This window comes from Terrabacter sp. 05T424 (assembly GCF_056396225.1).
This window is the reverse complement of the sequence record NZ_JBFTLB010000001.1, coordinates 679973-792449: the sequence shown is the minus strand read 5'-3', so window position 1 is coordinate 792449 and position 112477 is coordinate 679973. Positions and strand designations below refer to the sequence as shown.

The window sequence follows — 112477 nt, the reverse complement described above, 5'->3', positions numbered from 1 at the left end:
CTCCCCCGCGTCACCGGCCGGCACCCACTCCTGGTCGACGGAGACGAGCTGCCGCAGCGACTCGATGAAGTCGGCCTCCGGCAGCACGGGCAGCGCGAGGCGCCGGGCCGAGCGCGCGAACCGAGCGGCGTTGGCCTCGGGACGGAACGTCCAGATCGAGCCGTCGGCGTGACGGTAGGCCTTCATGCCCTCGAAGATCTCCTGCGCGTAGTGGAGCACCGCCGCCGCCGGGTCGAGCTGGAACGGGCCGTAGGGCTGGACCTGCGCGTCGGCCCAGCCGCCGTCGGCGGTCCACGTCGCGACGACCATGTGGTCGGTGAAGGTCTTGCCGAAGCCGGGGTTCTCGAGGATCTCGGCGATGCGCTCGGGCGGGGTGACGTCGTCGCGGCGCGTCACCTCGAAGGACAGCTGGGTCATGACAAAACCTCCATGGAGCGAAAATCAGCAGTGATCCGATGTCAGGCTATCGCCCACATCGTGAGACGACGAAGCCGGGCGCCCGCTCGCGCAGGGCCCGGCCGTCGTGCGGTGCGGGTCGCCCGCAGCGTGCTGTCAGAGGCGACCGATGACCGCGTCACCGACGGCTGTGGTGCTGCGTACGGCCTCACCCCGGTCGGCGAGGTCCGCAGCGACGGCGGCGTCGACCCGCTCGGCCTCTGCGTCGAGCCCGAGATGGGCAAGGAGCATGCCGACCGACAGGATCGCGGCCGTCGGGTCGGCCTTGGACTGGCCGGCGATGTCGGGGGCCGAGCCGTGCACGGGCTCGAACATGCTCGGGGTCGTGCGCGCCGGGTTGATGTTGCCCGAGGCTGCGAGACCGATGCCGCCCGCGATGGCGGCGGCGATGTCGGTGAGGATGTCGCCGAAGAGGTTGTCGGTGACGATGACGTCGAAGCGCCCCGGGTCGGTCGCCATGAAGATCGTGGCGGCGTCGACGTGCTGGTAGGCGGTCTCCACGTCGGGGAACTCGATCCCGACCTCCTCCACCGTGCGCCGCCACAGGTGGCCGGCGTGGGTGAGGACGTTGTGCTTGTGCACAAGCGTCAGATGCTTGCGCGGGCGGGCCTGGGCGCGGGCGAACGCGTCGCGCACGACGCGCTCGACGCCGTAGCGGGTGTTGACGCTGACCTCGGTCGCGATCTCGGCCGGGGTGCCGACACGGAGGGCGCCGCCGTTGCCGACGTACGGGCCCTCGGTGCCCTCACGAACGACGACGAAGTCGATGCCGTCAGGAGCGACGCGGGCCACGTCCAGGGGGCTGGCCACCCCGGGGAACAGCTTGGCCGGGCGCAGGTTGACGTAGTGGTCGAGCGCGAAGCGCAGCGGGAGGAGCACGCCGCGTTCGAGCACACCGCTGGGAACCGTCGGGTCACCGATGGCACCGAGGAGGATCGCGTCATGGTCGCGCAGCTCCTCGAGCACCGAGTCGGGGAGCGTCTCTCCGGTGGCGTGCCAGCGACGGGCGCCGAGGTCGTAGTCGGTGGTCGCGAACTTCGGACCGGCGGACCCGGTCACGGCGTCGAGCACCTTGAGGCCCTCGGCGACGACCTCGGGACCGATGCCGTCACCACCGATCACGGCGATCGAGTAGGCGTCCTTGACCTGCGTCTCTCCCATGCGCCAAGCCTAGATCGCGTCTTGTGATGTGGAACGTGCGTCTCATTTGGTGAACGACGACGAAGGCCCCCGCCCAACTGGGGCGGGGGCCTTCGGCAGGCGATCAGTACGCCTGCGTCAGTCCTCGGTGTGGCCCTGGTCTCGCAGGTCCATGGACTCCTGCAGTGCCTGACGGGCGGCCTTGGCGTCTTCGCTCATGGTGATCACGTCTTTCGAGTTGCTGTGCTGTCAGTGGTCTCAGGTGGCTCAAGCCCGGGTGGGCGAACCAGTCAGCAGGAGGGTGCGCGGGATCTCCGCGGCGAGGTGCTGACTACCTGGACTCGCCGCGGCGGGGAATAAGTACGACCTGCCGCGTCATGCATTTCACGGTACGCCGCGCTACTCACGGGTAAAGGGGGTTTCCACCAAATGAGACGCGGCGTCCACCATTCGTCCACCATTCGTCCACTGACGACGATGTACCCGTGTCGCGGGTCACCCCTCGTCGACCCCGGGTGTGATGCGGCGACGTCGCCGCGCTGCGTCGTCGTTCGGTCGTCCGAGCGCGGCCTCCCGCACCAGCCGCACGTGGGAACGTAGGCTCGCCGCGTGAGCGCCCACCACCCCGACTCGCACGCCGAACCGCACGCCCACAGTGCCGATCCGCACACCGACCTGCACGACCGGCACGACCGGCACGTCCACCACGCGGTCCCCGGGGTGCCCTTCGACGACGAGGCCCGCTGGATCGCCGTGACGCCGGGCAACGCCCGACGCATCACGATCATCGTGCTGACGGGCGTGGTCCTGCTCTCGATCGCAACCTGGGCCTTCCACGCGCTCGCCAGCTTCCTCTTCCTGCTTCTGCTCGCCTGGCTCATCTCCATCGCGATGGAGCCGGTGGTGCTGTGGCTCGCCTCCCGGGGCATGAAGCGCGGGCTCGCGACCGGACTCACGATGCTCGGGCTGCTCCTGCTCTTCGCGGGTCTTGCCGAGCTCTTCGGGCAGGTCTTCGTCTCGCAGGTGTCAGAGCTCGGCACGCAGCTGCCCGGCGCCGTCACCTCGGCCATCAACTGGGTCAACTCGACCTTCGGCACGACCTTCGACCTCGAGCAGGTGCGCCAGGCGCTGAGCCTCACCCCTGACAAGCTGGGCGAGCTCGCCGGTCGCTACGGCGGCGGCATCGTGGGCATCTTCGGCTCGCTCTTCACCTTCCTCTTCGACAGCCTGACGATCCTCGTCTTCGCCTACTACCTGTCCGCCGACAGCCCGCGCCTGCGTCAGACCATCGGCTCCTGGCTGCCGCAGAGATACCAGCGCGTCTTCATCACGGTCTGGACGATCTCCGTGGAGAAGACCGGCGGCTACGTCGTCTCGAAGCTCGTCCTCGCAGCCCTGTCGGCCGTCTTCCACGCGTCGTTCTTCTGGATCATCGACGTCCCGTTCTGGCTGCCCCTCGGCGTCTTCGCGGGCATCGTCGGCCAGTTCATCCCCACGATCGGCACCTACATCGGCGTGGCCCTGCCTGCGCTCTTCGCGGTGCTCGACAAGCCGATCAACGCCGTCTGGATCGCGGTCTTCGCGACCATCTACCAGCAGCTCGAGAACTACGTCTTCACGCCGCGCATCAGCCGCCGCACCATGGACGTCCACCCGGCGGTCGCGCTCGGCTCGGTCATCGCCGGCGCCGCCCTCTTCGGCGCGATCGGCGCCCTCATCGGCATCCCGATCGCCGCGGTGGCCCTCGCGATCCTCGACACCTTCAGCAAACGTCACGACCTCGTGCCCGAGCTCGCCGAGCTCGACACCTCCGACGACGAGGACGACGAGGACGACGAGGTCGAGGCGACGGACGAGTCGGAGGGCGACGACGCGAAGGACGCCGCCCGCCGCACCTGAGCGGACCGGCGCGCCGGCTCAGTCCTGCAGGTCGACGACCGAGAAGTTCTCGGCCTCCACCACGTCGGACAGCTCGGCCGCCAGCGCGGGCGGGACGGCGCTGTCGACGTTGAGCACGCCGATCGCGCGGTCCTGCTGGCGCGAGACCTGCATGCCACCGATGTTGATGTCGGCGTCGCCGAGGATGCGGCCGATGTTGCCGATCACTCCGGGCCGGTCGGAGTACTCGAAGACGAGCATGTGCTCGGTGAGCGGCACCTCGAGGTCGTAGCCGTTGACACCGACGAGCTTCTCGACGAGCTTCGGGCCGGTCAGGGTGCCCGAGACCGAGACGACGGTGCCGTCGGCGAGCGTGCCCCGCAGCGTCGTGACGTTGCGGAAGTCGCCCGAGTCGGGATCGGTCACGAGCCGCACGACGCACCCGCGCTGCTCGGCGAACACAGGCGCGTTGACGTAGGTGACGGGGTCCTCGACCACGTCGGTGAACAGGCCCTTGAGCGCGACGAGCTTCCAGACGTTGACGTCGTGCTCGGTGATCTCGCCGCGCACGTCGACGTCGAGCTGGGTCGGCACGCTGCCGGCGACKGCCGTGAACATCCGCCCGAGCTTCTCGACGAGAGGGATGCCGGGCCGGACCTCCTCCGCGATGAAGCCGCTCGAGACGTTGACGGCGTCGGGCACGAGCTCGCCGCCGAGGGCGAGGCGCACCGACTTCGCGACGGCGACCCCGGCCTTCTCCTGCGCCTCCTCGGTCGAGGCGCCGAGGTGCGGCGTGACGACGACCGACTCGTGGTCGAACAGCGGGGACTCCGTGGTCGGCTCGGTCGCGAACACGTCGATGCCTGCGCCGGCGACGCGGCCCTCGGCGATGGCCCGCGCCAGGGCGGCCTCGTCGACGATGCCCCCGCGGGCGGCGTTGACGATGCGCACCGAGGGCTTGACCTTCGCAAGGGCCTCGTCGCCGATGAGACCCAGGGTCTCGGGCGTCTTCGGCAGGTGGATCGTGATGAAGTCCGACTGGGCGAGCAGCTCGTCGAGGCCGACCAGGTGTGCGCCGAGCTGGCCGGCCCTGGCGGGCGAGGCGTACGGGTCGTAGGCGACGATCTTCATACCGAAGCCCTTGAGGCGCTCGGCGACGAGGGCGCCGATCCGCCCGAGGCCGACCACACCGACGGTCTTGTCGAGCAGCTCGACACCGGAGTACTTGCTCCGCTTCCAGGCGCCGGCCTTGAGCGCCTGGTTGGCGGGGGCGATGTTTCGGGCGGTCGCGAGGAGCAGCCCGACGGCCAGCTCTGCGGCCGAGGTGATGTTGGAGGTAGGCGCGTTGACGACCATGACACCGGCCCGCGTCGCCGCCTGGACGTCGACGTTGTCGAGGCCGACGCCTGCGCGGGCGATGACCTTGAGCCGCCTCGCCGCGGCGATCGCCTCGGCGTCCATCTTCGTCGCCGAGCGGATCAGAACGGCGTCGACGTCGGCAAGAGCCGGGAGCAGCACCTCACGGTCGGCCCCGTCGACCGAGCGGATCTCGAAGTCCGGACCCAGAGCCTCGATCGTTGCGGGCGACAGCTCTTCGGCGATCAGGACAACGGGCTTGCTCACAGGTGGTTCCCTTTCCGAGACGGAGCGGCGGGCATGTCGTGGAGGGCAAGGGCCAGGTCCATCGCGGACGCGGGCCGTCGGCGGCACCGCGGCGTGCCGTCGGCGAGTCTAGGGGCTCGGGTGGCGAGAATCACGGAACGTGACCATTCCGTGAACCGGTCCGGGACCCCATTCGTGTCTTGGTCGCTGGACACCCGGTCCGTATGCCGGGACGCCGGCACGGCGTCAGGGCTACCGTGGGTGACGTGCGAGTGGTCGTGACAGGCGGAGCAGGAGATCTGGGCTCCCGAGTGGTGAGGCAGATCCGCGAGCGAGGCCACGAGGCGGAGTCGGCGAGCCGCCGCACCGGGGTGGACCTCAGGACCGGCGCTGGGCTCGACGCGGCCCTCCGAGGAGCCGACTCCGTCGTGCACTGCGCAGACGACCCGTCCGCCGGGGACTTCGTGACGGTCTACGGCACGCGACGGGTCGCCGACATCGCGGCCGCCCACGACGTGCACCTCGTGCACATCTCGATCGTCGGCATCGACGACCACCCGTTGGCCTACTACAAGCGGAAGCTCCGGGCCGAGCAGGGCATCGCTGCTGCCGGTGGTCCGGCGACCGTCGTGCGTGCGACCCAGTTCCACTCTCTCGCAGCGTTCTTCGCGCGGACCTTGACGAAGGGTCCGTTGACCTTCGCCATGGGCGACATGGCGTTCCAGCCCGTCGACACCGACCACGTGGCCACCCGCCTGGCCGACCTCGCGCTGGGGGGCCGCCCGACGGCATACGCGAGGGCGACGGACCTCGCCGGGCCAGACGTCCTCACGCTCGGCGACATCGCGACTCTCGTTCGCTCCCACCGGGGCGCATCGTCGCCCCGCGTCGTGCACCTGCCCGCGGTCGGTACTGTCCCGAAGGCGTTCGCCCGCCGGGCCAACGTGCCGGCCGCCGGGAGCGCCGAGACGGGCGGCCGAACGTTCGCCGCGTGGCTCGCCGAGCAGCCGAGCCGGCTGGCGGGACGGTGACCTTTGTCCGCCGGTGAACGACGACGGCCGGCCACCCCACGAACGGGTGACCGGCCGCCAGGCAGAGACGGTCAGCGCGCGGCCGAGCCCTCGGTGTAGTCCGAGTCGGTCTGCTTGACCCAGGCCATCAGCTTGCGCAGCTCGCGGCCCGTGCCCTCGATCGGGTGCTGGGCACCCTTCTCGCGCAGGGCCTTGAACTCCGGGGCGCCGGCGTCCTGGTCGTCGATGAAGCGCTTGGCGAAGGCGCCGTTCTGGATGTCGCCCAGCACGGCCTTCATGTTCTCCTTGACGTGCGGGTCGATCACACGCGGACCCGAGACGTAGTCGCCGTACTCGGCGGTGTCGGAGACCGACCAGCGCTGCTTGGCGATGCCGCCCTCGATCATGAGGTCGACGATGAGCTTGAGCTCGTGCAGGCACTCGAAGTAGGCGACCTCGGGCTGGTAGCCGGCCTCGACCAGGGTCTCGAAGCCGTACTGGACCAGCTGGCTCGCACCGCCGCAGAGCACGGCCTGCTCACCGAAGAGGTCGGTCTCGGTCTCCTCCGTGAACGTGGTCTTGATGCCGCCGGCGCGCAGGCCGCCGATCGCCTTGCCGTACGCCTTGGCGAGGTCCCACGCGGTGCCGGACGCGTCCTGCTCGACAGCGAGAAGAACGGGAACCCCACGGCCATCGGCGAACTCGCGGCGCACGATGTGGCCAGGACCCTTGGGGGCGACCATGAGCACGTCGGCGTCGGCCTCCGGCTTGATGTAGCCGAAGCGGATGTTGAAGCCGTGCCCGAAGAGGAGTGCGGCGCCATCCTTGAGGTTGGGCTGGATGTCGTTGGCGTAGACGGTGCGCTGCACCTGGTCGGGCGTCAGGATCACGACGAGGTCGGCCTCCTTGACGGCGTCGGCGACCGAGGTCACGGAGAGGCCCTCGGCCTCGGCCTTGGCCCGGCTCTTGCTGCCCTCGGCGAGACCGACGCGCACGTCGACGCCCGAGTCGCGCAGGTTGAGCGCGTGGGCGTGGCCCTGGCTGCCGTAGCCGATGACGGCGACCTTCTTGCCCTGGATGATCGACAGGTCGGCGTCGTCGTCGTAGAACATCTCGGCCATGGTGGCCTTCTCCTTCGGTTGCGGGTGCTGTTGCTCTGGTGGTGGGTGGAAGTGAGGTCAGGCGCTGCGCAGGCTGCGGTCGGTGATCGAACGCGACCCGCGGCCGACGGCGACCATGCCCGACTGGACGAGCTCCTTGATGCCGAACGGCTCGAGGACGTCGAGGAGGGCGCGCAGCTTGTCGGAGTTGCCCGTCGCCTCGATGACGACGGCGTCGGTGGTCACGTCGACGACCTTGGCCTTGAAGAGCTGGATCGTGTCGATGACCTGGCTGCGGGTCGCCGCGTCGGCCCGGACCTTGACGAGGACGATCTCGCGCTGGACCGAGGCGTGGGCGTCGAGCTCGACGACCTTGAGCACCTCGATGAGCTTGTTGAGCTGCTTCGTCACCTGCTCGAGGGCGGCACCCTCGACCTCGACGACCACGGTGATGCGCGAGATCTCGGGCAGCTCGGTCGGGCCGACCGCGAGCGAGTTGATGTTGAAGCCCCGGCGCGAGAAGAGCGCTGCGACGCGGGTCAGCACGCCGGGCTTGTCCTCGACGAGCACCGACAGGGTGTGCTTGCTCATGCTCAGTCCTCCCGCTCCCAGACCGGCGCCTCGTGGCGGGCGGCCTGGATCATGTCGTTGCTGACGCCAGCCGGGACCATGGGCCACACCATGGCGTCGCGGTGGACGATGAAGTCGATGACGACCGGTCGGTCGTTCGTCTCGAGCGCCTGCTTGATGACGGCGTCGACCTCGTCGGGTGTCTCGGCGCGCAGGCCAAGGCAGCCGTACGCGTCGGCGAGCTTGACGAAGTCGGGCACGCGCTGGCTCATCGGTTGGAGGTCGGTGTTGGAGTAGCGCTCGTTGTAGAAGAGCGTCTGCCACTGGCGCACCATGCCCAGCGAGCTGTTGTTGATGATGGCGACCTTGATCGGGATGTTGTTGATGACGCAGGTCGCGAGCTCCTGGTTGGTCATCTGGAAGCAGCCGTCACCGTCGATGGCCCAGACCGTGCGCTCGGGCTCGGCGACCTTGGCGCCCATGGCCGCCGGCACCGAGAAGCCCATGGTGCCAAGGCCACCCGAGTTGATCCACGCGTTGGGGCGTTCGTACTGGACGAACTGCGCCGCCCACATCTGGTGCTGGCCCACACCCGCGACGTAGGTCGCCTCGGGCCCCGACAGCGCCCCGATGCGCTGGATGACGTACTGCGGCGACAAGGTGCCGTCCTCGCTCTCGGTCCAGCCGAGGGGGAAGGTCGACTTCCACTCGGCGACGCGCTCACGCCAGGCGCCGTAGTCCCAGGTGCCGCTCTCGGCCGTCGCGCGGTCGAGGGTCACCTGGTCGATGAGGTCCTTGATGACCTCGCCCGCGTCCCCGACGATCGGCACGTCGGCGACACGGTTCTTCGAGATCTCGGCGGGGTCGATGTCGGCGTGGATCACCTTGGCGTCAGGGGCGAAGGTCGACAGTTGGCCGGTCACGCGGTCGTCGAAGCGGGCGCCCAGGGCGATGAGCAGGTCGGACTTCTGCAGGCCCGTCACCGCGGCGACGGTGCCGTGCATCCCGGGCATGCCGAGGTTGAGCGGGTTGCTGTCGGGAACGGTGCCACGCGCCATGAGGGTCGTGACGACCGGGATCTGCGTCAGCTCGACGAGCCGACGCAGCGCCTCGCTGGCACCGGAGCGCACGACGCCGCCACCGACGTACAGGATGGGTCGCTTCGCGGCCGCCATGAGGCGCGCGGCCTCTCGGATCTGCTTGCCGTGCGGTCGCAGCACCGGGCGGTAGCCGGGCAGGTCGATCTTCGGCGGCCAGCTGAAGGTGGTGCGCGACTGCAGGGCGTCCTTGCTGATGTCGACCAGCACCGGACCCGGACGCCCGGTGCTCGCCACGTGGAAGGCCTCGGCGATCGCCTGCGGGATCTTCGCCGGGTCGGTGACGAGGTAGTTGTGCTTCGTGATCGGCATCGTGATGCCGCGGATGTCAGCCTCCTGGAAGGCATCCGTGCCGATGGCCGCACTCGCGACCTGGCCCGTGATCGCGACCACCGGGACGGAGTCCATGTGGGCGTCGGCCAGAGGCGTGACGAGGTTGGTGGCACCGGGTCCGGACGTCGCCATGCAGACGCCGACCTTGCCGGTGGCCGAGGCGTAGCCCTCGGCAGCGTGTCCGGCGCCCTGCTCGTGGCGGACCAGGATGTGGCGCACCTTCTTCGAGTCGAGCATCGGGTCGTAGGCCGGCAGGATGGCGCCGCCCGGGATGCCGAAGACGGTGTCGCAGCCGATGGCTTCGAGCGAGAGTACGAGCGCCTGGGCCCCGGTGACCTCGAGGGCCGGGACGGCCGCCGGGACCGGCTCGACGGGCTTGCCCTCATTGGGTCGGGGACGGGCCAGAGAGGCCACGTCAGCCGGCGAAGGCGCCTGCTTGGTCGTGTCGCTCACGATCTCTTCCTTGTCTCGAGCACTCGTGGGTCCTGCGGATGTCGTGCGGTTCGGGCTGACTCCAGCCACAAAAAAACCCTTCGGTCCCGCGGTGGGACGGAAGGGAGCGCGCTGACCGGTGGGCTGGTCGGCGCGCTAGGGAAGTACGAGGAGTCGGGCCACGTGACAACCGTCCTACGCGACCCCAGTGGTGTCAATCGAGGGTCACCGGCGTCTCAGGATGTGGCATCGTGATCTCACCCACTGTCAGTCCCGCACGAGCGACGCCCCTAGGCGGCTTCCGCGGCGTCAGAGCGCCGAAAGTCACTTGTCGCCGCCGGAGCGCGCTCGCGACACTGGCCCGCATGATCAGCACCGTCGCCGACCTGCTGCCCGCGCTCGGGCTCCGAGTCGATGGCGACTCGATGGAGCCGCAAGGCATCGGCTTCGACACACGCCATCAGGAGCAGCCATGACCACCTCTCACCCCTCAGGTCCCGCAGGCGGCGCCGACCCGGTCACCCTCGTCCTGCCGGCCGGCTCGCAGGCGCTGACCGTACGCCCGCTGGCACGTGCCGACGCCCCCGCGGTCACGGCGCTCATGGCCACGTGCGAGCAGCACGACGTCGGCGAGGTGCTCATCGAGGAGGCCGACATCGTGGGCGACTGGCAGCGCCCGGCCTTCGACCTCGCCAGCCAGACCGTCGGCGTGCTCGACGGCGAGCGCCTCGTCGCGTACGCCGAGGTCTACAAGGCGCGTTGGGCCGACGGTGCGGTCGACCCGGCCTACCGCGGGCGCGGCATCGGCACCGCGCTGTCGCGCTGGACCCGCGCCGTCGGGGCGCGTGACGGCGGCACGATCGTCGGCCAGCCGGTGCCCGGTGACTCTGCGGGCGAGCGCCTCTTTGCCGCGCTCGGCTACCGCAACCTCTGGACCTCGTGGGTGCTCGAGATGCCTGCCGGGCAGTCGATCGCGTCGCAGCCCACCCCCGACGGGTACGCCATCCGCGAGCCGGGCGACCACGCCGACCTCGAGGCGGCGTGGACCGTGAACGAGGACGCCTTCCTCGAGTGGTCGGAGCGCGAGCGCGCGACCTTCGACGAGTGGGCGGCCACGGTCGTCCACCGCCCCGGCTACGAGCCGTGGCAGCTGCGCCTCATGGTCGATCCCGTCGGCGAGGTCGTTGGCATGGCGTTCGTCATCGTCTCGAGCGGCTGCGCGTACGTCGACAAGCTGGCCGTACGCCGCGACCAGCGTGGCCGAGGACTCGCCCGGGCGCTGCTCGTCGACGCGTTCGAGGTCGGGCGCGCGCACGGGGGTGACCGGTCCGAGCTGTCCACCGACTCGCGCACCGGGGCGCTCGGGCTCTACGAGAAGGTCGGCATGCAGGTGACCTCCGTCTGGCGCCACTGGGCCGCTGACGTGGTCGGCGGCCCGTCGACCACCCTCGCCGCCCCCGTCGCCGCCGAGGCCTGAGGAGGCGTCGTGGAGCAGCACACCAGCATCGAGATCGACGCCCCGGCGAGCCGCGTCTGGGCCATCCTGACCGACGTCGAGCGCTGGCACGAGTGGACGCCGTCGGTGCGCAGCGTGACCCTGCACGGCGGCGCCCTCGATGTCGGCGCGACCGCCACGATCGACCAGCCGCGCATCCCGACGGTGACGTGGACGGTGACGGCGCTGACCGAAGGGCAGTCGTTCACGTGGGAGTCCGGTGGCGCGGGCGCCCGGACCGTCGCGCACCACAGGGTCGAGACCACCGGCGGGAACCGCTGTCGCGTGACGCTCTCTGTGAGCCAGCAGGGACCGATCGGCTCCGTCGTCGGACGCCTGTACCGCGGGCTGACCGACCGCTACCTCGCGATGGAGTCGGCCGGGCTCAAGGGACGTGCCGAGTCCGACTGGACGCCGCCGCCTGCGACCTAGCGTCCGGAGCCGCCGAGCGCTGGGTTGACGCCGGACGCCGCCGGCTCTCCCGGTGCGAGACCCGGCAGCCACGAGGCGAGGTCGTTCGCCTGGGCGGCGTTGGCGGGCTCGAGCACCCGCAGGCCGTCGGCGAACCAGATGACCGTCATCACCTCGCGCATGTCAGTGGAGCTGTTGCCCAGAGCCCGGTGCACGGTCCAGCCAGAGTGGAACGACGCGTCGCCGGCACGCATCGCCACCGGCTCGTCGACGGACAGACCACGTTCGGCGACGAGCCGGTCGAAGTGGTGCTCGGACGCGTCGGAGATGCCGATGTCGCTGAGCGGCCCGTCGAGGTGGCTCCCCCGCGCGAAGGCGAGCCCGCCGTGCCGGGGTGAGATGTCGACGAGCGGCATCCACATGGTCAGGCACCGTGACCCGTCGAGGGGCCAGTACATCGCGTCCTGGTGCCAGGGCGTGCGGCCGCCGCCGGGCTCCTTGAAGAGGGCCTGGTCGTGGTAGAGCCGGACCTCCGGCACGCCGAGCAGCCGGGCGGCCACGCCGGCGAAGCGCGACGCGAGCACGAACCGGGCGACGTCCGGATCGTGGCGCCAGAGGTTCATCACCTGCAGGAAGGCCATGCCGTAGCTGTCGCGCTCGGCGAGTGGCCGCGACTCGGTGCTCAGGCGCGCGACCGCCGCCGCGATCGGCCCGCGACAGGTCGCGGCCTCGTCCGCGCCGGCCACGCCGGCGAGCCGGACGAAGCCGTCAGCGCGGTACGCCGCCACCTGCTCGTCGCTGACGGGGTATGCCGTGGTGAGTGCCGGGAACGTGTCGATGGGCACGGTGAGCGCCGTCCTCTCGCGAATCATGAGCGGCCGAACCAGCCGTCGCCTGCGTGAAGCAGACCAGACGGCGCCGTTCAAGGTCCGGAACGACCTGGTCGGAGGGGTACGTTCTGGTTGGATGACGGGATGGGCACGGGCCGGGCGCGAGCGCCGAAGCAGGCACGGGAGACGGCCCCTGCCGACCCCGCCCTCACCGGTTCACGCCTCGGCCACGTCCTCGTCGCCGCCCGCATCACGGCCGGCCGCGGCCTGCAGCCCGGGACGACGCGGCGGCACCCGACGTGGGGCCTCACCTTCCTCACGGCCGGCCGCGGCCGGTACCGCGACGCACGGCACGACGAGCCCCTGACCGCAGGGTCCCTCGTCGTCGTCCACCCCGGCCACCCGCACTGGTACGGCGCCGACTCGGGCGGCTGGGACGAGCACTTCGTCGTCTTCGACGGGCCCGTCTTCGACCTTGCTGCCCGGTCCGGAGCGCTGACCGTCGAGCACCCGCTGGTGCACGGTCTGCCCGTGCGGCGCTGGGCGGCCCGCTTCGCCTCGTTCGACCGGCCACGCCCGGCCACGGACGACGGCCGCGACACCGAGGCGCTCACGCTCCTGACGGCTCTCCTCGACGCGCGCGGCGCGTCCGCCCGTGCGCGCCGCGACGTCGACTCCGTCGACACCGACTGGCTCACGCGGTCGGTCGCGCTCCTCGCCGGCGAGCTGACCGAGCCGCTCGACCTGCGGGCCGTCGCGGCCGAGGTGGGGATCCCGTACGAGACGTGGCGCCGTCGCTTCCGGGCGGCGACGGGCACCAGCCCCTGGGCGCACCGGTCGGCACACCGGCTCGCAGCCGCCACCGACCTGCTCGTCCACACGGGCCTCAGGGTGCGCGACATCGCAGCGGCGACGGGCTACAGCGACGAGCGGCACCTCATCCGCAGGTTCCGCGAGGCGACGGGGCGGACACCCCGCGTCTACCGCGACCGCGCCACCTGACGGCATACGCCCGACGGTCGATCAGCCGCAGACAGCGCCCCCGCTCGCGCTGCCGACGAGCTTGCGGTACTTCGCCAGGACGCCGCGGGTGTACTTCGGCTCGGGGTGGGTGACGCCCTCGGCCCGGCGACGCGCCATCTCGTCGTCGTCGACGAGGACGTCGAGCGTGCCGCTCGCGACGTCGAGCCGGATCGTGTCGCCGTCGCGGACGAAGGCGATCGGGCCGTCGTCGACGGCCTCGGGAGCCACGTGGCCGACACACAGACCCGTGGTGCCGCCCGAGAAACGGCCGTCGGTGAGGAGCAGGACGTCCTTGCCGAGCCCGGCGCCCTTGATGGCGCCCGTGACGGCGAGCATCTCGCGCATGCCGGGGCCACCCTTGGGGCCCTCGTAGCGGATGACGACGACGTCGTTCTTCTGCAGCGACCCGGCCTCGACGGCGTCCATCGCGGCGCGCTCGCCGTCGAAGACACGCGCCGTGCCCTCGAAGACGGACTCGTCGAACCCGGCCGACTTCACCACGGCGCCCTCGGGCGCGAGCGAGCCGGTGAGGATGGTCAGGCCGCCCGTCTTGTGGATCGGCTGCGACATCTCGCGGATGACGCGGCCGTCGATGTGCGGCGGGTTGATCTCGTCGAGGTTCTCGGCCATCGTCTTGCCGGTCACGGTGAGGCAGTCGCCGTCGAGCAGGCCGGCCTCGAGGAGCGTCTTCATGACGACAGGGATGCCGCCGATGTGGTCGATGTCCTTCATCACGAAGCTGCCGAACGGCTTGACGTCGGCCAGGTGCGGCACCTTGGCGCCGATGCGGCGGAAGTCCTCGATGGTGAGGTCGACGTCGGCCTCGTGCGCGATCGCGAGCAGGTGCAGCACGGCGTTGGTCGAGCCGCCGAAGGCCATCACGACGGCGATGGCGTTCTCGAAGGCGGGCTTGGTCATGATGTCGCGCGCCGTGATGCCGCGGCGGAGCAGCTCGACGACGGCCTCGCCCGACTTGCGGGCGTACATGTCGCGGCGGCGGTCGGTCGCCGGCGGGGCGGCCGAGCCCGGGATCGACATGCCGATCGCCTCGGCGACAGCGGCCATCGTGTTGGCGGTGTAGAACCCGCCACAGGCGCCCTCGCCCGGGCAGATGGCCCGCTCGATCGCGTCGACGTCCTCGCGCGACATGAGTCCGGCGTTGCAGGCCCCGACCGCCTCGAAGGCGTCGATGATGGTGACCTCCTTCTCGGTGCCGTCGGAGAGCTTGGCGACACCGGGGAGGATCGTGCCGGCATACAGGAAGACGGAGGCGAGGTCGAGGCGCGCCGCTGCCATGAGCATGCCCGGGAGCGACTTGTCGCAACCCGCGAGAAGGACTGAGCCGTCGAGGCGTTCGGCGTTCATGACGGTCTCGACGGAGTCGGCGATGATCTCGCGGCTCACGAGCGAGAAGTGCATGCCCTCGTGGCCCATCGAGATGCCGTCGGAGACGGAGATGGTGCCGAACTCGAGCGGGTAGCCGCCGCCGGCGTGCACGCCGTCCTTGACCGCCTTGGCGAGCCGGTCGAGTGACAGGTTGCAGGGGGTGATCTCGTTCCACGAGCTCGCGACGCCGATCTGGGGCTTGGCGAAGTCGTCGTCGCCGAGGCCGACCGCCCTGAGCATCCCCCGTGCCGCGGTCTTCTCCAGACCGTCGGTGACGTCGCGGCTGCGGGGCTTGATGTCAGGCGTCTGCGTCATGCCAGCAGCATAGGACCGTGTCCGCTGGGTGGACACCGCATCTCACAGCATGATCGCTGGGGCAGCAGGCTCAGTCGTCGTGGCCGCGGCTGACGTGGAAGCGCGCGAGAGCGCACGAGCCGAAGTCGATGTCGGCCCAGTCGCCGGCATAGCTCAGGACCGCGAGCCCGCTCGTGACGAAGCCAGCGCCGAGGGCGTCATGGGCCTCGCGCGAGCCCTCACCGTCGGTGAGCAGGCTGGTCAGCTGGGCCATGGTCGGGTTGTGCCCGACGACCAGCACCGTCGCGGTCTCTCCGGCGTCCTCGCGCACCGTCTCGAGGGTCTGCTCCGACCCGCCGAGGTAGACGCTGCGGCGGTACTCGACGAACTCGGTGTGGGCGCCGCCGTGGCAGGCCTCCTCCCACGTCTGCCGGGTGCGCTGCGCCGTCGAGCAGATCACGAGGTCGGGCACGAGGCCCTGCTCGTGCAGCCACTTGCCGGCGGCCTTGGCGTCACGGCGGCCCCGCGTCGCAAGCTCTCGGTCGTGGTCGGCCTTGCCGAGCCCCTCCTCGGCCTTGGCGTGCCGCATGAGGATGAGGGTCTTCTCTCTCGACGCACTGCTCATACGTCTAGAGCATGCTCCGCGACGGGCCGCTTGTCAGCCCGGAACGCCCGCCCATGGGGCGACCTGTGGCGGCGGGTCGCGTCAGAGCGCGAGCTCGGGCTTGATCCGCTTGGGCGTCCACACGCGCGACCGTCGCGCCGCGACCGTCGACACCACGAGCGCCCCGAGGAGGTATGCCGCGAGCATCCCCACCGCGCCGAGCACCGGCGCGAGGTCGGCGCCGTAGAGGAGCCGCCGGAGGCCGTCGACGGCGTAGCTCATCGGGACGACGTGGTGAACGGCCTGGAGCGGCGCCGGCAGCGTCTGCCACGGGAACGTGCCGCCGGCGCTGACGAGCTGGACGACCATGAAGACGAGACCGAGGAACTTGCCGACCGCCCCGAACCGGGAGGCGAGCGCGTGCAGGATCGCCACGAACGTCATCGAGGTGAAGCAGAGGAACAGGAACGCGAGCAGCGGGTGGGCGATCTGGATGTCGACGCCGCGCCCGACCACGAGCACGAGCGCTGCGGCCTGGACCACGCCGATCACCGCCGGCGCCAGCCAGCCGCCGAGCGCGGTTCGGAACGAACGCTGGCTCGTGGCGAGGGCGCGCTGCGAGAGCGGCCGCACGAAGAGGAAGAGCACGTAGGCGCCGATCCACAGGGCGAGGCTCATGAAGAGCGGGGCGAGCCCGGCGCCGTACGAGGCTGCCGACGACAGCGAGTCGTTCTGGACGCCGACGGGGTTGCCGATCGTCTGGGCCATGGCCTTGCGCTGCGCGGCGGTCGGGTCAGGAACGGCGTCACGCCCCTTGACCAGGCCAGCGTGCAGGTCGGTGGTGCCCTTGGCGAGCGAGTCGAGCCCGGAGGCCAGCGACGTCGAGCCGGAGGCGAGTGAGCCTGCACCTGTGGCGGCCGACGACGTTCCGTCGACGAGGCGGTCGGCCCCGCCCTCGAGCCGGTCGAGGCCCGTCGCCAGCGTGCCGGCACCGTCCCGCACCTGCGCGGCGCCCGAATGCGCCTGGGCGATGCCGTCGGTGAGTGCGGGGGTGGCGTTGGCGAGCGCGCGCGCACCCGTGGCCACCTGGTCGGCACCCTTCGACAGCCTCGTCAGGTCGCCCGACGCGGACTGGATCGTGGTATCGGCGGTGTCGACGTAGCCGTCGACGACGTCGAGCCGTGACTCGACGACGGCCAGCTGGGCGTCGGTGAGCCCCTGATCCCGGAGGGTCGAGAGCAGTCCGGCCCGGTCGGTGGCGATGCGGCTCTTGAGCTGTGTCGACGCGTGGGCCGCCTGGGCGCCGTAGCCGGCGATCTGGCGGTTGCCCGCCGCGACCTGGGCGGCACCGTCGGCGAGGTGGTCGGTCTGTGCCGGCAGGGCCGCAGTCCGCGACTGCAGCGTGGAGAGGCCGGACGCGAGCCGGGCCGCGCCCGCCCGCAGGTCCTCGGCGCCGGCGCCCGCTCGGCCGAGGCCGGCGTCGAGGCTCCGCGCCCCGGCCGCGAGCTCGTTCAGGCCGGCGGCGAGGGAGTGTGCACCCGTCGCCAGCCGGTGCGCGCCGTCGCTGGCCTTCGCCGTCCCTGAGCGGAGCTTGTCGGAGCCGTCCACGGCCTTGGCGAGCTGGTCGTGCACGTCGCTGAAGCCGAGAAGCAGCCGGCTCGCGGCGGTCTGGCTGACCTCGCCGGCGACGGTCGCGGTGACCTGCTTGATCACCTGGTTGCCGATCATGGAGGTCATGTAGTTGTTGGCGTCGTTGGTCTCGAGGACCAAGGTCGCCTGCCGCGGCGTGAACTCCGCTGTCGATGCGAGGTCGGCCGAGAAGGTCTTGGGCAGGACCACGGCGAACGCGTACGTCCCGTCGTCGACCCCGTGCATCGCCTCGTCGCGCGAGACGCGGTGCCAGTCGAACGTCTTCGACTCGACGAGGTGGTCGGCCACCTGGCCCCCCACCTGGAGCCTCTCCCCCGTGCTCAGCGCGGTGCCGGCGTCCTCGCTGACGACCGCCGCCGGGACCTGCGGGAACGCGCCGTACGGGTCGTGGTTCGCGTAGAGGTAGAGCCCGCCGTAGAGGGTCGGCACGAGGACGAGGGCCGCGAGGGCGAGACGGGCGAGTCGCGACGCGGTGAGGCGGCGAAGCTCGGCAACGGCGAGACGAACGGGGTTCACAGGGGCTCTCCCTCGGTGGTGAGGTCGGAGGCGTCGGGCTCGGAGGCGTCCGGGACTGGGGCGTCCGGGAGTGAGGTGTGGTGGGCCAGCGTCGAGGCCGTGGCCGGGGCGCACAGCACGATGACGGTGAGGCCGCGGTCGGCGATGGACCGGGCGGCATCGAACCACTCGAGGGGATCGCCACCGTGGCGGTCCGGGCCGGTGAGGACGATGACGCGGACCTGCGGGTGCCACGCGCCGAGCTCGAGCAGCAACGACGTGCGCACGCCGGTGGGCAGGCTCTCCCAACGGCGGCCACCCAGCTCGGCGAGACCTCGGTCCCGGAGGAAGGCTGCGACGTCCTTGCGCGACGACGGTCGCTCGGCGAGGGCCAGCTCCTCTGCCACGACGGCACGGAGCGGGAGCGCGTCCTCGGGGGCGGTCACGTCGGGCACGTCGACGAGGCGGGTGCGCAGCTGGAGCTGGGCACGGTCGGTCGAACCACCGACCGACACCGATCCGGTGAGCAGGTCGACGCGTCCCCCGACCGCGAGGGCCAGGGCCACCTGGCCGACGCCGGGGTCCGCCCCGACGAGGGTGACCTCCGCGGCAGGAGCGGTGAACCCGATTCCCGACACGAACGGCTCGTGCGTGCCGCGCACCGACACGTCTTGCGCGACCACGTGGCGCTCGTTCACTTGACCCATCCTCCAGGCGGGCACCTCCCGCCTTTCGATACAAGTATGCATCCAATACGCTTCTGTATTCAATTCGAGGGCGTATCCTTGGAGACATGCCGTCCGTCACGTCCCGGGAACCAGCTCCCCGACGCATCACTGCCCGCCGGCAGGCGACCCGCGACCGCGTGCTCGAGGCTGCCAGCGAGGTCTTCGCCGAGCGGGGCTTCCACGGGGCCAGCGTCGAGGACATCTGCGACCGCGCGGGCTTCACGCGGGGGGCGTTCTACTCGAACTTCTCCTCGAAGGACGACCTGGTGCTCGAGCTGTCACGCCGGCACTCCGAGGCCCTCGTCGAGCGCATCCGCGCAGCCAGCAAGCAGGAGCACGCGCGAGCCGACGAGGTGCTGCAGGCGGTCTTCGCGGCTCTTGCCGACGACACCCGGAGCAAGGAGCAGTGGCTGGTCCTGACGACCGAGTTCACCCTGCACGCCATCCGAGACGCCGGCGCCCGACGCGCGTGGGCCGCCCAGCAGCGGCGGGTGCGCGACGAGCTGGTGGCCGTCGTCGACGAGGCGGTGGCCCGTCAGGGCCTCACCCTGCCCATGCCGACCGACGTGTTCGTCCGTGCTGCCATCGCACTGGCGCAGGGCTCGATGACGCAGAGGCTGGTCGAGCCCCGCTCGTTGGCCGTCGGCGAGCTCGAGCGCACCGTGCTCCCGGTGCTGCTCGGCGTGGACGCCTGAGCCGCGGCCGCCGCAACGGCACGGCGGCGGCACACCAGTGGCGGGCGCCCGCTTGGGGACGCCCGCCTCTCCTGGGGGATCAGGTCACAGGACTTCTCATCACCACCGCGGTGGCGATCCCGCCGAGGACGGTCGACGACGCACCGGGTCGGCGTCAGCCGTGTGAACGACGTCTCCGCACCCTGATCGGGTGCAGACCCAGTCTCGGTCCCGGCCCTTGCGAAAACCTTGGAACGGGCCACTTGCCCCAATGACCCTCAGATGTCCGAATTGCGTTGCTGTTCGGGCCGATTCACCCAAGGTATCAACAAGGTCGCTGGGTTCCTCTTGAGTCGGATAGGACATGACCAAGGGAGGAACCATGTCTTTGTCTCGCCGAGACCTCATGAAGCTGGGCGTCGTCGGGGGCGCCGCCCTGGCCCTGCCGCTGGAGCGCACCGTGAGTGCGAAGTCCAGCGCACAGGGTCGACTCGCAAGCAGCCGACTCCCCCAGCCGTTCACCCTGCCGTTCCGGACGCCGCCGGTCCTGCAGCCGTACCGCACCGACACCACGACCGACTTCTACAAGGTCTACATGAAGCCCCTCCAGGCGGAGGTGGTGCCCGGCCTGCAGACGCCGCTGTGGGGCTACAACGGACTCGTGCCCGGCCCGACCGTCAAGGTCGCCCAGGGCCGGCGCACCGTGATGCGACAGGTCAACAACCTGCCGGGCAAGCACCCGGTTCTCAACTACACGCCGTGGACGTCGGTCCACCTGCACGGGTCCCCGTCGCTGCCGCAGTACGACGGCTACGCGAGCGACATCACCAATCCGGGCCAGTACAAGGACTACGTCTACCCGAACACCCAGACCGCCCGGACGCTCTGGTACCACGACCACGGACTCCACCACACGGCGGAGAACGTGCTCATGGGCCTCGCCGCCCAGTACCAGCTCGTCGACCCGCTGGAGCGCTCGCTCCCGATCCCGAAGGGCGAGTTCGACGTGCCGCTGCTGGTCAGTGACGCCATGTTCGCGAGCGACGGGTCGCTCTTCTTCGACAACCACAGCGAGTCGGGGATGTACGGCGACGTCGTCCTGGTCAACGGGGTGCCGTGGCCCGTCATGAAGGTCAAGCGGCGCCGCTACCGCTTCCGCATCCTCAACGCGTCCATCTCGCGCTCGTACCAGTGGTCGCTCGACTCGGGCGACCCCATGACCGTCATCGCGACCGATGCGGGCCTCATGCCACATCCGCAGACCGTGCAGCGCTTCCGGCACGGCGCCGCCGAGCGCTACGAGGTGGTCATCGACTTCAGCAAGTTGCCGGCAGGGCGCCGCGTCGTGCTGCGCAACACGAGCCCGAAGAACAACATCGACTACGCCAACACCAACAAGGTGATGGCCTTCGACGTCGTCGCCGACGACTTCGACCGCTCGGACAACTCCGTCCCCGACGCCCTCAACCCGACCAACCCGGCCATGCTGCTCACGGCCGCCGATGCGGTGCGGACACGGCGCCTCGACCTCGTGCGCAAGCACGGCATGTGGACGATCAACGGGCACACGTGGGACGACGTCGTGAAGAGCAAGTTCACACTCGTCGAGGCGAACCCACGCGAGGGCGACGTCGAGATCTGGGAGATTCGCAACTCCTCGGGCGGATGGTTCCACCCGGTCCACATCCACCTCATCGACTTCCGCATCCTCGACCGCAACGGCAAGCCGCCCATGCCGCACGAGCTCGGCCCCAAGGACGTGGTCTACGTCGGCGAGAACGAGACCGTGCGCGTCGTCGCGCGCTTCGAGGGGCGGGGCAAGTACATGATCCACTGCCACAACCTCGTGCACGAGGACCACGACATGATGAGCCAGTTCGAGGTGCGCGCCGACAACGACGTCATCGACCCGCTGAGCGACCCGTGCACGTCGCTGCCCGAGATCTCCGACCTCTGAGGCGGTGACGACCGTGTCGACGACGGCTTCGCGCTCGGGCTCGACCCCACACCCGGGGCGGCACCCGAGCACTGCTTCCGTGCCCTCCACCGACCCGGCGCACGCCACCCAGGCACGGGCAGCTGCAGCGCTCATGTGCGTCGCCTGCCTCGTCCACCTCGTCGTGGCGCCGGAGCACTTCGAGGAGTGGGCACCCGCCGGCGTCTTCTTCATCGTCGTCGCGGCAGGTCAGCTCTGGCCCGCCCAGGCGCTGTGGCGAGGCCTCACTGCCCGGCTCGTGCCGGCCGCGGTGCTGCTCACCTCCGGGCTGGTGGCGCTCTACGTCGTGTCGCGCACCATCGGCCTGCCCTTCCACCCGGGCGGTGTGGAGCACGGTGTCGGCCTCGGTGGCAGTCACCACGGCGGGTCGCAGGTGCCCGGCGGCCAGGGAAACGGGATGCCTATCATCCCTGGCTCCGGCGCCGATGCGGCGGTCGAGACCGTGGGCGCCCTCGACCTCGTCTGCGTCGTGGCCGAACTGGGAGCTCTCGCGCTGCTCATCGGGATGCTGCCCGCCTCACAGCGTCGGTCCGTGGGCAACCTCCTCCTCGCCGTGGGCGTCTGCGGCTGGGTCGTGTGGGCCCTGGTGCGCTTCACGTGAGCCGCGAGGCGCCGGACGGCGCCGGAACCGGTCTCGAGGGCAGGTCACCTGCCCTCGAGACCACTCCTGCCCGATCGCCCGCAACCCGGCGACGGGGACTCGGCGGAACGGTCACGCGACCCCGGCGGGCAGTCTTCGTGGGCGTCGTGGCCACGGCCCTCGCGGCCACGCTGACGTGGGTGGCGCAGCCCGTGCGAGTCAGCTCCGACTCCATGACCCCCACCCTGGAACCCGGCGAGCAGGTGCTGCTGCTCAAGAAGCCCTGGGCCGGCCCCGTCGCCCGTGGGGACGTCGTCGTGCTCGACGGGACCCGGTGGGCTGAGACCGCCACCGCAGCCACCGCCGCCGGCGCCGTCGTCGGGCTGTCCCCGGACCGCGTCGACGCTGCCGCCCGCGCCGTGCGCGGCACCTCGCTGGTCAAGCGCGTGGTCGGCGTTGCCGGCGACACCGTCGAGCTCGACGACGGGGCCCTGGTCGTCAACGGCGCGCCTGTGGACGAGCCGTTCGTGGACCTCGAGTCGGTCGACGGCGTGTGGTTCGGACCGGTCACGGTGCCGACGGGCGCGGTCTTCCTGCTCGGTGATGCCCGGGCGAGCTCCGTCGACTCACGCGATCTCGGCGCAGCCGACCTCGACACGGTCGAGGGCCGAGTCCTCAACCCGTAGCCGAGGCGACCGTCACCGAAGCAGGGTGCGCGGCGAGAGCGCGGGCTCGTGCTTCTGCTGCGCGGATGAGGGCCATGAGCCGGCTGCAGTCCTCCTGCAGTGCGCCCGGCTGGGCAGCAGCAGAACGCTGCCCACCACCGTCGCCACCCTCGCCACGCTCACCAGGCTCGGGCTCGGGCCGGTGCGGGGGCGTGGAGGTGTCCAGCACGTGGTGCAGGCGCACCACCGCAGCCACCAGATCACGCAACCGGTCATCCTGCTCCGAGGTCGCCGCCAACAGCCGACGGAACACCGCCCGCAACCGCGGCCCCGGGTCACACCCCGCCTCGTCCGGCACCAACGGCCGCGCCACCAACGCCAACGCCCGCACGTACACCGCCACCGCCAGCGCCGGCTCACCCGCCAGCTCCTGGGCCCGGCTGGTGCCCGGGCAGCTCCCCTCAGAGACATGGTGCGCCGCGGTCGACGCCGGCGGACCTTCCATCCACGGGTGGGACGCCCCCCAGTATTTGGGTCCGTTTTCCGTCGCGCTCAGACGACTGCCGTGATACTGGGAGGCCAGGGGGAGCGCCGGGGGGCGCCGGCCCCGTGAGGGGGTACTCGATGTCGTCCGACGTCCTGCGAGTCCTGGTGGTGGACGACCACAGGACCCTGGCCGACGCGCTGTGCCTCGCCATCTCGGCCGAGCCCCGCATGGAGTGCGTCGGCACGGCCCACGGCGCGCGCGAGGCCACGGCCCTCGTGGCCACAGCCTCCCCCGACGTCGTCGTCATGGACGTCCGACTCGACGACGGCGACGGCGTCGACGTGACCCGCACCATCACCAGCGACCGCCCCGAGACCCGCGTCGTGGTCCTCACGGCCCACATCGACGAGTCCCTGTTGACCCGCGCCGCCGAGGCCGGGGCCTGTGCGGTGCTGCCCAAGGGCGGTCCGTTGACGGAGCTGATGGAGTCCCTGCGCACGGCCCCGCGTGACGGCTTCGCCGTGCACCCGCTGCTGCTGCGCACGCTGATCGGCACGTCCACGGCGCCGCGACCCACCCCCGACCTCCTGACGGCGCGCGAGCGGGAGGTGCTCACGCTCCTGGCCGAGGGACGTGATCCCACGACCATCGCTCGTGCGCTCGGGATCTCGGTCCTCACGTGTCGCGGCTACATCAAGAGCCTCCTCGTGAAGCTCGACGCCCACAGCCAGCTCGAAGCCGTCATGATCGCCCTGCGCCGCAGGCTGATCCAGCTCCCGACCGAGGACTGAAGCCATGGCCGTCACCCTCCCGCCTGCGACGTCGGAGACCACCGTGCGGAATCCAGTCAGGTCGCACGCGCAGCTCGACGTCCCCCAGCGCGGCCGTTCCAAGGTGGTCCGTGGCGCCGTCATCCGCTTCGTGCTCTGGAGCCTGGCGGTGCTCGCCCTCGTCGCGACGGGCACGCTTCTGCTGTCGACACCTCTGGCCGAGCGCCTGTCGGTCCGCGAGGCAACCACCCGGAGCGTCGCCTACGCCAAATCCGTGGTGGCACCGCTCATCGACGACAAGGTGCTCGCCGGCGACACTGCCGCGACGGACGCCCTCGTCCGGCTCATGCGCACCCGCATGGCGGACGGGTCGATCAAGCACATGAAGATCTGGACCGCGAGCGGCCGGGTGCTGTGGAGCGATGAACCGGGCGTGACCGGGCAGACGTTCCAGCTCGAGCCCGACGTCGCGGAGCTCTTCGGCACCACGGAGGCGACTGGTCAGGTGTCAGACCTCGACAAGCCGGAGAACGCCCAGGAGCGGTCGGAGGAGGAGCTGATCGAGGTCTACGTCGGCTTCAAGGCCGACAAGGGCACTCCCCTCGTCTTCGAGGCCTACTGGCCGACCGAACGGATCCGCCAGGACGTCAGCGACATCCGCTGGCAGTTCACCATGCTCGGTCTCGTGGCGCTGCTGCTGCTGGCGCTCGCCCTGCTCCCCCTCGCACTGTCGCTCGCCCGACGCGTCGACCGCGGCCTCGCCGAGAGGGAGGCGGTGATGGCGCAGGCCCTGTCTGCCTCCGACCTCGAGAGGCGTCGTCTCTCTCAGGACCTCCACGACGGCATCGTCCAGGACATCGTCGCGCTCGGCTACGCCCTGCCGACGGTGGCGGCGGCGCTGCCGGACGAGGCCACGGCCGCGCGTGGCCTGCTGGAGCAGGTCCGCACCGACGTCGCCCGCGGCGTCGGCGGCGTGCGCGAGCTGCTGACCGACATCTACCCGGCGGACCTCGAGCACGGTGGGCTGGAGCCTGCCGTCCAGGACCTCGCCGAACGGCAACGGCGCCACGGCACGGAGGTGGCCGTGGCCGTCGACTCACGACTGGGCGAGCCTCTGGCCGTCGCCCAGCTGACCTACCGCATCGTGCGTGAGGCGCTGAGGAACGTGGCCAAGCACGCCCACGCCACCACGGTGGAGGTGACGGCAGCCGTCGAGAACGACCGGGCCACGGTCGAGGTGCGCGACGACGGTGTCGGCCTGCGCTCCGGGTCCGACGGACCAGACGGCCCTGTCGGGACCGCGGGGGCCTCGGGGGGCGACGGCATCCCCGGCAAGGACGGGCACCTGGGACTGCGGCTGTTGCGCGACACGTTACGGACGTTCGGCGGGGACGTCACGATCAGCGATGGACCCGACGGCGGCACCGTGCTGCGAGGCACCTTCCCGCTGGAGCTGCGCCCTGTCTCGTCGCGCTGACGGCGCGCGCTCTCCAGTCAGCCCCCTGACACGGCGTTGATGATGTGGACCCTCGCCCCGGCCGGCACCACGGCCCCGCTGCCCTCTCCACGCGTGGCGTCCTCACCGTTGACGAACACCTTGACGTGACGACGGATCTGGCCGCGCTCGTCGCGCACCTTCCCGTCGAGGATGCGGTGCTGGGAGAAGGCGCGGTCGAGCAGCTCGGCGACGGTCTGGCTCTCGTCGGGCGACTCCACCTCGATCTCGGCGACGCCTCCCACGAGGTCCCGGAGCATGCCCGGAAGGATGACGCGAACGGGAGCTGACGGCATACGGAACCCCTTGTGACTCAAGCCAGCTGGGCGGCGCGGACGACGAGGACGTCGGGCAGCTGGGTTGCGATGCGCTGGAACGACTCGCCCTCGTCGGCTGACGCGAAGACGTCGCCGTTGCGGGTGCCGAGGTAGACGCCGACAGGGTCGGCGGCATCGAGGGAGGCGGCGTCGCGCAGCACGCACGTGTAGCTGCTGCCGGGCAGGCCGTTCGCCTGCTGGCGCCACGTGGCGCCGGCGTCGTCGGTGCGCTGCACCTGCAGCTGGGCGCCGGGCGGGATGCGCTCCCCTGCGTCGGCGACGGGCACGACCCACGCCACGCCGGGACGAGTGGGGTGCGCGAGGACCGTGAAGCCGAAGTCGGTCGGCAGGCCGTCGGCGATGGAGTCCCACGTCGCGCCGTTGTCGCCGGAGCGGTAGACGCCGTTGTGGTTCTGTGCGAAGAGCTCGCCCTCGCCCTGCCCGCGAGCGACCTTGTGCACGCACTGGCCGTACTCGGGGTACTCGTCCTCTGGCATGAAGCCTGCCTTGATGCCGGGGTTGCTCGGCGCCCAGGTCTCGCCGCCGTCGCCCGAGCGGTAGACGCCGCCGGCACTCATCGCGACGAGCATCGACTCCGGGTGACCGGGCTCGGGCACGATCGTGTGGACGGCGCCGCCGCCGAAGCCGGGCTCCCACGTCGGGCGGTGCGGGTGGTTCCACAGGCCGCGGACGAGGTCGTAGTGCTCGCCGCGGTCGGTGCTCTTGAAGAGGGCGTGCGGCTCGACGCCGGCCCAGACCACGTCGTCGTCGTTGGGGTCGGGCGTCAGCTGCCAGACGCGCTCCAGTGCGGTGTCGGTGTCGCTCGGGAACGCGAGCGCGCGCTCGGCGCTCTCGGTCCACGTGCGACCCCCGTCGTTCGAGGCCTGGACGGTCGGGCCCCAGTGCCACGACTTCACACCGGCGAGGACGGTGGAACGGCCCTGTCTCGTGTCGATGGCGACGGACGCCACCTCACTCATGAGGAAGTGCGGACCTTCGAGGGTCCACTCGGTGCGGTCGCTGCTGCGGGCGATCCACAGGCCCTTGCGTGTGCCGATGGCGACGACGGTCTCGGTCATGTTGACAGTGTCCACTAAGGGTCAGACAGCGACAAGGTCCGACGAGCGGTTGCGCAGCGGCCCGCTCACCCGGCAGCGGGGCCTCCGGCCGCAGGCCCACCTGTTGCGACCGCGTTCACCAGGCCGTTCCCGGCGAGCATCGCCTGCACCTGGCGGCGCACGAGCGCCTTCGCCCGCGGGCGCATCGCCTGGGTCGCGCCGCCGATGTGGGGAGTGATGAGCACGCCGGGGGTGGTCCAGAGGGGGTGCTCCGGCGGCAGGGGCTCCGGGTCGGTCACGTCGAGCGCGGCCCGCAGACGACCGGTGGCGCACTCGGCCACGAGCGCGTCCGTGTCGACCACGGGGCCCCGGGCCACGTTGACGAGAAGGGCACCGTCCGGCATACGGCTGAGGGTGTCGGCGTCGAACAGCCCCTTCGTCGCGTCGGTCAACGGCACGATGACCACCACGACGTCGTGCCGGGGCAGCAGCTCGGGCAGCTCGTCGATGCCGTGCACGTGCGGAACGAGGTCATCGCCGTCCCTGGCCCGCGAGGCGACCGCGGTGATCGAGACCTCGAAGGGGGCGAGCCGGCTCGCCACGGCCCGGCCGATCTGGCCGTAGCCCACGACGAGCACCCTGCTGTCGGCGAGTGCCGACCGCAGGACGAGCGGCTCCCAGGTCGAGTTCGTCTGCGAGGCAACGAACTTCGGGATCTCACGGATGGAGGCGAGGGTCAGCGCCAAGGCGAGCTCTGCCGTGGACGCGTCGTGCACACCCGCGGCATTGCACAGCGTCACACCGTCGGGAACGTCGGGGAGGAACTGCTCGTAGCCGGCGCTCTGCAGCTGCACGACCTCGAGCGAGTCCAGCCCGACCGCGACGTCGGCGAGCCGCAGGCGCGTCATGTAGGGCAGCACCGCGAGCTGGATGTCGCCGCCCCGCGGGTGCGGCTCGGCCATGTCCCAGACGATGGTGTCGACACCCTCGAGGTCGGCGAGAGCCTCGGCATAGTCGGTATCGGGCACGGACACGACGAGCGTTTCGGCAGCCATGCGGCCACGCTAGATGACCCGCTCGACGGCGGCAGCGCTCGTCCACGCGCCGGGCTGCACGCCGGGCTGCGAACCCCGCATCCGCCACGTCGGGCGCCATCCGGGCCGCACTAGGCTCGCCCGCGTGAAGTCCGCACACGTCCTGTCCCTCAACGCGGGTCGCCGCACGCGCCCGCCCGGTGGCGGCGCTCCGACGGCGATCGACAAGAAGCCCGTCGAGTTCTTCGAGGTGCGCGACCCCGGCCCCAAGCACGGCGGACTCGGGAGCGGGGTGGTCGGCGACGAGATCGGCAAGCCGCAGCACCACGGTGGGGCCCTCCAGGCCGTCTACGCGTACGCCCGCGAGGACCTGGACCACTGGCAGCGCGAGCTCGGGCGCCCCATCGCCCCAGGCGGTTTCGGCGAGAACGTGACCACCGTCGGGGTCGACACGACGCACGCGCTCATCGGCGAGCTGTGGCGTGTCGACGACGTCGTCCTGCGCGTCGAGGTGCCTCGGATCCCCTGCGCCACCTTCGCTGCGCACATGGGCGTGCCTCGCTGGGTGCGCCGCTTCGCGGAAGAAGGCCGCACCGGCGCGTACCTGTCCGTGGTGACCCCCGGCGTCGTGCGGACGGGGGCCATCATCACGGTCGAGCGGCCCGACCACGATGTCGACCTGCTGCTGCTCTTCCGCGGTCTGATGGGAGACCTCGACGCCGCACACAGGGTCATCGACGCGGACGTCGTCCACCCCGAGGTGCGCGAGAGCCTCGCCGACACCGTGTCGCGACGCGGCGGGTGACCAGAATGGCCAACGGCCGCCGTTGCGACACAATGAGGTATGCCGCATCGTTCCCGTTGGATCAGCCGTGCCCTCGCGGGGGGTGTCGTCCTGGTGCTCGGTGCGGCAGGGTGCACGAGCTCGACCCCCAACGGCGCGTCGACGAGCCCCGGCTCGACGGCCGGCACGAGCACGCCGCCGGCCACCAGCACGCAGGTCGAGACGAGCACCGCGGTCCCGCCCAGCACGGCGACCTCGACCCCGCCGTCGCCCTCGACGAGCACCGCGACGCGCACGAACCAGCCCCCCACCCAGTCTCCCAGCCAGCCGGCCAGCCAGCCGACCGGGCCCGTGACGCTCGTCGGCGGCCTCGACATCGCCTGGTCGGTGGCCGTGCTGCCCGACGGCAGCGCACTGGTCAGCGAGCGCAACACCGGCCGGGTCCACCATGTGCCCAAGCCTGGGACGGGCGGCAAGGTCTCCGTCGTCGGACGGCTGCCGATCTTCCGCACGGAGGGCGAGGGCGGGCTCCTGGGACTGGCCGTGGCCTCCGACTTCGACAGCGACCCGGTGCTGTACGCGTACTACACGACGGAGAGCGACAACCGCATCGCCGCCGTGCCCTGGCGCGACGGCCGGCTGGGTGACCCGAAGGTCATCTTCTCGGGCATCCCCAGCGGGCGACGCCACGACGGAGGACGCATCGCGTTCGGACCTGACGGCTATCTCTACGTCGGCACCGGCGAGGCCGGCGACACCGGTCTGTCGCAGAACCTCGACTCGGTCGGCGGCAAGATCCTGCGCATCACCAAGGACGGCGACCCGGCGCCCGGCAACCCGTTCGGCGGCTCCCCCGTCTGGTCCTACGGCCACCGCAACGTGCAGGGTCTTGCGTGGGACAGCCGGAAACGCCTGTGGGCAAGTGAGTTCGGCCAGAACACGTGGGACGAGCTGAACCTCGTCGAGGCGGGCAAGAACTACGGCTGGCCCGAAGTCGAGGGCCGGCAGGGCAACCCCGACTTCGTCGACCCGGTCGCGCAGTGGTCCACCGACAAGATGTCGCCGAGCGGCATCGCCGTCGGCCCCGACGGCGCCGTCTACATGGCGGCGCTGCGCGGCGAGTCGGTGTGGCGCGTGCCGGTCAACGCCGACGGTTCGGCCGGCAAGGCGACCCGTCACCTGCACGGCACCTACGGCCGCATCCGCGACATCCGCTTCGTCGGCAACCGGGTCTGGGTCACGACGAGCAACAACGACCGGGCCGACCGGCTGATCTCGCTGCCGCTCTCCGCCGTCGGTGCCGGCTGACCGCGGCGACATCTGTCCCCTCGCCGGCTGCCGAGGACCGCTGCGCGTGACTAGCCTGACGACCAGGGCTCGCATCGGCGCGCGCCCGCGACGAGGAGGGCCGCTTCATGGGTTCGTACGACGAGATCCTTGACCAGGTTCCGGTCGACCAGCTGGCCAGTCAGCTGGGGGTCGGGAGCGACGAGGTACGCCAGGCAGCAGAGAGCGCCCTGCCCGCCCTGCTCGGCGGCCTGCATGCCAACTCCTCCGATCCCGCAGCCGCCGACTCCCTGATGGCGGCGCTCTCGGACCACCAGGCCCCCGTCACAGGGCTCGACGACGTCGACGAGCAGGACGGCCGCGCCATCGTCGGCAACATCTTCGGCGACAACACCGACCAGGTCGTCAACCAGCTCGGTGGGCTCGGCGGCGCGTCGGGCGGCATCGTGCAGAAGCTCCTGCCGATCCTGGCCCCGATCGTGCTCTCATGGCTGGCCAAGAAGGTCGGCCAGGGTGGCGGGCTCGGGGGCATGTTGGGCGGCAGCGAACCGGCACCGTCCACCTCCGGCGGCGCGACCGACGGCGGCGCCCTCTTCCCGGGCGGTGCCGGGGCCGACAGCGCGCCCGTGCAGACCCCGGGGTCGGCCACGCCGACGGGCAGCGCCTCCACGAGCGACTCGTCAGCGGCCTCGAACCCGCTCCAGGACATCCTCGGCCAGGTGCTCGGTGGCGCATCGGGTGGCGGTGGGGCCTCCGGTGGCGCCGGCGACATCCTCGGCGGTCTGCTCGGCGGCCTCCTCGGCGGCGGCAAGCGCTGACCTCAACCCTCTCTCCCTCCACCGTCGAGAGGCCAAAGTTCGCGGTTCTCCCGACGTCGAGAGGCCAAAGTTCGCGGCCGCCCAACAGTCGAAAGGCCACAACTCGCGACAAGAAGTGGCCTCTCGAGGTCAGCGAGGCGACAAACTTCGGCCTCTCGACAGTTACTGGAGCTTAGCGAGGATGAGCTCACGGGCCTTGCCGGCATCGGCCTGGCCCTTCATCTCCTTCATCACCTGACCGATGAGCGCGCCTGCGGCCTGGACCTTGCCGTCGCGGATCTTCGCCGCGACGTCGGGGTTGGCCTCGATGACCTTGTCGACCGCGGCCTCGAGGGCCCCGTCGTCCTGGACCAGCTCGAGCCCGCGCGCGTCGGCGACGGCCGTGGGCGTGCCCTCGCCGGCGAGCACGCCGTCGAGCACCTGGCGCGCCATCGAGTCGTTGAGCCGACCGGAGGTGACCAGCCCGTCGAGCTCGGCGACGTGGGCGGGCGTGAAGCCCAGCCCGGCGGCATACGTGACGATGTCCTGGCCCTCGGCGTTCGCGCGGCGCGACGGCTCACCGAGCCACCACTTCCTCGCCGCGCCAGCGCTCGCGCCGGCGGCCACGGTCTGCTCGATGAGCTCGACGGCACCGGCGTTCATGACGTCGCGCATCTCGAGATCGCTGTAGCCCCAGTCGGACTGGAGGCGCTTGCGGCGAGCCGCAGGGTTCTCGGGCAGCGTGCCGCTCAGCGCTTCGACCGTCTCACGTGTCGGCGCGACCGGCACGAGGTCGGGCTCGGGGAAGTAGCGGTAGTCCTCGGCGTCGGACTTGACGCGGCCCGACGTGGTGATGCCGGTGTCCTCGTGCCAGTGCCGCGTCTCCTGCAGGATCGAGCCGCCGCCGTCGAGGATCGCCGCGTGGCGGGAGATCTCGTAGCGCACGGCCCGCTCGACCGAGCGCAGCGAGTTGACGTTCTTCGTCTCGGTGCGGGTGCCGAGCGGCACGGCGAGCTGCTCGACCGAGGCCGGGTCGCCGACCTTGGCACGCAGCGACACGTTGGCGTCGCAGCGCATGGAGCCCTGCTCCATCTTCACGTCGCTGACGTCGAGGGCGCGCAGCAGGTCGCGCAGGGCCGAGACGTACGCCTTCGCGACCTCGGGCGCCCGATCACCGGCACCCGTCATCGGCTTGGTGACGATCTCGATAAGCGGGATGCCGGCGCGGTTGTAGTCGACGAGCGAGTGGTCGGCGCCGTGGATGCGGCCCGTCGCGCCGCCGATGTGCAGCGACTTGCCGGTGTCCTCCTCCATGTGGGCGCGCTCGATCTCGACGCGGTAGACGCTGCCGTCCTCGAGCTCGACGTCGAGGTGGCCGCCGTAGGCGATCGGCTCGTCGTACTGCGAGGTCTGGAAGTTCTTCGGCATGTCCGGGTAGAAGTAGTTCTTCCGGGCGAAGCGGCACCACTCGGCGATCTCGCAGTTGAGCGCGAGGCCGATGCGGATCGCCGACTCGACGGCCTTCTCGTTGACCACGGGCAGGGCGCCGGGCAGGCCGAGGCACACCGGGCAGACCTGCGAGTTGGGCTCGGCGCCGAACTCGGTCGGGCAGCCACAGAACATCTTGGTGGCCGTGTGCAGCTCGACGTGGACCTCGAGGCCCATGACGGGGTCGAAGCGCGTCATGGCCTCGTCGTAGTCCACGACGGCGTCGGCGGTGGCCGTGCTCATGGTCAGGCTCCCTTCACAGCAGCGGCGTCACCCAGCAGGGGTGCGCGGTCGAGGATCGGACCGCCCCAGCGGTCGACGAGTGCGGCCTCGAGGGCGGAGCCCACCGAGTAGAGCCGCTCGTCCTTCGTGGCGGGCGCGAGGATCTGGATGCCGGCCGGGAGGCCGTCCTCGTCGGCGAGCCCCGACGGGATCGACATGCCGGGCACGCCGGCGAGGTTGGCCGGGATCGTGGCGATGTCGTTGAGGTACATGGCCATCGGGTCCTCGAGCTTGTCGCCGAGCTTGAACGCCGTGGTCGGCGCGGTCGGGCTGACGAGCACGTCGACCTTCTCGTACGCGTTGTCGAAGTCCTGCGCGATGAGCGCGCGCACCTTCTGCGCCGAGCCGTAGTAGGCGTCGTAGTAGCCGGAGCTGAGCGCGTAGGTGCCCAGGATGATGCGGCGCTTGACCTCGGGTCCGAAGCCGGCGTCGCGCGTGGCGGCCATGACCTGCTCGGCGCTCGGGTCGTCAACGCCGTCCGGCAGCACGCGCAGCCCGTAGCGCATCGCGTCGAACTTCGCGAGGTTGCTCGAGGCCTCGCTCGGCAGGATCAGGTAGTACGCGGCGAGGGCATAGTCGAAGTTCGGGCAGCTCACCTCGACGACCTCGGCACCCAGCTCCTCGAGCAGGGCCACGGACTCGTCGAAGCGGGCGCGCACGCCGGGCTGGTAGCCCTCGCCGCCGAGCTCCTTGACGACGCCGATGCGCATGCCCTTGACGTCCGCCGCGCGGGCCGCCTCGACGACCGGCGGCACGGGTGCGTCGATGGAGGTGGAGTCCATCGGGTCGTGGCCACCCATGACGGCATGGAGCAGGGCAGTGTCGAGCACGGTGCGCCCGCACGGACCGGCCTGGTCGAGCGAGCTCGCGAGGGCGACGAGGCCGTAGCGCGAGACGCCGCCGTAGGTCGGCTTGGTGCCGACCGTCGCGGTCACAGCCGCCGGCTGGCGGATCGAGCCGCCGGTGTCGGTGCCGGTCGCGAGGGGTGCCTGGAAGGAGGCGAGCACCGAGCTCGAGCCACCGCCCGAGCCGCCAGGGATGCGGTCGAGGTCCCACGGGTTGTGCGACGGGCCGTACGCGGAGTGCTCGGTCGAGCTGCCCATGGCGAACTCGTCCATGTTCGTCTTGCCGAGGATCGGCAAGCCGGCCTCGCGCAGCTTCGTCACGACGGTCGCGTCATAGGGCGGGACCCATCCCTCGAGCATCCTGCTGCCGCACGTGGTCGGCACGCCCTTCGTCGTCATGACGTCCTTGACGGCGATCGGCACGCCGGCCAGGGCACCCAGGCTCGCGCCTGCCCGGCGACGCTCGTCGATCGCCCGGGCCTGGGCCAGCGCCCCCTCAGCGTCGACGTGGAGGTAGGAGTGCACCTGGCCGTCGACGGCAGCGATCCGGTCGAGGTGGGCCTGGGTCACCTCGACCGAGGAGACGGCGCCGGCGGCGAGGGCGTCGCCGAGTGCCGCGGCGGTGGCCCGGGTGAGGTCGGTTGGCAGGTCGGTCACGTCAGTGCCTTCGTGTTCGTTTCTGCTGCAGGGGGTTCGTGGTGCCCATCAGGGGGGCGTATGCCGCGGGCTCGGCCTGCCGGCATACGCGGGCTGCGCTGGGCGGCTGGGTGGGACTCGGTGGGGCTCAGTCCTCGTCGAGGATGCGCGGCACGGAGAAGCGCTGCTGCTCGGCCCGGGGCGCACCGGCGAGGACCGCGTCGGCACCGAGGCTCGGACGCACGACGTCGGGGCGGGTCACGTTGGTCAGCGGCATCGGGTGCGACATCGGGGCGACGCCGTGGGTCGGTGCCTGCTGCACCTTGGCCACGGACTCGAGGATGACTCCGAGCTCACCCACCATGCGGTCGAGCTCGGCGTCGGAGAGCTCGATGCGGGCGAGGCCGGCCAGGTGGGCTACGTCGTCGCGGGACAGGGATGACATGCGGGCCAGTCTATGGGGCACCGGATTCGGCCCAGAACCGGTGTCGGGGCGGGCCGAGCACGAAAACGGGGCCCGGGCCGTGTCCTGCGGGGCCCCTGGCTCGTTGAGCCGTGAGAGCCACGTACTGCCAAGGAGAACCCCTCGATGACGAGCACCGCCAGCACGACCTCCTCGACCCCCACCCCGGACCCGGCGTCAGACCCTTCCGCGGCCCAGGAGCACGACCCCGGCGACGCCACCGTGACCGAGCAGCCGGCTGCGCCTGCCGACCGTGCGGCAGCCAAGGCAGCACAGGCCGAGTCCACCGCCACGCCGGTGGCCGCGTCGGCCCCGAGGGCCGAGGCCGCCGAACCCGCCGAGCCGACCCGGCGCGTACGCCGCTCCCCCGACCTCCGGGCCGGCGCCCGTCGCGCGGCCTCACTCACGAAGGGGGGCGTCAACCGCCTGCGCACGCTGCTCGGCGAGATCGTGTGGATCGTCTGCCTGCTGGCCGCAGCGGCGCTGCTTCTCGGCACCGCTGTGGTCGTGCTCGAGGCCAACACGCACAACGCCCTCGTCGAGGGCGTTCTCAAGGCCGCCGACTGGGCCGACCTCGGTGTCTTCAGCCGCACCGGTGGCATCAAGCAGTTCACCGGTGACAACGCCGTCATCAAGAACGCCTTCGTCAACTGGGGTCTCGGCGCCGTCGCCTGGCTCGTCGTCGGCCGCATCGCCCGCCGCGTCCTCACCCCCTGAGCCGCCCCCTCTCCCACCCGTTTGAGGTAGACGCGCCGCGGCGAACCCCGGCCGAATACCTCAATCGGGTGGCTGGGGAGGCCGGCTCGAGCACACCGAGCACTGGCTGGCCTGCTCGACGCCTGACCCTGACCACCGGTTTGAGGTAGACGCCCCGGTGCGAACAGTGGGCGAATACCTCAAACCGGTGCCGGGGCGGGTCAGGCCAGGTCAGTCGCGGGGCTTCTTGCGGCGGTCGAGGACGTACCTGCGCAGCACGTTGCGGCCGGTGCCCCAGATGCCGTGGCGGAAGAGCAGCACGATGAGCACGAAGATCGAGCCGGTGATGAGGCCGATGCCCTCGAAGCCCGAGCTGGCGAGGAAGTCCTCGAGGGTCACGACGATCCCGGCGCCGACGAGGCCGCCCCAGATGGTGCCGATGCCGCCGAGCACCGTGACGAGCACGACCTTGCCCGACGTCGTCCACATCAGCTCCTGGAGCGAGGCGAACTGGTGGCTGATCGCGAAGACGCCGCCCGCCAGCCCGGCGAGGCCCGCCGAGATGACGAAGGCCTTGATCTTGAAGCGCTCGACGTCGTAGCCGAGCGCGCGAGCGCGGGCGGGGTTGTCGCGTACGGCCGTGAGCACGCGGCCGAACGGCGAGTTGACGACCCGCCAGGCGAGGAAGACCCCGACGAGGATCATCGCGGCGCCGACGTAGTAGAAGTAGAAGGAGTCGGTCTCGACGAGCTCGATGCCGAAGAAGCTGCGCGGGATGCCCTGCAGGCCGTTCTCGCCGCCGGTCAGGTCGCGGGCCTGGTTGGCGATGAAGTAGAGCATCTGCGCGAAGGCCAGCGTGACCATGGCGAAGTAGATGCCGGTGCGGCGCACCGACAGGTAGCCGATCGGCCAGGCGATGAGCATCGCGAACAGGGAGCCGCCGGTGACCGCGACTGGGAACGGGACGCCCCAGTGCGTCGCGATGAGGCCGGTGCAGTAGGCCGAGCCGCCCCAGAAGGCCGCGTGACCGAAGCTCAGCAGCCCGGTGAACCCGAGCAGCAGGTCGACGCTGATCGCGAAGAGGCCCCAGCACAGGATGTCCATCGCGACGGGCGGGTAGATCCAGTAGGGCAGCAGCACGAGGACCGCGAGACCCCCGAGCAGCATGAGGTAGCGCAGCGGGTTGCGCCGCGACAGGATCGAGGGCTGGGCCAGGTCGACGTCGACCTTGGCGGTCATCTGCTCGCTCATGCGACCTCCTCCCGTCCGAAGAGCCCCGAGGGCCGGACGAGGACCACGAGCGCCATCAGGACGAAGATGACGATCTGGGCGTACGTGGGGGCGTAGGCGATGCCGTAGGCCTCGACGAGTCCGACGAGGAACCCTGCGACCACCGCACCGAGGATGCTGCCGAGGCCGCCGATGACGACGACCGCGAACAGGATGATGATGAAGTTGCTGCCCATCTCGGCCGTGATGGCTCGGGTGGGTGCGGCCAGCACGCCGGCGAGGCCGGCGAGGGCGATGCCGAAGCCGAACACCGGCGTGACCCAGCGGCCGACGTTGATGCCGAGGGCGCGGGTGCGCTCCGGCGCCTCCGTCGAGGCTCGCACGATCATGCCGATGCGGGTCTTCGTCAGCAGCAGGCCGACCCCGACACAGACGACGAGGGAGAAGAGGCACGCGAAGATCGCGTAGACCGACAGGTTGACGCTGCCGACGCTCACCTGCCCGCCGAGCCCCGCCGGCACCTCGTAGGGCAGGCCGGAGACGCCGTACTTCTGCTTGACCGCCTCGACGAGGATCAGGGTCAGGCCGAAGGTGAGCAGGAAGTTGTAGAGCGGGTCGAGGGCCAGGAGCCACCGCACGAGCAGCCGCTCCATGAGCACCCCGAAGCCGAACATCAGGATCGGCACCACGAGGAGCGCGACCCAGAATCCGACGTGCAGCTCGGCGAGCAGCACCGCGGAGAGGACGGCGCCGAGCATGTAGCAGGCGCCGTGGGAGAAGTTGACGACCCCGAGGACGCCGAAGATGACGGCCAGGCCAAGGGCCGACAGCGCGTAGAAGCCGCCGGCGGCCAGGCCCTGGAGGGTGTACTGGAGGAATGCGCTCATGTCTCTCGCTCGCTCGCGGTCGGTCGGGCGCGATGGCCCGGTCTGGAGCCGGACCCCGGCCGTATGCCGTCCGGCGCGGCCTCGTGGGCGCGGCCGGACGGCATACGTTCTCGGGGGTCAGCCCATCTTGCAGGCGGGGTTGGCCTCGCCGTACGCCTCGGCGGCCGGGATCGTCTTGACGATGTCCTCGTAGTCCCACTCCTCGGGCGCGGAGCTCTTGACCTTGGCCAGGTAGACGTCGTGGATGACGGCGTGGTCGGCCTTGCGGATCTCGCCGTTGCGGAGGAACACGTCGTTGATCTTCTTGCCCTCGAGCTTGCCCACGATGGTGTCGGCGTCGTCGGTGCCGGCCTCCTGGACGGCCTCGAGGTAGTTCATCGCGGCCGAGTAGTTCGCGGCGTGGGCGAAGGACGGACGGGTGTTCGTCTTCTCCTTGAAGCGGTCGGCCCACTTCTTGTTCTGGTCGTCGAAGTTCCAGTACCACGCGTCGGTGAACTGGGTACCGGCGAACTGGTCGACGCCGAGCGAGTGGATGTCGGTGATGAACATGAGGCCGACCGCCAGCTGCGCCTTGCCCTTGAGCGAGCTCTGGTTGAACTGCTTGACGAAGTTGATGAGGTCGCCGCCGGCGTGCATCGAGCCGATGACCTTGGGGCTGCCCTCGCCGGCCTTGGTGATGAAGGTGGCGAAGTTGTCGCTCGGGAAAGGCGAGGCGATCGACTGGCCCACGGTGCCACCGGCCGCCGTGACCTCCTTCGAGAAGGATTTGTTCATGTCCTGGCCGAAGGCGTAGTCGGGGTAGACGATGTTCCAGCTCGTCCCGCCCTCCTTCGTGATGGTGCCGGCCGTGCCGCGCGCCAGCATCGCGGTGTTGTACGCCCAGTGGAAGGTGTACTTGTTGCAGCTTTCGCCCGTGAGCTTCGTCGTGCCGGCACCGATGTTGATGTAGAGCTTCTTCTTGTTGGCTGCCTGGGTCGCGACGGCCAGCGCGGCTGCGGAGTTCGGCACGTCGAGGATGATGTCGGCCTTCTGTCGGTCGTACATCTCCTGCGCCTTGGAGTTGGCGACGTCGGCCTTGTTCTGGTGGTCGGCCGTGACGATCTCGATGTCCTTGGCGACGGCCTTCTCGCCGTACTTCGCCTGGTAGTCGGCGATGGCGAGCTCGATGGCCGCCTTCGAGTTCGGCCCGGAGAGGTCCTTGTAGACGCCCGACTGGTCGTTGAGCAGGCCGATGACGATCTTGTCGTCGGTCAGCTTGCCCGAGCCGCCCGACTGCGGGCCGCCGGCGCCGCTGCCGCACGCGGCGAGCGCGAGGGAGGCAGTCGCCGCGATGGCGACGGTGCCCTGGACTGTCCTGCTACGCATGTCCCCTCCTGGGGTGTGACGAGATGTGAGGTGGTGCGGTGACGTGGTGCGGTGACGCGGACGTCGATGACGTGGTGGTCGATGTGCTGGTGGACGCGCCGATGCGACCCGTGGACGGGCCGGCCGGCGGCTACATCCCGAGATAGGTGAGCAGCTCGCTCTCGCGAGCCCGGAAGTCGTCGTTGCTCAGGTGCTCGACGACCTTTCCCTGCGCCAGCAGGTAGTGCCGGTCGGCGACCGTCGAGGCGAACTTGACGTTCTGCTCGACGAGGAGCACGCCGACACCCTGGCCCTTGATCTCGCGGATGATCTCGCCGATACGCTGGACGATGACGGGGGCCAGGCCCTCGCTCGGCTCGTCGAGCAGCAGCAGGCGCGAGCCCACCCGCAGGACCCTGGCCATGGCGAGCATCTGCTGCTCGCCTCCCGACAGCTTCGTGCCGGGAAAGTCGCGTCGTTCGTGGAGCACCGGGAAGAACTCGTAGACCCTCTCGAGGGGCCAGGCGTCGGCGTGGACGACGGGTGGCAGCATAAGGTTCTCCGCGACGGTGAGGCTCGCGTAGATGCCGCGGTCGTCGGGCACCCAGCCGATGCCGGCGCGGGCACGGGAGTCGGCCGACTTCTTGGCCAGGTCGGCGCCGTCGAGGCTGATCGCGCCCTCGATCTGGCGGTGCAGTCCCATCACCGAGCGCAGCAGCGTCGTCTTGCCGGCGCCGTTGCGCCCGACCAGGGTGACGACCTCGCCGGGCGCCACGTCGATCGCGACATCGGTGAGCACCCGCGCTTCGCCGTACCATGCAGAGAGGCCTGAGACCTCGAGCATGCGCGACCGCTCTTGTGCTGCAGAGGATTTCGCCGTTGAGCTGGCTTCCTCGGCGGGCCGGTGGCCCGCCGTCGTCAGCTTCGTGGTCGTCGTGTCGTCACTCATGGGTGGCTCCGAGGTATGCCGTGATGACGCGCTCGTCGGCACGCACCTGGTCGTAGGGGCCCTCTGCGAGGATCTGCCCCGACTGGAGCACGGTGACCTGATCGGCCAGCGAGCCGACGACGTGCATGTTGTGGTCGACGAAGACGACGGTGCGTCCGGCCGAGAGCTGCTTGACGAGGGCGATCGTGCGGTCGACGTCCTCGATGCCCATGCCGGCTGTGGGCTCGTCGAGCAGGAGCAGCTTGGGGTCGAGGGCCATCGCGATCGCGAGCTCGAGCGCGCGCTTCTGGCCGTACGCCAGCGACGAGGCGGGTGCGCCCGCGCGGTCGGCGAGCCCGACCTGCTCGAGCAGCTCCATGGCCCGGTCCTTGAAGGTGGCCATGCGGGTGACGGACCGCCACCACTGCTTGCCCATGCCGGTGGGGCTTGCCAGGGCGAGCTCGAGGTGCTCGCGCAGCGTCATCGCCTCGAACAGGCTCGTGATCTGGAACGAGCGGGCGATGCCGAGTGGCGCGATCTGTTCAGGGGCCCGGCCCGTGATGTCCTGGCCGTCGAACGTGACGGTGCCGGAGGTCGGGGTGAGGAAGCCGGTCAGCAGGTTGAACAGCGTCGTCTTGCCGGCACCGTTCGGTCCGACGAGGGCGTGGACGGTGCCCTGGGCGACCGTGAGGTCGACGTCCGAGACGGCCCGGAAGCCCCGGAACTCCTTGGTCAGGGCCCTGGTCTCGAGCAACGGGGTACCCGTCAAGACCTGCACCTCCTCGTGCGTCGCGCAGTGTCGGCTGTGTCGGCGATGTCGACCGGGCGGCCGACGGCGTCGCTCCCGTCGTCCCGAACGGATGACTCCGTGGCACGGAACCGGAAACTTCGGGCAAGCCTAGGAGGACCCCTTCCCGAAAGGACGGTGGGTACCCACACTCCTGCGGAGGTTCTGTGGTGCGGGCACACATGAGAGCGCGCGCACTGCTCGCTGTCAGTCGGGCCGTCCGCCGAACTGCCAGGCAGGCACCTCGACCGCGGCGAACTCCCCCGCGCCCAGCGCGGCGCGTGCCTCGTCGGGACCGCTCGCCTCGAGGAGCGCGGCCACGCCGACCGCGGTCGACCTGTCGTCGGACAGGAGCGGGCCGCAGACGATCATCGTCTCGGCGGAGCCGTCCATGTAGGCCCAGTGCTGCTCGACCATCCGCTCCCGCAACGGTGTAGATCCGGGCCGGTCGCAGTGGTAGCAGAAGAACTCCATGACTCCGGCCTCGCCGAGCCTCCTCCCGGCCTGCAACTGGGCCGCCGCCACACGGCATACGCGTGGCAGTGCAGTGGGTCTCGGTCAGTCAGGCGAGCCGGTCTCGAGGAGCCGTCGGAAGCCGTCCTCGTCGAGGATGGTGAGGCCGAGCTCCTCGGCCTTGGCGGCCTTGGACCCGGCGTTGGCGCCGATCACGACGAAGTCGGTCTTCTTCGACACCGAGCCGGACGCCTTGCCGCCGCGGCTGATGATGGCCTCCTTGGTCTCGTCGCGCGAGAAGCCCTCGAGCGACCCGGTGACCACGACCGTGCGCCCCTCGAGGGTGCGCTCGACGGAGGCGTCGACCTCGTCGGCCATGCGCACACCGGCGTCGGCCCACTTGCGCACGATCTCCTGGTGCCAGTCGACCTCGAACCACGCGGTGACGGCCTCGGCGATGACGCCGCCGACGCCCTCGGCCTGCGCGAGCTCCTCGGTCGAGGCGGCGCGGATGGCATCGACGGACCGGAAGTGGGTCGCGAGCGCCCTTGCCGCAGTTGGCCCGACGTGCCGGATCGACAGCGCCACGACCACGCGCCAGAGCGGTTGCGTCTTCGCCTTCTCGAGCTCGGCCAACAGCTTCTCTCCCCCGGCGGAGAGCACCCTCCCGTCGACGACGCGGTCGTCGGGGTCGGTCTTCTTCGCCGCCCGGGTGTAGAGCGGCACCTGCGCCAGCGTCTCGCGGGTGATGCCGTAGTCGCCGGCGTGCGGGCTGTCGGCGGCCGGGGTGAAGAGGTCGCCCTCGTCGGTGATGATGCCCGAGTCGAGCAGGGCGCTCGAGCCCTCCCACCCGAGAGCCTCGATGTCGAGGCCGCTGCGGGAGGCGAGGGCGAAGACACGCTCTCGCAGCTGGCTCGGGCACGAACGCGTGTTGGGACAGCGGATGTCCTTGTCGCCCTCCTTCTCGGGGGCGAGGGTCGTGCCGCACGCGGGGCACTCGGTCGGCATGACGAAGGCACGCTCGCTGCCGTCGCGCAGGTCGACGACGGGCCCGACGATCTCGGGGATGACGTCACCGGCCTTGCGCAGCACGACCGTGTCGCCGATGAGCACACCCTTGCGCTCGACCTCGTACGCGTTGTGCAGGGTCGCCTGCTCGACCGTCGACCCCGCCACGACCACAGGCTGCATGACGCCGTAGGGCGTGACGCGTCCGGTGCGACCGACGTTCACCCGGATGTCGAGCAGCTTCGTGTTGACCTCCTCGGGTGGGTACTTGAAGGCGATGGCCCAGCGGGGGGCCCGCGACGTCGCGCCGAGCTGGCGCTGCAGCGCCACCTCGTCGACCTTGACGACGATGCCGTCGATGTCGTGGGCCCGGTCGTGCCGGTGCTCCCCGTGGTAGGTGACGAAGTCCTGCACGGCCGCGATGTCGTCGAGCACCCGCACCTCGTCGGAGGTGGGCAGCCCCCACGCGCGCAGGGCGGCATACGCCTCGCTCTGGCGCTGGATGTCGAACCCGCGCCGCGCGCCGATGCCGTGCACGAGCATGCGCAGCCGCCGGGTGGCGGTGACCTTGGGGTCCTTCTGCCGCAGCGAGCCCGCGGCCGCGTTGCGCGGGTTGGCGAACGGCGCCTTGCCCGCCTCGACGAGGCCGGCGTTGAGGTCGGCGAACGCCGCGGTGGGGAAGAACACCTCGCCTCGGATCTCGACGAGGTCGGGCACGTCGTCACCCGAGAGCCGCTCGGGGATGCCGTTGATGGTGCGGACGTTGTTGGTGACGTCCTCGCCGGTGCGCCCGTCGCCACGCGTGAGCGCCCGGACGAGGCGACCCTTCTCGTAGAGCAGGTTGATGGCGAGCCCGTCGATCTTCAGCTCCGTGAGGAAGTGCGCGCCCGCGCCGACCTCACGCTCGACCCGCTCGGCCCACGTCTGCAGCTCCATGAAGGAGAACGCGTTGTCGAGGCTCAGCATCCGCTCGACGTGGTCGACGGTCTCGAAACCCGTCGCGAAGGACGCACCACCGACGTTCTGCGTCGGGCTGTCGGGTGTGCGCAGCGACGGGTGCTCGTCCTCGATCGCGTTGAGGTGTCGGATCAGGGCGTCGTACTCGCCGTCGCTGATCGTCGGCGAATCCTTGACGTGGTAGGCGAACTGGGCCGCCGCAGCCTGCTCGGCGAGGTCGGCCCACTCCTGGTGGACCTGGGTCGGGACGTCGTCGGTGACGGGCGTTGGGCCGCTGGTCTCGCTCACGCTCCCATCCTGCCAGCCATCCCCGACGCCGCCCGGACCGTGAGCCTCGGCACGTCGCGGGGAAGGTCTGTTCACGACGCGACCGAGCAGTAACAATGAACGCGAGCCCGCGCCACCCCCTGCGAAGGAGCAGAGATGACCAACCTCGCCGCCAACCTCGTCGCCACAGCCGGGCGCGTCCCCGACAAGGTCGGGATCAAGCTCGACCAGGCCGAGGTCAGCTGGTCGGCCCTCCACCGGGCGGCGGCGGCGGTGGCAGGTCAGCTCCGTGCAGCGGGGCTCGAGCCCGGCGACCGCGTCTCGCTCATCCTGCCCAACGTGCCGGCCTACCCCGTCACCTTCTACGGCACGTTGCTGGCGGGCGGCGTCGTCGTGCCGATGAACCCGCTGCTCAAGTCGGGCGAGATCCAGTATTTCTACGAGGACAGCGGCGCCCGCTTCAGCTTCGTCTGGCCCGACTTCGCCGAGGAGGCCGGCAAGGCCGCCGCCGAGACGGGCACCCGCCTTGTCGTCTGCGGTCCGATGGGACCGGCCGAGGGCCAGTTCGACGCGTCCGAGTCGGCAGCTGAGGCCGTGACCGAGCCGATCGAGCGCGGCGGCGACGACACGGCGGTGATCCTGTACACGAGCGGCACCACGGGCAAGCCGAAGGGCGCCGAGCTGACCCACTTCAATTTGCACCGCAACGCCGAACGGTCGGCGAGCGACATCATGCAGATCACCGAGGACGACGTGATCATGGGCTGTCTGCCCCTCTTCCACGTCTTCGGGCTGACCTGCGGGCTCAACACCTCGATCCAACGCGGCGCCACCCTGACCCTCATCCCCCGCTTCGACCCGGCGAAGGCCATCGAGGTGCTGGGCCGCGACCACGTGACGATCTTCCAGGGCGTGCCGACCATGTATGCCGCGATCCTCAACCACCCGAACGCCGACCAGGCCGACACGAGCAGCCTGCGCACGTGCGCTTCGGGCGGCTCGGCCATGCCCGAGGCGGTCATGAAGGCCTTCGAGGCGAAGTTCGGCTGCCAGATCCTCGAGGGCTACGGCCTCTCCGAGACCTCACCGGTGGCCTCCTTCAACATGCCCGACAAGCCGACCAAGCCCGGCACCATCGGCCGCGCCATCCCCGGCTGCGAGATGAAGCTCGTCGACATCGAGGGCAACGACACCCCGGCCGGCGAGATCGGCGAGATCGCGATCCGCGGCGAGAACATCATGAAGGGCTACTGGAACCGGCCCGAGGCGACGCAGGAGGCCATCCCCGACGGGTGGTTCCGCTCCGGTGACCTCGCGACCGTCGACGACGAGGGCTACTTCACGATCGTCGACCGCAAGAAGGACATGATCATCCGCGGCGGCCTCAACGTGTACCCCCGCGAGGTCGAGGAGGTGCTCTACACCCACCCCGACGTGCTCGAGGCGGCCGTGGTCGGCGTGCCCGACGACCTCATGGGCGAGGAGGTCGGTGCCGCCGTCGTCTTCCGCCCGGGCTCGAGCGCGTCGCTCGACGACGTCCAGGCCTACGTCAAGGAGCGCCTCGCCGCCTACAAGTACCCCCGCCGCCTGTGGACGCTCGACGAGCTGCCCAAGGGGCCGACCGGCAAGATCCTGCGTCGCGAGGTGCGCCCGGTCGACGCGTCCTGAGCGCTGGCGCCCGACTCCGAGCCCGCGTATGCCGCCCGGCCCGGTCACGCTCGAGCGCCGGCACCACGACGCCATCCGCCGACCCGCGCACGGCCGGCGGCATACCTGCGGGTAGTGCGACCGGGCGCCCTGCGTGGCGCGACACGCAGGAGTTTGGACTCGCCGTTCGTTTTGGAGTATCGGGTCGCCATCGGTGACACTGGAGCAGGGTCTATCGACGCGACGCACCACGCTCCGCCCTGGAGCGCCCGGCGCCGCGTCCGTGAAGGGTATACAAAGCGTGAAGTCGAGCATCCGTACCGCCACAGTCTCGGGGATGGCTGTCCTGGCCATGCTGGGCGTGACCGCCTGCAACGCGACCGCCACGGCCGAGAACGGCAAGCCCGCGAGCTCGTCGTCGTCGTCGGCCGCATCCGGAAGCTCCGAGACGCCGACGCCCACCCCCACCACCGACCCGGTGGTCTACACGACCACGCCCGCGGCCGACGCCTCGGACGTCCCGGTCGACACCCGCGTCACGGTTTCCGCGCAGCAGGGCACCCTGAAGAAGGCGTCGCTCTCCTACGTGAGCAAGAAGGGCAACCACATCACGGTCGACGGCGTGCTCAAGGACGGCACGTGGACGGCCGGCGACCTGCTCGAGCCCGGCGTCAAGTACACCCTGGCCCTCGAGGCCGAGAAGTCCGACGGCGGCACCGACGAGACGACCCGCACCTTCCGCACCGCCAACCTGACGCTCGACGACCAGGTCTACACCTCGGTGTCGCCGCGTGACGGCGGCACGGTCGGCATCGGCATGCCGGTCGTCATGCGCTTCGACCTGCCGGTCAAGGACAAGGCGAACTTCGAGAAGCACATGAAGGTCACCTCCTCGCCCGCCCAGGCCGGCTCCTGGTACTGGCTGTCCTCGCAGGAGGCCCACTGGCGCCCCAAGGCGTACTGGCAGCCCGGCACCAAGGTCCACGTCGAGGCGACCCTCAACGGCGTCTCCGCCGGCGGCGGCCGCTGGGGCGAGCAGTCGCGCACGTCCGACTTCACGATCGGCCGCTCCGTCATCGCCAAGGTGAACCTCCAGACCCACCAGATGGACGTCATCATCAACGGCAAGCTCGCCCGGCGCATCCCGGTCACGGGTGGCCGTCCCGGCTTCATCACCCGCTCCGGGGTCAAGGTGATCATGGACAAGGTCACCAACATCACGATGAAGGCCGAGACGATCGGCCTGAAGAAGGGTGACACCGGCTACTACCCCGACACCCCCGTCAAGTTCGCCATGCGCGTCACGAACTCCGGCGAGTTCCTCCACACCGCCCCGTGGTCGGTCGCCGACCAGGGCCACCGCAACGTCAGCCACGGCTGCACCGGCATGAGCGACGCCAACGGCCAGTGGCTCTACGGCCAGACCCGCATCGGCGACGTCGTCGAGACGGTCGGCACGGCCCGCCCGATGACGATGGGCAACGGCTACGCCGACTGGAACCTCAGCTGGTCCAAGTGGACCTCGGGCTCGGCTCTCTGAGCCCGCTCCCGCGGCACATTGCAGACGGCGAAGGCCGGTCACCCCGAGGGTGACCGGCCTTCGCCGTCTGAAGCGTGCAGGGCGTGGTGCTGCGGTGCCGGTTCAGGCGACGCTGCGCTCGTCCAGCTCGCGGGCGGTCTCGACCGCGGCACGCTGGATCGTGCGGGCGAGGTCGGGTGCCGCGCCCGCGAGCCCACAGGCGGGGGTCACCACGACGTCGACGAGGGATCCGGACGGCATACCGATCTGGCGCCACGCGTCGACGAAGCGGTCGGCGACCGCCTGCGGGCGGGTCAGGCTGCCGTCGGTGGGGATCGCTCCCGCGTGCAGCCGTATGCCGTCCTCGACCGCCACGGCGACGCCCTCCCACCCCCTTGGGCGCAGCAGCGAGGTGTCGACCGACAGCGCCGACGGCCCTGCTGAGCGCAGCAGGGGCAGCGGCGGCTCCGCGGCACAGCAGTGCAGCACCGTCTCGCCGTCGTGCGCGGCCAGCACGGTCTTCAGCCCGGCGGCGGCCACCTGCGGGTCGAGGCTCGGGAGCCGGCCGAAGCCCGACGAGGTCGGCAGCCGGCCGGCGAGGACGGTCGGCAGCGACGGCTCGTCGACCTGGAGCACGATCTCGGCGTCCGGCACGAGCCGCCGCACGGCGCCGACGTGCTCGCGGATGCCCTCGGCGAGCGACTCGACGAGGTCGCGGCTCGCGCCCTCGTCGACGACCACGCGCTCTCCTCTGCTGAGCCAGACGCTGGCGGCGAGCGTCCACGGCCCGACGACCTGCAGCTTGAGCCGGCCGGTGTGGCCGTCGAAGGCCTCGGCCAGCTCGTCCAGGTCCTCCCGCATCAAGGCTGCGGTGCGGGTCGCGTCACGCCCGGGGCGGTCGACGAGCCGCCACCCCACCGGCTGGAGGTCGACCGGCATCTCGACGAGCAACCCCGCGGTGCGGCCGATCATGTCGGCTCCCGGACCGCGTGCCGGCAGCTCGGGCAAATAGGGCAGGTGCCCGTCGAGGATCTCGCGCACCTGCGCGAGCGCGTCGCGCACGGAGGTTCCGGGCCAGGAGCCGATGCCGGTTGCCAGGGTCACCGCGCCAGCCTAGGGGCCGGCGGCGAGAACGCCGGCAGTGGGAGGTCCGCGGCGTCACGCCCAGGCCACGGCACGAGGGCCGGCAGCGGGTGCCGTGGGAACTCGGAGGCGAGGTGCGCAGGGTCCCGTCTACGCTGGCGCGATGCCGACCGCACGTCGCGACTTCTCCGGGCCCGACGACCTGCGGGCCATGCAGGCCATGGCGTCGCGGCAGTGGTCTCCTGCGAGCCGCTTCCACCCGGGCCAGCTCGCGTGGAGCCGCTACTACCGTCCGGTCGATCCCGACCATCTCGACGAGGGCGAGTTCATCGCCATCTGGGCCGATGAGGGGCAGGTCGTGGGCTTCGGCTGGGCCGAGGCACCCGACTGGCTCGAGCTCCAGGTGGCCCCCGACCGCCCCGACGTCGCCGACGAGCTCGTCGAGTGGTTCGAGGAGATCAGCGACGCCCCCACGCAGTCGGCCATCGTGATGGAGGGCGACGTGGCCGAACCATCCCTTGCCGCAGCAGGTTTCGAGCCCCGGCCCGACGCGTGGTGGTTCACGCACCACACCGTCGCGGTGGGCGACGTGGGCACGGCGCCCTGCGTGGACGGCTACCGCTTCCGGCACGTCGAGCCGCACGAGGCCCGCGAGCGCGCCGCCGTGCATGCGGCGGCCTGGTCGGAGTTCGGGCCGTCGAAGGTCGACGAGACCGCGTACCGGCAGCTCATGGCGGCGTGGCCGTACCGGCACGACCTCGACTGGGTGGCCGTCGACGAGCACGGCCGCATGGTGGCGTCGGTGATCGTGTGGCTCGACGAGGCGACGGGAGTCGGGCTCGTCGAGCCGGTCGGCTGCGTGCCCGAGCACCGCGGTCGTGGCCTCGCCGGTGCCGTCACCCTCGCCGCGCTGCGCCACCTCGGTGCGGTCGGCGGGTCGCTCGCCCAGGTCAGCCCGCGCGGCGACGAAGACTACCCCGGCCCGCAGCGCCTCTACCGGTCGCTCGGCTTCAGGCCGACGGCTCGCACCGTCACCTGGACGCGCTCCCTCGAGTGAGCAGGTTCGGTCGAGATCAGCCGACGGGCGTGCGCTCGAGGCGGGCGGCCGCGATGGTCGCCGATCCCACGACCCGCGTGCCGTCGTAGAGGACGACCGACTGCCCAGGAGCGACCCCACGGACGCGCTCGTCGAGCCGCACGTGGACGCTCTCGCCCTCGGCCCAAGCGCGTCCGGCGTACTCCGCGCCGTGCGCCCGCACCTGCGCACCCACCGCGACGACGCCCTGGGGCGGCGGGCCGCACCAGCGCGCGTGGTCTCCGGTCAGCGTGTTGACGCCGAGCAGGTCGGCCGTGCCGACGACCACCTGGTTGGTGTCAGGCCGCACCTCGACGACGTAGCGGGGCTGCCCGTCGGGCGCCGGCCTGGACAGCCCGAGGCCTCGGCGCTGACCGACGGTATAGGCGAACGCCCCGCCGTGGCTGCCGACCACGGCACCCTCGGTGTCGACGATGTCGCCTGGGGCCTCTCCGAGCTCGCGGCCCAGCCAGCCGCGCGTGTCGCCGTCGGCGATGAAGCAGATGTCGTGGCTGTCGGGCTTGGCAGCGACGTAGAAGCCGCGCTCGGCCGCCTCCTTGCGGATCTGTGGCTTCGTCGTGTCGCCGAGCGGGAAGAACGAGCGCGCGAGCTGGTCGGCGTCGAGCACGCCGAGGACGTAGCTCTGGTCCTTGGCCGGGTCGACGGCCCGATGCAGTTCGCGACGGACGGCGCCGTCGGGGTCGCGCGCCTCGACGACCTGGGCGTAGTGGCCCGTCGCGACCGCGTCGAACCCCAACGCGACCGCCTTGTCGAGCAGGGCCGCGAACTTGATCTTCTCGTTGCACCGCAGGCACGGGTTGGGGGTGCGGCCCGCGGCGTACTCGGCCCTGAAGTCGTCCACGACGTCGCGCTTGAAGCGGGCAGCCATGTCCCACACGTAGAACGGGATGCCGAGCACGTCGGCGACCCGCCGAGCGTCGCCGGCGTCCTCGATCGTGCAGCAGCCCCGTGCCGACTCGCGCAGGGTCGCCGCGCTCTGGGACAGGGCCAGGTGCACCCCGACGACCTCGTGCCCGGCGTCGAGCATCCGGGCCGCGGCGACGGCCGAGTCGACGCCGCCGCTCATCGCTGCGACGACCCTCACGACGCGGTCGCCTCGCGTGCGCGCCGGGCCCGCTCGATGGCAGCCGGCAGGGCCTCGATGAACGTGTCGACATCGGCTTGGGTCGAGGTGTGGCCGAGCGTCAGGCGCAGCGCCCCACGGGCGTCGCTCTCCGGCACACCCATCGCGAGGAGCACGTGGCTCGGCTGCGGCACGCCGGCCTGGCAGGCCGACCCGGTCGAGCACGAGACCCCGGCGGCGTCGAGGAGGTAGAGAAGGGAGTCACCGTCGCACCCCGGCACGAGGAGGTGCACGTTGCCCGGCAGCCGGCGCTCGCCGTCGCCGCGCTGCCACGTGCCCGTCGGCCGGATGTCTGCACCGAGCGCCATGGAGCGCTCGATGAGGTCGTCGCGCAGCCCCACCAGACGGGCCGACTCCGACTCGATCGCCTCGGTCGCCTCGACGAGCGCCGTCGCGAACCCGACGATCGCCGGGGTGTCGAGCGTGCCGGAGCGGACCTGGCGCTCCTGGCCGCCACCGTGGGTGAGCGGGACGAGCTTCGCGTCGCGTCGCACGACGAGCGCGCCGACGCCGATCGGACCGCCGAGCTTGTGGGCGGTCACCGACATGAGGTCGGCCCCGCTCGCGGCGAAGTCGACGGGCACGTGCCCGGCCGCCTGCACGGCGTCGGTGTGGAACGGCACCCCGAACTCGTGCGCGACCTCGGCGATGGCCCGGACGTCCTGCACCGTGCCGACCTCGTTGTTGGCCCACATGACCGACACGAGCGCGGCCGACGCCGGGTCGGCCTCGATGGCGGCACGCACGGTGCCGGGCTCGACGACGCCCTCCGGCGTGCACTCGAGCCAGGTGACCTTCGCCCCCTCGTGGGCGACGAGGAAGTCGACGCAGTCGAGCACGGCGTGGTGCTCGGTGACCCCGACGAGCAGCCGCACCCGCGCCGGGTCACGGTCGCGTCGGGCCCAGAAGGTGCCCTTGACCGCGAGGTTGTCGGACTCGGTGCCCCCCGACGTGAAGACGACCTCCGACGGACGCGCGCCCAGGCAGCGGGCGATCTTCTCGCGGGACTCCTCGACGGCGCGACGGGCCGCCCGACCCGTGCGGTGCAGCGACGACGCGTTGCCCACGATGCCGAGCTGCTGGGTCATCGCCGTGAGGGCGGCGGGCAGCATCGGCGTGGTCGCCGCATGGTCGAGATACGCAGTCACCCACCGATTCTAGGACGGCCTCGCCGGTGTCCCGACCGGGCGCCGACACCACTACCGATGCGTAACCTCCGCGCGCCCCGCCTCGTTGGCCCTGCACGTCGCCGTCCTCCACTGCAGCAGGGCGGCCCTGCAGAGAGGCAACTCATGCGCTCCACCCCATCTCGCCGTCTCCGTCTCGGAGCCGTGACCCTGGCGGCGGCCGCCGCGCTGGCCTCGGGCACCGTCGCAGCCGCGTCACCCGCCCCGCAGTCCGGGCCCGCCGCTGCCCCCGGCGGCCTGCTCGGCTCGGCCTCGGCAAAAGCACCGCTCTCGCCGTGGCTGTCGGCGCACTGGACGACGCTGTCCGCGGTCACCCCGACCACCGTCATGGTCCACGCCACCGACGTGGCGACGGCACGCCGGGCCGCGACGGCATCGGGGCTTGTCGTGCGGGAGACCTTCGACAAGATCGGCGTCGTCGTCGCCGCCGGCCTGCCCCTGCAGATCGACGCGGTGCGCTCGCGGGCCGGCGTCAGCTACGTCGAGGGCAACGCCCCCATCGACATGTTCCTCTCGACCTCCAACACGGCAACCCGTGGCTCCGAGGCCCGGGCCACCCTCACCGGCGCCAACGGCAAGGCCCTCGACGGGTCCGGCGTCAGCGTCGCCGTCATCGACTCCGGCGTCGACCCGACGCACCCGTTCCTCCAGAACGCCGACGGCACGTCGGCTGTCGTCAAGAACCTCAAGATGGTCTGTGACCCGCTCGAGGTGCTTCCCTGCCAGCCCGTCGACGCCGGCAGCCTCAACACCGACCTGCTCGCAGCGGGCGGTCACGGCATCCACGTCTCGGGCATCGTCGCCGGTCGTGACGTGACCCTCTCCGACGGCACGAAGATGCACGGTGCGGCCCCGGGCGCGAGCATCGTCAGCCTCGGCACCGGCGCCGTCCTGTTCATCGTCGGCGCAGACTCGGCCCTCAACTGGGTGCTCGAGAACCACGCTGCACCGTGCGGCGCCGGCGTCCCGGCCAGCACCTGCCCGCCGATCAAGGTGACGAGCAACTCCTACGGCCCCACCGGCGGTGGCGAGTTCGACCCCAACTCGGCGACGGTCAAGCTCCAGCGCGAGCTGGTCAAGGAGGGCGTCGTCAGCGTCTGGGCCAACGGCAACGACGGCGGCGACGGGTCGGCCAACTTGTCGAACCCGCCCGGGCAGGACCCGACCGGTGGCATCATCTCCGTCGCGTCCTTCAACGACCAGGACACCGGCACCCGCAACGGCACCGTGAGCACCTTCAGCTCGCGCGGCCGCTCCGGCCAGTTCGCCACCTACCCCGACATCTCGGCGCCGGGCGAGGGCATCACGAGCTCGTGCCGCATCTACCTGCCGATCTGCACCACCGGCGGCGACCCGCGCAACAACGGCGACTACAACACGATCAGCGGCACCTCGATGGCCACGCCGCACATCTCGGGCATCGTCGCGCAGCTGTTCCAGGCGAACCCGAACGCCACCCCGGCCCAGGTCGAGGCCGCCATCAAGGCGACCGCGTACAAGTACGCCGACGGCGCCGCCTACGTCAGCGACCCGGCCGGCAACGGCACGACGTCGTTCGACAAGGGCCACGGCCTCGTCGACGTCGTGGCGGCAGCCGCGGCCGTCCGCTGATCGGTGGCTCGCCCCGCTGAGGGCCTGACGCACGTCTGACCCGCGAGACCCCGCCCATGGGGCCGATCGACCTATGATCGGCCCCATGGGTGACGCGCACGTGGGCACCGGGGGCAGCCGTCTGCGCGCCCCGGCCGCCCACCGAGCCGTCTCGGCCCTCGCCTCGCCGGTCATCGGCTACTTCGTGGCACGGCTGGTGCTGCACTTCCTTGGCGGCGTCCCCAGCGCAGCCGTGTATGCCGTGTGCGTCGCCCTCGCGCTCGCCCTCGGCTGGCGCGCGTGGTCGGCCCGCATCGAGCTGGGGACGACCAGCTTGCGCGTGCACAACACGCTGGCCTCGACCACCGTCGAACGTCGCGACGTCCGGCGTGTCTCCTCGGGAGGCCGGCTCGAGTGGAACCGCGGCGGCAGACGCCCGGTGCGGCTGCCCTCGGAGGCCCTTAGGGGCGCCTGGTGGACGCTCGGCACCGGTAGGGCGGCATACGCCCTCAACCGCCAGCGGCTCGAGAGCTGGGCACGCCTCGGACGCCACGACCTCGGCCCCGACCCGCACGCCGACCGGCACGTCGACTCTCACGTCGACCCGGACCTCGACCCGGCCTGAGCACTTGTTCCGCCCGAACGCACGACTGCGGCCCCCGACCTCGTGGTCGGGGGCCGCAGTCACGTCCGTCGGGGCAGCACCTCTGGGTGGCCGACGTCGGACGGCGCTCAGTCCTTCGTGGCCTTGATCGCCTCGGTGGCCTGGGGCAGCACGTTGAACAGGTCGCCCACGACACCGAAGTCGACGAGCTCGAAGATCGGGGCCTCGTTGTCCTTGTTGACGGCCACGATCGTCTTCGAGGTCTGCATGCCGGCGCGGTGCTGGATGGCGCCGGAGATGCCGCACGCGACGTAGAGCTGCGGGCTGACCTGCTTGCCGGTCTGGCCGACCTGGCTCGTGTGCGGGTACCACCCGGCGTCGACGGCGGCGCGGCTCGCGCCCACGGCGGCACCGAGGCTGTCGGCGAAGTCCTCGACCTTGGAGAAGTCGCCGCCCGTGCCGCGGCCACCGGAGACGACGATCGCCGCCTCGGTCAGCTCGGGACGACCGGTGGCCTGCTTGGGCTTGCTCTCGGTGATGCGGGCACCCTTGGCGGCGTCGGACGGGGTGAAGTCGACGACCTCGTCGGCAGCCGCTCCGGCGGCCTCCTCGGGCGTGGCCGAGTTCGGCTTCACGGCGACGATGGGCGTGCCCTTCGTGACCGTCGCCGCGACCGTGTAGGAGCCGGCGAAGACCGACTGCGTCGTCGCGACACCACCGCTGCCGTCACCAGCGGCCTGCACGTCGACGGCGTCGGTGATCAGGCCCGACTCCGTCTTGACGGCGAGGCGAGCGGCGATCTCCTTGCCCTCGGGCGAAGCCGGCACGAGCACGGCCGCCGGGCCCTTCTCGGCGACGAGCTGCGCGAGCAGCTCGGCCTGCGGCACGACGAGGTGCTCGAGCACCTCGGGCGACTCGACGCGGTAGACCTTCTCGGCGCCGAAGCGGGCGAGGGACTCCTTCGCGGCGTCGAAGCCGGCACCGACGAACACGGCCGACGGCTCGCCGAGACGGCGGGCGATCGTCAGCAGCTCGGCGGTGGTCTTGCGGACCTTGCCCTCGACGTGGTCGACGAGCACGAGTACTTCAGCCATGGTGTGGATCTCCTTTGCTGGCTGGGAAAGTCAGTGACGGGTCAGCGGAGCGCGCGGTCAGCTCAGACGAACTTGCGCTCGGACAGGAAGGCGGCGAGCTTGCTGCCGCCGTCACCCTCGTCGGTGACGATCTCGCCCTGCGTGCGCGGCGGGCGGGCGTCGAACGAGGCGACCTTCGTCCAGGCGGCGTCGAGGCCGACCTGACCGGCGTCCACGCCGAGGTCGGCCAGGGCCCACTGCTCGACCGGCTTCTTCTTCGCGGCCATGATCCCCTTGAACGAGGGGTAGCGCGGCTCGTTGATCTGGTCGGTCACCGACACCAGCGCCGGCAGCGTGGCCGTGATCGTCTGGGTCGAGGCGTCGCCGTCACGGCGGATGGTGGCGCTGCCGCCGTCGACGGTCAGCTCGGACGCGAAGGTCACCGCCGGCAGGCCGAGGCGCTCGGCGAGCATCGTCGGGACGACGCCCATGGTGCCGTCGGTGCTGGCCATGCCGGTGATGACGAGGTCGACGTCACCGAGCTTCTTGATCGCCTCGGCGAGCACGAGCGAGGTCGCGACGGCGTCTGAGCCGTGGATCGCCGCGTCGTTGACGTGGACACCCTTGTCGGCGCCCATCTGCAGCGCCTTCTTGATGGCGTCGGCAGCCTGGTCGGGACCGACGGTCAGGACCGTCACCTCGCCCTCACCGGCCTCGACGATCTTCAGGGCCTCCTCGACGGCGTACTCGTCGAGCTCGGACAGCAGGCCGTCCACGTTCTCGCGGTCGGTCGTGTTGTCAGATGCGTTGAACGTGCGCTCGGCCTGGGCGTCCGGCACGTACTTGACACAGACGACGATGTTCATGGGTGAACGTCCTCTTCCGTTTGCGGATGGTGGTGCTCATGGAGCTGCCGGAGGTCGCTCCGGCACTGCCAGCCATCCTCTCACCGAGCCCTCGCCGAGACGGCACGCCACAGGCGTGACGCTCACCACCCAACGGCTCCGGCGTGTGCCGGCCGGTGTCCACAGCCGCACGGACAGACCTCCTGTCGCGGCTGGGAAGAGGCAAAACCTGGTTGTCGAAAGTCGTCGGTCCTCCAGAGGATGGGCGTCATGTCGTACACCGGCGCCGCCACGCCCACGAACCGCCGGGTCGCCCTCGTCACCGGGGTCGGGAGGCGGCGCTCGATCGGGTCGGAGATAGCTCTCGGCCTCGCTGCGGACGGCTGGGACCTCGCCCTCGGTCAGTGGCAGCCCCATGACGAGCGGCTCGGCTACGAGCGCGGTCCTGACGACCCGGCCGCCGTCGCCGACGAGTGCCGCTCATGGGCAGCCGCGTGGAGCTGCTGCCCGGCGACGTCGTGCGCTTCCTGCTCTCGGAGCAAGGCGGCTGGATCAACGGCCAGCTGCTCCTCAGCAACGGCGGCTTCAAGACCGCCTGACGGCCTGACGACCGGCCTGACGACCGGCCTGGCGCTCGGCTCAGGTCGGGTCGACCTCGGCGGCCTCGATGACGTGGAAGGCCGGCTCCTCGTAGGGGTGCGCGGCGCGCAGGGCGGCCACGACCGCGCCGCGCAGCGACCGGTCGAGCACGACCTCGACGCGGTCCTCGGCGAGCTGCTCGAGGTCGCCGACCGAGCCGATCGAGGGAGTGGCCCCCGCCAGCGGGCGGAACTGTCCGGTGCCGCGCACCACGAAAGCGCACTCGCGGTAGTCGCCGATCGCGCCGGCACCGGCGGCATGCACCGCCGCGAGGACGCCCTCGGTCGACTCGACGGGCGAGTAGAACACGAGGACGTCCAGCGGTGGTGTCATCGACCCTCGAACTGCGCCTTGCCCGGGCCGTGCTCGACGAACGAGCTCATGCCGATCTCGCGGTCCTTCGTCGCGAACAGCGAGGCGAAGAGCATCCGCTCGATCTCGAGACCGCTCGCCAGGTCGACCTCGAGACCTCGGTCGATGGCCTCCTTGGCGGCGCGGACGGCATACGAAGCGGCTCCGACGAACGAGCCGGCCCACTCGCGGGCGGCCGTGTAGACGTCGCCGGCGGGGACCACCTTGTCGGCGAGCCCGATCGCGAGCGCCTCCTGGGCGTCGACGAAGCGGCCGCTGAAGATGATCTCCTTGGCGCGCGAGGCGCCGACGAGGCGCGAGAGGCGCTGCGTGCCGCCGGCCCCCGGGATGATGCCCAGCAGGATCTCGGGCTGGCCGAGCTTGGCGTCGTCGGCGACCAGGCGGAAGTCGCAGGCAAGCGCGAGCTCGCAGCCGCCCCCGAGGGCATACCCCGTGATGGCGGCGATGACCGGCTTCGGGATGCGCGCCACCGACGTGATCGAGCTCATCAGCGGCCCGGAGCGCTCGACCATGTCGGTGTACGACATCGTCTGCATCTCCTTGATGTCGGCGCCTGCGGCGAAGACGCGCTCGCCGCCGTAGACGATGACGGCCTTGACGTCGGTGCGCGCCGTCGCCTCGGCGGCGGCCTCGCGGATCTCCTCCTGGACCTGGACGTTGAGCGCGTTCATCTTCGGCCGGTCGAGGCGGATCGTGCCGACGCCGTCCTCGACCTCGAGCCGGACGAACTCGCCCATCAGGCGGTGGGGCCGGCGGGCGCGTCGTCGACGGGCAGCCAGGACTGGAAGAAGAAGCCGACGCTCTGGAGGATGTGGTTCACCGAGAGCGGCACGAGGATCTCGAGGTCGGCGTTCGGCGTGATGACGTGCTCCGCGGAGACGACGAGGCTCTCCTGCACGAGCGAGAGCTTGACGATGTTGAGCTGCATGGTGAGGTCGTTGCAGCGGGCGATGCGCTCGTTGCGGTCGGGCGAGACGGGCTCGGCGAGCTGCCACTGGCCGAAGAAGCGGACCAGTGCGAGGTCGCCCTCGGCCACGCGGGCGAAGAGCGTCGTGCTGGCGCCCTCGTCGTCGACGATGGCGAACTCGAGGTCACCGTCGCCGTCGATGGACGCCTCGATGCCGAGACCCTTCAGCACCTCGAGGATGCGGTCGCGCACGGGGGCGTCGCTGGCGGGGGCGTTGTCGGGCCCGGCGTCGGGAGCGCTCGGCATGAAGTTGGGCAGCGAAGTCGGATCGGTCATGCGCCAACCGTAACGAGACGGCGCGGCGAGGTCGATCCGGCCCGGACGGGACCCGGCCCACCGCGGCAGGGGGAGCGTCACGTCTGCCCCACTTCCTCCGGCCCCTTACGCTCAGACGCATGCGCCCGTCCCCGACCGCGACGCCCGACCTCCCGCCGGAGCTCGGGGCGCGCCTCATCGACGGGGGCGCCCAGTTCTCGGTCTACGCCGGTCACGCCCGCTCGGTGGAGGTCTGCCTCTTCGACGCCGGGCCGGACGGGCCCGACGGTCCGACGGTCGAGCGCCGCGTGCCGCTGCGGCACCGCGCCCACGGCACGTGGTTCGACACGGTGCCCGGCGTCGGGGCCGGCCAGCGCTACGCCTTCCGCGTGGACGGTGAGTGGAACCCCGACCAGTCCCTGCTGCACAACCCCGCCAAGCTGCTGCTCGACCCCTACGCGCGAGCCATCGAGGGCGAGGTCCGTCTCGACCCGGCCGTCTACGGACACCGTGTGGGTGCCGACCTGCGCGGCGACCTGTGGGTGCGCGACGACCGCGACTCGGCACCCCACCTGCCGCGATGCGTCATCGTCGAAGACGAGTTCGACTGGGGCACAGATGATTTCATGCGCCGCTCGATGACCGAGTCGCTCATCTACGAGGTGCACGTCAAGAACGCCACGATGCTGCACCCGGGGGTGCCCCAGGAGCTCAGGGGAACGTATGCCGGCCTGGCCCACCCCGCGTTCGTCGACCACCTGCTGGGGCTGGGTGTCACCGCAGTCGAGCTGCTTCCCGTGCACACGTTCACCCACGAACCCGACCTCGTCCTGCGCGGCCTGAGCAACCACTGGGGCTACAACACCCTGGGCTTCTTCGCCCCGCACGCCCCCTACGCCGCGGCGACCGACCCGCAGGGCGTGCTCGACGAGTTCAAGGGCATGGTCAAGGCGCTGCACGCGGCCGGCATCGAGGTGCTGCTCGACGTCGTCTACAACCACACCGCAGAGAACTCCCGCGACGGGATGATGCTGTCGTGGCGCGGCCTCGACCAGCGCGCGTACTACCGCGTCGACGCGCGTGGGCGCGACATCGACGTCACCGGGTGCGGCAACACCCTCGACCTCACCCACCCGGTCGTGGCGCGCATGGTGCTCGACTCCCTGCGCTACTGGGTGCAGGAGTGCCACGTCGACGGCTTCCGCTTCGACCTCGCCGTCGCGCTCGGCCGAGGCAAGGACGACGGCTACGACCGCGACCACCCGTTCCTCGTGGCCCTGCGCACCGACCCCGTGCTCTCGCGCGCCAAGCTCGTCGCGGAGCCCTGGGACCTCGGCATCCACGGCTGGCGCACCGGGCAGTTCCCGCCTCCGTTCTCCGAGTGGAACGACCGCTATCGCGACACCGCCCGCACCTTCTGGCTGCGAGACCTCGCCGCCTCGGCCTCGGGGGGTGTCGGCCACGGCGTGCGCGAGCTCGCCACCCGGCTGGCCGGCTCGCAGGACCTCTTCGACAGCCACGACCGGGGCACCATCGCGTCGGTCAACTTCGTCACGGCGCACGACGGCTTCACCCTCGCCGACCTCACGGCGTACGACACGAAGCACAACGGCGCGAACGGCCACGGGGGCACCGACGGCTCGAACGACAACCGGTCGTGGAACCACGGCGTCGAGGGCCGCACCGACGACCCCGACGTCATCGCGGCGCGGCGGCGCTCGATCCGCAACCTGCTCGGCACGCTGCTGCTCTCGACCGGCGTCCCGATGCTCAACGCCGGCGACGAGCTGGGCCGCAGCCAGCGCGGCAACAACAACCCGTACTCCCAGGACAACGAGATCAGCTGGATGAGCTGGGACCTCGAGCCCTGGCAGGACGACCTGCTCGAGACGACCCGTCACCTCGTGCGGCTGCGGCGTGACCACCCGGTGCTGCGGCAGCGGGAGTTCTTCTCCGGCAGGCCTACTCACGAGGGTGGCTCGACCGACCTGGCCTGGTTCGCGGCCGCCGGGGAGCTCATGGGCCATCGCTGGGACGGTCCTGCCGTCGACGTGCTCCAGGCCCTCTACAACGGCGCCTGGTTCTCGCAGCAGTCGGTGCTCGTCGTCGTGAACGGGTCGGCCCGCAAGACCGAGGTCACCCTGCCCGACGCCCCAGGCGTGACGGCATACCAGCTGCTCTGGGACAGCTCCGACGATCGGCCGGCGGCGCCGGGCGAGCCGGTGCTGGCGGGCACCGTCGTCACGATGGACGCCGCGTCGATGCGCGTGTGGTGCTCCGTCGCGCCGGACTGACCCACCAGACTGGCCCACCCGACCAACTGACGCACCCGAGGGCGACTACGGCCAGCGGTGCACGTCGCCAGCGCGGGTGCGCGTCCGGCGCACGAGTGGGCGCTGCAGCGCCCACCCCTGAACCATCCGTGCCCTCCTGGGGCGAAGGCGCACCCCTGCAGGACCACTCGCGTCTGCCGTCCGGCGCACCCGACGGCATACGCGAGGAGCCCGGACCCACACGGGGTCCGGGCTCCTCGGCGCTTCCGGAAGCGGGTGGCGCCGTCAGGCGTTGCGCGCGAGGCCCAGCTCGGCGGCGCTGGCGAGCGCCGGGTGCTTCGGCACGACGCGGACGCTGTAGCCGAACGACCCCGTGCGGCGCAGCGGCTGCGAACCGGCGAACTGGTGGCGTCCGTCGTCGTAGGACTCGACCAGCTGGAGCGGCGCGACCTCCACGCCCCAGAGCTCGTCGACGTCGTTGACGTGGCCGTGGACCAGCTGCACGTCGACGTCGTCGGGCGTCAGGCCGTCGAGCGCGACGTAGGCGCGCAGGTCGAGGACGTCGCCGATCTGCGGGGAGTCCGACAGGCCTGAGGGCTCGACGTGCTCGACCTTGACCTTCGGCCACGACGCGCGGATCTTCGCCTTGAAGGCGGCGAGGTCCTTCGCACCGGCGAACTCCGATGCCACGACTGAACGGCCCGAGACTGCGGCCGGGCTGTAGAGCTGCCCGGTGTAGTCCTGCACCATGCGGCTCGCGAGCACCTTCGGCCCGAGGGTCTTGAGGGTGTGGGTCATCATCGCGATCCACCCCTGCGGAAGCCCGGCGGCATCGCGGTCGTAGAACTTCGCCGCGACGTCGTTCTCGATGAGGTCGTAGAGCGCAGCGGCCTCGATGTCGTCTCGACGCTCGGCGTCCTCGACACCGTCGGCGGTCGGGATGGCCCAGCCGTTGCGGCCGTCGAACCACTCGTCCCACCAGCCGTCGAGGATGGAGAGGTTGAGGCCGCCGTTGAGGGCTGCCTTCATGCCCGAGGTGCCGCACGCCTCGAACGGGCGGAGCGGGTTGTTGAGCCAGACGTCGCAGCCCGGGTAGAGGTGCTGGGCCATCGCGATGTCGTAGTTCGGCAGGAAGACGATGCGGTGGCGGACCTCCGGGTCGTCGGCGAAGCGGACCATCTCCTGGATGAGGCGCTTGCCGGTCTCGTCGGCCGGGTGCGACTTGCCAGCGATGACGAGCTGGACCGGGCGCTCCGGGTGGAGGAGCAGCGCCTTGAGGCGGGCCGGGTCGCGCAGCATGAGCGTGAGGCGCTTGTAGGTCGGCACGCGGCGGGCGAAGCCGATCGTCAGCACGTCGGGGTCGAGCACGTCGTCGACCCAGCCGAGCTCGGCGTCGGTCGCCCCGCGCTTCTGCCACGACGAGCGCACGCGGCGGCGGGCGTCGGCGACGAGCTTCTCGCGCATCTCGCGCTTCGCCGACCAGACGGCGTCGGCGGGCACCTCGTCGATGCGGTCCCAGGCGTCGGTGCCGGCGATGTCGGCGGTGCCGAGGTGCTTGCGGGCGACGTCGTAGACGACGCGGTCGACCCACGTCGGGGCGTGGACTCCGTTGGTGATGCTGGAGATCGGCACCTCGACGTCGTCGAAGCCCGGCCACAGGCCGTCGAACATGCCACGGCTGACGACCCCGTGCAGCTGGGAGACCCCGTTGGCGCGCTGCGCGAGCCGCAGGCCCATGACGGCCATGTTGAAGATGCCGGGCTGGCCGCCCTCGTAGTCCTCGGCGCCGAGGGTGAGCAGGCGCTCCACCGGCACGCCCTCGATGGCGTTGGGGCCGCCGAAGAAGAGGTTGATCTTGGCCGCGTCGAAGCGGTCGATCCCGGCGGGAACCGGCGTGTGCGTCGTGAACACGGTCGCCGCGCGCACGGTCTCGAGGGCCTCGTCGAAGGTGAGGCCGTGGTCGCGCACCAGCTCGGTGATGCGCTCGACGCCGAGGAAGCCGGCGTGGCCCTCGTTGGTGTGGTAGACCTCCGGCGTCGGCGCGCCGGAGAGGCGCGACCAGAGGCGCAGGGCGCGCACTCCGCCGATGCCGAGCAGCAGCTCCTGCTCGAGGCGCGTGTCACCGCCGCCGCCGTAGAGCGACTCGGTGACCTTGCGGGTCTGCTCGTCGTTGCCCGGCACGTCGGAGTCGAGCAGCAGCAACGGAACTCGTCCGACCTGCGCCTTCCAGACGTGAGCGTTGAGCACCCGGCCCGCCGGCAGGTCGATGGTGACGACCGCGGGCGTGCCGTCGTCCTCGCGGAGCAGTGCCAGCGGCAGGCCGTCGGGGTCGAGGACGGGGTAGGTCTCGACCTGCCAGCCATCGCGGTTGAGCGACTGCTTGAAGTAGCCGGTCTTGTAGAAGAGGCCGACTCCGACGATTGGCACACCGAGGTCGGAGGCCGACTTCAGGTGGTCACCGGCGAGGATGCCCAGGCCCCCGGAGTACTGCGGCAGCACTGCGGTGATGCCGAACTCGGGGCTGAAGTAGGCGATCGCGGCTGGGGCGGCCTTGCCGGTGCCCTCCTGCTCTCGGCTCCACGACTGGTACCAGCGCTCGTCGGTGAGGTAGTGGTGGAGGTCGTCGTTGGCCGCCACCACGCCGTTGACGAACTCGTCGTCGGCGGCCAGCGCAGCCAGCTCGTCGGCCGAGAGGCGCGACAGGAGCTTGACGGGGTCCTCACCCGCCTCGGCCCACTTGCGCGGACTGATGCTCTCGAACAGGTCACGGGTCGGCGGGTGCCAGGACCAGCGGAGGTTGCTCGCGAGGACGCCGAGACCCTCGATGCGGCTCGGCAGGACAGTACGGACGCTGAAGCGACGGATGGCCTTCACAAGGGGACAGCATAGGGGGCGCCGTGACGGGTTCTTGCAACACTTGCAGCCGCGTTTCACCCAACGGACGGACCCGCGGTGCGTCATGGGCCTAGCGCTCCAACTTCGATACGGTCGATCACGTGACTGGCTCAGCGAAGAAGTCCCGTTCCAGCAAGCCAACCCCCGGGCGCCCCGCCGCCCGCCCAGCAACACCAGCGATGTCGACCCCACCGCCCGAACCCGCAGCACCGGCCGCCCCGGCCACGCCTGTCGAGGCGTCTGCCCCGGCCACCCCTGTGGAGGCGTCCGCGCCGGTCACGCGCGTCGACGCGAACCCGAGCGCCGACGACGCCTTCGTCGACGACACAGAGGCCGGCGCGGTCCACCTCGCCCCCGAGCACCCGGTGAGCGTCCCGCCGACCGTCGAGGGCATGCCCGGTGGGGCGCTCCCGATCGGCCGCATCCCCGTCAGCGACGTGCGTCCCCTCGTCGACGGTGGCACCCGCCCGGCCAAGTCGGTCGTGGGCGAGGAGTTCACGGTGCGCGCCAAGGTGTTCCGTGAGGGTCACGACGCCGTCAACGCGACCGCCGTGCTGACCGACCCCGACGGTGGTGAGCACTACTTCGCGATGCACAGCGACAACCCCGGGCTCTCCGAGTGGTCCACGACGGTCGTCGCCGACCGCGAGGGCTGGTGGACCTACCGCGTCGAGGGCTGGTCCGACCCGTATGCGACGTGGGTCCACGACGCCGGCATCAAGATCGCCGCAGGCGTCGACGAGGACCTCATGTGCGCCGAGGGCGTACGCGTGCTCGAGCGTTTCGCTGCTGCCGTCCGTGGCCTCGGCCTCGACGCCTCCGAGATCGACAAGGGCATCGTCGCGCTCGGCGACAACCGGTCGCCCGCAGCCCACCGGTTCGGGGCCGCGACCTCCCCCGAGATCACCGGCCTGCACTCGCTCGTGCCGCTGCGAGAGTTCCTGTCGCCCTCGCCCGCCTACTCGCTGCTCGTCGAGCGCGAGCTCGCCCTCTATGGCGCGTGGTACGAGATCTTCCCGCGGTCGGAGGGCGCGCACCGCGACGACAAGACGGGCGAGTGGGTCTCCGGCACCTTCCGCTCCGCGGCCAAGCGCCTGCCGGCGATCGCCGACATGGGCTTCGACGTGGTCTACCTGACCCCGATCCACCCGATCGGCACGACGGCTCGCAAGGGGCGCAACAACAGCCTGACGGCGCAGCCCGGAGATCCCGGATCCCCCTACGCCATCGGCTCGCCCGACGGCGGGCACGATGCCATCCACCCCGACCTCGGCACCTTCGACGACTTCGACGCGTTCGTCGGCGAGGCGCGACGGCTCGGCATGGAGGTCGCGCTCGACATCGCGCTGCAGGCCTCCCCCGACCACCCGTGGGTGCAGACCCACCCCCACCTGTTCACGACGCGGGCCGACGGCACCATCGCGTACGCCGAGAACCCGCCCAAGAAGTACCAGGACATCTACCCGCTCAACTTCGACAACGACCCGGCAGACTCCTACGCCGAGGTGCGCCGCGTCATCCAGGTCTGGATCGACCACGGCGTGCGCGTCTTCCGCGTCGACAACCCGCACACCAAGCCGGTCGCCTTCTGGCAGTGGCTGATCGCCGACGTCGCGAAGGACCACCCCGACACGATCTGGCTCTCCGAGGCGTTCACCAAGCCGGCGATGATGCACCAGCTCGCCAAGGCCGGCTTCCAGCAGAGCTACACCTACTACGCGTGGCGCAACGCGAAGTGGGAGCTCGAGGAGTACGGCCGCGAGCTCGCCGGCGAGGCGAGCGGGTCGGCATACATGCGCCCGTCGTTCTGGCCGACGACGCACGACATCCTCACGCCCTACATGCAGTACGGCGGACCCACCGCCTGGAAGCTGCGGGCGGCCGTCGCGGCAACGATGTCTCCGACCTACGGCATCTACGCCGGCTACGAGCTGATGGAGCACGTCGCCCGGCCCGGCGCCGAGGAGCAGATCGACAACGAGAAGTACGAGTTCAAGGACCGCCAGTGGTACCTCTACGAGCCCGGCGGCCCGCTCGAGAGCCGCTCGCTGGCGTGGTATCTCAAGCGGCTCAATGACATTCGCGGGTGGCACCCCGCCCTGCGGTGGCTGCGCAACCTGCGCTTCCACGCCGCCGACGACGAGAACGTCCTCGTGTTCAGCAAGTCGCGCATCGTCGACCGCGCCACCGGCGAGCGCGACACCGTGCTCGTCGTCGCCAACCTCGACCCGCACGCGACCCGTGAGACGTGGGTGCACCTCGACATGGAGGCGCTGGGTATGGCGACATGGTCGAGCTTCGACGCGCACGACCACATCACCAACGAGACCTGGGAGTGGCGTCAGGACAACTTCGTCCGCCTGGGGCCCGACTCAGAGCCCGTCCACATCATCCACGTGAGGAGCCACTGACCGCATGCAGGGACTCAACCTCTCCCAGCCGGGGCTGAAGCACGACCCTCAGTGGTTCAAGAAGGCTGTCTTCTACGAGGTGCTCGTGCGCGCCTTCGCCGACAGCAAGGGCGTGGGCGCCGGCGACTTCACCGGCCTGATCCAGCGGCTCGACTACCTGCAGTGGCTGGGAGTCGACTGCCTCTGGCTGCCGCCGTTCTACGCGTCCCCACTCCGTGACGGCGGCTACGACATCTCCGACTACAAGGCGGTCCTGCCCGAGTTCGGCACCCTGCCCGAGTTCACCGAGCTGGTCTCGCAGGCGCACGCTCGCGGCATCCGCATCGTCACCGACCTCGTCATGAACCACACGAGCGACCAGCACCCGTGGTTCCAGGCGAGCCGCGCCGAGCCCGACGGCCCCTACGGCGACTTCTACGTCTGGTCCGACAGCGACGACGGCTACGACGACGCGCGCATCATCTTCGTCGACACCGAGGTGTCCAACTGGACGTTCGACCCGGTGCGCCGCCAATTCTTCTGGCACCGCTTCTTCAGCCACCAGCCCGACCTCAACTTCGAGAACGAGGCCGTGCAGGAGGCGATGTTCGACATCGTGCGCTTCTGGATGGACCTCGGCATCGACGGCTTCCGCCTCGACGCGGTGCCCTACCTCTTCGAGGAGGAGGGCACCAACTGCGAGAACCTTCCTCGCACGCACGAGTTCCTGGCCCAGCTGCGCTCGATGGTCGACAAGGAGTATCCCGGGCGCATCCTGCTCGCCGAGGCCAACCAGCCCCCGGCCGAGGTCGTCGACTACTTCGGCAACGACGAGGCACCCGAGTGCCAGATGTGCTTCCACTTCCCCGTCATGCCCCGGCTCTACTACTCGCTGCGCGAGGAGAAGGCCCAGCCGATCATCGACGTCCTCGCTGAGACCCCGGCCATCCCCAACGGCACGCAGTGGGGAACGTTCCTGCGCAACCACGACGAGCTCACGCTCGAGATGGTGACGCCCGAGGAGCGTGCCGCCATGTACGGCTGGTATGCCCCCGACCCACGTATGCGTGCCAACGTCGGCATCCGTCGGCGCCTCGCTCCACTGCTCGACAACAGCCGTCCCGAGATCGAGCTGATCCACGCGCTGGTGCTCTCGCTCCCCGGCTCGCCCTGCCTCTACTACGGTGACGAGATCGGGATGGGCGACAACATCTGGCTCACCGACCGCGACGCCGTGCGCACCCCGATGCAGTGGACGCCCGACCGCAACGCGGGCTTCTCGAGCGTCGACCCAGGCAAGCTCTACCTGCCGGTCATCAGCAGCCTCGTCTACCACTACAACAACGTGAACGTCGAGGCCCAGATGGCGTCGTCGGCGTCCCTGCTGCACTGGGTGCGCGGCATGCTCCAGGTGCGCGGTCGCCACCCGGTCTTCGGGCTCGGCGCGTTCGAGGTGGTCGAGGCCGACAACGACGCGATCCTCGCCTTCACCCGGGTGCTCAGCGGCGACGCCGACCACCCCGACGAGGCGGTGCTCTGCGTCAACAACCTCTCGAGCCGTCCCCAGGCGGCGACCATCCAGCTGCCCGACCACCTCTCGGGCCGCCAGCTCATCGACCTCTTCGGCGGCCAGGGCTTCCCCTGGGTGGCCAACGACGGCCGCGTCACGCTGACCCTGGGCTCGCGAGACTTCTTCTGGCTCCAGCTGCGCGGCGGAGAGGACAACGGCTGATGGCTATCGTGCACAAGGGCGCGACGATCGTGCCGAACAAGACCGAGATGGTCACCGGCTGGATGCCCCAGCAGCGGTGGTACCACGGCAAGGGCCACGTGCCTGAGCTGCGCCGGGTCGGCGGCTTCCGACTCGAAGACCCCGACGGCGAAGTCGGTTGCGAGACGTTGCTGCTCGCCGACGAGGCCGTGACACCGGCCGTCGTCTACCAGGTGCCACTCACCTACCGCGGCGCCCCCCTGGAGGGGGCGGAGCACGCCCTGATCGGCACCATGGAGCACAGCGTCCTCGGCACGCGGTGGGTCTACGACGCACCGCACGACCCCGTCTACGTCTCGCAGCTCATGGCGGTGATCCTCGGGTCGGGCCTGTCCGACGACGCCCAGGCCTCGGCCGGCAGCAACGAACGCGCCAGCGGCTTCAGCACGGGGCACGCCACGGGGTCGGTGGCCTCGTCGTCGGTCCTCAGCGGCGAGCAGTCCAACACGTCGATCATCTGTCGCATGACGGCCCCCGACGGTGGGCCGGCCGAGCCGCTCATCGTCAAGGTGTTCCGCACCGTGCAGGACGGCGAGAACCCCGACGTCGTCGTGCAGTCGGCCCTGACTCGCGAGGGCTCCGACCGCGTACCCATGGCGGTCGGGCACCTGTCAGGCGTCTGGGACTCCCCTGTCGACGGCGCACCGCAGCACGGGCACCTCGCCTTCGCGCAGGAGTTCATCCCCGGCGTCGAGGACGCCTGGCGGGTGGCACTCGTCGCCGCGGCCTCGGGCACGGACTTCACGGCCCGCGCCCGCGACCTGGGGGTCGTCACGGCACAGATCCACACGGCCCTCGCGCACGCGCTGGGCACCTCCGAGGTCACGCCCGAGTCGCGCGACGCCCTCGTCGCGTCGATGCGGCAGCGGTATGCCGCCGCTGCCGTCCTGGTGCCCGAGCTGTCCTCCCACTCGGACGCCGTCGAACGCATCGCGCAGTCGGTGCGCGACGTCCACTGGCCCCCGCTCCAGCGCATCCACGGCGACTACCACCTCGGCCAGGTCCTCGACGTCCCCGAACGAGGGTGGGTCGCGCTCGACTTCGAGGGCGAGCCCCTGCGCCCGCTCGCCGAACGCACTCAGCCCGACCTCACGGCTCGCGACGTGGCCGGCATGCTGCGCTCGTTCGACTACGCAGCCGGCTCTGTGGCCCTGGCCCAGTCACCGGTCGACGCCACAGCCTGGGCGGCAGCCTGCCGCGAGGCATTCCTCGACGGATACGCCTCTGTCGCAGGCTCCCCCGATGCCGAGGCCGTCGCGCTCACTCGCGCGCTCGAACTCGACAAGGCGCTGTACGAGGTCGTCTACGAAGCCCGCAACCGCCCGTCGTGGCTGCCGATTCCGCTCGGCGCCGTCGAGCGGCTCATCACCCCGGAAGGCACGCCATGAGCAGCGACACCACCCACGGACCCTCGCTCGACGACGCCGCCATCACGGCATTCCTGCACGGCCGCAACGGCCAGCCGCACGACCTCCTGGGCCACCACGTCGGCCCGGGCGGACTGACCATCACGGCCTACCGTCCCTACGCGAGCCGGGTCGCGGCGCGACTCGACTCGGGCGACCGCGTCGAGCTGCAGCACGTGCGCGACGGCATCTGGTCGATGACCTCGCCCGACTTCGGCTCGACGCACGACTACCGCCTGCTCGTCGAGTACGGCGACGGGGTCGAGCACGAGCAGGACGACCCCTACCGTTTCGCGCCGACGCTGGGCGAGATCGACCGACACCTCATCAACGAGGGCCGGCACGAGCAGCTGTGGACCGTCCTCGGTGCCCATGTGCGCCACTACCCCGGGCCGCTCGGCGACGTCTGGGGAGTCTCGTTCGCGGTCTGGGCGCCGCGGGCCAAGGCGGTCCACGTCATCGGCGACTTCAACGACTGGGACCGCCGCACCCACCCGATGCGCGCCCTCGGCGAGAGCGGCATCTGGGAGCTGTTCCTCCCCGGCGCCAGCGAGGGCATGAACTACCAGTTCGCCGTGCGCGGACCCGACGAGCTGGTGCGGCTCAAGAGCGACCCGATGGCGCGCATGACCGAGGTCGCCCCCAAGCAGGCCGCCATCGTCACCGAGAGCCACTACCACTGGGGCGACGGCGAGTGGATGGAGCGGCGCCGCACGTCCAACGCGCACCAGGGGCCGATGAGCATCTACGAGGTGCACCTCGGCTCGTGGCGCCAGGAGGAGGGCTACCGAGGCCTCGCCGAGCACCTCGTCAACTATGTGCGCGACCTTGGGTTCACCCACGTCGAGTTCCTCCCCGTCATGGAGCACCCGTACGTTCCGTCGTGGGGCTACCACGTCACCGGCTATTACGCGCCGAGCTCGCGCTGGGGGCACCCCGACGACTTCCGCTATCTCGTCGACGAGCTGCACAAGGCCGGCATCGGCGTGCTGCTCGACTGGGTGCCGGGGCACTTCGCCACCGACGAGTGGGCGCTCGCGCGCTTCGACGGCCTGCCGCTCTACGAGCACCCCGACCCCCGCAAGGGCTGGCACCCCGAGTGGGGCTCCAACATCTTCGACTACGGCCGACCCGAGGTGCGCAACTTCCTCGTCGCCAATGCCATCTACTGGCTGGAGGAGTTCCACCTCGACGGCCTCCGGGTCGACGGCGTCGCCTCGATGCTCTACCTCGACTACGCCCGCGACGCCGGGGCGTGGGTGCCCAACAAGAACGGCGGCCGCGAGAACCTCGAGGCGGTCGAGCTGCTCAAGGAGACCAACGCCACCGCCTACAAGCGCGTCGGCGGCATCGTCACCATCGCCGAGGAGTCGACGACGTGGCCCGGGGTCACCAAGCCGACCAACATGGGCGGTCTTGGCTTCGGCTTCAAGTGGAACATGGGCTGGATGAACGACTCGCTGAAGTACCTCGGCGAGGAGCCCATCTACCGCAAGTTCCACCACGGCAAGCTGACCTTCTCGCTCATGTACGCCTTCGACGAGAACTTCGTGCTGCCGATCAGCCACGACGAGGTCGTCCACGGCAAGGGCTCCCTGCTGCGCAAGTCGCGTGGCTCGCGTGAGGAGCAGGTCGCGACGTTGCGCGCGTTCCTCGCCTACCTCTGGTGCCACCCCGGCAAGCAGCTCCTCTTCATGGGCTGCGAGTTCGGCCAGGAGTCCGAGTGGTCCGAGGGCCGCAGCCTCGACTGGTGGCTGCTCGAGCAGCCGCTGCACTACCGCGTGCACAACCTCGTCAAGGACCTCAACGGCATCTACCGGGGCAACCGCGCCCTGTGGGAGCTCGACGCCGACCCCTCCGGGTTCGAGTGGCTCGAGGCCGACGACGCCGATCACAACACCTTCTCGTGGCTGCGCTTCGGCCGCGGCGACCGCGCGGCCGACGCGCCCGCCGTCGCGTGCGTCATGAACTTCAGCGGTGAGACGCAGCAGAGCTACCGCATCGGCCTGCCTCGCGGCGGCCGCTGGACCGTCGTGCTCGACACGGCCGGCTACCACCCCGATGCTCCCAGCAGTGCCGGCATCGTCGTGGAGGCCCGCGAGGAGGAATGGCACCACCAGCCGTATGCCGCTGACGTGACTGTCCCGCGGCTGTCGACCGTGTGGCTCGTGCCTGTCGACGAGCCCGGCCCGGCGTCGACGGCCACCGTGCACGCAGTGGCCACGAGCAGCACCACCGAGGCGAACCCCCACGAGCACGTGACGACGAACGGAGACCCCTCATGACCCACCCACGCGCCGGCCAACCGGCACAGGCCGAGGACCTCGTCGACGTCGACGCCCTCATCGGCGCGTACTACGAGCTGCACCCGGACGTCGACGACCCCGACCAGCAGGTCGCGTTCGGCACGTCGGGGCACCGCGGGTCGAGCCTGCGCACCGCCTTCAACGAGGACCACATCCTCGCGACGACGCAGGCGATCGTCGACTACCGGGTGTCGCAGGGTTTCGACGGACCGCTGTTCATCGGACGCGACACGCACGGCCTGTCCGAACCGGCCTGGCGCTCAGCGCTCGAGGTTCTCGTCGCCAACGGCGTGCAAGTGCTCGTCGACGACCGTGACGGCTACACCCCGACGCCGGCCGTCTCGCACGCGATCCTCCGCGCCAACCACGGAAAGACCTCTGGCGCAAGCGGTCTCGCCGATGGCATCGTCGTCACTCCCTCACACAACCCGCCGGCAGACGGCGGCTTCAAGTACAACCCGCCACACGGTGGACCCGCCGACACCGATGCCACGTCCGTCATCGCGGCCCGCGCCAACGACCTGGTGCGCGGCGGCCTCAAGGACGTCAAGCGGGTCGCGTTCGACAAGGCACGGGGCGACGCCGGCGCATACGACTTCATGGGCACCTACGTCGACGACCTGCCCAACGTCGTCGACCTCGCCCGCATCCGCGAGGCGGGCGTGCGCATCGGCGCCGACCCGCTCGGCGGCGCCTCGGTCGCCTACTGGGGCGAGATCGGGGAGCGGCACGGCCTCGACCTCACCGTCGTCAACCCGCGGGTCGACCCCCAGTGGGCGTTCATGACGCTCGACTGGGACGGCAAGATCCGGATGGACTGCTCCTCCCCCTCGGCGATGGCCTCGCTCATCGGCAACAAGGACGCCTACGACCTCTCCACCGGCAACGACGCCGACGCCGACCGACATGGCATCGTCACGCCGGACGCCGGCCTGATGAACCCCAACCACTACCTCGCCGTGGCGATCCAGTATCTCTACGGCGGAGCCCGGCCCGGCTGGGGCGCCGACACTGCCATCGGCAAGACGCTCGTGTCGAGCTCGATGATCGACCGTGTCGCCTCCGATCTCGGGCGCACCCTGCTCGAGGTGCCGGTGGGCTTCAAGTGGTTCGTGCCCGGACTGCTCGATGGCTCCGTCGGCTTCGGTGGCGAGGAGTCGGCGGGTGCCAGCTTCCTGCGCTTCGACGGCACGGTCTGGTCGACCGACAAGGACGGCATCCTGCTTGCGCTGCTCGCCTCGGAGATCTTGGCTGCCACCGGCAAGACCCCCAGCCAGCACTATGCCGAGCTGACCGCCCGTCACGGCGACCCGGCATACGCCCGCATCGACGCAGCCGCGTCGCGTGAGGAGAAGGCCAAGCTCGGCGCTCTCTCCCCTGACGACGTGAGCGCGGAGTCGCTTGCCGGAGAGTCGATCACGGGCAAGCTCACTGCCGCGCCGGGCAACGGCGCGAAGATCGGCGGCCTCAAGGTCACCACCGAGAGCGCCTGGTTCGCCGCGCGCCCCTCGGGCACCGAGGACGTCTACAAGATCTACGCCGAGTCGTTCCAGGGCGCCGACCACCTCGCCCGGGTGCAGGCCGAGGCGAAGGACGTCGTGTCGGCCGCTCTCGGCGGATGACCACGCCCGAGCCGGAGCAGCCGGGCACGGGCGGCCTTACCGGGGGGTCAGGCGCGCCCGACGCTCGCGGACGGCTCGTCCTCCTCACCGGGGCCGATGCCTCGGGCCTGGGACAGCTGGCCCGGAGCATCGGCGAGCGGCTCGGGCCCTCGGTCGTCGTCGACGGCCAGGTGCTCGATGGCATGCTCGTGGGCCCAGCAGGCCACGAGCATGCCGTCGCGGAGGTCACTGGAGTGGGGCTGGTGCGCCGCCAGCTCTTGCGCTGGTCGGCCGGGCTCGCCCTCGCCGAGACCTACCTCATCGAGGGGTACGACGTCGTCGTCGCCGACCGCGTCGAGGGCGACCGCCTCGAGGACTACCTCGATCTGGCCGCCCCCGAACCCGTGCACCTCGTCGTCGTCGGAACCGGCATCGACCCCTCGACGCCGGGATGGGGCCTGTGGGTGACGACTCCGCCCGAGACCGGCGACCCGGAGTCCCTGGCCGGCACCGCGAGCGAGGTCGTCGAGCGCCTCGCCGAGTCGGTCGTGCCTACGTCCCCCACCGCCTGACGATCGAGGGAACACTCCATCACTCGGGCCAATCGAAAGAACACTCCGTCACCACAGCACCATGAAAGAACAGTCCGGCCCACCGGGGGACGGACTGCACTTTCGATCGGAGTGGGCGGCGGCTGGCCCGCCGGGCGGCTCAGAACAGCGCGCTCATGAGCGACTTGCGGGCCTTGGCCACGCGCTCGTCAGCCGAGCCGACGACCTCGAACAGCTCGACCAGGTGCGCGCGGGCCTTGTTGCGGTCGGCGTCGGCCGTGACGCGCACGGTGTCGATGAGCCGCACGAAGGCGTCCTCGACGTGGCCTCCGAGCAGGTCGAGGTCGGCGACGAGGATCTGGGCGTCGACGTCGGTCGGGGCGGCGGCCGCGGCGGCCCGGGCCGCCTGCAGGTCGACGCCCTGGGTGCGCTGCATGAGGCCGACCTGCGCGAGCCCGAGCTTCGCGTCGGCGTCGGCGGGGCTCTCGAGGAGCGCCTCCCGGTAGGCGGCGGCCGCGGCGTCGAGGTCGCCCTCCTCGATGGCGTCGAAAGCCTGCTGGTGCAGGGGCGGCAGGGGCTGGTCCTGCTCGGCGGCGTCGTCGCCGCCGTCTGTCGGCTGCTCGCCGTCGACGGCCACCGTGCCGGTGACGCCGTGCTGCGCGGCGAGGGCGAGCACCTGGTCGATGACCGCCGTGACCTGGTCCTCGGGCTGCACGCCCTCGAAGAGCGGCACCGGCTGGCCCTGCACGAAGGCGAAGGAGACGGGAACGGCCTGCACCTGGAACGCCTGCAGGATGGTCGGGTTCGCGTCGACGTCGACCGTCACGAGCTGGAAGCGGCCGGCATAGCGCCGCGCGACAGCTCCGAACGTCGCGACGAAGTCGGCCGACTCCTGCAGCCGTGGCGACCACAGCACCATGACGACCGGGTGGGTCGTCGAGGCCGCGAGGACGTCGCGGATCGAGGCGTCAGTGCCCTCGACGACGAGGGAGGCAGCGTCCGCGGAGGTGGCGGCCGCGCCTGATGCGGGGCCACCCTGCGGGGCCGGACGCTTCAGCGAGGACAGGTCGACGGCACCGCGCAGTGCTGCTGCGGTGAATGGCTGGTGACTCATAGATCAATCCTGCCTCACCGACCCGAGCCGGCGACGAGCTGGTCCGAGGCCGCGACGACGCGAGCCTGTCCAGACGCGGGGATGACGATGGCGACGACCTCGTTCGAGGTGAGGTCGGCCTCGGTGGTGATCTGCTTGATGCCGGTCAGGAGGGTGAGGTCCTTGGCCGGGGTGAGCTTGAGCGGCGTGCGCATCGCGATGGCGTCGTGACGCACGAGGTGGCCGAAGACGATCGCGCCGTTGCCGTCCTTGAGGCGCAGGCCGCCGATGACGCCCTTGGGGTCGTGCTCCTGCGTGAAGGCACCCTGGTTCTTGAGGGCCTGCGACTGGGCGAGCGCCGACTGGCGCAGCTGCTCCGAGAGCGGATCTGCGGCCAGCACCTTGCTCGCGGTGGGCTTGGGGAACTTCACGGATGCGGCGAACGCGGCGAGCACGTCGTCGGGGGTGGCGACGAGGCCCTTGCCCTTCGCGACCGCGGGCGAGCCGTCGGTCGTCGGGTCGAGCGCGTCGAGCTTCGCGTCGGGCAGCATCGGCGTGACCGCGGCCGCCTTGAAGGCGCCGGACTGGTCGACGAGCAGCACGAGCACCGCCGCCCCGGTCTTCTTGAGCGTTGTCTGGGCCAGGATCTGCTTGGGGTTGTCGCCCTCACGCGAGATCGCGAGCACCTTCACGCCCGTCGTCGCCAGCTCTGCCTCGGCCTTTTCTGCCGCGGTGCGCCCCGGGAGCGTCTTCGCGTACGCGTTTGCGGACTCGAGCGCGACACCGGCGAAGGCCTTGGCGCGCGCGGCGGTCCCGGCGGCAGTGGCGTCGAGCGACGAGGACGCGGCGGCCGCCACGGCCGAGGACGCCGTCGTCGCGGCAGCATCAGGGGCGACCACGGGGGTGGCCGACGCACCGGTGCCGTCGGTGCCGTCGTCGGAGTTGCCGGTGCAGGCCGAGAGGAGCGCAGCGGAGGCGAGCACGGCGGCCAGGGCACGTCGCATCGCGGGGCGGGGCATGGGAGGGCCTTTCGATGGTGCAAGGGGATGTGGCCGAGTGGGCTCGACCGCGCCCCACGATACGGCGCAGGGTGCCTGCAGCCCCAATCCGCCGAAATGCGCGTCCGGGGGCAATCCAGGACATTGCGGGCGCGAGTCGTGCGGGAGGAGGGAAATTACTCGCCAGTTCGCCGCCTGCCGTTCGTCCGCAATGCCCGCTCTGCCCTCCCCACCCGTGGATCTCAAGACACCCGACCAGGCGTTGCAGCGGTGGCTCGTCGCACCATCCGCATCTCCGGGGTACCGGTGCCGGGGTGCTCGGCGCGCCCGCCCTCGTCGACGAACCCACGCCGTGCGTAGAAGCTGCGCGCGCGCGCGTTGGCCACGACCACCCAGAGGGTCGCGTCACGGTCACCGAGGAGCTCGTCGAGGAGGCGGTCGGCGACGCCGGTGCCCCGCGCACTCGCCGCGAGGTTCACGGCATACAGCTCCCACGCCGTGGGGGCGTCGTCGTCGCGGCTCGGGCCGCCGCTGCCGAAGCCGGCCAGGCGCCCTCGGCCGTCCACGACGACGAGCGTGCGAGACAGGGGGTCCGAGGGTCGCGCAGCAACGGCCCGCCAGTTGTCGGCGCACCGTTCGTCGCTGAGGCCGGCGAGGTAGGCGGCCGGCATGATCCCGGCGTCCGCGTCACGCCAGACGGCCATGTGCACGCGGCCGAGCTCGTCACAGTCGTCGAGCGTGAGCGCCCTCAGCTGCCAGTCGGATTCGGAAGTCTCACTCATCTCGCTGACGGTCGAGGGCATCCTCGAGCCGCTCGAGCTTGCCGTCGAGCTCGCCCGTGAAGCCCGGCCGGATGTCCGCCTTGAGCACGAGCCCGACACGCGGTGAGCTCTGCGCCAGCACGTCGCAGCACGACTTCACGACAGCCATGCACTCGTCCCACTCCCCTTCGATCGTCGTGAACATGGCGTCCGTGCGGTGCGGCAGACCGGAGTCGCGCACGACGCGGATGGCGCGGGCGACGGCCTCGCTCACAGAGCCGGTGTCATCGGCCGCGACGGTGGGGGCGACGGAAAAGGCGATCAGCATGGTCCCCACCGTATGCCGCCCGCTGCGTGCCCCCGCCGTCGCCCTGCGCCCCCGTCGCGCCTGGCGCCGCGTGCCGTCAGAACGCCTTCTTCATCGAGAGCGCCTCTTCGATGATCTCGAAGCCGAGGTCCTTGTTGATCTGCACCATCCACGGGTTCTGCTCGTCGTTCATGGTCTGGACCGACCGGCGTTCGGGAGCGACGCGGGCGAGCTGGTCGAGGTTCGCGACCTTGACCGCCATGCCGAGACGGTGACCGCGGAACTCGGGCAGCACGAGCGTGCCCCACTGGAAGACGATGTCGGGATCGCCGGCAGGCACCGAAAGGTCGGTGTAGGCGGCGACGACACCACTCTCCCGATGAAGGGCGACGGCCGTGATGATGGTGCGGCCCGTGTCCCGGAGGTGCTCGAGCATCGTCTCGTAGTCCTCGACCGTCTGGGACTCGGGCTCGAACTCCACGTCACCCGTGGGCGCGTCGAGGATGAGCCGGTTCGACGCGTCGCACACGCCCTGGCGCAGCTCTTCGGGGACGCCGCCGACGTGGACGCTCACCTCGAACCCGTCGCCCATCGCGTCAGCGGAGCGCTGCCGGTGCTCGTCGAGGATGTCGGCTGCGACCGGGAGCGGGAGGGAGCGGACGATCTCGACGCTCGAGACGGCATACCCACGCTGCAGTGCGAACTCGCGGTCGGCGTGCGACTCGCGGTCGCCGACGGGGACGAAGACCTCGCTCAGGAGCATGTCCCGGCCCGCGGCGCGGGCGCGCTCCTCCGTCCACTCGAGCAGGGCCGAGCCGACGCCGCGGCCGCGGTGCTCCGGGTCGACCTCCAGGTGGTTCCAGCACTTGTCGAGGTTGTCGCGCTCGGGGAAGAAGACCCGTGACCAGCCCACGGGAGAGCCATCGACGATCGCGACCGCTCCCTCCTCGCGCTCGCCCGGGAACGAGAAGCGCACCATCTTGAGGAACTCGTCCTCGGAGCGCTGGATCGGCTGCACGCGCGAAGCCGCCTCGCTGCGGGTGGCCACGCCGAAGAGCCCTTTGAGCATGACGTCGTCGTCACGGTCGAGCGGGATGATGTCCATCCCACGAAGGTGACACCGGTGCGCCCCTGTCGACAACAGGTTTACGTATGCCCGCCGCGTCCCCCGGGCGCGCCGGCCCTCGCGACACACCAACCCGGCGCCGGCTCCGCCCGTCGAGCAGCCACGGCCGCCTCGGGCTCCGGGTTGGTGTGTTCCCGTGGCCTGTGGACGACGCGCGCGGGATGGCCCGCCGCCCCGGGAGGCTGTCCGGATGGAACCCGTCGAGGCGGTCCGGAGGCTGGGTGGCACCGCGACTCGTGCCGAGCTGCGGCAGCTCGTGACGAAGCGCCGCCTGCGGCAGGCCGTGGAGACGGGGCGCATCCGTCGCCCCCGTGTCGGGCGCTACGTCCTGCCCGAGGTCGACACGGCGCGCGCCCTCGCCCACGAGCTCAGCGCGGTGGTCTCGCTGCGGTCGGCCGCCTTGGCGCACGGGTGGAAGGTCAAGACGGTTCCACCGCTTCCCGAGGTCACGGTGCCACCGGGCCGGAAGATCACGGGCGACGCCCGCCGTCGGGTCTCGATTCTGACGTCGCGCCTCGCTGACGACGATGTCGCCCTGGGCGTCACCTCACCGTTGCGCACGATCGTGGACTGCGCGCGACACCTGCCGTTCGACGAGGCCCTTGCCATCGCCGACTCTGCCCTGCGGTCACGCGCGGTCCGGCCCGCTGACCTGGCGCGAGCAGCCGGGTCGGTGCACGGCCCCGGGCGCCCGCGCGTCGTACGCGTGCTCGCCTCGGCGTCGGCGAAGGCAGCGAACCCCTTCGAGTCCGTGCTGCGCGCGATCGCGCTCGACGTCGCCGGACTCGACGTACACCCACAGGTGGGCATCGCGCTCGCCGGTGGCGTACGCGTGACACCAGACCTCGTCGACGCCACCTGGGCATCGTCCTGGAGGCCGACAGCCACGAGTTCCACACCCGGAGAAGGCAGCTCGTGACCGACTGCTGGCGCTACGACAAGCTGGTCCTGGGATCGTGGGACGTGTACCGGTTCGCCTACGAACAGGTCATGTTCCAGCAGGAGTGGGTCCGCTCCGTGCTCGTGCGCGCCGAGGCAAAGGCCCGCGCGACACAACAAGTTCGATCAGCTGCTGCTGCCTGAGCACGATGCAGTCCGACGCCGCACACTTCGTGTGTCGGGGCGGACCGAGCGGGCCGGACGAGGCGCGCTCAGGAACCGATCTGCCCGACGAGACGGTCGGCGGCGGCATACGGGTCGGTGGTGCCGGCGAGCACCTCGCCCGCCAGCGCCAGCACGCTCTCGCGCCCGCCGAGGTCGCCGAGACGCGAACGCAGGGTGGCGAGCGCGATGGTCTCGATCTCGTCGGCCGCCCGCCGCTCGCGGCGACGAGCCAGCTCGCCGGTCTCCTCCACGTGCGCCCGGTGCTTGTCGAGCGCCTCCATCACCTCGTCGATGCCGACCTTCTGTGCCGCAACGGCTTTCACGACCGGCGGGCGCCACAGGCCGGGCTCGGTGCGGTCGCCGAGCGAGATCATGTGCCGCAGGTCGCGCACCGTCGCGTCGGCGCCGTCGCGGTCGGCCTTGTTGACGACGAAGACGTCTCCGATCTCGAGGATGCCCGCCTTGGCCGCCTGGATGCCGTCGCCCATGCCCGGGGCAAGCAGCACGACCGACGTGTCGGCGAGACCCGCGACCTCGACCTCGGACTGCCCCACGCCCACGGTCTCGACGAGCACCACGTCGCAACCGGCGGCATCGAGCACGCGGATCGCCTGCGGCGTCGTCCACGACAGACCACCGAGGTGCCCGCGCGAGGCCATCGAACGGATGTAGACCTCCGGGTCGAGCACGTGGTCCTGCATGCGGATGCGGTCGCCGAGGAGCGCACCTCCGGAGAAGGGCGACGACGGATCGACGGCGAGGACCCCGACCCGAAGACCCCGCTCACGGAAGGCACCGACGAGTGCCGTTGTCGTCGTGGACTTTCCGACGCCCGGCGAGCCCGTGAGACCGATGACCCACGCCGAACCAGCGTGTGGCGCAAGGGCGGCCATCACCTCGCGCAACGCCGGGTGGCCGTCCTCGACGAGCGAGATGAGACGTGCGACAGCGCGCGGCGAGCCCGCCCTGGCCGACTCGACCAGGGCGGGGACGTCGACGGACCGGCGTGCCACGCGGCTACGGAGAGGTGCGCGTCAGGCGGACGCAGGCACGCGGACGATGAGGGCGTCGCCCTGGCCCCCGCCGCCGCAGAGAGCGGCCGCGCCGACACCGCCACCTCGGCGCTTGAGCTCGAGCGCGAGGTGCAGCGCGATGCGGGCGCCGGACATGCCGATCGGGTGGCCGAGCGCGATGGCGCCGCCGTTGACGTTGACCTTGTCGACGTCGATGCCGAGCTCCTTGGCGGACGCGAGACCGACGGCCGCGAACGCCTCGTTGATCTCGACGAGGTCGAGGTCGGCGGGCGTGATGCCCTCCTTCTCGCACGCCCGCGCGATCGCCCGGGCCGGCTGCTGCTGCAGCGTGGAGTCGGGGCCGGCCACCACGCCGTGGGCGCCGATCTCGGCGATCCACGTCAGGCCGAGCTCCTCGGCCTTCGCCTTGCTCATGACGACCACCGCAGCGGCGCCGTCGGAGATCTGCGACGCCGAACCGGCCGTGATCGTGCCGTCCTTGCTGAACGCCGGGCGCAGCCCCGAGAGCGAGGCGGCCGTGGTGTCGGCGCGGATGCCCTCGTCATTCTTGAACTCGATCGGGTCCCCCTTGCGCTGCGGGATCGCGACGGAGACGACCTCGTCGTCGAAGAGGCCGTCCTTCCAGGCCTTGGCCGCGAGCTGGTGCGAGCGGGCGGAGAACTCGTCCTGCTCCTCGCGCGTGAACGCCTGCGAGCCGGTGTTGGCCTGCTCGGTGAGCAGCCCCATCGCCTGGTCGGTGAACGCGTCCCAGAGACCGTCGAAGGCCATGTGGTCTCGCATCGTCACGTCGCCGTACTTGTAGCCCTCGCGCGACTTCGTCATGAGGTGCGGTGCGTTGGTCATCGACTCCTGGCCGCCGGCGACGACGACGTCGAACTCACCTGCGCGGATGAGCTGGTCGGCCATGGCGATGGCGTTGATGCCCGAGAGGCAGACCTTGTTGATGGTCAGCGCCGGAACGGTCATCGGGATGCCCGCGGCATGCGCGGCCTGACGGGCCGGGATCTGTCCGGCGCCGGCCTGCAGCACCTGGCCCATGATGACGTACTCGACCTGCTCTGGGGCGACGCCCGCCTTCTCGAGGGCGCCCTTGATGGCGACGCCACCGAGGTCCGATCCGGAGAAGTCCTTGAGCGAGCCGAGCAGCCGACCCATGGGGGTGCGGGCGCCCGCGACGATCACGGAGGTGGGACGGTCAGCAGTCATGGGTGGAGCCTCTTCCGACGTCATTGGGGATGTCGCCGTCAACTCTAGTCGCGCCCCGCGAGGCCCCCGGACCAGCATGACCAAGCGCACACGGCATACCCCGGCCGTATGCCGTGTGGCCGCCCTACGTTGGGACCATGAGCGCGACTCCCGACCCCCTCTTCACCCACATCGACCACGTCGGCATCGCCGTGCCCGACCTCGACGCGGCCATCGCGTTCTACGAGGAGAAGTACGGAATGACGATGCTCCACGAGGAGACCAACGACGAGCAGGGCGTTCGCGAGGCGATGATGGGCGTCGGTGACTCCGGGTCGTGCATCCAGCTGCTCGCTCCTCTCTCTCCCGAGTCGACGATCGCCAAGTTCATCGACCGCAGCGGGCCGGGCATGCAGCAGCTCGCCTACCGCGTGGCCGACATCGACGCCGTGTGCGCGACGCTGCGCGAGCGTGGCCTCCGGCTGCTCTACGACACCCCGAAGCGCGGCACGAGCGACAGCCGGGTCAACTTCATCCACCCGAAGGACGCCGGCGGCGTCCTCGTCGAGCTCGTCGAGCCCTCGGCCTCAGCCGCCCACTGACCCGTCGACGTCGGCCCTTCGGGCGGCGAGCTCGCTCTCGGTCAGCACGACCAGTGCGGCCGTCCAGGCGAGCGGTGCCGGCCCGGCGGGGCTGCCGTCGGGCAGGACCTTCTCGGGCAGGCTCCCCCAGCTCGTGCAGTGGCGGTCCAGCCAGGTCATCCAGTGCTCGGCGACGAGCGGGTGACCCGACGCCGCCGCGGTGTAGGCGACCATCGCCGTCTCGGGGGTCCACGAGACACCGTCACCCTTCCACCCGACGCCGGGGGCCAGCCCGCCGGCGCTTCGCAGCGCGAGGACCGGGTAGCGGGCCCAGGCGCGCTCAGCCGAGTCGTCGCCGAGGTCGGCGAAGGGCGGCATGAGCATCGCCACCCCGGCGTCGAGCCCTCCGGTGCGACCGTGCCGCTCGTAGTCGGGCCCGAACTCCGACCGGATCAGGGCCCGCAGGCCCCTCGCCGCCCGTGCCGCCAGCGCGGCCCGTCCGGAGTCGTCCTCCGCGGCGAACGTCCGGGACGCCGCCTCGAGTCCGGACGCCAGCGGCGCGGCCGTGCCCAGGGTGACCCCTCGTTCTGACACCTCCCAGTAGTCGGGAGACACCGCCGGTAGCCGCCTGCCTCCGTCGGTCTGCGCCATGGAGAAGGCGAACGCGCGGTCGCGCAGGCCCCGGAGGGCCGGCGCCAGCACCCGGCCGGGGCTCGCGGCTCGGACCCGATCGAGCGACCATAGCGCCCACCCGGCGCCGTCGGTCTGACGCGGACGGGAGTCCGGCGGCCCCGACCCGTCGAGCCGGTAGCGGGCCTCGAAGCCTCCGTCCGCGAGCTGGACCCGCGCGAGGAAGCCGAGCACGCGCTGGGCGTCGGCCGCGTGCCCCGTCTCGGCGTAGGCGACGGCCACGAACGCGGAGTCCCGCGGCCACGCGTACGCCCACGGCCCGTCGGGCCCGGCCGCGACGGCGCCGTTCGGGCGGGTCAGGGCGTGGAGGTCTCGCAGTGCCTGCGCCGTGACGTCCGTGCGCGGTCCGGCGGCGGGCAGCGTCCCGTCGGCGAGCCAGACCGCCTCCGCCACCGGGTCGACCAGCCGCGCGCCGAGCGCCGTCGGGGCGAGAACGGACCGCGCCCGCCAACCGGCATCGTTGCGCAGCACCGGAAGGGGCTCCTCGTGCGTGAGCCGGGGCACCAGGCCGCAGCCGGCCACGACCACCGCGGCCAGGGCACCCAGCACGGCACGTCGCACGCGCACCTCCCCTCGATCACGGTCCGAGCTCCCCGTGGACCGGGCGCCAGTGTGTCACGCGACAAGCCCGCACGCCCGAGGTTCGGCCGGCCGGCCCGTAGCATCGGCTGCCATGGAGGTGACACGTCGGCAGGCCCTGACCGCGGCAGCCGGGGCAGCGGTCGGTGCAACAGGCGCGGTGGGCGCCGTCCGCCTCAAGGAACACCTCGACCAGGACACCCCGCTCCCCTTCTACGGCAGCCCCGTCAGCGCGATCCGTCCGGACCGGTCCACGCCGGCAGCGACAGCGGGATCGGTCGTCTGGGCGGGCTCGGGCACCGAGCGCCACGTCGCACTGACCTTCGACGACGGTCCGCACCCCGACTGGACGCCGCGCGTGCTCGCGGCGCTCGCGGCCCAGGACGTGCCTGCCACGTTCTTCTGCCTCGGCCGCAACGTGCGCGACCACGGCGACCTGCACCGCGAGAGCGTCGGACGCCACGAGCTGGCCAACCACACCTTCGACCACCCCGACCTGGGGCGGCGTGACTGGTCCGGGTGCCGCGACGAGATCGAGCGCACCAGCCGCCTCATGAAGGAGACGTACGGCGTCGCCCCCACGCTCTTCCGACCGCCCTACGGGCACGTCGGCGGCGCCGCCCTGCTCGCTGCCGCGGAGGCGCAGCTGACGACCGTCCTGTGGTCCGCCCAGGCGCGCGAGGACCTCGTCACCGACAGGCCGGACGGCATCGTCGAGGACATCGCCGGGCAGGTGCGGCCGGGCTCCATCGTGCTCGCCCACGACACGGGGTCGCAGGACCGCCTGGTCACCGTCGACCGACTGCCCGCGATCATCCGCCGGCTCCGTGACGACGGCTACACCTTCGTCACGGTCTCCACCCTGCTGACCGCCAGCGCGAGCGCCACCACCGCGAGCCACGGGTAGGCGGGCCACAGGGCCAGACGCTCCAGGCCACCCACCCACGTCGCGCCACCGAGGCGCAGGCCGAAACCGGCAGCCGCAGCGAGGGTCAGCCCGCCGACCACGAGGCCCGAGTCAGACAGCGCGCGTGTCACGGCCCCTGACCGCCGCAGCGCCACGGCCGTCACGAGGACGGCGAGCGGCTGCAGCACGAAGACGGGCAGCGCGGCGACGACGTGCCAGCCCGGCTGCTGGTCCACCGGCACCAGACCGACGGCCGCGGCCGCGAGCGCCGAGACGACCCACAGCGTGACTGCCGCCGTCGCCCACCGCCCGGCACCGAGCGCCGGCCGCACGAGCGCGGCACCCGTCGCCCTGAGCAGGCCGAAGACGACGAAGGCCGCGTTCATCCCCACGTGCCCGGGCGAGCACACGTCGACGGGCGACCCCGCGTGGCCCGGTGAGCAGGTGAGCATCCCCAGCGCACTGATCGTGTCCTCCCGCAGGGAGTATGCCGCCGAGGCGCCGGCCGCGACGAGGAGCTCGGTGAGCAGGTAGGCCGGCTGCGCGAGCCAGCACGCCACGCCCACCGTCAGTCGTCGCACGCGCCGACCGTACCCGTGGATGTGGCCGTGACCACGGCGGCGCGGCGGTGACCACGTGGCGCGACCACACGGCATACGCCCTCTGGCGGCTCCTCGGACCACCTGCCCGACCCTTGCCGGCGCTCGTGACCCAGGTCACCTGTGGTGGCCGTCTCAGAACGGGCTACCCGCGGGTCACGTCTCGCTACGTTCGGTGGCACCACGGACTGGCTCGACACTGCCTCGAACCACCAATGACGCTGCGACGTAAGGACCTTCCATGCAGGCCATCCGCGACGCCATCCTCTCCGGCGACCGCACCCAGGAGACCTACGCGACCATCGAGATCCCGAAGACGTACCGGGGCGCCACCGTCCACAAGGACGAGGTCGGGATGTTCGAGGGGATCGCCACCCGCGACAAGGACCCCCGCAAGTCGCTCCACATCGACGAGGTGCCGGTGCCCGAGCTCGCGCCCGGCGAGGCTCTCGTCGCAGTGATGGCGAGCGCCATCAACTACAACACCGTGTGGACCTCCATCTTCGAGCCGGTCTCGACGTTCGGCTTCCTCGAGCGCTACGGCCGCACGTCGGAGTTCGCCAAGCGCCACGACCTGCCCTACCACGTCGTCGGCTCCGACCTCGCCGGCGTCGTGCTGCGCACCGGCCCCGGCGTGACGAAGTGGAAGCCGGGCACCGAGGTCGTGGCCCACTGCCTGTCGGTCGAGCTCGAGGACGCCGAGGGTCACAACGACACGATGATGGACCCCCAGCAGCGCATCTGGGGCTTCGAGACGAACTTCGGCGGTCTCGCCGAGCTCGCGATCGTCAAGGCCAACCAGCTCATGCCCAAGCCTGGTCACCTGTCATGGGAGGAGGCCGCCTCCCCCGGCCTCGTGAACTCGACGGCCTACCGCCAGCTCATCAGCAAGAACGGCGCCGCGATGAAGCTCGGCGACCGCGTCCTCATCTGGGGCGCCTCCGGCGGGCTCGGGTCGTACGCCACACAGATGGCACTCGCCGGCGGCGCCACCCCGATCTGCGTCGTCTCCTCGCCCGAGAAGGCCGAGATCTGCCGCTCGATGGGCGCCGAGCTGATCATCGACCGCAACGCCGAGGGCTACCGGTTCTGGAACGCCGAGGGCACCGAGCAGGACCCCCGCGAGTGGCAGCGGTTCGGCAAGAAGATCCGTGAGCTGACCGGCGGCTACGACGTCGACATCGTCTTCGAGCACCCGGGCCGCGAGACCTTCGGTGCGAGCGTCTACGTCGCGCGCAAGGGCGGCACCATCGTCACCTGTGCCTCGACGTCGGGCTACATGCACGAGTACGACAACCGCTACCTGTGGATGAACCTCAAGCGCATCGTCAGCTCGCACTTCGCGAACTACCGCGAGGCGTGGGAGGCCAACGAGCTCGTCAACCGGGGCCTGATCCACCCGACCCTCTCGCGGACGTACACGCTCGACGAGGTCGGGCAGGCCGCGCTCGACGTCCACCAGAACGCCCACCAGGGCAAGGTCGGCGTGCTGACCCTGGCCCCCGAGGCGGGCCTCGGCATCACCGACCCCGAGAAGCGGGCCGGCTTCGAGAAGGCGATCAACCGTTTCGCGGACCAGTAGGCCTGCCCTGCCGGACCGACCAATGAGTCGGGAGCATCGTCGCCGGGCTGACGTAGGCTCGCGACCGTGAGCATCTGGGGACGCTGGGCGCGCTACCGCCGCGCCCAGCGTGCCCGGATGGACACCTTCCTGGCCCGCGACCTCGGCCTCGACGGTCCCGAGCCGGAGCCGACGGAGCCCGGTCAGGACGGTGCTGCCGAACGCGCCGCCTCCCCCGAGACCGAGCCCGCCACGCAGCACCCGAACGGTCCGGGCGACGCGTACGCCCGTGGACGCGAGGCGGGTGCTGTCGGCGCGGACGCCGCCGAGCACGGCGACGCCGCCGAGCACGGCGACGCCGCCGAGCACGGCGAGCGCGACGGGCGCCGCAAAGGTGCACGCCGCGACTTCGGCCCGAGCGGCATCCCGTTCAACCGGCAGTCCCCTTTCTACGTCGGCTTCGTCGGTGCGGTCGGCGTTCTCACCGCGTATGCCGTCGTGCAGGCCGTCGGGCGCCTCGGCACCGTCATCTCCCTGCTCGTCATCTCCCTCTTCCTGACCCTGTCGCTCAACCCGCTCGTCGAGGCGCTGACCCGTCGTCGGGTCTCACGCGGGTGGGCGGTCACCATCGTCTTCCTGGGCGTGCTCGCGGTGTTCACGCTCGTCGGGTGGGTCGTCATCCCGCCGGTGGCCGAGCAGGGCAGCGAGCTGGCCACCAACGCGCCGCGCATGTTCGACAACCTGCTCGCCAACCCGTGGGTGCAGGAGGTCGACCACCGCTACCAGCTCGTGCAGCGCATCCAGGAGGAGGTCAACCGTCGCGTCGCCGACGGCAACCTCTGGGCCGGCATCTTCGGCGGCGTGCTCGACGCCGGCAAGCTCATCGCCTCGGGCGTCTTCAGCGTGCTGACGGTGCTCGTGCTGACCCTCTACTTCCTCGCCTCGCTCCCCGCGGTCAAGCAGGCGGCCTACGCCCTCGTCCCTGCGAGCCGACGCCCGCGCACGGTCTCGCTCTCCGAGGAGGTCATGCGGCGCGTCGGGTCGTACGCCATAGGGCAGGTCGTCGTCGCGGCGATCAACGCGTTCTGCGCCTGGATCATGATGAGCCTCATCGGCCTGAGGTTCGCGGCGGTCCTGGCCGTCGCGGTCGGCTTCCTCGGGCTCGTGCCGATGGTCGGCGCGACCCTGGGTGCCTCGGTCGTGGCGATCGTGGCCTTCTTCGACGAGCCGAAGAAGGCGCTCATCGTCATCATCTACTTCGTCGTCTACCAGCAGATCGAGAACTACGCGGTGATGCCCCGCATCATGCAGCGCACCGTGGCCGTCCCGGGCGCCGTCACGGTGATCGCCGCCCTCGCGGGCGGCACGCTGCTCGGCATCCTCGGTGCCCTGCTCGCGATCCCCTTCGCGGCCGGAGCGCTGCTGCTCTACGAGGAGGTCCTGGTTCCGCGGCAACGGCGGCACTGACGTGGCAGGCTCGGCGGAATGACGTACCCCCCGACGTTCGACGACGACGTCATCGCGCAGCCGGCCAAGGTCCAGACGGAGTCGTTCATAGACGAGCACCGCACGGCGCTCCGGGCAGCCCTGGAGGGGCTGAGCGAGGAGGAGGCCAGACGCTCCCTCGTGCCCTCGGCCACCACACTGCTCGGACTCGTCAAGCACGCGACCTACGTCGAGAAGGTGTGGTTCGACCACGCGCTGACGGGTCGCACCCGCGCCGAGGTCGGCATTCCCGAGGACTCGAGCGAGTCGTTCCGGCTCACCGAGTCCGACACGGTCGACTCGGTGTCACGCACCCACCACGACGCCTGCGAGGCATCCCGACGTGCGACCGCGCCCCTCGGGCTCGACGACGTCCTGCCGGGCCACCGGCTCGGACCACTTCCACTGCGCTGGGCCTACCTCCACATGCTGCGCGAGCTCGCCCAGCACTGCGGACACGCGGACATCCTGCGTGAGCAGATCCTGGCCGCGCGCCCCTGACGCGGGTCCGTGGGTCGACGACCAGTGACGGGTCGCAGACGACCCCGAACGAGTGAGGTCCCTCAGCGGTAGGCGTTGCCCGGTGGGCGGGCATCGCGCTTCTGCCAGCACCCGGTGTGCCAGTGCCGCCGGTCGCCGAGGCCGCCGACGCCCTCGGCCGGCCACACGACGACGTGCGGCACGCCTGGGGTGACGTCCTGCTGGCAACCGGGGCACAGGTACGCCCGGGAGGCGGACGCGCCGCTCACCGCGCGCACGGTCCAGCGCGTGCCGGCATACGCCTCCTCGCGGGTCGACCCACCCTGGATGCGCGTCACGTCGAGAGGGACGTGCTCGCGCGCGTGCTTGCTGGGTCGACGGCGCGAGGGCATGGCTCCAGCGTAGGTGTCAGGCGTAGGTGCGGAACCCACGCCCCGTCTTGCGGCCGAGGTAGCCCGCGGTGACGAGGTGCTCGAGCAGCGGCGCGGGCGCGTAGCCGCGCTCGCGGAACTCGAGGTACAGCTCGCGCTCGATGGCGAGTGACACGTCGAGACCGACGACGTCGAGCAGCTCGAACGGCCCCATCGGCAGGCCACACCCGGTCTTCATCGCGGTGTCGATGTCGTCGGCCGTCGAGTAGTTGGCCTCGAGCATCTTCACGGCGTCGTTGAGGTAGGGGAAGAGCAGCGCGTTGACGATGAAACCGGCCCGGTCGCCGCACGTCACGGCATGCTTGCCGATCGTCGAGCAGAGCGCCTGCACGGTGGCGACGACGTCGGGCGCGGTCGAGACCGTGTGCACGACCTCGACGAGCTTCATCACCTGCGCCGGGTTGAAGAAGTGCATGCCGATGACGTCCTGCGGCCGCTTCGTCGCGGCCGCGCACTCGACCACGGGCAGCGAGCTCGTGGTCGTCGCGAGGATCGCGCCGGGGCGGCAGATCTCGTCAAGGTTCTCGAAGAGTGCGCGCTTGACCGTGAGGTCCTCGACGACGGCCTCCACGACGAGGTCGGCCTGGGCCAGGTCGTCGAGGAGCGTCGTGCCGGTCACCCGGGCGAGCGCGGCGTCGCGCTCCTCCTCGGTGGCCTTGCCCCGCTGCACGGCCTTCTCGAGGCTCTTCTCGAGCGCCCCGCGCACCGCTTCGACCTTGGCGTCGCTGCGGGCCACGAACGTCACGTCGAGGCCGGCCTTGGCGAAGACCTCGACCATGCCGGTGGCCATCGTGCCGGAGCCGACGACACCGACGGTGCGGATCGAGCGGGTGCCCTCGGCGCCGGCCTCGGCGCCCTTCGGCGTGAGCGCGTCGTCGACGACCTGCGAGCTGCCGGGCTCGGCGTAGGTGTAGAAGCCGCGGCCGCTCTTGCGGCCCTTGAGCCCGGCGCTGACCATCTGCTTGATGATCGGGCTCGGCGCGTGCAGGCGGTCACGCCCCTGCTTGTACATCGTGTCGAGGATCTCGTAGGCGGTGTCGAGGCCGATGAGGTCCATGAGGGCGAGCGGACCCATCGGGTAGCCGCAGCCGAGCTTCATCGCGGCGTCGATGTCCTCGCGCGTCGCGTAGCGGCTCTCGTACATCGACACCGCGTGGTTGAGATAGCCGAAGAGCAGGGCGTTGGCGATGAAGCCGGCCTTGTCGCCGACGATGACCGGCTTCTTGCCGAGTCGCTCGGCGAGCGCCTTGACGTCCTCGAAGATCTCGTCGCTCGTGATGACGGTCTTGATGACCTCGACGAACTGGAGCACCGGGGCCGGGTTGAAGAAGTGCATGCCGACGACGCGCTTGGGGTTGATCGTGGCGACGGCGATCTCGGTCACGGGCAGCGAGCTCGTGTTGGTCGCGAGGATCGCGTCGTCGCTGACGATGGTGTCGAGCCGGCCGAAGATCTCCTTCTTGAGGTGGAGGTGCTCGGGCACGGCCTCGACGACGAGCTGGCACTCCTTGAGGTCGGCCATGTCGCTCGTGAACTCCACGCGGTCGTGCAGCGCGGCCTGGTCGTCGGCGCTGAGCTTGCCGCGCGAGACGGCGCGGTCGGTCGAGTGCTGGAGCACCCCCCTGCCCTTCTCGACCGCCTCGTCGGTGACCTCGACCGCAACGACGTCGATGCCGTTGCGTGCGAAGACCTCGACGATGCCGGCACCCATGGTGCCGAGTCCGATGACGCCAACCTTGGTGAACTCACGAGCCATGGGCGAAAGTCTCCCAGAGGGCGTATGCCGCCCACACCCGTCCCCGGGGTGACGCTCCCCACGCCGGCTGCGCGCGACCGATCGCCACCTCCTCTAGGGTGGTCCGGTGCGTCTCGTCATTGCCCGCTGCAGCGTCGACTACGACGGTCGGCTCACAGCCCATCTCCCGCTCGCGACACGGCTGCTCCTCGTCAAGTCCGACGGCTCGGTGCTCGTCCACAGCGACGGCGGCTCCTACAAGCCGCTCAACTGGATGTCGCCCCCGTGCACCATGGCCGAGGTCGAGCCCGACGAGACCCAGGTCGGCGACGGGGTCGTGGCGGTGTGGCGGGTGCAGCACGCGAAGAGCGAGGACCGCCTGACCGTGCTGATCCACGAGGTGCTGCACGACTCGGAGCACGAGCTCGGCGTCGACCCCGGTCTCGTCAAGGACGGCGTCGAGGCGCACCTGCAGAAGCTGCTCGCCGAGCACATCCACACCCTCGGCAACGGATACTCGCTCGTGCGCCGCGAGTACATGACGGCCATCGGCCCGGTCGACATCCTCGCCAAGGACTCGGCCGGCGTCAGCGTCGCGGTCGAGATCAAGCGCCGCGGCGAGATCGACGGCGTCGAGCAGCTGACCCGCTACCTCGAGCTGATGAACCGCGACCCGCACCTCGCGCCGGTGACGGGCGTCTTCGCCGCCCAGCAGATCAAGCCGCAGGCTCGCACCCTCGCCGAGGACCGCGGCATCCGCTGCGTCGTGCTCGACTACGACGCCCTCAAGGGCATCGACGACGCCGAGTCACGCCTCTTCTGACGACCGCGGCCGTATGCAGCGCGGCTGGGTCGCGCCGTCAGCGCCCGACCCAGCGTGACCGGACCTCAGCCGGCAGCTTCTCGACGGCCAGCCGCACGGCCGGCCTCGGCATGGTGTCCACGTTGGACACGAGGAACCTGACCAGCCGTTGGCGGTCTCGCTCACCAGCGTGCTTGAGGAAGATGCCGACCGGCTTGTGCACCAAGGGATCTCGGTCTGCATGGAGCATCTCGGCGATGTCGTAGCCGGCCTCGAGGTCGGCGGTGTCGAGGAAGCCGAGGGGCGCGGTCATGGCGGTGCGCCGTCGAAGCGGGTCGGCTGACCCGGCCAGGTCGCGCAGGAGCTGCTTGTCCTTGCCCACCAGCCAACCGCCCACGACTCGGGGCGCGGCGCGGTCGACCATGTCCCACGAGGTGATCGCGTGGTGGTGGCCGAGGTAGGTGCGGGCCAGCGTGCCGCGCTCGTGGGCGCCGGTGCGCTTGCGCCGTGCCTTGAAGTCGAGGATGCAGAAGGCTGCAAGCCGGGGCTCGTAGGCCGGGTGGGCGAGCAGCCGCTGGACCTCGGCCAGCGGCATCCCGGTGTTCGTCTTCGCGATCGCGAACAGTGTTCCCATGCGCACGCCGATGGCTGCCTCACCGTCGGCGAGGCGGGACTGCACCTTGGCCAGGTCGGCCTCGGTGCGCTCCTGCTCGAGCTGCGCGACGACCGCCGCTGCTGTCGACACAACCGCCATCAGGTCAGTCCCTCGATGGGCGCTCGGGTGGTGCCGTCGGCGTCGACGAGCAGCATCACGGGGTCTGTGTCGGCACCGCCCCGCACGACGACGACGCACTCGCCACGGTGCCGGTCGACGAGCTCGCCGAACCCGTCGGAGCCGTCGTGGAGGTCACCGTGGCCGAGGTGCGAGGGCACCCCGAGGTCGTCGGCCAGGGTCTCGACCGGGCCGGTGTCGGGCACGTCGTCGGCGGCATACACCGCCTGGACCTTCTCGAGGTGGATCGCCGAGGCGAGCCACGCGACGTCGGAGAGCCCCGGGGGGTTGACCACGACGATCCGTGCGGCGCACTGCAGGTCGCTCATGCCCCGACGCTACGCCAGTCAGGCCGGTGCGGTCTCGAGCGGCGCGAGTCCCCGGGCGGTCCGGATCACCCCGACCATCTCGCCCATGATGTCGTTGAGCCCGAAGTCCTTCGGGGTGAAGACCATCGCGACCCCGGCAGCCTTGAGGGCGGCTGCGTCGGACTCGGGGATGATGCCTCCGACGATGACGGGCAGGTCGGCCGCACCGGCCTCCTCGAGGCCTCTGAGCACCTCCGGCACGAGCTCCATGTGCGAGCCGCTGAGGATCGAAAGACCGACGAGGTGGACGTCCTCGGCGACCGCGGCGGCGACGATCTGCTCCGGGGTGAGGCGGATGCCCTGGTAGACGACCTCGAAGCCCGCGTCGCGGGCCCGCACGGCGACCTGCTCGGCACCGTTGCTGTGCCCGTCGAGCCCCGGCTTGCCGACGAGGATGCGCAGCTTCTCACCGAGGTCGTCGCCCGTGCGGGCCACGAGGTCGCGGACTCTGGCCAGGGCGTCACCGGGCTCGCTCGAGCCGACGCCCACCGAGCCCGAAACGCCTGTGGGAGCGCGGTACTCACCGAACTGCTCGCGCAGGGCACCGGCCCACTCCCCCGTCGTGACCTCGGCCCGGGCGCAGTCGAGCGACGCAGCCATGAGGTTGGTGCCGGAGGCCGCGTCGGCGCGCAGTCGGTCGAGCGCGGCTACCGCACGGTCGCGACGGGCCGGGTCGACGTCACGCGACTCGCGCCACACGCGTACGGCCTCGGCGGCCGCGTGCTCGACGCCGGCGTCGACGGTCTGGATCGCGGTGTCGAGGTCGGCGGTGAGCGGGTTGGGCTCGGTGGTCTCGAACTTGTTGAGGCCGACGATGACTGAGTCGCCGGCCTCGATGCGGCGGCGGCGCTCGGCGTGCGAGGCGACGAGGGCCGACTTCATGTAGCCGGACTCGACCGCGGCGACAGCTCCGCCCATCTCGTCGATGCGCGCCATCTCGGCCCTGGCCCCGGCGACGAGCTCGGCGACCTTGGCCTCGACCACGGCGGAGCCCGCGAACAGGTCGTCGTACTCGAGCAGGTCGGACTCGTAGGCGAGCACCTGCTGCATGCGCAGGCTCCACTGCTGGTCCCACGGCCGCGGCAGGCCGAGCGCCTCGTTCCAGGCCGGGAGCTGGATGGCCCTGGCGCGCGCGTCCTTCGAGAGGGTCACGGCGAGCATCTCGAGGACGATGCGCTGGACGTTGTTCTCGGGCTGCGCCTCGGTCAGCCCGAGGCTGTTGACCTGCACGCCGTAGCGGAAGCGGCGGGCCTTGGCGTCGGTCACGCCGTAGCGGTCGCGGGTCAGCTCGTCCCACAGCTCGACGAAGGCGCGCATCTTGCACATCTCCTCGACGAACCGCACACCAGCGTTGACGAAGAAGGAGATCCGCGCGACGACGCTCGAGAACTCCTCGGCCGGCACCTGCCCCGAGTCGCGCACCGCATCGAGCACCGCGACCGCGGTCGACATGGCGTACGCGATCTCCTGCACGGGCGTGGCGCCCGCCTCCTGCAGGTGGTAGCTGCAGATGTTGATGGGGTTCCACTTCGGGATCTCGCGCACGGTGTAGGCGACCATGTCGGTGATCAGCCGCAGCGACGGAGCCGGCGGGAACACGTAGGTGCCCCGCGAGAGGTACTCCTTGATGATGTCGTTCTGGGTGGTGCCGGCGAGAGCGTGCACCCACTCCGCCGGGTCGTCACCCGCGGCCTCGGCCTGGCGCTCGGCGGCCACCTGGTAGAGCGCGAGCAGCCACATCGCCGTGGAGTTGATCGTCATCGAGGTGTTCATCTCGCGCAGCGGGATCGCATCGAAGAGCGCCTCCATGTCGCCGATGTGGCTGACGGGAACGCCGACCTTGCCGACCTCTCCTCGCGAGAGCACGTGGTCGGGGTCGTAGCCCGTCTGGGTCGGCAGGTCGAAGGCGACGGACAGTCCGGTCTGTCCCTTGGCGAGGTTGCGGCGGTAGAGCGCGTTGCTCGCAGCGGCACTCGAGTGGCCGGCATACGTGCGCATCACCCACGGACGGTCGGGCGTCACCCGGGCGGTCGGGTGCGGCGTGCTCTCCGTCGAAGACATGGCTCGACGGTAGTGGCGGGGTGCTGCGGTGGGGAGGCGCTCAGGCGGTGAGAGGCGCCACAGTGACGGCGTGACGCGGCGCGATGATGCGCTCAAGCCGGCAGCCGCGCAGCAACCGCGTGGTGCGGTCGCTGGCGTCGACCAGCAGCAGGCGGCGTTCGGCCCGCGTGGCTCGGCGATGCAGGTGGACGATGACGCCGAGCCCGGTGGCGTCGCCGATCTCGGCGCTGCCGAGGTGGAGACGGAGCTCACCCGGGCCGAGCACGATCACGGCGTGGATGGCGTCGCGGATGTCGGGAACGGTGTGGACATCGAGCCGACCCTCGATGATCACGTCGTGGCCATCGGGTGCGTCGAGCACCCTGACCGGTCCCCTGCTGTGGGTGTGCAGCGTCATGTAGACCCCTCTCAACGCTGTGCCGTCACCCATGATGACGCGTCAGCCTGCCGAATCGTTGCCCCTAGGAGTCAAGATGTGGTCAAGAAAATACGTACCTCGCGACAAAGTTCGAGGGCCCGCCGATGCAGCATCCGAACGCTTGGGACAAAGCGGACACGCCGGCGCCGTCACGGTCGCCTGCCCGGCGGGTGCGGGTTACTCGAACGGCGCGTCGTCGGGCTCGCGGGTGACCTCCGCGCCGAGCGCCCGGAGGGCCTGCTCGAACCTGGGGTAGCCGCGGTCGATGTGGTGCACGCCGCTGACGAGGGTGTCGCCCTCGGCCACGAGTCCGGCGATGACGAGGGCCGCCCCGGACCGGATGTCGCTGCTCTCGACCGGCGCCCCCGAGAGGATCGGCACGCCGTGGGTCATGACGTGGTGGCCGTCCACCTGGGCGTCGGCCCCGAGCCGGGCCAGCTCCTGGACGGTGCGGAAGCGGGCCTCGAAGAGGTTCTCCGTGACCATCGCGGACCCTTCGGCCACCGCGTTGTAGGCCAGGGCGAAGGGCTGCAGGTCGGTCGGGAAGCCCGGGTAGGGCAGGGTCGCCACGTCGAAGGCCCGCACGCTGCGACCGTTGGCCGAGACGCGGAACCCCCGGTCGGTGGCCTCGACGTGGCAGCCGGCCCGCTCGAGCGCGCCGAGCGGCGCCCGCAGGTGGTCGGCGACGCCGCCGACGACCTCGATGTCGCCACGGGTGGTGGCCGCGGCGAAGGCCCACGTGCCGGCCGCGATGCGGTCGGGAACGACGGCGTGATCGCACGGCGCGAGCGAGTCGACCCCGGAGACGGTGATGCGCGAGGTCCCCGCGCCCTCGACCCGCGCGCCCATGGAGGTGAGCATCTCGGCGATGTCGACGATCTCGGGCTCCTTGGCGACGTTGTCTATCGTCGTCGTGCCGCGGGCCAGGACCGCGGCGGTGAGGATGTTCTCGGTGGCGCCGACGCTCGGGAAGTCCAGGCGGATCTCGGCGCCGTGCAGGCCGTTCGGGGCGGTCGCGACGAGGTAGCCGTGCGTGACGTGGACCTGGGCGCCGAGGGCCTCGAGACCGGCCGCATGCAGGTCGAGGCCACGTGAACCGATGGCGTCGCCACCCGGCACGGCGACGTCGGCCTCGCCCACGCGGGCCACGAGCGGTCCCAGCACGGAGATCGAGGCCCGCAGGGCCCGCACGAGCTCGTAGTCGGCGCGGTGGCCGATGCGCTCGGGGACGTCGAGCACGACGGTCCCGGCCGCCGGGTCGTAGTCGACGCCCACGCCGAGCCGTCGCAGCAGCTCGGCCATGATCGTCACGTCGGCGATGGCCGGGACGTTTGTCAGGGTGGTGCGGCCCACCGCGAGCAGGGCCACGGCCATCAGCTTGAGGGCGCTGTTCTTGGCCCCCACGACGGCCACCTCGCCGACGAGGTGCGCGCCGCCGACGACCCGGAATCGCTCTCTCACCCCCCGAACCCTATCGGCCGCCGGCCGCCGCCGACCCGGGCTCCGGCGGGTGAGAGAGTGTGCCCATGGTCAACCTGACGCGGATCTACACGCGCACCGGCGACGACGGCACGACGAGCCTCGGCGACTTCTCGAGGGTCAGCAAGAACGACGCCAGGCTGCACGCGTACGCCGACTCGAACGAGGCCAACGCGGCCATCGGCATCGCGGTCGCGTGCGGCGAGCTGCCCGATGAGGTGAAGGCGACCCTGCAGCGAGTGCAGAACGAGCTCTTCGACGTCGGGGCCGACCTGTCCACGCCGTTGCGCCAGACCTATGACTACCCGCCCCTGCGGGTCGAGCAGCCGTGGATCGACGACCTCGAGGCCGACTGCGACCACTACCTCGAGTCGGTCGAGAAGCTGCGGTCGTTCATCCTGCCCGGCGGCACGGCCGGCTCGGCGCACCTGCACCTGGCGACCACGATCGTGCGTCGCGCCGAGCGCTCCGCGTGGGCTGCCGTCGACCAGCACGGCACCGAACCGGCTTCGGAGGGCACCGACGTGCGTGGGGTCGGCGGCGTCAACGTGCTGACGGCGAAGTACCTCAACCGGCTCTCGGACCTGCTCTTCATCCTCGCCCGGGTCGCCAACAAGCCCATCGGTGGGGACATCCTCTGGCAGCCGGGCGGCGGCCGCGTCGAGAAGCCCGAGCGCCACAAGAAGCACTGACCCAGCCACCCGGCATACGCCCCGGGGCCGGCGACCACGTGCGCCAACTCAGCCCCGGCGCGGCTCGTCGGCGGACCCGCACCTGTTTCGCCGGACCACAGAGCTGGCTGGCAGGCCCGACCGCGGCCGCGCTGCACGGCATCGGTGACCTCACGGTGACCAACCCGGTCCACGTGCTCGTCCCGGCGCCGCTCCGGGCCCGCGTGCACGCGTGGGTCGTCGTGCGCAACACCACCCTGCTCGATGAGCAGCTCCACCTGCGTGGACCGCTTCGGGTGTCCTCCCCCGCGCGGGCCGCCGTCGACCCCGCCGCGGTGGCGCCCTCGGACGAACGAGCCCGTGCCGTGCTCGTGTCTGCGGCGCGCTCGCGCAAGGCCCGGATGAGCGATCTGCTCCACTGGGTGCTCGCCCGCGGCCAGGTCGGCTCGCGCCGCCTTCACTCCGGGCTGTCGTTCGCGGCCTCCGGAGCGTGGTCGCTGCCCGAGGCGGACCTGCTGCGGCTGCTGTCCACATCGGCGGTGCTGCCCGAGATCTGGGCCAACCCTGAACTGCATGATCCTGCCGGACACCGGCTCACGACCTCGGACGTCTGGGTCGATGACGTGGCGATGGCTGTCATGGTGCACAGCCGGCAAGGTGCCTGATCGCGCGTGAGATCGCGCAACCGCTGTCGCCAGGACGCACCAGCTGCGCGATCTGGCGCCCGATCTCAGTCGAACAGCCGCCGACTTGAGGCGGGGCCGACAGACCCGCCCCTGGTGTCAGGCGACGTTGACGTTGTAGCCGGGAGGTGCGGCCTCCTGCCACGACCGCAGCGCGGTGTAGGCCGGACCCTGCAGGGCGAGCTCGAACGCGGTGTCGCCGTCGGTGCAGGGGACGCGGCTCGCGTCGGGCAGCAGGGGGATCGTGTCGCGCCCGACGAGCAGCTCAGGAGCGTCGAGGAGGAGTCGCTGGCGCAGCCACCGGTGCTTCGGGCGCACAGAGACGCCCCCGAGCGCGTGCCACTCGAGGGCGTTGTCACCGAACCGGATGAGGCCGAGGCGCCAGCGGTCGGTCTGCGTCGGGCGCAGGCCGCAGAGCGTCAGCGGCAGGCCCTTCGCGATGTAGCGGCGGCGCAGATAGGTCGTCGCGAGGACGACCACCGCGACCACCAGGAGCGTGCCGATCACGATCTCGGTCGAGACGAGAACGGACGGCACGCGTGACCTCAGTTCGCCTGCAGCGACGACGCGTCGACGTGCTCGGCCACGATCGTGACCACGTCGGAGTCGACGGAGAGGAAGCCACCGTCGACGGTCACCGTGCGTCGGTCGCCCTCGAGCGACTCGATGGCGACCTCGCCCTCGACGAGGACGCCGAGCAGGGGGGTGTGGCCGGGCAGGATGCCCAGCTCGCCCGAGATGGACCGGGCGCGTACGAACTTGGCCTCGCCCTCCCAGACCTTCCGGTCGGCGGCAACCATCTCAACCTTGAGCGAACTCACGTTTCCTCCGGATCGTGGGGGTGTGCTCTGCAGTTTAGTGCCTCTGGAAGGATGCTCCGTACGCGAGGTGGCATGGGCCACCCGCACCGGTTCCCCACCCTCCACAGGAGTCATTACCGATGAGCACTGCCGTGTCCGATGCCCTTCTCGAGCCGACCCGCCGCCCCGTGGCCGTCGCGACGCTCACCGACGTGATCGACGCCGAGGTCGCCGACAAGTCCGGCCTCGGGGGCGCCGCCGTCAAGGCCGGCTACGCCGCCGCGAAGAAGCTCGGCGGCAACTTCGTCACGAGCGCCACCGACCGCCTGCTCCCCCAGTTCGCCGTCGCGCTCGACCCGTTCTGGGCCACCAAGGGCGACCAGTCCTTCGGTGCCCACCTCGTGGCGCAGCCCGACGCCGCCGCCGACGCCCTGCTGTCCGTCACCGACGCCAAGGCGGCGAGCACGTCGCACGGCTCTGCCGCGAAGGTCTACGGCTCGCTGCGCGGCAAGGCCAAGGAGCACGTCGTCGCTGCGCTCCCGCGCCTCGGCGCTGCCGTGGAGCGCCTCGTCCCCTGAGCCGTCCGAGCACGTATGCCGCTGGGCCGGCTCCCGAGAGTGGGAGCCGGCCCAGCGCCGTTGCGACGTGGAGTGCGTGGACGCCTCGGTCGGGCTACTGCTCGCCGGGCCGGTCCTTGTCCAGCCGTGGCAGCTCGGGGCTGTACCCGGACCCGAGGTCGGCGATCGCCTGGCGTGCGAAGACCTGCTGCTCGGTGACGACCCGCTCAGAGCGGCCGCGCCCGATGAAGGTGACGACCCAGTGCAGCAGGGTCGTGATGCGGTGCTTGAAGCCGATGATGTAGACGAGGTGCACGGCCAGCCAGAGGATCCAGGCGATGAAGCCGCTGAACTGGGCCTTGCCCACCGACGCGACGGCCGAGAAGCGCGAGATCGTCGCCATCGAGCCCTTGTCGAAGTACTCGAAGCGGCCCTTCGGGGGCTGGCCCTCGAGCCGTCGCTCGATCTGCTCGGCGGCGTAGCGGCCACCCTGGATCGCGACCTGGGCGACGCCCGGCAGCCCCCGCAGCGACATCATGTCGCCGACGACGAAGACCTCAGGGTGACCCGGCAGGGTGAGGTCGTCGTTCACCTCCACGCGGCCCGCACGGTCGATGCCGGCACCGGACTGCTCGGCGAGCTGTCGCCCGAGGGGCGAGGCGCTGACGCCGGCCGCCCACACCTTGCAGACCGACTCGATGCGCTGGCGGGAGCCGTCGCCCAGCTCGACCTCGATGCCGGTCGAGTCGACGTCGACCACCTTGGCGCCCAGGCGGACCTCGACGCCCATCTCGGTGAGGCGCTTGACGGCGCGGTCGCCGAGCTTCTCGCCGAACGAGCCCAGCACGGCCGGTGCCGCGTCGAGCAGGATGACGCGCGCCTTGGTCGGGTCGATGCGGCGGAAGTCGCGACGCAGGGTGCGCTTGGCCAGCTCGGAGATCTGGCCGGCCATCTCGACGCCCGTGGGGCCGGCGCCGACGACGACGAAGGTCATGAGGCGCTCGATCTCGGTAGGGGTCGAGGCGAGCTCGGCGAGCTCGAACGAGCCGAAGATGCGCCCGCGCAGCTCGAGGGCGTCGTCGATGGACTTCATGCCCGGCGCGTGCCGGGCGAACTGGTCGTTGCCGAACCACGACTGTCCGGCACCGGCCGCGACGATGAGCGAGTCATAGGGGGTGACCGTCTCGCGCCCGAGGGCCGTGTGCGTCACCGTGCGGGCCTCGAGGTCGATGTCGGTCACGTCGCCGAGCAGGACCTTCGCGTTGCGCTGGCGATGCAGCACCTCACGCGTCGACGGCGCGATCTCGCCCTCGGAGAGGATGCCGGTCGCCACCTGGTAGAGCAGGGGCTGGAACAGGTGGTGCGTGGTGCGGGCGATGAGGGTGACGTCGACGTCGGCGCCCTTCAGCTTCTGTGTGCTGAACAGTCCTCCGAAGCCCGATCCGATGACCACGACGCGGTGACGCGCTGGAGCGGAATGGGTGGGCTGGGTGGGCTGGGTCATGACGGTGTCTCCTTGCTGGTCGACGTAACTCGTCAGTTGCTACAACGACACAGCGCCGGCATCCCTTTCGGGACACCGGCGCTGGCGTGTGTCTGCTCGGTCACACCTGGCGACCGAGCGGTGCGACATCAGAGGTTCTTCTGGATCTCCGACCACTGGCGCTCGACGTCGTCGAGGCCACCACACATGAAGAAGGCCTGCTCGGCGACGTGGTCGTACTCGCCGTCGGCGATCTTCGTGAACGCCTCGATCGTGTCGGACAGCGGCACGGTCGAACCCTCGATGCCGGTGAACTGCTTGGCCACGTAGGTGTTCTGCGACAGGAAGCGCTGGATGCGACGGGCGCGGTTGACGAGGATCTTGTCCTCTTCGGAGAGCTCGTCGATACCGAGGATCGCGATGATGTCCTGCAGCTCCTTGTTGCGCTGCAGGATCGACCTGATGCGCACGGCCGTGTTGTAGTGATCGGCCGCCACGTAGCGCGGGTCGAGGATGCGCGAGGTCGAGGACAGCGGGTCGACAGCCGGGTAGATACCCATCGACGCGATGTCACGCGAGAGCTCGGTCGTCGCGTCGAGGTGCGCGAAGGTCGTGGCCGGAGCCGGGTCGGTGTAGTCGTCGGCCGGCACGTAGATCGCCTGCATCGAGGTGATCGAGTGACCGCGCGTGGACGTGATGCGCTCCTGCAGGGTGCCCATCTCGTCGGCCAGGGTGGGCTGGTAGCCCACGGCGGACGGCATGCGGCCGAGGAGGGTCGAGACCTCCGAGCCCGCCTGCGTGAAGCGGAAGATGTTGTCGATGAAGAGGAGCACGTCCTGCTTCTGGACGTCGCGGAAGTACTCCGCCATGGTCAGCGCCGACAGGGCGACGCGCAGGCGCGTGCCCGGCGGCTCGTCCATCTGCCCGAAGACGAGGGCGGTCTGTCCGAGGACGCCCGCCTCCTCCATCTCGACCATGAGGTCGTTGCCCTCACGGGTGCGCTCACCGACACCGGCGAACACCGACACACCACCGTGGTCACGGGCGACACGGGCGATCATCTCCTGGATGAGCACCGTCTTGCCGACGCCGGCGCCACCGAAGAGGCCGATCTTGCCACCCTGGACGTATGGGGTCATCAGGTCGATGACCTTGATGCCCGTCTCGAACATCGTGGTCTTGGACTCGAGCTGGTCGAAGGCGGGTGCCTTGCGGTGGATGCCCCACCGCTCCTTGACCTCGAGCTTCTCGCCCTCGGCGAGGTTCATGCACTCGCCGGTCGTGTTGAACACGTGGCCGAGGGTCACGTCACCGACGGGGACGGTGATCGGGCCGCCGGTGTCCTGCACGGCCGAGCCGCGCACGAGACCGTCGGTCGGCTGCAGCGAGATCGCTCGGACCATGTTGTCGCCGATGTGCTGGGCGACCTCGAGGTTGAGGTTCTTCGTCTCGCCGGCGAGGGTGACCTCGGTCGTGAGCAGGTTGTACTGCTCGGGCATGGCGTCGACGGGGAACTCCACGTCGACGACCGGGCCGATGATGCGGGAGATGCGTCCGACGCCGCCCGCGGGCGGGGCCGTCCACGTGGTGTCGCTGACAGTTGCAGTCATGGTGGTCTGCTTCCTTACCTGTGGGCGTTACTTCTTGGCGTCGGCGAGGGCGTTGGCGCCGCCCACGATTTCGCTGATCTCTTGGGTGATGCCGGCCTGACGGGCCTGGTTGGCGAGGCGCTGGTAGGTCTTGATCAGCTCCGTCGCGTTGTCGGTGGCCGACTTCATCGCCCGCTGGCGGGCGGCGAGCTCGGAGGCCGCCGAGCTGAGCAGCGCGGTGAAGATGCGGTTGCGGACGTACTTCGGCAGCAGCAGGTCCAGCACCTCGGCAGCGCTCGGCTCGAAGGAGTACTCGGGCGGGATCTGCCCCTCCTCATAGCGGTTCACCGACAGGTCGAGGTCGGTGTCCTCACCGGCGTCGTCGGCCTCGACGACCTCGAGCGGCAGCAGTCGCAGCACGTGCGGGTCCTGGCGGACCATCGAGCGGAAGCGCGTGAAGACGATGTGGATCTCGTCGTGGCCGCCCTCCTCCGTGGGCTTGAGGAAGTCGGCCGTGATGCGGTCGGCGATCTCCTTGGCGTTCTCGAACGTCGGGGCGTCGGAGAAGCCGGTCCACTCGGCGGCGTAGTCGCGCTTGCGGAACTTGAAGTAGCTCACGGCCTTGCGGCCGACGAGGTAGGGCACGACCTCCTTGCCCTCGGCGGTCAGCTTGGAGATGAGCTCCGCGCTCTCCTTGATCGCCGCGACGGAGTAGGCACCGGCAAGTCCGCGGTCCGCCGTGATGATGACGACACCGGCCCGCTTCGCGGTCTCCTTCGCCGTCGTCAACGGGTGGTCCTCGTTCGTGTTGGTCGCCACCGCGGACACGGCACGCGTCAGCGCGGTCGTGTACGGCATCGCCTCGGTGGCCCGCTGGCGGGCCTTGACGACGCGTGCGGCCGCGATCAGCTCCATCGCGTTGGTGATCTTCTTGATGGAGTTGACGGACTTGATGCGCTGGCGGTAGATCCGCATCTGCGCTCCCATGTGCTCCGCCTCTCTTGGTCTCTGAAAAGTCTGTGGTTGCCGGCAGGGTGGGCTCACGCCCGGTCCCGTATGCCGCCCGGCTGGCCGGGCGGCATACGGGAGGTGGTCACTTCTGCTTGACGATCTTCGCCTGGGTGATCTGGTCGTCGGCGATCTCGTCGAACTCCTCGTTGCCGGCCTCGAGGCCGTCCTTGCCGGTGCCCCGGAAGGTGAACTTGACCTCGTCGACGACCTTGGCCAGGGCCGTCTCGGTGTCCTCGTCGAGCTTGAGGGTCTCGCGGATCGTCTGGAGGATCTTGCCGTCGCGACGCAGCGTCTCGAGCAGCTCGGTCTCGAAGGTGCGGACATCCTCCACCGCGACGTCGTCGAGCCTGCCGGTCGTACCGGTCCAGATCGAGACGACCTGCTCCTCGACGGGGTACGGCGAGCTCTGCGGCTGCTTGAGCAGCTCGACGAGGCGCGCACCACGGGCGAGCTGGGCTCGCGAGGCGGGGTCGAGGTCGGAGGCGAACATCGCGAACGCCTCCATCGCACGGAACTGCGCGAGGTCGAGCTTGAGTCGACCGGCGACCGACTTCATCGCCTTGATCTGCGCGGCGCCGCCGACTCGGGAGACGGAGACACCCACGTCGATGGCCGGACGCACGTTGGCGTTGAACAGGTCGGCCTGCAGGTAGATCTGGCCGTCGGTGATCGAGATGACGTTGGTCGGGATGTACGCGGAGACGTCACCGGCCTTCGTCTCGATGATCGGCAGACCGGTCATCGAGCCGTGGTCGAGGTCGTCGGACAGCTTCGCGCAACGCTCGAGCAGCCGCGAGTGCAGGTAGAACACGTCACCCGGGTAGGCCTCGCGGCCCGGCGGACGGCGCAGCAGCAGCGACACGGCGCGGTAGGCCTCGGCCTGCTTGGACAGGTCGTCGAAGACGATGAGGACGTGCTTGCCCTGGTACATCCAGTGCTGGCCGATGGCCGAGCCGGTGTAGGGCGCGAGATACTTGAAGCCCGCCGAGTCGGACGCGGGGGCCGCGACGATCGTGGTGTACTCGAGCGCGCCGGCCTCCTCGAGGGTGCCGCGCACCGACGCGATGGTCGAGCCCTTCTGGCCGATCGCGACGTAGATGCAGCGGACCTGGGCGTCGGGGTCGCCGGACTCCCAGTTGCGCTTCTGGTTGATGATCGTGTCGATCGCGACCGTCGTCTTGCCGGTCTGGCGGTCGCCGATGATGAGCTGGCGCTGACCGCGGCCGATCGGGGTCATCGCGTCGATCGACTTGATGCCGGTCTGGAGCGGCTCGTGCACCGACTTGCGCTGGACGACGTTGGGCGCCTGCAGCTCGAGGGCGCGGCGCTCGTCGGACTTGATGTCGCCGAGGCCGTCGATGGGGTTGCCGAGCGGGTCGACGACGCGGCCGAGGAAGTCGTCACCGACCGGGACCGAGAGGACCTCGCCCGTGCGCTTGACGGTCTGGCCCTCCTCGATGCCCGCGAAATCACCGAGGACGACGACGCCGATCTCGTGGACGTCGAGGTTCAGGGCGAGGCCGAGCGTGCCGTCCTCGAACTGGAGCAGCTCGTTGGTCATGGCCGAGGGCAGACCCTCGACGTGAGCGATGCCGTCACCGGCGTCGGTGACGCGGCCGACCTCTTCGCGGGAGGCCGCGCCGGGCTCGTAGGACTGGACGAACGAGTCCAGTGCGTCCCGGATCTCCTCCGGACGGATCGAAAGCTCCGTCATGTCAGATCTTCTCCTCGGTCTCGACCCGCAGGACGGGCCAATGGTTGTTCACAGCTGGTGGTGGGCGCCTCAGGCGCCCATGGCCCGGCGGGCCGCGTCGAGCTTGCGGATGACGGTTCCGTCGATGACCTCGTCACCGATCTCGACCTTGACCCCGCCCATGACCCGGGGGTCGACGACGGTGTTGACGTGGACCGTGCCGCCGTAGACGGAGGCAAGGCCCGCAGCGAGGCGGGCGCGGTCGTCGTCGGTGAGCGGGACGGCCGAGGTGACGGTGGCCGTCTGCTGCTCGCGGCGGCTCGAGGCCGTCTCGAGGTAGGACTCGATGACCCGGTCGAACCGGCGACCGCGCGGGGCGACGACGGCCTGACGGGCCAGCAGGAGCGTCTCGGGGGCGGCCTTGTCGCGGAGCAGGGACGACACGAGGTCGGCGCGCTTGTCGACGGGGGCCTGCGAGTCGGTCAGCGCCGCCCGAAGCGGCGCGTCGGCCGCGACGATCCGCTCGAAGCGGAACAGCTCGTCCTCGACGCGGTCGGCACGGTCGCCCGCCTCGGCCGCGGCGATGACGGACTCGACGGCATACGCCTCGAGGGTGTCGGAGAGGTCGCGCTCGGAGCTCCAGCGCTGGCCGGCGACTCCCTTGAGCACGACCAGCGACTCGGCGCTGACCTTGCCGGAGAAGAGCCTCTCGGTGAGCTGCGCCTTGTCAGAGCCCTCGCGCGCCGGGTCGGAGACGGCGCGACGCAGGGTCGCGTTGCCGTCGAGGACGTCGACGACGGCGAAGAGCTCCCCGGCCAACCGCGACCGGTCGGCACCGGCCGCGAGCACACCGGTGAACGCCTCGCGGCTGGTCGCCGCTGCTGCGCGTGAGGGTCCCTGCATCAGGCGTCTCCGCCCTGGCTGCCGGCAGGACCGCCGACCTTCTCACGCACGACGTCGCCGGACTCGAGCTCGGCCAGGAAGCGCTCGACGATGCCCTTCTGGCGGGTCTCGTCGTGCAGCGACTCGCCGACGATGCGGCTGGCGAGGTCGGTCGAGATGCGGCCGACGTCGCCGCGGAGCGAGACCACGGCCTGCTGGCGCTCGGCCTCGATCTGCTTGTGCGCCGTGTCGGTGATGCGCGCGGCCTCGGAGGCTGCGTGCTCACGCATCTCGGCGATGATCTGCGCGCCCTGGGCCTTGGCGTCCTCACGGATGCGGGCGGCTTCGGAGCGGGCCTCGACGAGCTGCGCCTGGTACTGCTCGAGCGCCGCCTGGGCCTGCGCCTGGGCCTCCTCGGCCTTGTTCATGCCGCCCTCGATGGCCGCGGTGCGCTCGGCATAGATCTGCTCGAGGCGCGGCACGACCCGCGTCTTGACGACGTAGTAGAGGATCGCGAAGCACGCCAGACCGAAGAAGAACTCGAGCGGGTGCGGGATGATCGGTGCCGCGGTGGCCCAGAAGCCGCCTTCGCCGCCCTCGGCGGTCACGGTCACTGCTTGCATGAGGTGCTCCTAGTGAGAATCGAACGATGTCTCGGGATGCCCCGGGAAGGGGCGTCAGCCCTTGAAGACGAAGGCGAGCGCGATACCGAAGATGGCGAGCGCCTCGGTGATGGCCATGCCGAGGAAGGCGATCGGCTGGAGCATGCCGCGGGCCTCGGGCTGACGCGCGACGCCGTTGATGTAGGCGGCGAAGATCAGACCGACACCGATACCGGGGCCGATGGCGGAGAGGCCGTAACCGAGGATGGCGATGTTGCCAGTCATGTTTGTTCCATTCCTTCTTGTGTTGTCCGGCTGGCGGTTGTCAGCCGGGCTGGGCGAAGCACGGGTGGTGCAGGTGGTGCAGTCTGAGAAGTCGGTGGGCGCTCAGTGCTCGTCGGCGACCGCGCCGGCGATGTAGAGGGCGGCGAGCAGGGTGAAGACGTAGGCCTGCAGGAACTCGACCAGCAGCTCGAAGAGCGTCATGACGAAGGCGAAGACCCACGTGACGCCGCCGGCGACGATGAGGACGCCGCCCGAGGTGAGCATGTACCAGCCACCGGTGATGAACAGGACCATGAGGATGTGGCCGGCGAACATGTTGCCGAAGAGTCGCAGCGCCAGGGTGACCGGGCGCGTGAACAGGTCGGTGATCAGCTCGAGGATGAAGATCGGGACGATCATGCCCTTGGGCAGGCCGGCCGGGACGAGCGACTTCCAGTAGCCGAAGAAGCCGTGCTTCTTCATGCCCACGACGTGGAAGACGACCCAGACGATGAGGGCCAGGGCGATCGGGAAGCCGATGCGGCTCATCGTCGGGTAGCTCATCGGCGGGATGACGCCGAAGAAGTTGTTGACGAGGATCAGCACGAACATCGAGAAGAGCAGGGGCACGAACCTCATGAACTCGTGGCTGCCGATGAGGTCCTTGGCGACGCCGTTGCGGACCAGGCCGTAGACAGCCTCGGTGCCCATCTGCCCGCGGCTCGGCACGAGGGCCCTCTTCTTCGTGGTGGCGAGCAGCCACCAGATGATGAGGCCGGTCGCGAAGACCATCAGGAAGATCGGACGCGTGATCGCCCACGGACCGTCGCCGATGAGGGGCTGCCAGAACTCCTCGATACCGGGGGCGGTGTAGTCCGTCGGGGCGGCGGCCACGATGCTCACGGGTTACTCCTTCGTAGGTTCTGGGCACTTCGGGTGACGCTCTGCGTCAGCGGTGCTGGATCGTCGCCCGGCGTCGTGCTGCGGGCGGGATCCCAGGTCGGTGTGCTGGCTCGGGGCGCACTGTGCGACAGCACGGGGGCCGCTGGGCTCAATGGGTACCGTATCGGAACCAGATCAGGTAGAGCGACAGGGCCATCCCACCCACGATCCCGGCTCCGACGAGCCATGACGTGCCCAGCCAGTGGTCGGCCAGGGCACCCAGGCCGCCGTAGACGAGGGGTCCCGACAGCAGGTAGGCGACAGCCCGCCAGGCGGAGTCCTGCTCGCGGGTGTTGAACGCGCGCAGCTCCTCGTCGGCATCGCGTGGGGGCGGCCCCTGCGTGGGCGCCGGCCCGTCGGGCGTGTGCTCGTCGGGCGTCGGCTCGTCGTTGGGTGACGTGGTCATGGTGACCTCCCGTGTCACGGCTCATCACGCGGCTCCCGGGTGGGGGGCTGGTCGAGGGATGCCTCGCCGTCGGGGTCGTAGGCGAAGATGCGCAGGTGCTTGTAGGCCCGCATCTCGAAGAACAGCCAGACGACGGCGCACACCGTGACGGACAGGCCGATGGCGTAGCCGGAGGCCCAGGTCACGTCGCGCAGGGCGAACATGACGATGCCGAGCACGACCACCTTGAAGGTGTAGGTCGCCATCACGATCATCATCGTCGTCGTGGGCGCCAGATCGGCCGTGCGCTTCATGACCAGCAGCGTGAGGCTGAAGAAGAAGATCACGATGGCGGCGCCGAGGGCTGCCGACCACGCTGCCTTGGGGCTGGAGAAGAGGCCGACGACGATGCACACCAGTCCAGCGGCAGCGGTCGGCAGCAGGGACCCCCGGAGGAGCTGCGCGAACGCATCTGACTGTGATGCGCTCGGGGCCGGTGTGGCGCTCAAGAAAACCTGCCTGGGTGCGTCGTGAGGCGTAGTGCGGGCGGGGCTCGGGCTGATCACGGATGTTGCCGTGATCGACTGTGCGTAAAGCGATTTCAGCGCCTCGGAGAGTCGTTCCCAGACTCCCCTCAGGTGCTTGTGAATGCTATCACAAGCGCTCGGAGGGCCTCCACCGCGGAAGCCAGACGGTGAGCACGACACCCATCGCGGCGGCGACGCCGACGACCGCGAGCGGACGGAGGCCGTCCCAGATGACGAAGGAGACCGAGCCCAGGGCGACGATGGCCGCCCAGAGGTAGAGGATGAGCACGGCCCGGCGGTGGCCGTGGCCCATGCGCAGCATGCGGTGGTGCAGGTGCATCGCGTCGGGGTGCCAGGGGCGGCGCCCGGCCCGGGTGCGCCGCACGACGGCGAGGAGCATGTCGAGCAGCGGCAGGAGCAGGACCGCGAGGGGCACGAGGATCGGCAGGAACGCCGCCGACACGTCGTTGGTGCTCACCTGGCCCGGGTCGACGTTGCCCGTCAAGGTGATCGTCGCGGCCGACAGGAGCAGCCCGAGGGTGAGCGCGCCCGAGTCGCCCATGAAGAGCCGGGCCGGGTGGAAGTTGTGCGGCAGGAAGCCGGCGCAGCACCCGACGAGAGCGGCGGAGATCAGGGTCGCCGTCGAGAACACGTCGGCGGGCTCGAACGCCTTGGACACCGAGTAGCTGTAGACGAAGAACGCGAACGAGGCGATGCCCACGACCCCCGCGGCCAGACCGTCGAGGCCGTCGATGAAGTTGACCGCGTTGGTCGAGGCGATGACGACGACGACCGTGACGAGCACGAGCACCGGCGTGGGCAGGATCGTCGTGCCGAAGATCGGCAGCGAGAGCAGCTGCACCCCGGTGTAGGCCATCAGCCCGGCCGCGAGCATCTGCCCGGCGAGCTTCGTCAGCCAGTCCAGCTCGCGGATGTCGTCGAAGGCACCGAGGAGGCACACGATGCCACCGGCGACGACCACGCCCCACAGCTGCCGGCTCGAGAACAGGCTGCCGAGGTAGGGCAGCGCACGGGCCACGAGGACCGCCGCGACGAATCCGAGGTAGATCCCCACTCCCCCGAGCCGCGGGATCGGCGTCTTGTGGACGTCGCGCTCACGGACGGCGGTGAAGGCTCCGGTCGCGACGGCGACGCTGCGCACGAAGGGTGTGGCGAGGTACGTGACCGCCGCGGCCACGATGAGGACGAGGACGTACTCGTGCAACTACCGACCTTCGTTCGTGCCGTGACGCGCGCGGGTGGACCCCACTCAGCGAGGGTATGCCGGGAACCGCGTCACGAGGTCGGTGACCTCCGAGCGGACCTGCTTGCTCACGGCGTGCTCGGGGTCGGCGTCGCCCTTGGTGACGGCCGTGTGGATGAGCGAGGCGATGGTCTTCATCTCCTCCAGGCCCATCCCCTGGGTCGTGACCGACGGCGTGCCGACGCGGATGCCGGACGCGATGTTCGGCTTCTGCGGGTCGAACGGKATGGCGTTCTTGTTGAGCACGATGCCGGCGGCGTCGGCGCGCTCCTCGGCCTCCTTGCCCGTGACGCCCACGCCCTGGAGGTCGAGCAGCGACAGGTGCGTGTCGGTGCCGCCGGTGGTCGGGCGGATGCCGACCTCGAGCAGGCTGGCCGCGAGCTGCTTGCTGTTGGCGATGACGTCGGTGGCGTACTGGGCGTACTCGGGGGTGGCGGCCTCCTTGAAGTTGACCGCCTTGGCCGCGATGGTGTGCATCTGCGGGCCGCCCTGCATCATCGGGAAGACGGCCTTGTCGAGGGCCGCCTGGTGCTCGGCCTTGCAGACGAGCGCGCCGGAACGCGGGCCGCGGAGCACCTTGTGCGTCGTGAAGGTGACGACGTCGGCGTACGGGACCGGCGAGGGGATCGCCTTGCCGGCGACGAGGCCGATGAAGTGGGCTGCGTCGACCCAGAGGATCGCGCCGACCTCGTCGGCGATGGCCCGGAAGCGCTGGAAGTCGATGAGGCGCGGGATGGCGGAGCCACCGGCACAGATCACCTTGGGCCGGTGCTCCTTGGCGAGCGCCTCGACCTGGTCGTAGTCGATGTCCTCGGACTGCTTGTCGACGCCGTAGTGGACGGCGTTGAACCACTTGCCGGAGAAGGAGACCTTGGTGCCGTGGGTGAGGTGGCCGCCCATCGGCAGCGCCATCGCGAGGATCGTGTCGCCGGGCGCCATGAAGGCGCCGTAGACAGCCTGGTTGGCGCTCGCGCCGGAGTGCGGCTGGACGTTGGCGTGGTCGGCGCCGAAGAGCTCCTTGGCGCGGTCGATCGCGATCTGCTCGGCCTTGTCGACCTCAGCGCAGCCGCCGTAGTAGCGGCGACCGGGGTAGCCCTCGGCGTACTTGTTCGACAGGGTCGACCCCAGAGCCGTCAGCACGGCCGGCGAGCTGATGTTCTCGCTGGCGATGAGCTGCAGCCCACCGCGGATGCGGTCGAGCTCGGACAGGAGCACCCCCGCGATGTCGGGGTCGAAGGACTGCAAGGCGCCGAAGTCGGAGCCGTAGAACGTGTCGTCAGCCATGGGGGATCTCCGGGTGGGTCGGGAGTGGGGCGCGAGCGCTAGCCAACTCTATGCCGTCGGGGGGCGCGCGCCCGAGGGGCTCTCGGGGGTGGGCAGGTCGCCCTCGACGACGACTGCCGAGGGGAAGCCCGTGGACTCCTCGGGCGGCACGTCGTCGTGGATGACCCCGGGGCCGTAGGGGTTGGTCTCGGGCACGTAGTCGAGCTCCGGCTCGCCCGCGGTTCCGCCTGCTGGTGCGGGCTCAGCGCGGTCGGCCTGCTCGGCGTCGACCGGGTCGACCGGCTCGACCAGCTCGACCGGCTCGGGCTCGAGCGCGGCGTCGATGTCGGCCTGGGAGAGGGCACCGAGGCGCAGCGTCACCGGTGTCTCGCCCGTGCAGTCGATGATGGTCGACGGCTGCCCCTCACCGGCCGGGCCGCCGTCGAGGTAGACCCCGACGGACTCACCGAGCATGGCCACGGCCTCGTCGGCCGTGCGGGCGGCGGGGTCGCCCGTCGTGTTGGCGCTCGTGACCGCCATGGGACCGATGTCGCCGAGCAGCTCGAGGGCGAGCTCGTGGTCGGGGACGCGCAGGGCCACGGTGCCGTTCGTCTCCCCGAGGTCCCAGTGCAGCGACGTCTGCGCCTTGAGCACGAGCGTCAGCGGTCCCGGCCAGAAACGCTCCATGAGGCGCTGGGCGTAGTCGGGCACCTGGGTGGCCAGGCCCTGGGCGGTGCGGGCCGTCGGGATGAGCACCGGCGGCGGCATGTCGCGCCCGCGCCCCTTGGCCGCGAGCACCGACGCGACGGCGTTGGCGTCGAAGGCGTCACACCCGATGCCGTAGACGGTGTCGGTCGGCAGGACGACGATCTCGCCGCGCCGCACAGCGGCCCCGGCCGCCGGGATGCCATCGGCACGCTGCTCGGGGTCGGTGCAGTCGTAGCGCTCGCTCACGGTGGCGAGCCTACTTGGGGCCGGCCGTCTCGAGGGGGGCGGCCCGGCGTTCGCCGCGACCGGGTCCGCCTCCGCCCGGGTCAGCCAGCTCGGCGCGCGGTCGTGACCCGGGGACGGCCGGACAGGTCGGGGTGGTCGATGACATCGACCCACTGACCGGTCGAGCCGAGACGACGCGGCAGGCTCTCACCCTGCGAGTCCGCGTGCTCGACGAGCACGACACCGCCGGGACGCAGCAGGCCTGCAGCGACGCGTACGACTGCGAGCGGGATCGCCAGCCCGTCCTCGCTGCCGCCGTAGAGCGCGATCTCGGGGTCGTGGTCGCGAACCTCGGGGTCCAGCGGCACGGCCCCGACGGGGATGTAGGGCGGGTTGACGGTGACGACGTCGACGGTGCCGGCCCAGTCGGGGAAGCACTCGACGGTGGCGTCGCCGTTGACGAGCAGGACGTCGATCCCGAGGCGGTCGCGGTTGGCCACCGCCCAGGCGTACGCGTCGGGTGACAGCTCGAGGCCGCGCACCCCCGCGTCGGGACACTCGTGCTTGACCGCCAGGGCGATCGCCCCCGAGCCCGAGCAGAGGTCCACGACCCGTGGGGCGCGCTCTGCCGACGGGAGCTGCCCGAGCTCGGCGAGGGCGAGGTCGACGAGCACCTCGGTCTCGGGGCGTGGCACGAAGACGCCCGGGCCGACCGCGAGCGTGAGCCGGCGGAAGTGCGCGCGGCCCGTGAGGTGCTGGAGCGGCACCCGGCGGGCGCGCTCGTCGACGAGGGCGGCATACGTCGGCGGCAGCGAGCGCCCCCCGAGCACCATGAGGCGACGCACCTCGGAGGCGTCGGCGCCCAGCACGTGGGCGGCGAGCTCGACGGCATCGACGTCGGCGGAGGCCACGCCGGCCGCGCGCAGCCGCCCGGCCGCAGCGCGTATGCCGTCACGCAGGTCGGTCACGCCGACGACCCCGTGCCGTCAGCGAGTGCCGCGAGCTTGGCCGCCTCGTCGGCGTCGAGCGCGGACTGGACCACCGGGTCGAGGTCACCGTCGAGCACGGAGTCGAGGTTGTAGGACTTGTAGCCGGTGCGGTGGTCGGAGATGCGGTTCTCGGGGAAGTTGTAGGTGCGGATTCGCTCGGAGCGGTCGACGGTGCGCACCTGCGAGCGGCGGGCCGCGGATGCCTCGGCGTCGGCCTCGTCCTGGGCGATCTGGTGCAGCCGGGCGCGGAGGACGCGCATCGCGGCCTCCTTGTTCTGCAGCTGCGACTTCTCGTTCTGGCACGAGACGACCAGACCCGTCGGCACGTGGGTGATGCGCACGGCCGAGTCGGTCGTGTTGACGCTCTGGCCCCCGGGGCCGCTGGACCGGTAGACGTCGATGCGCAGGTCGTTGGGGTCGATGACCACCTCGACCTCCTCGGCCTCGGGCATGACGAGCACGCCTGCGGCGGAGGTGTGGATGCGCCCCTGGCTCTCGGTGACCGGCACGCGCTGGACGCGGTGGACGCCGCCCTCGTACTTGAGACGCGCCCATGGCGCCTCGCCGAGACCGGGTGTGCCCTTGGCCCGGATCGAGACCCGGACGTCCTTGTAGCCCCCGAGGTCGCTCTCGGTGGAGTCCTCGACCGCGGTCTTCCAGCCGCGCTGCTCGGCGTAGCGCAGGTACATCCGCAGCAGGTCGCCGGCGAAGAGCGCCGACTCGTCGCCCCCCTCCCCCGCCTTGACCTCGAGGATGACGTCGCGGTCGTCGTCGGGGTCGCGGGGCACGAGCATCCGGCGCAGGTGCTCCTCGGCGTCGGAGAGGCGGGCCTCGAGCGCGGGCAGCTCCTCGGCGAACGACGCGTCCTCGGCCACGAGCTCGCGGGCGGCCGCGACGTCGTCGCCCGCCGCCGTCCACTCGCGCGCCGCGGCCACGGTCGGGGCCAGGGCGGCATACCGCTTGTTCAGGGTGCGCACGAGGTCCTGGTCGCTGTGGACGGCCGGGTCGGCGAGCCGGGACTCCAGCTCGGCGTACTCGTCGAGGATCGACTGCACGGAGTCCAGCACGGGGGGTCCTTCGGTGGTCGGGGCGGCGTCAGCGGGGCGGGAGGGGCACGCTGCGCTGGGGGCTCGGAAACACGAACGCCGGCCCCCGACGACCGAAGTCGTGGGAGCCGGCGTGCGGGAAACCTACTTGGCGGCCTTCTTGCCGTAACGGGCCTCGAACCGGGCGACGCGGCCGCCGGTGTCGAGAATCTTCTGCTTGCCCGTGTAGAACGGGTGGCACTGCGAGCACACGTCGGCGGCGATCTTGCCGGAGGGCTCGGTGCTGTGGGTGGTGAACGTGTTGCCACAGGTGCAGGTGACCGTGGTCTCCACGTAGGCGGGGTGAAGGTCCTTCTTCAACGTCGTCTCCTCGAGGTAGTCGGCCGGGTCGGTGT

At 70.8% G+C, this 112477-nt stretch carries 107 protein-coding genes (1 of these 107 only partly in view); 38 read left to right on the top strand and 69 right to left on the bottom strand.

Annotated elements, in window-relative coordinates; genetic code table 11:
* The 3 genes from AC1DE0_RS03675 to AC1DE0_RS03665 form a co-directional block, all read right to left on the bottom strand.
* Positions 1-417, bottom strand: partial view of a branched-chain amino acid aminotransferase gene (locus AC1DE0_RS03675; RefSeq protein ID WP_478097219.1) — the 5' portion only. The gene continues 681 nt to the left of window position 1, outside the view; the window shows 417 of its 1098 coding nt (coding positions 1-417); its start codon is at positions 415-417; its stop codon lies beyond the left edge, outside the window.
* Between the two features lie 135 nt (positions 418-552).
* Entirely contained in the window at positions 553-1617 is a 1065-nt protein-coding gene (locus AC1DE0_RS03670; RefSeq protein WP_478097217.1) for a 3-isopropylmalate dehydrogenase, read from the bottom strand.
* Positions 1618-1734: 117 nt separating this feature from the next.
* Positions 1735-1815: a 3-isopropylmalate dehydrogenase gene (locus AC1DE0_RS03665; RefSeq protein WP_081633825.1), complete on the bottom strand. Its 81-nt coding sequence runs from the start codon at positions 1813-1815 to the stop codon at positions 1735-1737.
* A 390-nt stretch (positions 1816-2205) separates the two neighbouring features.
* Here AC1DE0_RS03665 and AC1DE0_RS03660 point away from each other — a divergent pair, with 390 nt between their 5' ends.
* Positions 2206-3495, top strand: a complete 1290-nt coding sequence (locus AC1DE0_RS03660) for an AI-2E family transporter (RefSeq protein ID WP_478097215.1) — start codon at positions 2206-2208, stop codon at positions 3493-3495.
* 18 nt (positions 3496-3513) lie between these two features.
* Here AC1DE0_RS03660 and serA read toward each other — a convergent pair whose 3' ends face one another.
* Entirely contained in the window at positions 3514-5097 is a 1584-nt protein-coding gene (serA, locus tag AC1DE0_RS03655; RefSeq protein WP_478097213.1) for a phosphoglycerate dehydrogenase, read from the bottom strand.
* A 203-nt stretch (positions 5098-5300) separates the two neighbouring features.
* Between serA and AC1DE0_RS03650 the strand changes: the two genes are divergently transcribed.
* Positions 5301-6107, top strand: a complete 807-nt coding sequence (locus AC1DE0_RS03650) for an SDR family oxidoreductase (RefSeq protein WP_478097211.1) — start codon at positions 5301-5303, stop codon at positions 6105-6107.
* A gap of 71 nt (positions 6108-6178) precedes the next feature.
* Here AC1DE0_RS03650 and ilvC read toward each other — a convergent pair whose 3' ends face one another.
* The 3 genes from ilvC to AC1DE0_RS03635 are packed head-to-tail and all read right to left on the bottom strand — an operon-like array spanning position 6179 to position 9639.
* On the bottom strand, positions 6179-7207 hold the full coding sequence (gene ilvC, locus AC1DE0_RS03645; protein ID WP_478097209.1) for a ketol-acid reductoisomerase: 1029 nt from the start codon (positions 7205-7207) through the stop codon (positions 6179-6181).
* Between the two features lie 57 nt (positions 7208-7264).
* A complete protein-coding gene (gene ilvN / locus AC1DE0_RS03640) occupies positions 7265-7777 on the bottom strand; it encodes an acetolactate synthase small subunit (RefSeq protein ID WP_442291727.1) in 513 nt (170 codons plus the stop codon).
* A 2-nt stretch (positions 7778-7779) separates the two neighbouring features.
* Complete coding sequence (locus tag AC1DE0_RS03635; protein ID WP_478097207.1) at positions 7780-9639, bottom strand: acetolactate synthase large subunit; 1860 nt, start codon at positions 9637-9639, stop codon at positions 7780-7782.
* 451 nt (positions 9640-10090) lie between these two features.
* On the opposite strand from AC1DE0_RS03635, the gene AC1DE0_RS03630 reads away from it, so the two are divergent.
* Together AC1DE0_RS03630 and AC1DE0_RS03625 are read left to right on the top strand one after the other, a co-directional pair.
* A complete protein-coding gene (locus AC1DE0_RS03630; RefSeq protein WP_478097205.1) occupies positions 10091-11095 on the top strand; it encodes a GNAT family N-acetyltransferase in 1005 nt (334 codons plus the stop codon).
* A 9-nt stretch (positions 11096-11104) separates the two neighbouring features.
* A complete protein-coding gene (locus AC1DE0_RS03625) occupies positions 11105-11545 on the top strand; it encodes an SRPBCC family protein (RefSeq protein ID WP_478097203.1) in 441 nt (146 codons plus the stop codon).
* On the opposite strand, the gene AC1DE0_RS03620 is transcribed toward AC1DE0_RS03625, so the two are convergent.
* Positions 11542-12396 carry a phytanoyl-CoA dioxygenase family protein gene (locus tag AC1DE0_RS03620; protein ID WP_478097201.1) on the bottom strand — a complete coding sequence of 285 codons (855 nt, stop codon included), beginning with the start codon at positions 12394-12396 and terminating at the stop codon, positions 11542-11544. The two genes, AC1DE0_RS03625 and AC1DE0_RS03620, sit on opposite strands and share 4 nt — an antisense overlap.
* Before the next feature lie 102 nt (positions 12397-12498).
* Between AC1DE0_RS03620 and AC1DE0_RS03615 the strand changes: the two genes are divergently transcribed.
* A complete protein-coding gene (locus AC1DE0_RS03615; RefSeq protein WP_478097199.1) occupies positions 12499-13356 on the top strand; it encodes a helix-turn-helix transcriptional regulator in 858 nt (285 codons plus the stop codon).
* A gap of 21 nt (positions 13357-13377) precedes the next feature.
* Here AC1DE0_RS03615 and ilvD read toward each other — a convergent pair whose 3' ends face one another.
* The 4 genes from ilvD to AC1DE0_RS03595 all read right to left on the bottom strand — a co-directional run bounded on the left by ilvD (position 13378) and on the right by AC1DE0_RS03595 (position 18504).
* Positions 13378-15078, bottom strand: coding sequence for a dihydroxy-acid dehydratase (gene ilvD / locus AC1DE0_RS03610; RefSeq protein ID WP_478097197.1), 1701 nt, complete (start codon positions 15076-15078; stop codon positions 13378-13380).
* A gap of 70 nt (positions 15079-15148) precedes the next feature.
* Positions 15149-15682: a SixA phosphatase family protein gene (locus AC1DE0_RS03605; RefSeq protein ID WP_478097195.1), complete on the bottom strand. Its 534-nt coding sequence runs from the start codon at positions 15680-15682 to the stop codon at positions 15149-15151.
* Positions 15683-15763: 81 nt separating this feature from the next.
* Positions 15764-17827, bottom strand: coding sequence for a YhgE/Pip family protein (locus tag AC1DE0_RS03600; protein WP_478097194.1), 2064 nt, complete (start codon positions 17825-17827; stop codon positions 15764-15766).
* A complete protein-coding gene (locus AC1DE0_RS03595) occupies positions 17824-18504 on the bottom strand; it encodes a hypothetical protein (RefSeq protein WP_478097192.1) in 681 nt (226 codons plus the stop codon). Before AC1DE0_RS03595 ends, AC1DE0_RS03600 begins: the two co-directional genes overlap by 4 nt.
* A 95-nt stretch (positions 18505-18599) precedes the next feature.
* Between AC1DE0_RS03595 and AC1DE0_RS03590 the strand changes: the two genes are divergently transcribed.
* The 4 genes from AC1DE0_RS03590 to lepB all read left to right on the top strand — a co-directional run bounded on the left by AC1DE0_RS03590 (position 18600) and on the right by lepB (position 22470).
* On the top strand, positions 18600-19229 hold the full coding sequence (locus tag AC1DE0_RS03590; RefSeq protein ID WP_478097190.1) for a TetR/AcrR family transcriptional regulator: 630 nt from the start codon (positions 18600-18602) through the stop codon (positions 19227-19229).
* Positions 19230-19572: 343 nt separating this feature from the next.
* The gene (locus tag AC1DE0_RS03585; RefSeq protein ID WP_478097188.1) at positions 19573-21165 is read left to right on the top strand and encodes a multicopper oxidase family protein; all 1593 of its coding nucleotides are present in this window, start codon (positions 19573-19575) and stop codon (positions 21163-21165) included.
* A 79-nt stretch (positions 21166-21244) separates the two neighbouring features.
* Positions 21245-21805, top strand: coding sequence for a hypothetical protein (locus AC1DE0_RS03580; protein WP_478097186.1), 561 nt, complete (start codon positions 21245-21247; stop codon positions 21803-21805).
* Positions 21806-21951: 146 nt separating this feature from the next.
* Positions 21952-22470 (top strand): signal peptidase I, encoded by a 519-nt coding sequence (gene lepB, locus AC1DE0_RS03575; protein WP_478097184.1) that lies wholly within the window; start codon positions 21952-21954, stop codon positions 22468-22470.
* On the opposite strand, the gene AC1DE0_RS03570 is transcribed toward lepB, so the two are convergent.
* Complete coding sequence (locus AC1DE0_RS03570) at positions 22460-22717, bottom strand: hypothetical protein (protein ID WP_478097182.1); 258 nt, start codon at positions 22715-22717, stop codon at positions 22460-22462. The two genes, lepB and AC1DE0_RS03570, sit on opposite strands and share 11 nt — an antisense overlap.
* 356 nt (positions 22718-23073) lie before the next feature.
* Between AC1DE0_RS03570 and AC1DE0_RS03565 the strand changes: the two genes are divergently transcribed.
* Positions 23074-23727 carry a response regulator gene (locus tag AC1DE0_RS03565; RefSeq protein ID WP_478097180.1) on the top strand — a complete coding sequence of 218 codons (654 nt, stop codon included), beginning with the start codon at positions 23074-23076 and terminating at the stop codon, positions 23725-23727.
* A 4-nt stretch (positions 23728-23731) separates the two neighbouring features.
* Positions 23732-25183, top strand: coding sequence for a sensor histidine kinase (locus AC1DE0_RS03560; RefSeq protein ID WP_478097177.1), 1452 nt, complete (start codon positions 23732-23734; stop codon positions 25181-25183).
* Positions 25184-25200: 17 nt separating this feature from the next.
* Here the strand turns inward: AC1DE0_RS03560 and AC1DE0_RS03555 are convergent, their stop codons facing one another.
* The 3 genes from AC1DE0_RS03555 to AC1DE0_RS03545 all read right to left on the bottom strand — a co-directional run bounded on the left by AC1DE0_RS03555 (position 25201) and on the right by AC1DE0_RS03545 (position 27631).
* Complete coding sequence (locus AC1DE0_RS03555) at positions 25201-25497, bottom strand: MoaD/ThiS family protein (protein ID WP_478097175.1); 297 nt, start codon at positions 25495-25497, stop codon at positions 25201-25203.
* A 17-nt stretch (positions 25498-25514) separates the two neighbouring features.
* Positions 25515-26597, bottom strand: a complete 1083-nt coding sequence (locus AC1DE0_RS03550) for a WD40/YVTN/BNR-like repeat-containing protein (protein WP_478097173.1) — start codon at positions 26595-26597, stop codon at positions 25515-25517.
* A gap of 65 nt (positions 26598-26662) precedes the next feature.
* Complete coding sequence (locus tag AC1DE0_RS03545; protein ID WP_478097171.1) at positions 26663-27631, bottom strand: 2-hydroxyacid dehydrogenase; 969 nt, start codon at positions 27629-27631, stop codon at positions 26663-26665.
* Positions 27632-27755: 124 nt separating this feature from the next.
* Between AC1DE0_RS03545 and AC1DE0_RS03540 the strand changes: the two genes are divergently transcribed.
* The 3 genes from AC1DE0_RS03540 to AC1DE0_RS03530 all read left to right on the top strand — a co-directional run bounded on the left by AC1DE0_RS03540 (position 27756) and on the right by AC1DE0_RS03530 (position 30499).
* Positions 27756-28415 (top strand): MOSC domain-containing protein, encoded by a 660-nt coding sequence (locus AC1DE0_RS03540; protein WP_478097169.1) that lies wholly within the window; start codon positions 27756-27758, stop codon positions 28413-28415.
* A gap of 39 nt (positions 28416-28454) precedes the next feature.
* Positions 28455-29702, top strand: a complete 1248-nt coding sequence (locus AC1DE0_RS03535) for a PQQ-dependent sugar dehydrogenase (RefSeq protein ID WP_478097167.1) — start codon at positions 28455-28457, stop codon at positions 29700-29702.
* 107 nt (positions 29703-29809) lie between these two features.
* Positions 29810-30499, top strand: coding sequence for a DUF937 domain-containing protein (locus tag AC1DE0_RS03530; protein WP_478097165.1), 690 nt, complete (start codon positions 29810-29812; stop codon positions 30497-30499).
* Between the two features lie 162 nt (positions 30500-30661).
* Here the strand turns inward: AC1DE0_RS03530 and gatB are convergent, their stop codons facing one another.
* From gatB to gatC, 3 genes are all read right to left on the bottom strand, one after another.
* Positions 30662-32209 carry an Asp-tRNA(Asn)/Glu-tRNA(Gln) amidotransferase subunit GatB gene (gene gatB, locus AC1DE0_RS03525; protein WP_478097163.1) on the bottom strand — a complete coding sequence of 516 codons (1548 nt, stop codon included), beginning with the start codon at positions 32207-32209 and terminating at the stop codon, positions 30662-30664.
* Positions 32210-32211: 2 nt separating this feature from the next.
* Complete coding sequence (gene gatA, locus AC1DE0_RS03520) at positions 32212-33741, bottom strand: Asp-tRNA(Asn)/Glu-tRNA(Gln) amidotransferase subunit GatA (protein WP_478097754.1); 1530 nt, start codon at positions 33739-33741, stop codon at positions 32212-32214.
* A gap of 136 nt (positions 33742-33877) precedes the next feature.
* Positions 33878-34174, bottom strand: coding sequence for an Asp-tRNA(Asn)/Glu-tRNA(Gln) amidotransferase subunit GatC (gene gatC / locus AC1DE0_RS03515; protein WP_478097161.1), 297 nt, complete (start codon positions 34172-34174; stop codon positions 33878-33880).
* A gap of 144 nt (positions 34175-34318) precedes the next feature.
* Between gatC and AC1DE0_RS03510 the strand changes: the two genes are divergently transcribed.
* Positions 34319-34909, top strand: coding sequence for a hypothetical protein (locus AC1DE0_RS03510; protein WP_478097159.1), 591 nt, complete (start codon positions 34319-34321; stop codon positions 34907-34909).
* A 210-nt stretch (positions 34910-35119) separates the two neighbouring features.
* On the opposite strand, the gene AC1DE0_RS03505 is transcribed toward AC1DE0_RS03510, so the two are convergent.
* The 7 genes from AC1DE0_RS03505 to ligA all read right to left on the bottom strand — a co-directional run bounded on the left by AC1DE0_RS03505 (position 35120) and on the right by ligA (position 42770).
* On the bottom strand, positions 35120-36139 hold the full coding sequence (locus AC1DE0_RS03505; protein ID WP_478097157.1) for a branched-chain amino acid ABC transporter permease: 1020 nt from the start codon (positions 36137-36139) through the stop codon (positions 35120-35122).
* A complete protein-coding gene (locus AC1DE0_RS03500; RefSeq protein ID WP_478097155.1) occupies positions 36136-37005 on the bottom strand; it encodes a branched-chain amino acid ABC transporter permease in 870 nt (289 codons plus the stop codon). The genes AC1DE0_RS03505 and AC1DE0_RS03500 overlap by 4 nt, the downstream gene beginning before the upstream one ends.
* Positions 37006-37122: 117 nt before the next feature.
* A complete protein-coding gene (locus AC1DE0_RS03495) occupies positions 37123-38370 on the bottom strand; it encodes an ABC transporter substrate-binding protein (protein ID WP_478097153.1) in 1248 nt (415 codons plus the stop codon).
* A 130-nt stretch (positions 38371-38500) separates the two neighbouring features.
* The gene (locus tag AC1DE0_RS03490) at positions 38501-39298 is read right to left on the bottom strand and encodes an ABC transporter ATP-binding protein (protein WP_478097151.1); all 798 of its coding nucleotides are present in this window, start codon (positions 39296-39298) and stop codon (positions 38501-38503) included.
* Entirely contained in the window at positions 39291-40055 is a 765-nt protein-coding gene (locus AC1DE0_RS03485) for an ABC transporter ATP-binding protein (RefSeq protein ID WP_478097149.1), read from the bottom strand. Before AC1DE0_RS03485 ends, AC1DE0_RS03490 begins: the two co-directional genes overlap by 8 nt.
* A 216-nt stretch (positions 40056-40271) precedes the next feature.
* On the bottom strand, positions 40272-40538 hold the full coding sequence (locus AC1DE0_RS03480) for a YciI family protein (protein WP_478097147.1): 267 nt from the start codon (positions 40536-40538) through the stop codon (positions 40272-40274).
* A gap of 84 nt (positions 40539-40622) precedes the next feature.
* A complete protein-coding gene (gene ligA, locus AC1DE0_RS03475) occupies positions 40623-42770 on the bottom strand; it encodes an NAD-dependent DNA ligase LigA (protein ID WP_478097144.1) in 2148 nt (715 codons plus the stop codon).
* A 135-nt stretch (positions 42771-42905) separates the two neighbouring features.
* On the opposite strand from ligA, the gene AC1DE0_RS03470 reads away from it, so the two are divergent.
* Positions 42906-44417: a long-chain-fatty-acid--CoA ligase gene (locus AC1DE0_RS03470; RefSeq protein ID WP_478097141.1), complete on the top strand. Its 1512-nt coding sequence runs from the start codon at positions 42906-42908 to the stop codon at positions 44415-44417.
* Positions 44418-44733: 316 nt separating this feature from the next.
* Entirely contained in the window at positions 44734-45936 is a 1203-nt protein-coding gene (locus AC1DE0_RS03465) for a L,D-transpeptidase (RefSeq protein WP_478097139.1), read from the top strand.
* Between the two features lie 102 nt (positions 45937-46038).
* Here the strand turns inward: AC1DE0_RS03465 and AC1DE0_RS03460 are convergent, their stop codons facing one another.
* Complete coding sequence (locus AC1DE0_RS03460) at positions 46039-47019, bottom strand: uroporphyrinogen decarboxylase/cobalamine-independent methonine synthase family protein (RefSeq protein ID WP_478097137.1); 981 nt, start codon at positions 47017-47019, stop codon at positions 46039-46041.
* Between the two features lie 142 nt (positions 47020-47161).
* On the opposite strand from AC1DE0_RS03460, the gene AC1DE0_RS03455 reads away from it, so the two are divergent.
* Positions 47162-48055, top strand: coding sequence for a GNAT family N-acetyltransferase (locus tag AC1DE0_RS03455; RefSeq protein WP_478097135.1), 894 nt, complete (start codon positions 47162-47164; stop codon positions 48053-48055).
* 16 nt (positions 48056-48071) lie between these two features.
* Here AC1DE0_RS03455 and mnmA read toward each other — a convergent pair whose 3' ends face one another.
* Complete coding sequence (gene mnmA / locus AC1DE0_RS03450) at positions 48072-49178, bottom strand: tRNA 2-thiouridine(34) synthase MnmA (protein ID WP_478097131.1); 1107 nt, start codon at positions 49176-49178, stop codon at positions 48072-48074.
* Positions 49175-50365 (bottom strand): cysteine desulfurase family protein, encoded by a 1191-nt coding sequence (locus tag AC1DE0_RS03445; RefSeq protein ID WP_478097129.1) that lies wholly within the window; start codon positions 50363-50365, stop codon positions 49175-49177. Before AC1DE0_RS03445 ends, mnmA begins: the two co-directional genes overlap by 4 nt.
* Before the next feature lie 144 nt (positions 50366-50509).
* Between AC1DE0_RS03445 and AC1DE0_RS03440 the strand changes: the two genes are divergently transcribed.
* Positions 50510-52015 (top strand): S8 family serine peptidase, encoded by a 1506-nt coding sequence (locus tag AC1DE0_RS03440; protein WP_478097126.1) that lies wholly within the window; start codon positions 50510-50512, stop codon positions 52013-52015.
* A gap of 85 nt (positions 52016-52100) precedes the next feature.
* Positions 52101-52619: a hypothetical protein gene (locus AC1DE0_RS03435; protein WP_478097124.1), complete on the top strand. Its 519-nt coding sequence runs from the start codon at positions 52101-52103 to the stop codon at positions 52617-52619.
* A 107-nt stretch (positions 52620-52726) separates the two neighbouring features.
* Here the strand turns inward: AC1DE0_RS03435 and AC1DE0_RS03430 are convergent, their stop codons facing one another.
* From AC1DE0_RS03430 to AC1DE0_RS03410, 5 genes are all read right to left on the bottom strand, one after another.
* Positions 52727-53692 carry an electron transfer flavoprotein subunit alpha/FixB family protein gene (locus tag AC1DE0_RS03430; RefSeq protein WP_478097122.1) on the bottom strand — a complete coding sequence of 322 codons (966 nt, stop codon included), beginning with the start codon at positions 53690-53692 and terminating at the stop codon, positions 52727-52729.
* Between the two features lie 62 nt (positions 53693-53754).
* The gene (locus AC1DE0_RS03425; RefSeq protein ID WP_442291766.1) at positions 53755-54537 is read right to left on the bottom strand and encodes an electron transfer flavoprotein subunit beta/FixA family protein; all 783 of its coding nucleotides are present in this window, start codon (positions 54535-54537) and stop codon (positions 53755-53757) included.
* Between the two features lie 618 nt (positions 54538-55155).
* The gene (locus AC1DE0_RS03420; RefSeq protein WP_478097120.1) at positions 55156-55488 is read right to left on the bottom strand and encodes a hypothetical protein; all 333 of its coding nucleotides are present in this window, start codon (positions 55486-55488) and stop codon (positions 55156-55158) included.
* Entirely contained in the window at positions 55485-56264 is a 780-nt protein-coding gene (locus AC1DE0_RS03415) for an enoyl-CoA hydratase/isomerase family protein (RefSeq protein WP_478097118.1), read from the bottom strand. Before AC1DE0_RS03415 ends, AC1DE0_RS03420 begins: the two co-directional genes overlap by 4 nt.
* Positions 56264-56770 (bottom strand): type III secretion system chaperone family protein, encoded by a 507-nt coding sequence (locus tag AC1DE0_RS03410; protein ID WP_478097116.1) that lies wholly within the window; start codon positions 56768-56770, stop codon positions 56264-56266. The genes AC1DE0_RS03415 and AC1DE0_RS03410 overlap by 1 nt, the downstream gene beginning before the upstream one ends.
* Positions 56771-56889: 119 nt before the next feature.
* Between AC1DE0_RS03410 and glgX the strand changes: the two genes are divergently transcribed.
* Entirely contained in the window at positions 56890-59043 is a 2154-nt protein-coding gene (glgX, locus tag AC1DE0_RS03405; RefSeq protein WP_478097114.1) for a glycogen debranching protein GlgX, read from the top strand.
* Positions 59044-59307: 264 nt separating this feature from the next.
* Here glgX and glgP read toward each other — a convergent pair whose 3' ends face one another.
* The gene (gene glgP / locus AC1DE0_RS03400; protein WP_478097112.1) at positions 59308-61896 is read right to left on the bottom strand and encodes an alpha-glucan family phosphorylase; all 2589 of its coding nucleotides are present in this window, start codon (positions 61894-61896) and stop codon (positions 59308-59310) included.
* A gap of 200 nt (positions 61897-62096) precedes the next feature.
* Here glgP and AC1DE0_RS03395 point away from each other — a divergent pair, with 200 nt between their 5' ends.
* From AC1DE0_RS03395 to AC1DE0_RS03370, 6 genes are read left to right on the top strand one after another with little or no spacing between them, the layout of a single operon-like run.
* Positions 62097-64328 carry an alpha-1,4-glucan--maltose-1-phosphate maltosyltransferase gene (locus tag AC1DE0_RS03395; RefSeq protein WP_478097110.1) on the top strand — a complete coding sequence of 744 codons (2232 nt, stop codon included), beginning with the start codon at positions 62097-62099 and terminating at the stop codon, positions 64326-64328.
* A gap of 4 nt (positions 64329-64332) precedes the next feature.
* Positions 64333-66039: a maltose alpha-D-glucosyltransferase gene (gene treS, locus AC1DE0_RS03390; RefSeq protein WP_478097108.1), complete on the top strand. Its 1707-nt coding sequence runs from the start codon at positions 64333-64335 to the stop codon at positions 66037-66039.
* The gene (locus AC1DE0_RS03385) at positions 66039-67466 is read left to right on the top strand and encodes a maltokinase N-terminal cap-like domain-containing protein (RefSeq protein WP_478097106.1); all 1428 of its coding nucleotides are present in this window, start codon (positions 66039-66041) and stop codon (positions 67464-67466) included. Before treS ends, AC1DE0_RS03385 begins: the two co-directional genes overlap by 1 nt.
* Positions 67463-69769: a 1,4-alpha-glucan branching protein GlgB gene (glgB, locus tag AC1DE0_RS03380; protein WP_478097104.1), complete on the top strand. Its 2307-nt coding sequence runs from the start codon at positions 67463-67465 to the stop codon at positions 69767-69769. Before AC1DE0_RS03385 ends, glgB begins: the two co-directional genes overlap by 4 nt.
* Complete coding sequence (gene pgm, locus AC1DE0_RS03375; protein ID WP_478097102.1) at positions 69766-71412, top strand: phosphoglucomutase (alpha-D-glucose-1,6-bisphosphate-dependent); 1647 nt, start codon at positions 69766-69768, stop codon at positions 71410-71412. The genes glgB and pgm overlap by 4 nt, the downstream gene beginning before the upstream one ends.
* The gene (locus AC1DE0_RS03370) at positions 71409-71963 is read left to right on the top strand and encodes a hypothetical protein (RefSeq protein ID WP_478097100.1); all 555 of its coding nucleotides are present in this window, start codon (positions 71409-71411) and stop codon (positions 71961-71963) included. Before pgm ends, AC1DE0_RS03370 begins: the two co-directional genes overlap by 4 nt.
* Positions 71964-72102: 139 nt before the next feature.
* Here the strand turns inward: AC1DE0_RS03370 and AC1DE0_RS03365 are convergent, their stop codons facing one another.
* From AC1DE0_RS03365 to AC1DE0_RS03345, 5 genes are all read right to left on the bottom strand, one after another.
* Positions 72103-73056: a co-chaperone YbbN gene (locus tag AC1DE0_RS03365; RefSeq protein WP_478097098.1), complete on the bottom strand. Its 954-nt coding sequence runs from the start codon at positions 73054-73056 to the stop codon at positions 72103-72105.
* A 14-nt stretch (positions 73057-73070) separates the two neighbouring features.
* Positions 73071-74054, bottom strand: coding sequence for a hypothetical protein (locus AC1DE0_RS03360; protein ID WP_478097096.1), 984 nt, complete (start codon positions 74052-74054; stop codon positions 73071-73073).
* A gap of 221 nt (positions 74055-74275) precedes the next feature.
* A complete protein-coding gene (locus AC1DE0_RS03355) occupies positions 74276-74815 on the bottom strand; it encodes an N-acetyltransferase family protein (protein ID WP_478097094.1) in 540 nt (179 codons plus the stop codon).
* Positions 74808-75122, bottom strand: a complete 315-nt coding sequence (locus tag AC1DE0_RS03350; protein WP_478097092.1) for a thiamine-binding protein — start codon at positions 75120-75122, stop codon at positions 74808-74810. The genes AC1DE0_RS03355 and AC1DE0_RS03350 overlap by 8 nt, the downstream gene beginning before the upstream one ends.
* 76 nt (positions 75123-75198) lie before the next feature.
* Positions 75199-76206: an N-acetyltransferase family protein gene (locus AC1DE0_RS03345; protein WP_478097090.1), complete on the bottom strand. Its 1008-nt coding sequence runs from the start codon at positions 76204-76206 to the stop codon at positions 75199-75201.
* A 211-nt stretch (positions 76207-76417) separates the two neighbouring features.
* On the opposite strand from AC1DE0_RS03345, the gene AC1DE0_RS03340 reads away from it, so the two are divergent.
* Both AC1DE0_RS03340 and AC1DE0_RS03335 read left to right on the top strand, forming a co-directional pair.
* Entirely contained in the window at positions 76418-77146 is a 729-nt protein-coding gene (locus tag AC1DE0_RS03340) for a type IV toxin-antitoxin system AbiEi family antitoxin domain-containing protein (RefSeq protein WP_478097088.1), read from the top strand.
* Positions 77143-77310, top strand: a complete 168-nt coding sequence (locus AC1DE0_RS03335; protein ID WP_478097086.1) for a hypothetical protein — start codon at positions 77143-77145, stop codon at positions 77308-77310. Before AC1DE0_RS03340 ends, AC1DE0_RS03335 begins: the two co-directional genes overlap by 4 nt.
* A 68-nt stretch (positions 77311-77378) precedes the next feature.
* On the opposite strand, the gene meaB is transcribed toward AC1DE0_RS03335, so the two are convergent.
* A complete protein-coding gene (meaB, locus tag AC1DE0_RS03330; protein ID WP_478097084.1) occupies positions 77379-78344 on the bottom strand; it encodes a methylmalonyl Co-A mutase-associated GTPase MeaB in 966 nt (321 codons plus the stop codon).
* Between the two features lie 21 nt (positions 78345-78365).
* Entirely contained in the window at positions 78366-79571 is a 1206-nt protein-coding gene (locus tag AC1DE0_RS03325; protein WP_478097082.1) for an acetyl-CoA C-acetyltransferase, read from the bottom strand.
* A gap of 137 nt (positions 79572-79708) precedes the next feature.
* Between AC1DE0_RS03325 and mce the strand changes: the two genes are divergently transcribed.
* Positions 79709-80152 carry a methylmalonyl-CoA epimerase gene (gene mce / locus AC1DE0_RS03320; RefSeq protein WP_478097080.1) on the top strand — a complete coding sequence of 148 codons (444 nt, stop codon included), beginning with the start codon at positions 79709-79711 and terminating at the stop codon, positions 80150-80152.
* Here the strand turns inward: mce and AC1DE0_RS03315 are convergent.
* The gene (locus AC1DE0_RS03315; protein ID WP_478097078.1) at positions 80138-81382 is read right to left on the bottom strand and encodes a glycoside hydrolase family 15; all 1245 of its coding nucleotides are present in this window, start codon (positions 81380-81382) and stop codon (positions 80138-80140) included. The genes mce and AC1DE0_RS03315 overlap by 15 nt on opposite strands.
* Positions 81383-81494: 112 nt before the next feature.
* Between AC1DE0_RS03315 and AC1DE0_RS03310 the strand changes: the two genes are divergently transcribed.
* On the top strand, positions 81495-82307 hold the full coding sequence (locus AC1DE0_RS03310; RefSeq protein ID WP_478097076.1) for a polysaccharide deacetylase family protein: 813 nt from the start codon (positions 81495-81497) through the stop codon (positions 82305-82307).
* Here AC1DE0_RS03310 and AC1DE0_RS03305 read toward each other — a convergent pair.
* Positions 82238-82888, bottom strand: a complete 651-nt coding sequence (locus AC1DE0_RS03305) for a DUF998 domain-containing protein (RefSeq protein ID WP_478097074.1) — start codon at positions 82886-82888, stop codon at positions 82238-82240. The two genes, AC1DE0_RS03310 and AC1DE0_RS03305, sit on opposite strands and share 70 nt — an antisense overlap.
* Positions 82889-83147: 259 nt before the next feature.
* On the opposite strand from AC1DE0_RS03305, the gene ccrA reads away from it, so the two are divergent.
* The 3 genes from ccrA to AC1DE0_RS03290 all read left to right on the top strand — a co-directional run bounded on the left by ccrA (position 83148) and on the right by AC1DE0_RS03290 (position 86453).
* Positions 83148-84488 carry a crotonyl-CoA carboxylase/reductase gene (ccrA, locus tag AC1DE0_RS03300; protein ID WP_478097072.1) on the top strand — a complete coding sequence of 447 codons (1341 nt, stop codon included), beginning with the start codon at positions 83148-83150 and terminating at the stop codon, positions 84486-84488.
* A 66-nt stretch (positions 84489-84554) separates the two neighbouring features.
* Positions 84555-85934: an AI-2E family transporter gene (locus AC1DE0_RS03295; RefSeq protein WP_478097070.1), complete on the top strand. Its 1380-nt coding sequence runs from the start codon at positions 84555-84557 to the stop codon at positions 85932-85934.
* An 18-nt stretch (positions 85935-85952) separates the two neighbouring features.
* Complete coding sequence (locus AC1DE0_RS03290) at positions 85953-86453, top strand: DinB family protein (protein ID WP_478097068.1); 501 nt, start codon at positions 85953-85955, stop codon at positions 86451-86453.
* 62 nt (positions 86454-86515) lie between these two features.
* On the opposite strand, the gene AC1DE0_RS03285 is transcribed toward AC1DE0_RS03290, so the two are convergent.
* Entirely contained in the window at positions 86516-86824 is a 309-nt protein-coding gene (locus AC1DE0_RS03285) for a hypothetical protein (RefSeq protein WP_478097065.1), read from the bottom strand.
* A 16-nt stretch (positions 86825-86840) separates the two neighbouring features.
* Positions 86841-88619 (bottom strand): 3-hydroxyacyl-CoA dehydrogenase family protein, encoded by a 1779-nt coding sequence (locus AC1DE0_RS03280; RefSeq protein WP_478097063.1) that lies wholly within the window; start codon positions 88617-88619, stop codon positions 86841-86843.
* 106 nt (positions 88620-88725) lie between these two features.
* Here AC1DE0_RS03280 and nucS point away from each other — a divergent pair, with 106 nt between their 5' ends.
* The gene (gene nucS, locus AC1DE0_RS03275) at positions 88726-89421 is read left to right on the top strand and encodes an endonuclease NucS (RefSeq protein WP_478097060.1); all 696 of its coding nucleotides are present in this window, start codon (positions 88726-88728) and stop codon (positions 89419-89421) included.
* A 37-nt stretch (positions 89422-89458) separates the two neighbouring features.
* Here nucS and AC1DE0_RS03270 read toward each other — a convergent pair whose 3' ends face one another.
* The 5 genes from AC1DE0_RS03270 to murA all read right to left on the bottom strand — a co-directional run bounded on the left by AC1DE0_RS03270 (position 89459) and on the right by murA (position 94480).
* Positions 89459-90154 carry a DNA alkylation repair protein gene (locus tag AC1DE0_RS03270; protein WP_478097058.1) on the bottom strand — a complete coding sequence of 232 codons (696 nt, stop codon included), beginning with the start codon at positions 90152-90154 and terminating at the stop codon, positions 89459-89461.
* Positions 90154-90501, bottom strand: a complete 348-nt coding sequence (locus AC1DE0_RS03265) for a hypothetical protein (RefSeq protein WP_478097056.1) — start codon at positions 90499-90501, stop codon at positions 90154-90156. The genes AC1DE0_RS03270 and AC1DE0_RS03265 overlap by 1 nt, the downstream gene beginning before the upstream one ends.
* Positions 90502-90519: 18 nt before the next feature.
* A complete protein-coding gene (locus AC1DE0_RS03260; RefSeq protein WP_478097752.1) occupies positions 90520-92538 on the bottom strand; it encodes a protein meaA in 2019 nt (672 codons plus the stop codon).
* Positions 92539-92641: 103 nt separating this feature from the next.
* Positions 92642-92998, bottom strand: a complete 357-nt coding sequence (locus tag AC1DE0_RS03255) for an STAS domain-containing protein (RefSeq protein WP_478097054.1) — start codon at positions 92996-92998, stop codon at positions 92642-92644.
* Between the two features lie 198 nt (positions 92999-93196).
* Positions 93197-94480 (bottom strand): UDP-N-acetylglucosamine 1-carboxyvinyltransferase, encoded by a 1284-nt coding sequence (murA, locus tag AC1DE0_RS03250; RefSeq protein ID WP_478097053.1) that lies wholly within the window; start codon positions 94478-94480, stop codon positions 93197-93199.
* Positions 94481-94545: 65 nt separating this feature from the next.
* On the opposite strand from murA, the gene AC1DE0_RS03245 reads away from it, so the two are divergent.
* Together AC1DE0_RS03245 and AC1DE0_RS03240 are read left to right on the top strand one after the other, a co-directional pair.
* Entirely contained in the window at positions 94546-95190 is a 645-nt protein-coding gene (locus AC1DE0_RS03245) for a cob(I)yrinic acid a,c-diamide adenosyltransferase (protein ID WP_478097051.1), read from the top strand.
* A 38-nt stretch (positions 95191-95228) separates the two neighbouring features.
* The gene (locus tag AC1DE0_RS03240) at positions 95229-95834 is read left to right on the top strand and encodes a hypothetical protein (RefSeq protein ID WP_478097049.1); all 606 of its coding nucleotides are present in this window, start codon (positions 95229-95231) and stop codon (positions 95832-95834) included.
* A gap of 117 nt (positions 95835-95951) precedes the next feature.
* Here the strand turns inward: AC1DE0_RS03240 and AC1DE0_RS03235 are convergent, their stop codons facing one another.
* Entirely contained in the window at positions 95952-96389 is a 438-nt protein-coding gene (locus AC1DE0_RS03235; RefSeq protein ID WP_478097047.1) for a DUF2550 domain-containing protein, read from the bottom strand.
* Between the two features lie 8 nt (positions 96390-96397).
* Positions 96398-96673, bottom strand: coding sequence for a F0F1 ATP synthase subunit epsilon (locus AC1DE0_RS03230; protein WP_045188430.1), 276 nt, complete (start codon positions 96671-96673; stop codon positions 96398-96400).
* A gap of 119 nt (positions 96674-96792) precedes the next feature.
* Here AC1DE0_RS03230 and AC1DE0_RS03225 point away from each other — a divergent pair, with 119 nt between their 5' ends.
* A complete protein-coding gene (locus AC1DE0_RS03225; RefSeq protein ID WP_478097044.1) occupies positions 96793-97230 on the top strand; it encodes a DUF6918 family protein in 438 nt (145 codons plus the stop codon).
* A gap of 94 nt (positions 97231-97324) precedes the next feature.
* Here AC1DE0_RS03225 and AC1DE0_RS03220 read toward each other — a convergent pair whose 3' ends face one another.
* The 16 genes from AC1DE0_RS03220 to rpmE form a co-directional block, all read right to left on the bottom strand.
* A complete protein-coding gene (locus AC1DE0_RS03220; protein WP_478097041.1) occupies positions 97325-98713 on the bottom strand; it encodes an NAD(P)/FAD-dependent oxidoreductase in 1389 nt (462 codons plus the stop codon).
* Positions 98714-98841: 128 nt separating this feature from the next.
* The gene (gene atpD, locus AC1DE0_RS03215; RefSeq protein ID WP_478097039.1) at positions 98842-100302 is read right to left on the bottom strand and encodes a F0F1 ATP synthase subunit beta; all 1461 of its coding nucleotides are present in this window, start codon (positions 100300-100302) and stop codon (positions 98842-98844) included.
* 27 nt (positions 100303-100329) lie between these two features.
* On the bottom strand, positions 100330-101268 hold the full coding sequence (locus AC1DE0_RS03210) for a F0F1 ATP synthase subunit gamma (protein WP_478097037.1): 939 nt from the start codon (positions 101266-101268) through the stop codon (positions 100330-100332).
* Between the two features lie 106 nt (positions 101269-101374).
* A complete protein-coding gene (gene atpA / locus AC1DE0_RS03205) occupies positions 101375-103006 on the bottom strand; it encodes a F0F1 ATP synthase subunit alpha (RefSeq protein ID WP_478097035.1) in 1632 nt (543 codons plus the stop codon).
* Between the two features lie 69 nt (positions 103007-103075).
* The gene (locus AC1DE0_RS03200; protein ID WP_478097033.1) at positions 103076-103888 is read right to left on the bottom strand and encodes a F0F1 ATP synthase subunit delta; all 813 of its coding nucleotides are present in this window, start codon (positions 103886-103888) and stop codon (positions 103076-103078) included.
* Complete coding sequence (locus AC1DE0_RS03195) at positions 103888-104490, bottom strand: F0F1 ATP synthase subunit B (protein WP_478097031.1); 603 nt, start codon at positions 104488-104490, stop codon at positions 103888-103890. The genes AC1DE0_RS03200 and AC1DE0_RS03195 overlap by 1 nt, the downstream gene beginning before the upstream one ends.
* Before the next feature lie 54 nt (positions 104491-104544).
* Positions 104545-104754 carry an ATP synthase F0 subunit C gene (atpE, locus tag AC1DE0_RS03190; protein WP_020142944.1) on the bottom strand — a complete coding sequence of 70 codons (210 nt, stop codon included), beginning with the start codon at positions 104752-104754 and terminating at the stop codon, positions 104545-104547.
* A 102-nt stretch (positions 104755-104856) separates the two neighbouring features.
* On the bottom strand, positions 104857-105636 hold the full coding sequence (gene atpB, locus AC1DE0_RS03185) for a F0F1 ATP synthase subunit A (protein ID WP_478097029.1): 780 nt from the start codon (positions 105634-105636) through the stop codon (positions 104857-104859).
* Positions 105637-105784: 148 nt separating this feature from the next.
* On the bottom strand, positions 105785-106081 hold the full coding sequence (locus tag AC1DE0_RS03180; protein ID WP_478097027.1) for an AtpZ/AtpI family protein: 297 nt from the start codon (positions 106079-106081) through the stop codon (positions 105785-105787).
* A 14-nt stretch (positions 106082-106095) separates the two neighbouring features.
* The gene (locus AC1DE0_RS03175) at positions 106096-106569 is read right to left on the bottom strand and encodes a hypothetical protein (RefSeq protein ID WP_478097025.1); all 474 of its coding nucleotides are present in this window, start codon (positions 106567-106569) and stop codon (positions 106096-106098) included.
* Between the two features lie 145 nt (positions 106570-106714).
* Positions 106715-107812, bottom strand: coding sequence for a glycosyltransferase family 4 protein (locus tag AC1DE0_RS03170; protein WP_478097023.1), 1098 nt, complete (start codon positions 107810-107812; stop codon positions 106715-106717).
* Between the two features lie 45 nt (positions 107813-107857).
* On the bottom strand, positions 107858-109135 hold the full coding sequence (locus AC1DE0_RS03165; protein ID WP_478097021.1) for a serine hydroxymethyltransferase: 1278 nt from the start codon (positions 109133-109135) through the stop codon (positions 107858-107860).
* 48 nt (positions 109136-109183) lie between these two features.
* Entirely contained in the window at positions 109184-110068 is an 885-nt protein-coding gene (locus AC1DE0_RS03160) for an L-threonylcarbamoyladenylate synthase (RefSeq protein ID WP_478097019.1), read from the bottom strand.
* An 80-nt stretch (positions 110069-110148) separates the two neighbouring features.
* Positions 110149-111015, bottom strand: a complete 867-nt coding sequence (prmC, locus tag AC1DE0_RS03155; RefSeq protein ID WP_478097017.1) for a peptide chain release factor N(5)-glutamine methyltransferase — start codon at positions 111013-111015, stop codon at positions 110149-110151.
* Positions 111012-112103 carry a peptide chain release factor 1 gene (gene prfA, locus AC1DE0_RS03150; protein WP_478097015.1) on the bottom strand — a complete coding sequence of 364 codons (1092 nt, stop codon included), beginning with the start codon at positions 112101-112103 and terminating at the stop codon, positions 111012-111014. Before prfA ends, prmC begins: the two co-directional genes overlap by 4 nt.
* A 123-nt stretch (positions 112104-112226) precedes the next feature.
* Positions 112227-112442, bottom strand: coding sequence for a 50S ribosomal protein L31 (gene rpmE / locus AC1DE0_RS03145; RefSeq protein ID WP_442291945.1), 216 nt, complete (start codon positions 112440-112442; stop codon positions 112227-112229).
* Positions 112443-112477: the final 35 nt, after the last annotated feature.

Coding starts and splice junctions, on each gene's coding strand:
- AC1DE0_RS03255 (WP_478097054.1), bottom strand. CDS start 92,998: ATGACGCTGCACACCCACAGCAGGGGACCGGTCAGGGTGCTCGACGCA.
- AC1DE0_RS03245 (WP_478097051.1), top strand. CDS start 94,546: ATGGTCAACCTGACGCGGATCTACACGCGCACCGGCGACGACGGCACG.
- AC1DE0_RS03200 (WP_478097033.1), bottom strand. CDS start 103,888: ATGCAGGGACCCTCACGCGCAGCAGCGGCGACCAGCCGCGAGGCGTTC.
- AC1DE0_RS03440 (WP_478097126.1), top strand. CDS start 50,510: ATGCGCTCCACCCCATCTCGCCGTCTCCGTCTCGGAGCCGTGACCCTG.
- gatB (WP_478097163.1), bottom strand. CDS start 32,209: ATGAGCACGGCCACCGCCGACGCCGTCGTGGACTACGACGAGGCCATG.
- AC1DE0_RS03665 (WP_081633825.1), bottom strand. CDS start 1,815: ATGAGCGAAGACGCCAAGGCCGCCCGTCAGGCACTGCAGGAGTCCATG.
- atpE (WP_020142944.1), bottom strand. CDS start 104,754: ATGACTGGCAACATCGCCATCCTCGGTTACGGCCTCTCCGCCATCGGC.
- AC1DE0_RS03290 (WP_478097068.1), top strand. CDS start 85,953: ATGACGTACCCCCCGACGTTCGACGACGACGTCATCGCGCAGCCGGCC.
- AC1DE0_RS03355 (WP_478097094.1), bottom strand. CDS start 74,815: ATGAGTGAGACTTCCGAATCCGACTGGCAGCTGAGGGCGCTCACGCTC.
- AC1DE0_RS03470 (WP_478097141.1), top strand. CDS start 42,906: ATGACCAACCTCGCCGCCAACCTCGTCGCCACAGCCGGGCGCGTCCCC.
- AC1DE0_RS03325 (WP_478097082.1), bottom strand. CDS start 79,571: ATGACTGCTGACCGTCCCACCTCCGTGATCGTCGCGGGCGCCCGCACC.
- AC1DE0_RS03260 (WP_478097752.1), bottom strand. CDS start 92,538: ATGCGCACGTATGCCGGCCACTCGAGTGCCGCTGCGAGCAACGCGCTC.
- glgB (WP_478097104.1), top strand. CDS start 67,463: ATGAGCAGCGACACCACCCACGGACCCTCGCTCGACGACGCCGCCATC.
- AC1DE0_RS03550 (WP_478097173.1), bottom strand. CDS start 26,597: ATGACCGAGACCGTCGTCGCCATCGGCACACGCAAGGGCCTGTGGATC.
- AC1DE0_RS03385 (WP_478097106.1), top strand. CDS start 66,039: ATGGCTATCGTGCACAAGGGCGCGACGATCGTGCCGAACAAGACCGAG.
- glgX (WP_478097114.1), top strand. CDS start 56,890: ATGCGCCCGTCCCCGACCGCGACGCCCGACCTCCCGCCGGAGCTCGGG.
- atpA (WP_478097035.1), bottom strand. CDS start 103,006: ATGACGGAGCTTTCGATCCGTCCGGAGGAGATCCGGGACGCACTGGAC.
- AC1DE0_RS03350 (WP_478097092.1), bottom strand. CDS start 75,122: ATGCTGATCGCCTTTTCCGTCGCCCCCACCGTCGCGGCCGATGACACC.
- AC1DE0_RS03545 (WP_478097171.1), bottom strand. CDS start 27,631: ATGGCTGCCGAAACGCTCGTCGTGTCCGTGCCCGATACCGACTATGCC.
- AC1DE0_RS03620 (WP_478097201.1), bottom strand. CDS start 12,396: ATGATTCGCGAGAGGACGGCGCTCACCGTGCCCATCGACACGTTCCCG.
- AC1DE0_RS03365 (WP_478097098.1), bottom strand. CDS start 73,056: ATGAGTCACCAGCCATTCACCGCAGCAGCACTGCGCGGTGCCGTCGAC.
- AC1DE0_RS03270 (WP_478097058.1), bottom strand. CDS start 90,154: ATGGCGGTTGTGTCGACAGCAGCGGCGGTCGTCGCGCAGCTCGAGCAG.
- AC1DE0_RS03555 (WP_478097175.1), bottom strand. CDS start 25,497: ATGCCGTCAGCTCCCGTTCGCGTCATCCTTCCGGGCATGCTCCGGGAC.
- AC1DE0_RS03535 (WP_478097167.1), top strand. CDS start 28,455: ATGCCGCATCGTTCCCGTTGGATCAGCCGTGCCCTCGCGGGGGGTGTC.
- AC1DE0_RS03340 (WP_478097088.1), top strand. CDS start 76,418: ATGGAACCCGTCGAGGCGGTCCGGAGGCTGGGTGGCACCGCGACTCGT.
- AC1DE0_RS03425 (WP_442291766.1), bottom strand. CDS start 54,537: ATGAACATCGTCGTCTGTGTCAAGTACGTGCCGGACGCCCAGGCCGAG.
- AC1DE0_RS03650 (WP_478097211.1), top strand. CDS start 5,301: ATGCCGGGACGCCGGCACGGCGTCAGGGCTACCGTGGGTGACGTGCGA.
- AC1DE0_RS03565 (WP_478097180.1), top strand. CDS start 23,074: ATGTCGTCCGACGTCCTGCGAGTCCTGGTGGTGGACGACCACAGGACC.
- AC1DE0_RS03360 (WP_478097096.1), bottom strand. CDS start 74,054: ATGCCCCGCCCCGCGATGCGACGTGCCCTGGCCGCCGTGCTCGCCTCC.
- treS (WP_478097108.1), top strand. CDS start 64,333: ATGCAGGGACTCAACCTCTCCCAGCCGGGGCTGAAGCACGACCCTCAG.
- mce (WP_478097080.1), top strand. CDS start 79,709: ATGAGCGCGACTCCCGACCCCCTCTTCACCCACATCGACCACGTCGGC.
- ilvC (WP_478097209.1), bottom strand. CDS start 7,207: ATGGCCGAGATGTTCTACGACGACGACGCCGACCTGTCGATCATCCAG.
- gatC (WP_478097161.1), bottom strand. CDS start 34,174: ATGTCATCCCTGTCCCGCGACGACGTAGCCCACCTGGCCGGCCTCGCC.
- AC1DE0_RS03430 (WP_478097122.1), bottom strand. CDS start 53,692: ATGGCTGAAGTACTCGTGCTCGTCGACCACGTCGAGGGCAAGGTCCGC.
- AC1DE0_RS03615 (WP_478097199.1), top strand. CDS start 12,499: ATGGGCACGGGCCGGGCGCGAGCGCCGAAGCAGGCACGGGAGACGGCC.
- AC1DE0_RS03495 (WP_478097153.1), bottom strand. CDS start 38,370: ATGCGTAGCAGGACAGTCCAGGGCACCGTCGCCATCGCGGCGACTGCC.
- AC1DE0_RS03510 (WP_478097159.1), top strand. CDS start 34,319: ATGACGAGCACCGCCAGCACGACCTCCTCGACCCCCACCCCGGACCCG.
- AC1DE0_RS03435 (WP_478097124.1), top strand. CDS start 52,101: ATGGGTGACGCGCACGTGGGCACCGGGGGCAGCCGTCTGCGCGCCCCG.
- AC1DE0_RS03420 (WP_478097120.1), bottom strand. CDS start 55,488: ATGACACCACCGCTGGACGTCCTCGTGTTCTACTCGCCCGTCGAGTCG.
- AC1DE0_RS03630 (WP_478097205.1), top strand. CDS start 10,091: ATGACCACCTCTCACCCCTCAGGTCCCGCAGGCGGCGCCGACCCGGTC.
- AC1DE0_RS03410 (WP_478097116.1), bottom strand. CDS start 56,770: ATGACCGATCCGACTTCGCTGCCCAACTTCATGCCGAGCGCTCCCGAC.
- AC1DE0_RS03195 (WP_478097031.1), bottom strand. CDS start 104,490: ATGCAAGCAGTGACCGTGACCGCCGAGGGCGGCGAAGGCGGCTTCTGG.
- ccrA (WP_478097072.1), top strand. CDS start 83,148: ATGCAGGCCATCCGCGACGCCATCCTCTCCGGCGACCGCACCCAGGAG.
- AC1DE0_RS03265 (WP_478097056.1), bottom strand. CDS start 90,501: ATGAGCGACCTGCAGTGCGCCGCACGGATCGTCGTGGTCAACCCCCCG.
- AC1DE0_RS03585 (WP_478097188.1), top strand. CDS start 19,573: ATGACCAAGGGAGGAACCATGTCTTTGTCTCGCCGAGACCTCATGAAG.
- AC1DE0_RS03310 (WP_478097076.1), top strand. CDS start 81,495: ATGGAGGTGACACGTCGGCAGGCCCTGACCGCGGCAGCCGGGGCAGCG.
- AC1DE0_RS03180 (WP_478097027.1), bottom strand. CDS start 106,081: ATGACCACGTCACCCAACGACGAGCCGACGCCCGACGAGCACACGCCC.
- AC1DE0_RS03465 (WP_478097139.1), top strand. CDS start 44,734: ATGGCTGTCCTGGCCATGCTGGGCGTGACCGCCTGCAACGCGACCGCC.
- AC1DE0_RS03530 (WP_478097165.1), top strand. CDS start 29,810: ATGGGTTCGTACGACGAGATCCTTGACCAGGTTCCGGTCGACCAGCTG.
- AC1DE0_RS03210 (WP_478097037.1), bottom strand. CDS start 101,268: ATGGGAGCGCAGATGCGGATCTACCGCCAGCGCATCAAGTCCGTCAAC.
- AC1DE0_RS03280 (WP_478097063.1), bottom strand. CDS start 88,619: ATGGCTCGTGAGTTCACCAAGGTTGGCGTCATCGGACTCGGCACCATG.
- AC1DE0_RS03490 (WP_478097151.1), bottom strand. CDS start 39,298: ATGAGTGACGACACGACGACCACGAAGCTGACGACGGCGGGCCACCGG.
- AC1DE0_RS03395 (WP_478097110.1), top strand. CDS start 62,097: ATGTCGACCCCACCGCCCGAACCCGCAGCACCGGCCGCCCCGGCCACG.
- AC1DE0_RS03605 (WP_478097195.1), bottom strand. CDS start 15,682: ATGAGCAGTGCGTCGAGAGAGAAGACCCTCATCCTCATGCGGCACGCC.
- AC1DE0_RS03455 (WP_478097135.1), top strand. CDS start 47,162: ATGCCGACCGCACGTCGCGACTTCTCCGGGCCCGACGACCTGCGGGCC.
- AC1DE0_RS03500 (WP_478097155.1), bottom strand. CDS start 37,005: ATGAGCGCATTCCTCCAGTACACCCTCCAGGGCCTGGCCGCCGGCGGC.
- AC1DE0_RS03560 (WP_478097177.1), top strand. CDS start 23,732: ATGGCCGTCACCCTCCCGCCTGCGACGTCGGAGACCACCGTGCGGAAT.
- ilvN (WP_442291727.1), bottom strand. CDS start 7,777: ATGAGCAAGCACACCCTGTCGGTGCTCGTCGAGGACAAGCCCGGCGTG.
- AC1DE0_RS03590 (WP_478097190.1), top strand. CDS start 18,600: ATGCCGTCCGTCACGTCCCGGGAACCAGCTCCCCGACGCATCACTGCC.
- AC1DE0_RS03345 (WP_478097090.1), bottom strand. CDS start 76,206: ATGGACATCATCCCGCTCGACCGTGACGACGACGTCATGCTCAAAGGG.
- AC1DE0_RS03415 (WP_478097118.1), bottom strand. CDS start 56,264: ATGGGCGAGTTCGTCCGGCTCGAGGTCGAGGACGGCGTCGGCACGATC.
- ilvD (WP_478097197.1), bottom strand. CDS start 15,078: ATGACGCAGACGCCTGACATCAAGCCCCGCAGCCGCGACGTCACCGAC.
- AC1DE0_RS03225 (WP_478097044.1), top strand. CDS start 96,793: ATGAGCACTGCCGTGTCCGATGCCCTTCTCGAGCCGACCCGCCGCCCC.
- atpD (WP_478097039.1), bottom strand. CDS start 100,302: ATGACTGCAACTGTCAGCGACACCACGTGGACGGCCCCGCCCGCGGGC.
- AC1DE0_RS03220 (WP_478097041.1), bottom strand. CDS start 98,713: ATGACCCAGCCCACCCAGCCCACCCATTCCGCTCCAGCGCGTCACCGC.
- AC1DE0_RS03285 (WP_478097065.1), bottom strand. CDS start 86,824: ATGCCCTCGCGCCGTCGACCCAGCAAGCACGCGCGCGAGCACGTCCCT.
- pgm (WP_478097102.1), top strand. CDS start 69,766: ATGACCCACCCACGCGCCGGCCAACCGGCACAGGCCGAGGACCTCGTC.
- AC1DE0_RS03480 (WP_478097147.1), bottom strand. CDS start 40,538: ATGGAGTTCTTCTGCTACCACTGCGACCGGCCCGGATCTACACCGTTG.
- AC1DE0_RS03505 (WP_478097157.1), bottom strand. CDS start 36,139: ATGAGCGAGCAGATGACCGCCAAGGTCGACGTCGACCTGGCCCAGCCC.
- AC1DE0_RS03670 (WP_478097217.1), bottom strand. CDS start 1,617: ATGGGAGAGACGCAGGTCAAGGACGCCTACTCGATCGCCGTGATCGGT.
- AC1DE0_RS03370 (WP_478097100.1), top strand. CDS start 71,409: ATGACCACGCCCGAGCCGGAGCAGCCGGGCACGGGCGGCCTTACCGGG.